Raw genomic sequence first — 115343 nt, 5'->3', positions numbered from 1 at the left:
CTGGTTGGCAGGGTTGTCGTACAACTCCAGCGGTGTTCCCACTTGCTCGATCTGGCCGTCGCGCAGGACCACCACGCGGTCGGCCAGTGTCATGGCTTCCACCTGATCGTGGGTGACGTAGATGGTGGTGGCGCCGAGTTCCCGGTGAAGCTTGGCGATTTCCACACGCGTCTGGCCGCGCAAGGCCGCGTCCAGGTTGGACAGCGGCTCGTCAAACAGAAACACCTTGGGCGATCGAACGATGGAGCGGCCGATGGCCACACGCTGGCGCTGACCACCGGAGAGCTCTTTCGGCGTGCGCTCCAGGTAGGGGGTGAGGTTCAGAATGTCTGCCGCGCGCTCGACTTTCTCTCGAATGACTGCTTTGTCCACCTTGGCCAGCTTGAGCGCGAAGCTCATGTTCTCGTACACGCTCATGTGCGGGTACAGCGCATAGCTTTGGAACACCATGGCCAGATCGCGCTTGCTGGAGGGCAGATGTGTGATGTCATTGCCATCCAGGATCAGCGAGCCGCCATCAATGTGCTCCAGCCCGGCGATCAGGCGCAGCAGGGTCGATTTGCCGCAACCGGATGGGCCGACGAACACAATGAACTCACCCTGCTCGATGGTCAGGTCCACGCCTTTGATCGCGCGGTGTTCGCCAAAATACTTCTCGATACCCTGAAGTTGAAGATAGGCCATGTAGAGGTTTCCTCAAATGCTGCTTGCCTTTAGTTGGCAAGTGAAAAATCGTTTGCGGTTGCAGACCCGGTGGAGCAAAGGAGGCCGCGTGCGAGGCGACCTCGGATCCGGCTTGGCCGGTCCGCCAGTCGCGCCCCCCAGTGGGGGGTGACGCTGAAAGCGGCGCGGGGGGCGTCCATCACTTCACGGCTCCGAACGTCAGGCCCTGGACCAGTTGCTTCTGGCTGAACCAGCCGAACACCACGATGGGGGCAATGGCCATCAATGAGGCGGCCGAAAGCTTGGCCCAGAACAGACCTTCCGGGCTGGAGTAGCTGGCGATCAGTGTGGCCAGCGTGCCGCCCTTGGCTGCGGTGAGGTTGAGCGACCAGAAGGCTTCGTTCCAGGCCAGCACCAGGCACAGCAGACCGGTAGAGGCCAGGCCGCCCATGCCCAGCGGCAGCAGCACCAGACGGAACTCCTGCCACAGCGTGGCGCCGTCCATGCGGGCAGCCTCCAGGATCTCGTGCGGAATCTCCTTGAAGTAGGAGTACAGCATCCAGACCATGATGGGCAGGTTCGACAGCGTGAACACGATGATCAGTGCCAGCTGCGTGTCCAGCAGATGTGCCTTCTGGGCCAGCACGTACACGGGCACCAGCGCGCCCACGGCGGGCATCATCTTGGTCGAGAGCATCCACATCAGGATGTCTTTCGTCCATCGGCCTTTGAAGAAGGCCATGGCATAGGCCGAAGGTGCGGCGATCATGAGCCCGAGCAGCGTTGAGACCACGCTGGTGATGAGCGAGTTCTTGGCGTAGAGCAGGTAGTCGCTGCGCTCCTGAACCTCGTGGAAGTTCTCCAGCGTGGGCTCAAAGAACAGCAACGGCGGTACGTTGATCGCCTGCAACTCGGTCTTGAATGCAGTGAGCAGCATCCAGCCCAGTGGAAAGAACAGCAGCAGTGCAACGGCCCAGGCGGCAGCCGTGCGCAGCAGCAGTGCAGGGGTATAGGTAGGGGCTCTCATTCGAATCGGCCTCCGTGCAGAGTCGTTCGGTGGGGATCTGTCATGTCGCTGGTCATGTCATTGGTCATGTCACTTGTCCAGGTTCTTGCCCACCAGGCGAATCATGAAAATCGCTGCGATGTTGGCCAGCACGACAGCGAACAGTGCGCCCGCTGAAGCCACACCTGCGTCGAAGTTGAGCAGGGCCTGCTGGAAGATCAGGAAGGCCACGTTGGTGCTGGCGTCGCCAGGGCCACCAGCGGTGGTGGTGTAGATCTCGGCAAACACCGACAGCAGGAAGATCAGCTCGATCATCACCACCACGGCCACCGAGCGGCCCAGGTGAGGCAGGTACAGGTAGCGGAACTGCTGGAAGAAATTGGCGCCGTCCATGCGGGCCGCTTCCAGTTGCTCACGGTCCATGCTTTGCAGCGAGGTCATGAAGATCAGCGTGGCGAAGGGCAGCCACTGCCAGGCCACGATGATGATGATGGAGAACAGAGGGAAATCGGTGAGCCAGTCCACCGGCGCAGCGCCGAAGAACTGCCACACCTGGGCGAGCACGCCGTAGATGGGGTTCATCATCATGTGTTTCCACAGCAGCGCATTCACTGTGGGCATGACGAAGAAGGGCGATATCAGCAGGATGCGAACGAGGCCGCGTCCTGGAAATGGCTCGTTGGTCAACAGCGCAATCAGGACCCCGAGAACAACCGTGATCAGAATGACACTGCCCAGCAGCCAGATGGTGTTGGTCACGGCCGGCCAGAACGACGGGTCGGTGACGAAGAACTCATAGTTCTCCAGGCCGGCGAACCCGCTTTCTTCAGGGTTGAGCAGGTTGAAGCGGATGACCGAGAAATAGATGGTCATCCCCAGCGGCACGAGCATCCACAGCAGCAGAGAAGCCACCGCGGGTGTCATCAGCAGACGGGGGAGCAGGCGTTTCATGATGGAAGAACGCTAGAGATCATTGGAAGCGGCGCGGAGGGTTCCCATAGCAGCCGATGCCATGATGGGTTCAGCAGGCAAGGCCGCGCTGGTCACCGTGGGGGCGCCAGCGCGGTTGCTTGGAGACAGACGCCTGAGGCCTCAGGCCCCAGGTCAGGCCGGCTTACTTGTAGTAGCGTGCCTTGCGCATGGCGCGGTCAGCGGCGGTCTGGCCGGCCTTGAGGGCGGCATCGACCGAGGTCTTGCCCGCCAGGGCGGCGCTCATCTGCTGGCCCACAGCGATACCAATGGCCTGGAACTCGGGGATCGCAGCGAACTGCACACCGACGTAGGGCGACTTGGGCAGCGTGGAGTCGTTCGGGTTGGCGGACTCGATGGCTTTGAGTTCAGATGCGGCGAAACGGGCAGCCTTCTGGAAGTTCGGGTTCGCATAGGTCGACTTGCGGGTGCCAGTCGGGACGTTGGCCCAGCCGTTTTCCTTGGCGACGAGCTGGATGTAGTCCTTGCTGGTGGCCCAGGTGATGAACTTCTGGGCAGCATCGACTTTCTTCGAGCCAGCCGGGATGGCCAGGTTCCAGGACCACAGCCAGTTGGCTCCCTTGGGGGTGTTCATGGTGGGTGCCTGGGCAAACTCCATCTGGTCGGCCACTTTGGACTGCTTGGGGTCGCTCACGAAAGAGGCTGCGATGGTGGCGTCAATCCACATGCCGCACTTGCCGGCGTTGGTCAGAGCCAGAATTTCGTTGAAGCTGTTGGCGGACGAGCCGGGAGGGCCGTACTTGTTGAGCAGGTCCACGTAGAAGGTGATGGCTTCTTTCCAGGGCTTGCTGTCAACCTGTGGCTTCCACTCCATGTCGAACCACTGGCCACCGTAGGTGTTCACCAGCGTGGTCAGGAAGGCCATGTTGTCGCCCCAGCCCGGCTTGCCGCGCAGGCAGATGCCGTACACGCCGGCGTCAGGGTTGTGAATCTTGGCGGCCAGGTCGGCGATCTGTGGCCAGGTCGGACGGTCGGGAACGGTCACGCCAACCTTGTCGGCCAGGTCCTTGCGGTACATGAGCATGGAGCTCTCACCGTAGAAAGGAGCGGCGTAGAGCTTGCTGTCGACGGTCAGGGCGCTGCGAATGGCAGGCAGCAGGTCGTCCACATCGTAGCCAGCGTCGGTCTTGAGCTCTTGCAACCAGCCCTTCTTGCCCCAGATCGGTGCTTCGTACATGCCGATGGTCATGATGTCGAACTGGCCGCCTTTGGTGGCGATGTCGGTGGTCACGCGCTGGCGCAGCACGCCTTCCTCCAGAGTCACCCACTTGAGTTTGATGTCGGGGTTGGATTGCTCGAAGTTCTTGCTGAGCTTCTGCATCTCGATCATGTGACCGTTGTTCACGGTGGCGATGACGAGTTCGGTTTCTGCGTGTGCGGCGCCAGTGGCGGTCAGTGCAGCGGCGAGCAATGCGGTGAGTCGGAATTTCACTTTTGTCTCCTGGTTTTGGAAAGGCGAGAGAGCGAGAAAAAACTGTCTGTCAAATGGAGGACCTTGGAGAGACCCTTCGTTTCAACCTTGGGAACAGGTGACCACGTTGGTGCACCTGACCGTGGGGACTGATTTTGAGCGTCTTCTCTCTCATGATCGGTACCCAAAGTGGCTCAATCGGTACTTTTTTGCACCAGCTTTTCAGGAATTACCCTAAATCCGGCAGAAAAGTTTGGGACAGACGCCGGATGATGGGGAAAACTGGGTGGTACCACAGCTCATCGGACCGGACTGTCTCCCCGTGACTGCGCCCGGCTTGGCTCTGGCGTCGGTGGGCTTCACAATGGCGCAGTGTCAAGATGACGCCCGCCGTGTTGTTGCCTTCGGGAGGGGGCAATGCGTCATGGCTGGCCAGATCACCATAACCTGAGAATCAATGAACGCGCTTGCAGACCTGCTTGGCCGATGGGTGGCCAACTTCTCCTCACTGGAACTGATCCTGATATCGGCCAACACCATCTTGCTGGTGTTTTCCCGCCCGCTGGTGGCGCGGCTGGACGACAAGCCCATCAGTGACGAGAACTTTGCCAACAAGTTGCACTATTTCCGCATTCTCAACGTGCTGGTCCTGCTGCTGGTGCTGTTCAACACGCTGGTGTTGCCGGTGGCATCCCATTCGTGGATGACCGGGCTGCTGGCCAGTGTGCTGGTGGCCTACCTGACCTACCTGGCGGCACACCTGGCGAACTTCCTGATCAAGCGCCGATTCGGGCGTGCAAGAGAGTTCAATGGCGAGAAGTTCTGGGCAGAGACTTACAACACCCGGGTCCTGAGCCTGCTCTCGAGTGTCTTGCTGTTCGTGATCGGCCTGATCGCCGTGGTGCAGATCATGGGCTTTGACAGCCTGCTCGAAGCGGGCGGGGTGATCGGTTTCTTTGGCGTGATCCTGGGTCTGACGCAAGGCGCCTGGGCGCCCGACATCATCAGCGGGCTGGTGATTCTCAACAGCCGGCTGGTGGAAGAGGGGGACGTGGTTGAACTCGGGGACACGCACCAGCTGGTGGCTTCGGTGTTCAAGACCAAGATCTTTCACACCGAATTGCTCGATCTGGCCAACAACCACCGGACCATGATCAGCAATGCGACGCTGAGGTCCACCACCATTCACAATCTGTCGAAGTTTGCTTCCGCCAAAGGCCTGCGCGAGTCGATCAAGCTCAAGGTGGGCTACGACACCAGCGAAGACACCATGCAGGACTTTGTGGACGCTGTCTTCGCGAAGCTCCATGCGGACCCGGAGGTGCCGGTGGAAGGCAAGGTCCCGCCCGAACTGAGGGCCACGGATGCAGGTGACTTTGCGGTGGAGTGGACCGTCTTCTACTACACCAAGGCGGTGCGCCAGGTGCTGGGCACCCGCCAGAAAGTGCTGGCCGCGCTCATCGCCGGTGCACGCGAGCATGGGGTGGACCTGGCCACGCCCGTGCTGTATTCGCGTACGCCTGAGCCTGAGAAGCCGTAGGGCCTCTTGAGAAAGAAAGCACAGCAGGCGAGAAAGTGAACAGGCTTGAAGGCGAAAAGCCCTGGCCCTTCTTCAAAGGTATTCGCGCAACAGCGGGTTGGGCTGCAGAATCGGCGCCACCAGTTTCTGCTTGTCGTCGATCACGGCCATGTCATGGGCATGCAGCAGGCCAGGGTGGACCTTGACACTTCCATCCTCGGGAAGCGCCCAAGACTGACCCGCCAGATTCGCCAATGCGTCGGCCAGCGCCTGCGAAATGAGCAAGGTGAGCTTCGTCCCACCTGATGCATTTGAGCCCTCCAGCTTGCTGTTGAGGTGCGGAAAGTCCGGGCTGACAAGCGAATAACCGCAGCCAAACGCCGGCACAAGAAAATGCTCGGTTGCCATGGCCGGTTGCCGGTAGTGCTTCCAAAGTGCCTTGTCGACAACCAGGTACACCTGATTGCTCCAATACGGCTGCTGCTCGGTATTGGACAACACTTCCACGTAGAAGCGCTGGTTGAGCAAGCTGACCGCCTTGAACGCTGGGTTCTGAGGCTGGTGGTGCAAAGGGCCCAAGGAGCGAGACGTCCAGTTCTGCGCAACAGCGTCGAGAAAAGCGTTGTTGTTGTAGACCGGGAAGCTCACATGGTCGACAACCAGCGGTTGGGTGTCTGAAGCGCTGGCGTTGCGTTGCAGCGCGGCTGCGGCTGCAGCCGCAGTTACCCCCGTCAGCCAGCGACGGCGATTGATGGCGAACGTATTCGCTTTCATTTGGTCCTCTCCTGGAGGTGTCGTCCCGGCTGATCGTACCAACAGGCCCAGGTTCAAGCCCCGGGGCGCTTGAAAGCCTTTCTCGCCTTGCGTACCTTCTCGCGCGTCACGCAGTCTTCCACATGGTCATTGACCAGGCCCATGGCCTGCATGAAGGCGAACACAGTCGTGGGGCCGACAAATTTCCAGCCCATTTTCTTCAGGTCTTTGGACAGGCGAGTCGAAGCCTCTGATGTAGAGACGGTCTGCGGTGCTTCCAGGGTGTCCGGGGCGGGCTCGTAGCGCCAGAAGAAGGCTGCCAGAGAGCCTTCGGACTTGACCAGTTCACAGGCTCGTTGGGCATTGTTGATCACCGCTTCGATCTTGCCGCGGTGGCGCACAATGCCTGCGTCAGCGAGAAGCCGCTCCACATCCGCTTCCGTGAAGCGAGCCACCTTGCGGAAGTCAAAGCCTTTGAACGCTTTGCGAAAGTTCTCGCGCTTGGCCAGGATGGTGCGCCAGCTCAAGCCCGACTGAAACCCTTCAAGGCAGATTTTTTCAAACAGGCGAATGTCGTCATCGACCGGAAAACCCCACTCATTGTCGTGATAGGGGAAGAACTCAGCCACGTCGCCGCACCAGCGGCAGCGCGGTTTGCCATCAGGGCCGGGAACAGTGCGGCTCATGCAGAGGCTCCTTGTGCTGTGTCGGCCAGGAGAAAGGTCAGTCGATCGTCGACCTGATGCGGTGCGATTTCCAGTACCTCGGCCGTCACCACGTTCTCGGCCACGAAGGGGTCTCGCTCGACAAGCGCTTCGATGGCGTTTCGTGATTCACCTTGCGCCAGGATGAAGCCGCCCAGTCCAGGGACCACGCTGCACACCATCAGAAACGTGCCGTCTGCACGCCCTTGGGTTATCCAGGCCTTGTGTCCTGCCATGTGCTCGCTGGCCTTGGCTTTGTTGGCGCCGAAGCGCAGGGTGATGGCGAATACCGTCATGCGATTCCTTCCTTTCTTGTGTTGCGCTCAGCCGTTTGGCTTGCGGTGATGCCTTTGGTGGCGTTGGGGCATTGAAGATCCAGCCAGTGCGTGAGTTCGCGCACCTCGCTGCGAATGAAGGCCGTGTCCTTGAGTGTGCTGGCCATGACGGCGATGCCCTGGCTGCGGCCCATGAGCTGCATGGCGAGGCGGCGGGCTTTGGCTGGCGTCAGGCCGTACTGCCGGAACTGGAGCGCGAGCCAGTCGACAAAGAGTTCAAACACACGGTTGGCCATGAGCGCGCCGGGATGCTCCAGTTTGCCGAGTTCGGTGCACAAGCTGCCGACGGGGCAGCCGTATCGGGCGATGTCGACCTGGTTGTTGCTCAGCATCTGGATGAACGACAGGATGCGATTTCGAGGCGATGCGGATTCACTCCAGTCATGGAGCATGGCCTTGGTGCCTGCCATGCGACGATCGATCACTGCTTCAAGAATGTCGTCCTTGGTCTTGAAGTGATGATAGAAATTGCCACGCGAAATGCCGACCGTTGCCGAAATGTCGGCGAAGGAAGTGTGCTCATAGCCGCGCTCGTAGAACAGACGGTCGGCTTGCTCGACAATGAAGTCGCGGGTGCTGGGTCGGGATGGTCGGACTGGTGCGGGCATGTGACGAAATTAGGACGCTTGTCCTAGTTTCGCCTTTTGACTGCGTTGTGCCAAGTGTTTGGCGCCATGGTCCGACGAAAGGTCAGGCCGCGAGCAAACTGAGTGCCACAACATCCACAACGGCGTGGGCCAGCACCACTGGCCAGAGGCGCTGGGTCCTGATGAACACCAGGCTGAGCAGCAGGCCGAACAGGCTGACTGTGAGCATGCCAGTGAAGCCCTGGTAGGTGTGATAGCTGGCCCGGATCAACAGAGGGACGCCGATGGCCACTTGCAGGCCATGTCCCCTGAGGCCGCGAAGCAGCGCGCCGAGCAGGAAAATTTCCTCATACATGGCGTTGACGACGGACAGCACAACGATTGCCACCAGACTCATGCCCTGCGCGCTGACGGGCGCTGAGTGACCGGGCAGCATGGCGTCGAGAATGGTGGCCAGGCCGGTCAACAGGGCAAAGCCGGCGCCACCAATCACCACGCCCAGCACCGAGCCAGACGTATCGGGCCTGGGCACCAGGCTTTGCATGTCAAAGCCTGATTTGTAGAGGTATGCCACAGTGCCCGCCCCCAGTGCGAGCTGAAACAGCACAGTCTGCACGGCGGCGGCGTCACTGAGCTTCAATTCCGGCAGGCCGGCGACCAGTGCGATCGAGGAGGTCAGGATGAACAGGCCGAAAGCGAGCCCTGTGGTCGCTCCCGCCTGGACAGGCGTCAAGGTGTCTCGTGGTGTTTGGCGCATGGAAGGCGGCGCAGATCAAACCTGACGCAGGTGCGCCAGCAGCCCTTCGCAGGCGTCCTCCACGATGTCGAGGACATGCTCGAAACCGTTGGCGCCGCCATAGTACGGATCTGGCACGTCGTGTGCGCGGAGCCGCTGGCAGTGCTCGGTGAGCAAGCGCACCTTGTGCCGGTGACCATCCGGGCAGACGATGAGGGTGTCTCGCAGGTTGGCTTCGTCCATGACAAGAATGTGGTCCGATGTCTCGCAATCACGGGCCGTCAGCCGCTGCGCGCGCAGAGCTGAGATGTCATAGCCGCGCTTGGCTGCATGCTCCTGACTGCGCTCGTCAGGCTCGGCGCCGATGTGGTAGCCATGGGTGCCGGCAGACTCCACTTGGATCTGGTCGGCCAGGCCAGCCGCCGCGACCTTGTCCCGAAAGATGCCATGTGCGGTAGGACTGCGGCAGATGTTGCCCATGCAAACAAACAGTACGGTAGTTTTCACGAAAACCTAGTAAAAACAAGGGTTTAAATGTTGGTAGGGTCCAGATAAACCCCAGATAATGCGGTGCAAACGATAACGGAAGCGATAACCAAAATGCAGATGACTGAAACCGCAATCCGGAAGATGGCACCGCCTGCAAAGTCGGCGCTGGTGTCAGACCCAGCAACCAAGGGACTTTACTTGAGATGCTACCCGTCTGGCCGCAAGACCTGGCTTTACCGCACACGGAAGCTCGGCGTTGCGCCGTTGCCCCTTGCCCGTGGTGCCGTGCGTAGTGACAAGCCCAAATCGGCATGGCGCACACAGAACCTTGGTGAGTGGCCGCGTGTGTCTTTGGCTGAGGCCCGCGATGTGGCCACCACACTGGCACGGCGCGGAGTGCCCGAAGCCATAACGTTTGGGGCGCTGCTGCGCGAGTGGTTCGACTCCCGCGAGTACAAGGTGAGCAAGAACATTCTTGTGTACGTGGGCAAAGGCGAAACTTGGTTGGGCCGTGTAAAGCTGACCCAGCTAACCACACGGGACATGGTGGACCGCCTGAAGCAGTACGCAGACGAACACCCCGTTGCCGCCAACAGATGTTTGGCCGTTTGGAAGATGGCACTGGACTACGCGGTGGAGCGGGGGCACTTGGAAGCAAACCCACTGGCCCGCACCAAAGCCCGCACGGTAGGCGGTACCGAAAAGCCACGGCAACGCGTACTGACGGACGACGAGATACGCTGGGTGCTGCGCCTGGAACACCACTACGGTCCGTTGCTACGTGCCTTGCTGGCTACTGGCTTGCGCATAAGCGAGGGGCAGGCCGCGATGCAGCAGCACGTGCAGGGGGACACGTGGCATATCCCAGAGAACAAGTCCGCCCGACCGCACTGGGTGCCAGTTGTGCCGTTTGTGCGTGAGCAGTTTGGCAACCACGACGGCCACCTGTTCTGCGTGTACAGCCCCACGGCAGTGCAGGCATGGTTGAAGCGCAACGGCCCGGGATTTACACCGCACGACTTGCGCCGTACCTTTGCCACGCGGGTTGCAGCGTTTGCTCCACCGTATGTTGTGGAGAAGTGCCTAAACCACCAGATGCAGGGCGTAATGGCCGTGTACAACCACCACGACTATGCAAGCGAACGGCGCGCAGCCGCTGTGGCATGGGAAGCGGAACTGAGGCGAATCAATGCGTAGGCCGATTGCACCGTTGCTTAACCCAGCTTGGGCCGACTTCGCGTTGGGCAACCCCAAGGCGGTTGCGAAGGCGATTGAGATCTTGTCGAAGCACGTTCGTGGGTTACGCCAAGACGACAACGCGCGATTCGCAGCAGAAGACCTGATCGAAGCGTTGGAGGATGACCCAACCAAAGCGCGGGGCGTTTGGGCCGAGTGGGTGGCTACGGAGTTGACCCGATCACGTAGACACCAAGCGGCAGCGCAGGCCGAGACGAAGACCAAGCGGCTGTTAGTTGAAGACATCCGCAAGACGCTGCACGGATTGGCGTACCGGCACGCAACCAAAGCGAAAGTGTCTGCGAATCTTGGAGTATCGGAGCGAACGCTTGACCGGGTTCTTCAAGCGGAGGGCGTCACGTGGATGCAGATAAAGACGTCACACCCCGGTAAGACGTAAACCCAGCGGGTAGGCCGTGCAGACTTGCCTGCATGGACCTCACACCCGCAACCCTAGCCAAACCCGCATGGAGCTTTGAAGAGCTATGCGTGGTGCTGGGCTTGCCTGAGTCCACCGTGGAGCAACTGGCACGGCAAGACCCACGACCCCCGTTCTTCCTTTTGGGTCGCAGGCGCTACATCCTGCAGGCCGACGCGCTGGACTGGCTGCAGGACATGCGCAACGCCCATCCGTGGTACCCACGGCGCAACAACCGGCAGTAAGAATCTTTCACCCTTTGCGGTCAAGAAAGATCTTGCGAACTCTCCTGAGTCTTGTCGAGCATTGGCCCATGTTCTACAGGAGTACGCCATGACCAAGTTCGAAGACCCCGCAAAAGCAATGGATGCCGCGCTGGCGTCCAACCACATCCGTGTGTGCATCGCCGTAACAGCAGAAGGCAAGTACGTCGTCTGCTCTCGGAAGACGGCTCGCAAGTACGGCTGGAAGCTGGAGTGCCGCGTGTACGGTGACCCACGCAAGTTTCCCAAGCCCTAACCCCTCAGCCCCCGCGTTTTGCGTCCGCATTCCGGGGGCATTTTTACGACCCCCCAACGGCCTGATTTCGCTAGCGGGGCATTGAGTTAGCTATTCTTTCCGCAGCAGAGAGTTAAGAGATACCGCTCGGTAGCGGCCAGATTGTTTCCGTTGGTGCCGGAAAAGCACTCGACCATTGACCTAGCGGCTGCCGTGGTGGCAGCCAGCAACAGAGGACCAAGAACATGGCTCAACGCAAGACAGCACTAAACCCTCGTACCCAGCCCGAACAGGTGATGCTCACTGCTGCCCAGGTGGGCGCGATGCTCGGAGGCAGCACCAACGCAACTGCCCGCGAACTCATGCGCCGAGAAGGCGTCACCGTGGTGTCGCTGGGCGGGCGCTTCCTATACCCCAAGGCAGAGGTCATGGCCCTTATCGAGCGCAACACTATTCGGAAGGGCAAAGCATGAGCACGTTTTCAGAAGCGCTGAAAGCGCACTTCCAGGCACGCACAGCAGGGCAGACACCACCCCCACGGTTGAAGAACCCTGTGATCTCCGGGCCGCACCGCTTGGGTGACAGTGGCTACAGCTTCACGGTGAAACAGGACCGCAACATGTTCGGCGCGGTTGCCGTCGTGTGGACACCCACAGTGCCACCCGCAACGGTTGTGGATGCCTACGCAGACGAGTACGCAACGGTCATGGCAACGGTGCTGCCAGCAATCGCGCACAACCTGCCACATGGAGGAGTCGAATCATGGGCCTGAAGATTTTTGTGGTGCAAGGTGGAGTGCGCAAGACCACCGGCAAGACCACGGAGTACGACACCTTCCGAGACTTTGTCGAAGAGTGGGGCGATCCAACCCCGTTGCGTGATGCCAGCAAAACCAGCAAAGAGCGGTTGCCGTACTTTGTGGGTGGTGACGTGCGGGGCAAACGGCATGACGACAACGTGCAGTCGCGCACGCTGCTGACGCTGGACATCGAGGCCAAGGCTACCAAGCAGCCCCCGCAACCGCAGAAGGTGTCTACCAGCCTACGTGCTGAGGGACTGGAAGGCTGGGTGTACACCACCGCCAGCCACACCAAGGACGCGCCACGGTACCGAGTGGTGCTGCCGTTGGAGAAGTCCATCGACCCGAACGAACTGCAAGCGGCAACCGTTGAGGCTGCAACCGCGTTGGGCCTGCGTGAGTGGTGCCAGCCTGAGTCGTGGGTGGCGTCCCAAGCCATGTTCCTGCCCGCCACCGTAGCCGGAACTAAACCGTACAGCAAGCACGTTGCAGGCAAGCCATTTGCGCCGTCCGCTAAGGCTCCTAGCAAGGCCACCAAGGACGCGCCAGCGGACATTCTGGATGTGCCCGAAGACCCCGTGTTGCGTGCCTTGCAAAGTGCGGGGCTGTACCTGCACGAGGACGCCAAGCAAGAAGGCAAGCACTACATCCGCTGCCCCTTTGCTGATGAACACGGCACGGTTAACGACACCCAGACGGTGTACTACGAAGCCCACTTTGACGGCCACGCCAAACCCGCTGCCAAGTGCCTGGACACCGTCCCGGATGAAGATGGCGTGCCGCACCTTACCTACAAGAAGCTGGTGAACTGGCTGCGCGAAGAAGGGCACTTGTCCGCCACGGACGAGAACGCCGACACGGAAGCCGAGTTGGAAGACCCGGACACGTTCTGGGACGGCACGGCCATCGGCGAGATGCTGGACAAAGAGCCCACGCCACTTGAGTTCGTGATTCGCGGGTTTGCCCCTGCTGGGCGCGTAACCGTGTTGGCCGGACCCGGTGGTGTTAGCAAGTCGTCTTTGGCGCTGCGCTTGTTGCTGGCTGCTGCCACGGGTAGTGAGTTCGGGCCGTTTGTCGCAGACGATGCGATGCGCTGCATGTACTTGTCGTACGAGGATGACTCGCAGACCTTTCACAACCGTATTAGCGCCATGTACAAGGCGATGGATGAAAGCGTGGAAGGCATGCTGTACGACATGGACTTGGTGCGCAAGAACCTGCACATTGCTGCCATTGCGGACCAAGCGGCACGCTGGACCCTGATGCGCAAGGACGGCCGGTTTGGTGCGCCCGAGGCCACCGAGCGATTGCGCTGGTTGCGCGACTTGCTTAAGGACAACAAAGTGCGCCTGCTGGTGATTGACCCCGTGGCGTATGCGCACCACTTGGAAGAGAGCAACCCCGGCGAGATTGCCGTGTTCATGCAGATGTTGGGCCAGCTTGCCGCCGAAACGCACTGCGCAATCCTGTTGCTGCACCACATGCACAAGACGGCGCTGTGGGCGTCGCTGGACGAGATTAACCAAGGCTCGCTGCGTGGTGCGTCATCGTTCGCAGACAACGCCCGCTCCGTTGGGGTGTTGGTGTCTATGCCGCAGAAGGATGCCACCGCATACGGTCTGCCTGCCACGCACGACACCGTTAGCCGTTATGCCGTGTTTAAGCACGTGAAGCACAACTACAGCGCATCACTTGGGGTGCATGTGTTTGAGCGCCGTGGTGTGTTGCTGGAGCCTTCCGATGTTGCCCAGCTTGACGCTGTGGAATTGGCCGAAGCCAAAGCACAGCAACGCACCGAGGACCGGGAGCGCAAACGTGACATAGCCGCGCAGAAGCTGCTTGAGTTCCTCCACAGCCGACCAGACCACACGGCAAATTCCACAGCCGTATCGAACAACGTGTTTGGCAAGCACGGCGATAGAGATGGCGTTACGGATTGGTGCCAGGAGCAGGGCTACATAACCGTGGAAGACCAAGGCAACGGAAGGGCCAAGCCGTATCGTTTGACGGAGAAAGGTGCCGAGTATGTGGCTGCCTAAACGCACACCCCCCGCACCCCCCGCAACCCCCCGCTTTAACCCACCGCGCGGCAGGTAAACCACCACCACCCCCCGCTCACCCCTTTTTGGGGTAGCGGGTGGGTGGTAGGTAGTACTGAACGGCGGCTACTAGGAGATTCACATGACCAAGAACACACAACGGATTGGCAAGGCCAGCGCGTGCCTCTACACGGTGTTGACCTACGTGCCGGGGTTGTCCACACGGCAGGTGCTTCGGTACATGCGCGTTCGCGGCTACTCGGAAGAAGAGACGCTGCGTGCTGCTGCCGACATTGGCATGCCGGTGCGGTGGCATCTGGCAGATACGGCGTGCATTCCTCCACCCGGGGGTGAGTCGAAAAGTGAACGACTCCGAACAGCCCCAACCGACCTCTTCCACTTGTGCGCATTTTTCCCGAAATCCATCTGACACTTCGAAAGGCTCGAACCCCATGTCTACCCCATCCCAATCCGCTGCTGCCGATCTTCTTGCTGCCGGTGGTGCCATGCTGGCCCGCTGGCTGGAAAGCTTGACCCCAGCGCAAGTACAACGGTTCGATGAACTGTTGGCCGCTGGTGGCGTGCCCGGTGCCGATGTGCTGCTGGCCCCGACTGGCCCGGTGGTTGCGCTCTACATGCAAGACCCCGCTGGCCAGCGCCACCCGCTGGTGAGTGCCACGGCACCTGCCATGCCACCCGCGCACTAGTCCATACATTTGTATTAGACCCTCCACCTGGGCACCCTGCGGGGTGCCTTTTTCCTGCCCAAAACAGGCCCGCTGGTAAAGCAAATCGGCCCCCAGGTCGGTTTTTGGGGTCCGGGCTAAGGGGTTGCCTACCCAAGCACCCAAAACGGCCCCTGCGTGGGGTGTTGACGGTGCGGTGCGTTGCGCTATTTCATCCACACAATTGACCACATGCCCCCCGGCGCTGCCAGTGCGATACCGCGTGGTTCTGATGGGGCAAGTCGCAGCTAGATGGAATCCCCTGCGTGATGCAGGCAACGGGTTGATGGCACACGGCGCATCTATGACCCAACCTATCGGAGGACTCTATGTCTGATCAATACATTTCGAAGCAGGTGCTGGAAGCCGGCCTGCGCAAACTGAACACCGACTTGGCGGAGTACACCCAACGCCTGGACAACAAGTCAGCGGAAATCGTGGACCGTCTGCTGGCGCTGGAACAGCGTGGTGCAAGCGGTGCCCCCGTGCCCGAGCGCAAGGGTGGCAATCTGGCCAATCACATCTTTGACCATGCCAACTTCAAGTCTCTGCTGCAAGGCAACGGCAAGTCCTGCCGCATTGACCTGCCCGCTGGCTTGGTGCATGCCAACAAAGCGGCAATCGTGACGGACGGCCAAGTGCTGTCGCCTGCCATGCGCGTGCCGGGTATCGTCGCTGGGCCAGCGCGTCGTCGCCGTGTGCGTGACCTGCTGCCCATTGGCCAAACCAGCCAGAACATGGTGGAGTTCACGCGCGAACTGGTGTTCACCAACAACGCTGGCCCACAGTACGGCAGCCCCGCCGTTGAGAACGTGACCAAGCCTGAATCCGGCGTGACCTTCCAACTGCTGGAAAGTCCTGTGCGCACGCTGGCACACTGGATTCCGCTGTCCAAGCAGGTGTTGGCGGACTCGGCCCAGTTGCAGGGCTACATCAACGGACGGCTGCTGGAAGGCTTGGCCGACGCTGAGGACGCTCAACTGCTGAACGGTGACGGCACGGGTGGTGGACTCGAAGGCATCCTGCACGCGGGCAACTTTGTTGCAGCCCCCGGTGCCGTGTCTGGTGAAAACTCGCTGGACCGCATCCGCCGCACGTTTGCCGCACTTGCTGCTGACGAACTCACCCCGGACGGTGTGCTGCTGCACCCCAACGACTGGGCCGACCTGGAGCTGAACAAAACCACCACTGGCGAGTACCTGCTGGGCACCCCGGGTGCTGCAACGGCACCCAGCCTGTGGGGCGTGCCTGTGGTTACCAGCACGGCCATTGCGGAGGGCACGTTCCTGTGCGGTGCGTTTGGCATGGGTGCCCAGATTTGGGACCGTGAGCAGGCCAGCGTGCAGGTGTCCTACGACGACCGGGACAACTTTGTGAAGAACATGGCAACGGTGCTGGTGGAAGAGCGTATTGCGCTGACCGTGTACCGGCCCAAGGCGTTCCGCATGGGCACGTTCTAAGAAACTCTGCTGGGGTGGTTAGTGATGTAGCCACGACATGCCCGGTGGCACCGTTCCGGGTTCCCAGCAGGGCAAACGGTGTAGCCAGCGTCCCTTTCAGGGTTGTGGACGCATCGCCCTAGGGTCTACGCCTAGGTGGCGCAACGGTAGGCAGAGAGGCCTCAGCGGGGTGATCCCGCTGGGGCCTTGATGCTTTCGTACTCGACGACGAAAATGAATGCATACAGAACTTGCGGAGGTGGCAATGCAAAGCGTACAAATCCCCGATGAAGATTGGTGTGAGGTCCCTGCTCCTTGGGTCTCGGAGAAGAGTGACATAACCAATTACATGGTTCGAATCCCGCCTTCTCGTCGATGGCGCCGCGTGTACCACTACGTGGCCCCGCACGGCCAGTCCTGCAACGGTATGACCAACTATTTCTATGTGAAACACAGCAGTGGGAAAGAAACCCAAGTGCTCTTCTCCCATGGGTACCCGAGAAAGGGGTAGCCAGAGATTCGGGTAGGCAACTCGTATCGCGGCCGGAGTTCGCCCTGTTAGGTTGCCCCCAACAGCTTTTGAATTTCTGGGGCAGCACTCGCAAGGACGGTACCAACGAAAAGTAGCACCACACCTACGGCGGAGATATGCACGCCGCTTGTTGCGGTAGATTCAATTTTTCTTTCCACCGTATCCACCTGAGCAGCGATACTTCGCCGATGGGTTTCTAAGTCGCGCTCTACCTTCCTTTCCAGTTGGAGCACCTGCGATTGCATACGCCCATTTGCGGACTCCAGATTCCGCACCAGCTTTTCGACGTGTAGCAAGCGACCTTCGACAGATTCATCTTGTGGTGGGCCACTTGTCGAGTGGACGTGGATTTGCGACTCCAGTGGCGGGAATGTAGTTGTCCCCGTTGCTACGACCTTGGGCAAGGGGTATGGCGGAAAACGTTTTATCCAGTCGCGAAACTGCGAGCCGATACCCGGTTGTCCAAACTCTGCACGTGTGCGGTTGAGTCCCCACACCACGGTGAGTATCCCCAGCAACTGCATGCTCATTCCCGTTAGCCTTGTGGCAGCCTCGATCCAGCCGAAACCCCACGCTACTCCAATTGCTAGGGCTACGATGACTGCTGCCCACCAGTAGTGCCGCGTGACCGGCATAGAGCGCATCCAGTACCAGAAGGCTTTTACCCAACGGCGCATATCTGACATCTTTTGGGCCTTACTTGCTCAAGGCTTCTACGACAACGTGCATTGCGCCGTTGAGTGCGGGCGCGTACTTGGCTAGCGTGGTGAACAGCTTGTCTGCTTGGCCGGTTACTTCCGCCGCTTCCTTTAGGATTTCGGCAGATTTGCGGAGTACGCCTTTGGTTGCAGGGGTTGCCGTCTGGCTCTCGGCGACGACCTGGTCATCTGGTGTAGTGAATGCGCCAGTTGCGGTATCTACTGCTTTGCGAAGCACACGCAGTCCGTGGATTGGGTACAGGCGCAATGCACTGCGGATATCGTTCACTTGACGTTGAACGAACTCGCGGATTGCTGGCGGGACATCTGGTTCGTTCAGTAGTTGCTCCAGTTCCGCAAGATGGTTCTTAATGCTTTGGAACTGCTGTGCTTCGATTTCTGCCTCGCCAAGAGTGCGCAGCGCCCAGTCGCACCAGCGCAAAACCAAGGTGTTCTCTATGCCGACCAGAGCAGACTTATGGTGAGCCCATTGCTGAGTCAAGAATGTGGGGCTGGCCGCGTGCTTGAGACGGGTGAAAACGTGGTTGGTTAAGTCGGACGGTACACCTATGTTGTCCAACTGCTGGCGAGCATGCTCCAACTCCATACGAAACGCCACAACTGCTTCGACGACCCAATCTTCTGTTTGGGGTGCGTCAGTAGGCAAACCGAATACTTCGGCCCAGACCTTCTGCATCAGAATCGAGTCCGATCTCCCCTGTGCAAGTTTGGCGTGAATGTCCTTGAGGCGTGTAGCCGCATTGCTGTCTGTCATGCATCCTCCCGTTGTTGTTACACGGGAAGATACCACTCAGTCGGCACCAGTGCGTCTGTATAGATTACCGTGGCGATAACCAAACGGCCTGCAGGCCTATTAAAACCTAGCTCTTTGTTTGCTGCCCATGCAAACAAAAAGTACTGTGGTCATGCGAGGCGGACCTGCGCCCGGCAGTGCGTGGGCAGGCGGCCAGTGATTCGGTTTCTGGAGTGGCAGACCCCGATTCTAGGGGGAGGTTGAATCAGGGCCGAGCGGGCCATGAGACGACTGGCGTGCCTGAGGTGCCCCAGGTGTCAGGAAGCCTCAGCCGTTTTTTTGTTCCATGGCCTTGGCCATGGTCTTGCCCAGCTCCACACCCCACTGGTCATACGCGTTGATTCGCCAGATGGCGGCCTGGACGAACACCTTGTGCTCGTAGAGGGCGATCAGGGCGCCAAGGCGGGCGGGTGTGAGGGCATCCAGCCAGAGGATGTTGCTCGGGATGTTGCCCTCGAACATCCGGTGGCGGGCCATGGCTTGCGCAGCGGGGCCTTCCATGCCGTCTTTCTTCATCATGGCCAGCGTGTCTTCGTAGCTGCGGCCAAACGCCATGGCTTCGGCCTGGGCTCGCAGGTTGAGGTTGACCACGTTGTGGTGTGTGCCGGCCATGGGCAACGGGGTGTCTTCCGTTTCCACACCGATGAAATCAACAGGTACCTGATGCTGTCCCTGGTGGATGAGCTGGAAATAGGCGTGCTGGCCATCGATGCCCAGGCCGCCCCAGACGATGGGGCCGGTGTCGACTTCGGCGAGATCGCCATTGATATGGGTGCGCTTGCCGTTGGACTCCATGTCCATCTGCTGCACAAATGGCGTGAAACGCACCAGGCGCGAAGCGTAGGGCACGATGAGGTGCGTGGGCATGTGCAGGAAGTTTCGGTTCCAGATGCCGTAGAGCGCCAGCAGCACCGGCATGTTGTCGGCCAGGGGCGCGCTGGTGAAATGCTCGTCCATGGCGCGGGCACCGGCGAGCAGATCGCGAAACGCGCTGCCGCCAATGGCGATGGCCAATGGCAAGCCCAGGGATGACCACAGCGAATAACGGCCGCCAACCCAATCCCAGAACAGGAAGGTCTGCTCAGGTGCGTAACCCAGTTCGGCCGGTTTGGCCGGTGTGGCCGTGATGGCCACCTGGTGATATCGGAGCGACGTTTCCGGGCAGCCACCATCGATCAACCACTGGCGGGCGCTGGCAGCGTTGGTCATGGTTTCCTGCGTGGTGAAGGTCTTGGAGGAGACGACCACCATGGTCTGCTCAGGCTTCAGGTCGCGCAGCACGGCATAGAGCGCCCAGGCGTCCGGATTGGAGACGTAGTGCACCTTGGGGCCGTCGGCCAAATGCGCCAGGGCGTCGCTGGCCATGCGGGGGCCAAGGTCGGAGCCACCAATGCCGATGTTGACCACGTCGGTAATGGGCAGGCCGCTGTGGCCTTTGAGGGTGCCGGCGCGCACGGCGTCGGCGAAGTGGCAGATGCGGGAGAGCTCGCGCTCCACATCGGCGGCAATGTCGGCGCCCCAGGGGCCGGCCTGAGCCGGGTCGCCGCGCAGGGCGGCGTGCAGCACCGGCCGGTCTTCGGTGAGGTTGATCGGGTCGCCACGGAACATGGCGTCGCGCTGGGCCTCTACCTGGGCCTGGTCGGCCAGGGACAGCAGAGCATCCTGTACAGCCGCACTCATGCGCTGGCGGGATGCGTCCAGGGTCAGCCCTGCGGCGTGTGTGCGAAACAGGTCGAAGCGCTCACTGCGGTCGCCATCGAGCATTTGTCGCAGATGGCCTTGCGGCTCTGCCGCGTGCTGCGTCAGCAATTGCCACGCAGGCAAGGTGGTGGGCGTACTGTGCATCGAACCGAATCCGTTTTTTGATGTCTGGCGTTGAAAGTGTCGCGAGCTGCGAATCGTTACCCCTGAGAATACCAAGCAGACATGCCGGTTTGGCTGACAGGGGACGATTGTTTACAAGCGCTCACGAGTTGGCGATGGAGACGGCTTCCCGGGCCAGCGCCGTGACCTGCTTCCAGTCCTCGGCAGCCAGGGTTTCGGCCGGTGTGAGCCAGGAGCCACCCACCATGGCGACATTGGGCTGTGACAGGAAGCTTTGGAGATTGTCGGGTTTGACGCCGCCGGTGGGGCAGAAACGCACGTCGGGCAGGGGCGACTGCATGGCTTTGAGCATGCCGATGCCGCCGGCCTGCGTGGCAGGGAAGAGTTTCATGAGGGAAAAACCCATGGTTTGGGCCTGCATGGCTTCGCCGGGCGTCATGACGCCAGGAATGAAGGGCAGGTTGGCGGCTTTGACGGCATCGATGAGCGCCGGCGTGTAGCCGGGTGACAGTGCGAAACTGGCGCCGGCATCGATGACTGATTGCACCTGGTCCGGGCGAACCACGGTGCCAGCGCCCGTGTGCATCTCGGGCAAGGCCTTGGCCACGGCTTCGATGGCGCCCAGTGCGGCCTCGGTTCTGAGGGTGATTTCTACCACGTCGATCCCGCCTTCGAGCAAGGCAGTGGCCATGGGGACGGCGTGTTGGACATCGTCGATGATGATGACGGGCACCACGCGGGACTGGAAGGCGGGGCGGGCATTGAACATGGGCTGAAAGTCCTTCGCTGTCTTCAGGAAAAGCTTGGTTGGGCGGCGATGGCAGCCTCAAGCAATGGCGAAGCGCCTGTCTCGGCGCTGCCTGCGTGCTGGCGGAACAGGCCGAACAGCTCACGGCCCGTGCCGTGCTGGTTGGCTTCAAGCGATGGCGTTGGTGTGGGGCGGGATTGCAAGGTCTCGGGTTCCACATGCAGATGCAGCTCTCCGGTTTCGCAATCCACCGTGACGATGTCGCCGTTTTGCACACGCCCAATCACGCCGCCGGCCAGGGCTTCCGGGTAGACGTGAATGGCGGCGGGCACCTTGCCAGACGCGCCTGACATGCGGCCATCGGTGACCAGCGCCACCTTGAAGCCTTTGTCTTGCAACACAGCCAGTGGCGGCGTGAGCTTGTGCAGTTCGGGCATGCCGTTGGCCTGTGGCCCTTGAAAGCGCACCACGGCCACGAAGTCCTTTTCCAGCTCGCCGGCCTTGAACAGGTCTTGCAGCGCTTGCTGGTCGTTCACCACCACAGCAGGTGCTGTGACGACGCGGTGTTCCGGTTTGACGGCCGATACCTTGACCACACCCCGGCCCAGGTTGCCCTTCATGAGGCGCAAGCCGCCATCGGTGCTGAACGGGTCACTGGCCGGCCGGAGCACGGCGGTGTCGCCCGATTCTGCGGGCACGTCCCTCCAGGCCAGTTCGCCGTTGTTCAGCCACGGCTCCTTGGCATAGGCAGCCAGTCCCTTGCCGGCGATGGTGGTCACATCGTCGTGCAGCAAGCCGTTGCTGACCAGCTCTCGCATCAAGAACCCCAGTCCGCCAGCGGCCTGGAAGTGGTTCACATCGGCACTGCCGTTGGGGTAGACGCGGGCCAGCAAAGGAATGATGGCCGAGAGCTCAGCGAAATCGTCCCAGTCGATGATGACGCCAGCGGCGCGCGCCATGGCCACGAGGTGCAAGGTGTGGTTGGTGGAGCCGCCGGTGGCCAGCAAGCCGATGATGCCGTTGATGATGGTGCGCTCGCTCAGTACATCAGCGAGCCGGATGCGAGGGCTGCCGGTGCGACCCGTATTGCGTACCGCCGCTTCAAAAGCGGCTTTGGTCAGTGCCTCGCGCAGCGGTGTACCGGGGTTGATGAAAGACGAGCCGGGCAAGTGCAGGCCCATGATCTCCATGAGCATCTGGTTGCTGTTGGCCGTGCCATAAAAGGTGCAGGTACCGGGCGCATGGTAGGCCTGCGCTTCGCTTTCCAGCAGCGCGTCACGTCCCACCAAACCTTGCGCGTATTGCTGTCGCACTTTGGCCTTGGCGTCGTTGGACAGGCCAGAGGGCATGGGGCCGGCGGGCACGAAGACGGTCGAGAGGTGACCGAACTGCGCTGCGCCCATGAACAGGCCGGGGACGATCTTGTCGCACACGCCGAGCATGAGCGCGGCGTCGAACACGTTGTGCGAGAGCGAAATCGCCGTGGCCAACGCAATGGTGTCGCGCGAGAACAGCGACAACTCCATGCCGTCGGCACCCTGGGTGATGCCATCGCACATGGCGGGGACGCCGCCGGCCATCTGCGCTGTGGCGCCCACGGTGCGGGCATGCTGGCGCAGCAGTTCGGGGTAGTGCTCAAAGGGCTGGTGGGCCGAGAGCATGTCGTTGTAGGCGCTGACGATGCCGACGTGGGGTGCGCGTTCGGCGTGGATCACCAGTTTGTCTTGCGCTGGCAGCGCCGCGGTGGTGTGCGCCATGTTGGCACAGCCCATGCCGGCGCGTTGCGTGCCTTGGCGTTCAGCGGCTTCCACCGTCTGCATGTACCGCGCTCTGGCGGCACGGCTGCGTTCCATGACGCGCTCGGTGACGGTGACCAGGGTGGGGTGTAGCTGTGGCATGGGTCGGGTTCGCTTTCAACGCTCAAAAACAATATCTCGAAGGGTGCGGGTCAGTCCATCCAGACACTGATGGGCGTCTGTGACTGGCACAAGACCAGGGAGACGGGCTTGGCCGGGTCCGCATGCACGCTGGCGGCTTCATAGACCTGACGCTTGCGCTCGCCGCTGATGGAAAGCACCAGTTCGCGCGCAGCGATGATGGACGCCAGGGTCAGGCTCAGCCTCGGATGCGGCGCTGAGGTTGGCTCGACACAGGCGACGGGCAGGGTGGATGTGAGCGCTTCTTCCAGCCCGGGCGCATCGGGGAACAAGGACGCCGTGTGTGCGTCTTCGCCCATGCCCAGCAAGGCCAGGTCGAGTGGCCAAGGCAGAGATGCCAGACGCTCATTGGTGGCTATGGTCAGGGCTGCCAGAGAGCGCGACGTGATCTCTGCCGGTGTGGTGTCGAAGTACGGTACAAAGCGTGCCTTGGCCGCCTCGCCCTTGAGCAGGTGCTGACGAACAAGTGCGGTGTTGCTGTCAGCATGGTCATGCGGCACCACTCTTTCGTCCACCAGGGTGATGGTGACCTTGGGCCAGTTCAGTGTCTGCTGACTGAGCGCCTCAAAGACAGGAATGGGCGACTTGCCGCCAGAGACCGCCAGGAAAGCGTGTCCTCGTCTGGCCAGGATTGTTCGCAGGCAGCCCGTCACATAGGCCGCCAGGTCAGCTGGCGTGGTCTGGCTGTGCTCGCTGAGCATGGGGAGAGATTCATTCATGGTGGTGTGCGTCATGCGCCTCAGGTTTCCTCCACCCAGGCCGAGCTCTCTCGGGCCATCAGTGCGGACGAAGCCGCGGGTCCCCATGTCCCTGCTGCATAGGGCTTTGGTGCGTCGCCCAGTTGCGACCAGCCTTCGATGATGGGTTCCACCCAGGTCCATGCGGCTTCGAGTTCGTCGCGCCGCATGAAGTGGGTGAGGCGGCCGCGGATAACGTCGATCAGCAAGCGCTCGTAGGCTTCGGCCCTTCGCTCGGTGAAGGCCGACTCCAGATCCAGATTCAGGCTCACGGGCCGCAGGCGCATGCCACTGCCAGGCTCCTTGGCCATCATTTGCAGCTGAATGTGTTCGTCTGGCTGCAGGCGAATCATCAGGCGGTTGACCACCTGCCGGGGCGAATCATTGAACAGCGAGAACGGCAGGTCGGCAAACTCCACAACGATCTCCGAGCGCCGCTCTGCCATGCGTTTGCCGGTGCGCAGAAAGATCGGCACATTGGCCCAGCGCCAGTTGGCGATGCGGGCGCGCAGGGCGACAAAGGTCTCGGTGGTGCTGCCCACCGGGACGTTTTCTTCCTGAAGATAGCCCGAAACTTTCTCCCCACCGACAGCGCCGGCGGTGTACTGACCGCGCACCGTGTCCCGAGCCACATCGGCGGGTGTGAGCGGGCGCAGCGATTTAAGGACTTTGAGCTTTTCATCACGCACTGCGTCCGGGTCGAGCGAGACGGGCGGCTCCATGGCCACGATGCACAGCAGCTGCAACAAGTGGTTCTGGATCATGTCGCGCATGGCGCCTGTGCCGTCGTAAAAGCCGGCTCGGCTGCCAACGCCCACACTCTCTGCCACGGTGATTTGCACGCTCTTGATGTGTGGGCTGCGCCACAGCGGTTCGAAGATGCTGTTGCCAAAGCGCAGGACCATCAGGTTCTGCACCGTCTCTTTGCCAAGGTAGTGGTCGATCCGGAAGATCTGCGATTCTTCAAAATGCTGTGCCACAGCCGTGTTGATGGCTTCGGCTGAAGCCAGGTCATGACCCAGTGGCTTCTCCAGCACCACGCGGGACTGGGGGTTGATGAGCCCTGCGGCGCCCAGGTTGTCGCAGATGGTGGTGAACAGCGAGGGCGCTGTGGCCAGGTAGTAGACGCGGTCGGCTTCTGATTGCAGCGCCTCTCCCAGTCGCCGGAAATCGTCGGCTTGTGTGGCGTCCACGCAGACGTAACCGAGGCGATCGAGAAAGCCTTGCCAGGCATCGGCCCGGTAGGCTTTGGCGCCGATGAAGTCTGGCACCTTGTCTTGCAGAAAGCTCAGAAACGCTTCACGTCCCCAGTCCTGACGGCCCAGCGCATGGATGCGGGTCTGGGGCGGGAGATTGCCATGTACATGGGCCATGTACAGGGCGGGCAGGAGTTTACGGACGGACAGGTCGCCCACACCACCGAAGATGATCAGATCAAGAGGGGCCTCTGGGGTGGCTGGGGGCACGCGTGGTTTGCTCTGGGTCATGTTTCTAACCAAATTACATCCGTTATGGGTATTTTATTGGAATAAAGTTACATAGGCGGTACCAAATGCCAAACACCAGAACCAGGACCAGGACCAGAGCCAGCGGCGTGCACATTGTGATGGTGGTGTGCACAGTTCCGGTGCCCCTGCAGGACCGGATCAAGCTTGGGTCAATGGATGCCGGTTTGCACCGCCCTGACGGCAGGTGCGTGTTTTTGCAGGCGTGCAGCGATATCCGCCGCAGACGGAGGTTCGCAGCCCACTTGCTGCACGCACAGGCTGGCACTGGCCACGGCGCGTTGCAACACCGCCGTGACCTCTTCGTTCGAGAGGGTGGCGTGGGGTAGATCGTCATGTGTCAGTTGAAGCAATGCAACGACCATGCCGGCCAGGAAGCAGTCGCCCGCGCCCACGGTGTCAACCACCGTCACAGGACCGGTTTCCGTCGCCATCCAGGCACGGCCAGTGCGATCCAGCAGCATGGCCCCTTGTGCGCCCAGGGTCAATGCGATCCATGGCGCGCGGGTTTGCTTCAGCAGCTGCCAGGCGGCGTCCACAGGCTTGCCGTCGAAACCGAGGATTTGCAGGTCGTCATCGCTGACCTTGATCAGGTGGGCTTCGCCCAGTGCAGCCATGACGCTGCTGCAATAGGCCGCCATGTCATCCACGATGGCTGGCCGAAGGTTGGCGTCTACCACCACCAGACGTCCCGCAGCCCGTTGTGCTTTCAGCCACGGCAGGTATTTGCCTTGATCCTCGGCCACCAGCGCCAGGCAGCCGGAGGCCACTGCCTTGATCGACGTCGCAGCAGTGCACTGCCTGTTCATCTCGTCGGCAGACACCTGGCGGTCGGCCACGCCGTCACGATAGAAGCTGTAGCTGGCCTTTCCCTGTGCGTCGAGTTCTGCAATGGCCAGCGAGGTAGGGGAGACCACGCCTTGCGGATTGGCTGTCAACGCACCCGCCTGCTCAAGCGCCCTGGCCATGGAGCGTCCAAAACGGTCCGCCGACAAAGGGTTGAGGTAGAGGGGGGATGCGCCTTGACGCCCCAGTGCCAGCGTCAGGTTGTACACGGCACCACCGTGACAGGGACGCAGGCGCCCATCGCTCTCGACGATCAGGTCGATCAGGGCTTCACCTGCGGTGGCGACAAACGGGGTGACAGTGGACTGGGTCATGGAGAAACGGCCGAGTGCATGGCCGTTTTGGCCAAGTGTAGGAATGGTACGGATTTCCCGTCGACGAACCTAACACCTGGGCTCAGGCTGCCTGTATTCATTTGCGGACGGGCATGAGGTTTTTCCCTGAACTGATACCAGGTTGTACAGCCCTGAACAGCTGTGTGTCGTCAGGCGTCGGTGTCCGGGTACAAGCCGTCGGCACGCAGCAGTAGTGTGCGGTCGGCAAGTGCCGCAGCCGGTCTTGAGTGGGTGACCAGCACCATGGCGGCCTGGTTTTCGGCCGCCTGTGCCTTGAGAAGGGACATGACCTGAGCCGCGGTGTCCGGATCGAGGTTGCCCGTGGGCTCGTCGGCGAGCAGCAGGCGCGGTCGGTGGACCAGTGCGCGCGCTATGGCCACACGCTGGAGCTGTCCACCTGAAAGCTGCGAAGGAAGGCGATCTCCCATGCCGTTCAGCCCCACGGCTGCCAGCATGTCCTGTACCCGTGATGGGTCGGGTTTGCCCAGCAACAGCAATGGCAGCCCGACGTTCTGGGTCACGTCCAGATGCGGCAATACGTGGAACGCCTGAAACACGAACCCGAGGTGGGCACGTCGCCAGTGGGCTCGCTGCGCCTCTCCCATCGCTCCGATGTCCTTGCCATCGTGCACCACTCTGCCGCTTTGCCACTCGTCGAGGCCGGCCATGCAGTTGAGCAGACTGGACTTTCCCACTCCGGACTCACCGATGATGGCAATGAATTCTCCCGCTGCGACGGTGAGGTCAACCTGGCTGAAGACAGGGGTGTTGTCGTAGTGCTTGCCCAGGGACTCGATGACCAGACTCATGTGGAGGACTCCACCAGCGGTGTGACGGCAGCCATCAGGCATTGCAGTGCATCTGGCGCGTCGCAGGCAATGATGTGACGGTGAGGCATGGAACGCAGCCATGTGAGCTGCCGCTTGGCCAGCTGCCGTGTGGCGAAGATGCCGCGGTCGCGCATGTCTTGCCACGCGGTGCCCGTCGGTTCCTGGCCGCCGTTGGCGTCCAGTGTTTCCCACACTTGCCGGTAACCCACGCAGCGCATGGATGGCAAGTCGGGTTGCAGATCGCCTCGTTGGCGCAGGGCTTGGACTTCCGCCACGAAGCCCTGGCTGAGCATGCCGTCGTAACGCTGGGCGATTCGCTCATGCAGCCAACCGCGATCGGCGGGCTCCAGGCTGAAGAAACCACCCGGGGTGACGGGGTTGAGGTGATCCTCTGGCGCGCCGCGCTGCCATTCTGACATTGGCTTGCCCGATAGTTCGAACACTTCCAGCGCGCGCTGGATGCGTTGCGCGTCGTTGGGAGCGAGCCTCGCTGCGGTGACAGCATCCACCTGGGCCAGTCGCTCATGCATGGCCGGCCAGCCGCATGTTGCGGCTTCCTGCTCCAGGCGCTGGCGAACGGTGGCGTCAGAGCGCGGCATGTCGTCCAGGCCTTCCATCGATGCCTTGAAATACAGCATCGTGCCACCCACCAGCAGGGGCATTCGCCCGCGCTGCCGAATCTCGCCGATGAGCCTCTGCGCGTCGGCCACAAACTCGGCAGCACTGTAGGCTTGCAGAGGATCGCGAATATCGATCAGGTGGTGGGGGGCGGTGGCCAGCTCCTGAGCCGACGGTTTGGCCGTGCCAATGTCCATGCCCCGGTATACGAGGGCCGAGTCAACGCTGATGATCTCCACGGGCCAGCGTTTTGCGATGGCCAGGGCAGCCGCTGTTTTGCCACTGGCGGTCGGACCGGCCAGGGCGATACAGGGCAAAGGGTCAGCGAGGTGCATCAGGTTCGGTTGGATGGAGCACCCGTTGGGGTGGCGTCTTGGCTTCACCAAATCGCTGGACCATGGTCCAGGCGGTCAGGGTGATGGCGACGCTCCAGAACCAGATCCCGTTGGTCAGGGGGTAGACCGTATTGTCGCCCAGTCGTGTGCCCAGCCATCCTCCAATGAAAAAGGCCAGGATCATCATGAGAAAACCGCTGAGGGCAGAGGCTGCGCCAGCCGCTTGTGGGAAGGGTGAGACCGCGCCGCTCTGGCCGCAAGGCTGATGAACGCCATGGCCGAGCATGAAGATGTAGAAGGGCACCATGATGGCGTAGACGTTTTGAATCCCCATCAGCGCCAGAATGCCAATGGCCGAACCACCGGTGATGGTCACCGCACCGGCAATGGCCACTGTGCGGCGCACGCCCAGCTTGGGCAGCATGCGGCGGCAGATGAAGGTGCCCACAATGTACGAGAGCGACATGCTCAGCATCGTCAGCCCGTACTCGGCGCGGGACAGGCCGATGACCTTGATGAGCACGAAGGAGCCGGCAGCCAGAAAGGTGAACAGGCCTGCATAGGAAAACGATGCCAGCAGGGTGAATGTCCAGAACGTCGGGTTGCGCAGGATCTCCCCCCAGGTGCCCAGCATGCGGGCAGGGTTGAGTGGCCTGCGGTTTTCAGGCTGAAGGGTTTCTTCGAAACGCAGGGCCAACACCACTAGGGTAAGCACACCAAACACGGTCACTGCGCTCAGTGCCACTCGCCAGCCGAAGTACTCCGTGAGCACACCTCCGAGGGGTGCACTCATGCAGGCAATGACGCCCAGCCCGCTCAATCCCTTGGACATGGCGCGGGCGCCTTCGAGCGGGCTGTAGAGATCCCTGACCACCGCACGGGCGCACATGACTCCTGCGCCCATGGCCACGCCTTGTACGGTCCGCCACAGAACCAGCTCCTCCATGGACGACGCAAAGGCGTTGGCCGTGGATGCCACCACATACAGCACCGCGCCCACCAGCAGGACGGGGCGACGGCCAAAGCGGTCGGAGACGGGACCCCAGACCAGCTGGGAGGCACCGAAGGCGAGCAGCAAGGCGGTCAGGGTGAGCTGGGCCTGAGACAGCGAGGCACCAAAGCCCTCGGTCATGGAGGGCAGGGCGGGGAGGTACAGGTCGGTGGTGACGGGCTGCAAACCAAGTAGCAACGAGAGCACCAGCACGACCATGCCCTGGGACATGGCAGGCGACTTTTCGGACATCGCGACGAGCGTATCAGAAGGTGTCTTTCCCTCAGTGGTCGGGGTGCATCTAGCTGCTAGCCTTGAGGCGCATAGCGGGAGGGCTTGTCATTATTGGTCGAGTGACCAATAATTGACGCATCATGGCTCGACCCTCTCGCCAGCTTGACCAGGCCCTGCTCGACGCAGGCCGCCTGCTGTATGCGGCCAAAGGCGCTGCGGGGCTGTCTGTCAGGGCTGTTGCCGAGGCCGCCGGCGTGACGCCCAGCCTGTTCCACTACCACTTCGGTTCGAAGCAGCAGTTCATCTCTGCCTTGTTGCAGCAGTTGTATGAAGACATGTACGCGCCGCTGTCACTGGCCGCCGGGCAACGAGGGGTTCCCGCTCTGAGCCGGCTGCGCGCCATGCTGATGGTGGCCGGTGGCTTTGTTCAATCCCAATCGGCGCTGGCCAGCCGCATCTGGGCAGATGCCGGCCAGGGCGATCCGGCAACGCTGGCGTTTCTGCGCCGAAATGTGCCCAGGCACCTGCGCTTGATCCTGGGTGCGCTGGCTGAGGCCGACGAAGAAGGCAGCCTGCCCCCGCAACCCTTGCAAGCCCGCATGAGCTTTTTGGCCGGCGCCGTGCTCGCGCCCATTTTTCTGGCCGAACGCGTTCCCGCGCTGGCGGCCGAGATGCCTGTGCTGAGCGCTGGCTGGGACAAGGCGGTGCAGTCGGATTCTGCACTGGCCTGGCGGATAGATTGCGCGCTGGCGGGGCTGCAATCGCGAGCTCACGATGCTCTCCGTAGCGAAGACCAACCCCGATGAGAAAGAAATTCGTCATGAAAAGACTGAGAGATAGACTCCAGGGCTGCTGGCAAAGCCTCAGCGTGGCGATTCTGGTTGCTGCAGGACTGGCAGCCTGTGAGCAGCAATCCACGGTTCCGCAATGGTCCGGCTATGCGGAGGGCGAGTTCCTCTATTTGTCTTCGGCACTGGGAGGCCCCGTCACCCGGTTGGCTGTTCAGGAGGGGCAGCAGGTGTTGACAGGCGATGCTCTGTTCTCTCTCGATGACCAGTCGGAGCGTGCGGCCCTGGCTCAGTCGCAGGCGCAGTTGGCGGCAGCCAAGGCGCAATGGCAAAACACAGAGAAAGGGCGGCGGCCAGCCGAGCTGGCCGTGACCCGTGCTCAGTTGGCGCAGGCGCGTGCGCAGACCGTTCAAGCGCAGAGTGCGCTTGAACGGCAGCAGGCTCTGGTGAAACAGGGCTTTGCATCGGCGGCCACGCTCGACGCGGCAAAGGCAGCCGCGCAGCAGGCTGCTGCCAGGGTGGTGGAACTGCAAGCTGCCGTCACGGTGGCAGGCTTGCCTGCACGTGTGGACGAGCAAAGCGCCGCCTCAGCCCAGCTGGACGCTGCTGCACAAGCCGTTGAACAGGCGCAATGGCGTCTGTCACAGAAATCGGTGAGTTCGCCCGTGAAGGGCCGAGTCGCCAGTGTCATCTACCGCGCAGGCGAATTTGCCGGCGCTGGTCAGCCCGTCGTCTCCGTGTTGCCCGAAGGGGCTGTCAAAGCCTTGTTCTTTGTGCCTGAAGCACAACTTGCCGATGTGCCGGTGGGTGCACGGGTGATCGTGTCCTGCGATGGCTGTGGTGAACCGGTGGTGGCCAGGGTCAGCCACGTAGCCGATGCGCCCGAGTTCACGCCGCCGGTCATTTATTCCAACGCGCAACGCAGCAAGCTCGTGTACCGGGTCGAAGCCAGGGGTGAGTCGAATGCAGAGAAGCTGCACTGGCGACCGGGCCAGCCCATTGACGTCACGCCAGCCGACTGGACGCCTGTGCAGGACAAGTCATGACTCCTCTGGCGATCGACGTCACTGGTCTGACCAAGCGTTACGACGACAAGACGGTGGTCAACCAGGTGGACCTGCAAGTGGGGCAAGGGCGTATTTGTGGCTTCCTGGGGCCCAATGGCAGTGGCAAGACCACAACCATCCGAATGTTGTGTGGGCTGCTGCGACCAGACGAAGGCCAGGGCCAATGCCTGGGGCTGGATTTGCGCAGTGACGCTGCAGCGATCAAACGGCAGGTGGGCTACATGACGCAGCGATTTGGCTTGTACGAAGATCTGTCGATCCGGCAGAACCTGGATTTTGTGGCGCGACTCTTTGAGCTGCCCCAACGCCAGCAACGCGTCGACCAGGCTTTGGCGCAACTGGGCCTGGAGGGGCGGCAATCACAACTGGCCGGCAATCTGTCGGGCGGCTGGAAGCAGCGTCTGGCCTTGGCCGCCTGCCTGATTCACGAACCTCGATTGCTGCTGCTGGACGAGCCCACTGCGGGTGTGGACCCCAAGGCTCGGCGAGACTTCTGGGACGAGATTCACCGTCTGGCCGACGATGGCATCACGGTGCTGGTGTCCACGCACTACATGGACGAGGCTGCCCGTTGTCACGATCTGGTCTATATCGCCTATGGCGAAATCCTGGCGCGCGGCACCGAGAGCGAGATCATTCAAGGCGCTGGCCTGACGGTGTATGCGGTAGATGGCGTGCAGGGCAGCGGCTGGACGGAGCGCTTGCGTGAACTGCCCGGCGTGGACAGTGTGGCCGCCTTTGGCAACACCTTGCATGTGGCGGGGCGGGATGAACAAGCCTTGTCTGAGGCAATGGCGAGCCTGCGTGCCGAACCTGGCCTCAGGCTTTCGTTGGCAGAAGCCAGCCTGGAGGATGTGTTCATCAGTCTGCTCGGTGGCGCCCGGGACAACTTCAGTGCTGCGACGGAGACAGGCGTATGAGCATGAGCCGCTTCTCCATTGGGCGAACCTGGGCCATCTTTCTCAAGGAAGTGCAGCAGATGCTGCGCGATCGGCTGACGTTTGCCATGGCAGTGGGTATTCCGATCCTGCAGCTGGTGCTGTTTGGCTATGCCATCAACACCGACCCCAAAGGTCTGCCGACGGCGGTGCTGTCTGCGGACAGTGGACCCCAAGCGCGCTCTTTCGTGGCTGCCTTGCAGAACACAGGCTATTTCAAGCTGGTGTGGCAGGGCACGGATGAAGCCGCTGCAGAAGAGGCGCTGGCCGAAGGGCAGGTGCAATTTCTGGTGCAGATTCCCCCCGATTTTTCCAGGGATCTGGTTCGCGGGAATCGTCCCACCTTGCTCGTGGCGGTGGACGCGACTGACCCTTCCGCATCCGGCAATGCCCTTGCCGCCCTATCAACGCTGGGGCAGCTAGCCTTGCGCCATGATCTTGTCGGACCGCTGGCACGAAACGGTGCGGCCGCTGCACCGTTCGATGTCAGGATTCACCGGCGCTACAACCCTGAGGGACTTTCGCGCTACAACATCGTGCCCGGCCTGATTGGAACCATTCTCACCATGACCATGGTCATGCTCACCTCGCTGGCCATGACCCGTGAGCGCGAGCGCGGGACCATGGAAAACCTGCTCGCCACACCGGTGCGTCCGCTCGAAGTCATGGTGGGCAAGATCCTGCCCTACGTGGCCATGGGCTATATCCAGCTGGGTGTGATCATGGCGGCGGCGCGCCTGTTGTTCCAGGTGCCCATGGAGGGCAACCCACTGCTGCTGCTGGGCATGATTGGCGTGTTTATCATCGCCAACCTGGCGGTGGGGTTCACGTTCTCCACGATTGCCCGCAATCAGCTGCAGGCCATGCAGATGACCTTCTTCTTCTTTCTGCCGTCCATGCTGCTCTCAGGCTTCATGTTTCCGTTCCGGGGCATGCCGCAGTGGGCACAGCATTTGGGTGAAGCGCTGCCGCTCACTCATTTCCTGCGCATTGTTCGCGGCATCATGCTCAAAGGGTTGGAGGCGCCTCAACTATGGGTCGAGCTCTGGCCCATGTTGCTGTTCATGACCGTGGCCGGCGTGGTCGCACTCAAGCGCTATCGGCAGACGCTGGACTGAGGAAGGGCGTCTCTTTGCGCTGCCGCTTATCGGCCGCGCAGGAACAACGCATCCAGATCCTTCATGCCCATTTGCCGCCAGGTAGGACGGCCGTGGTTGCACTGGTCGGAGCGCTCGGTCACTTCCATCTGTCGAAGGAGTGCGTTCATCTCTTCCAGCGTGAGGCGGCGATTGGCGCGCACGGCACCGTGGCAGGCCATCGTGGCCAACAACTCATTGCGTGCGCGCTGAACCACGGTGGACGCGTCATGTTGTGCCAGTTCTGCCAGGACGCTGCGCGCCAGTTCGGCAGGGTCTGCAGAAGACAGCGTGGTGGGCACGGCGCGAATGGCCAGCGTCTTGGGGGAAAGTGGCTCGACCGTCAGGCCTAAAGCGTGCAATGCTTCATGGCATTCTTCTGCCGTGGCCACTTCTTCGGGCGTGGCTGAGAAGGTGGCTGGAATCAGCAATGGCTGACTGGCCACGTTGGCATCGTCAAGCTGCTGCTTGAGGCGCTCGTAGACGATGCGCTCATGCGCAGCGTGCATGTCGACCACCACCAGACCATGTGCGTTCTCAGCCAGGATGTAGACGCCATGGAGCTGCGCAACGGCACGACCCAAGGGCCATTCACCCTCTGGCAAGGTCTGGTCAGAAGCGAACTCAGGTGGTGAGCTGAGTTGACCTGAGGGGACTGGTGCTTCATCGCGGTTGCCGCGCCAGAGCGCGCCGACATCCCGAACGGCATGTCCGCCCTGGGGTTCATCCGGACGCCGAGCTTGCCAGGGCAGCGGCTCCTGTCTGGGCTGTGGTTGCAGGCCCATTCCGGGTGAAACACGAGCGGCTGAAGCATGCGTGTCGTCCGCCGTACCAGAGAGCGAGGCGGGAGATGTGTAGGGCGTCAGCTCGGCTTGATGCAGATCTGCTCCACCGGCTTGCGCCGACCTCGGAGCAGCCAGCGCTGCTTCAACGCTGTGGCGCACGGCCTGATGTACCTCGCGACCGTCACGGAAGCGCACCTCAATCTTGGTCGGATGGACGTTCACGTCGACCCGCATGGGGTCCATCTCGACAAACAGGGCATACACCGGCTGGCGGTGTCCGTGCAGCACGTCTTCATATGCGCTGCGGGCGGCATGGGTGATGACCTTGTCCCGAACATAGCGCCCGTTCACGTAGGCGAACTGCCAGTCGGCACGGGAGCGCGCGGCGTCGGGCACACCGGCAAAGCCCCAGATCTTTACCCTTGCAGGCGCCAGGTCATCCGAGCCACTGATGTCGGAGAGCTCGAGGGCTGGCCATTGCACGGGAACGCTGTTGGCAATGAAGTCTTCGCCCAGCACATCGGAAAGGCGCTGGCGCAAGGCTTCGATTCCCGAGCCGGTGGCAGCGCGCCACTGGGCCATGAGCTTGCCTTCGTGCCATACCGCAAAGCCCACGTGGGGGCGGGCGAGGGCGTGGCGCCGGACCGCTTCCAGGCAGTGTGCGTATTCGGTGGCATCGGTCTTGAGGAACTTGCGGCGTGCGGGCGTGGCAAAAAACAGCTCGCGCACTTCGATGGTGGTGCCGGTCGAGCGGGCCGCTGGCTCCAGCTCACCCGTGCGCCCATCGAGCAACCAGGCATGGCTGACATCCGTGTCGTCGGCCGCGCGGGTCAGCACCGAGACTTCTGCAATCGAACAAATGGCCGCCAGTGCCTCCCCCCGAAAACCCATGGTGCCCACCGATTCAAGGTCATTGAGGCTGGCGATCTTGCTGGTGGCGTGACGCTTGAGCGCGGTGGGCAACTCAGCGCGCAGAATGCCGCAACCATTGTCTTCGACACTGATCAGGCGAACCCCTCCGGCCAGCAAACGCACGGTGATCTGGGTAGCACCAGCATCAAGTGCATTGTCCAGCAGTTCCCTCACCACAGAAGCCGGCCGCTCCACCACCTCGCCGGCCGCGATCTGGCTGATCAGCTCATCCGGAAGTTCCTGGATGGGGCGGCGGTGTTGAGGGGCGATTGGGTTTGTTGTTGCGCTTTGCGCGGGGAGGGAGGTGGGGGGGGATTGTGTGGTCACAGGAGCATTCTAGGCGTGCTGGCGCCTGGTTAGCCTCCCTATGGACAATCCGGCTTTCCTGCGGCGCTACATCTCTGTTCTCGTTCTTCTTTTTCTCCCCCCCCCTATCCCCCCCGCCCCTTTCCACCCCCGCCGGGGCGGAAAGGGGAGCCTTTAAACATTCGGCTTCTGGTTTCTGGACGGGTGACTACTGGCGGGAGGTTGCCACTGCTTCAGGCTCACCACGATTTCTCCACCGCTGTCGTAGAGAACTAGCCTGCCCTTGGTGCGCCCACGGCAGTCAACTGGCATTGCCGCTGCGCGGCTCGCCTGCTGCCTGCGAGCGAGACATTTCGGGCCAACGCGACCTGCCACGCATGAGGTATGCGCCCACCTGACAAGCCGCAAAGCGGCAACGTCAGATGGGCGCCGTGGGCGTGAAAGCCAACGTCGAGGTTCCTACGACAGCCTCAGCGAAATGCATGTACCCCAAACCACGGTGGCGACGCATCGAGCCGTAGAAGCCGAGTCGGAGACCAAAAGCCAAATGAGAGCTCCCCCTTTCCGCCCGGCGGGGTGGAAAGGGGGCTGGGGGGGATAGGGGGGAAGGGCGAGGTCGTCGCAAGACAGCGCCGCAGGCAAAACCGAAGAATGGAAGCTCTTATGCAAAGGAGGCAAAACTACGAATTCGTTGCCCCCGCTGCAAAAAGCGTTCAGCTACGCCACCCGTTTCCTCGCCAACGGCGGATTCGCCGAAAAATACCGAACAATCCCCTTGTGAATCGCATCAGCCAGCTGATTCTGATACGCCTCACTGCGCAGTCTCGCCTCTTCGTCAGGGTTGCTGATGAACGCCGTTTCCACCAGCACGCTGGGAATGTCCGGCGCTTTGAGCACGGCAAACCCTGCTTGCTCCACGCGTGGCTTGTGCAGCTTTCCGACCTGGCCCACTTCGCCCAAAACGGCGCTGCCGAGTTTGAGGCTGTCCTTGATCTGGGCTGTCGTACTCATGTCCAGCAAAGCGCGCTGAACGGTTGCGTCGTTGGATCGAACGTTCAGTCCACCCACTTTGTCGGCTGCGTTCTCCTTTTCCGCCATCCAGCGTGCCGTTGCGCTGCTGGCGCCCTTGGTGCTCAACGCGAACACGCTGGCGCCTTGAGGGTCGGGCTTGAAGAAAGCGTCTGCGTGCAGGCTGATGAACAGGTCTGCCTTGACGCGCTGTGCTTTCTTCACGCGCGCGTAGAGCGGGACGAAGAAGTCGGCATCGCGCGTGAGAAAGGCGCGTACCGGGTTGCCCTTGATCCTGGTGTCGTTCAGGCGCGCTTCCAGGCGTTTGGCAATCTGCAACACCACGTCTTTCTCCTGCGTGCCGCCGGGCCCAATGGCGCCCGGATCTTCGCCACCGTGGCCAGGGTCGAGGGCCACAATGATCAGGCGGTCGACGGCGACCTGGTCAGGGCGTGTCTTGGACGCCGATCCCGAGCGGCGGCGCTCACCGTTGCCCGGTTCTTCTCCTTGGGCAACTCTTGATGGCGGCTTCCCGCCTGGGCCAGAAGTGGATTCCTCGCGCTCTGCCAGCAAGGCCGCGATCGGGTCGTCTTGAACTGCGTCGGCGCGCCCGGCATGCCGAACCTGCCCACGCCCGCGCACGGCATCCACGTCCAGACCGAGGAGACGGGCCGCCCGCTCGCTGGAGGCGTCAATCTCTTCGAGCCGCTGTGCGATGAGCTCTTCGAGCGGGTCTGGCACTTTGGCCGGATACAGGTCCATGACCAGGCGGTGCTGGTAGGCCGCCACTGGCTTGAGGTGGAAGACTTGCGGGTTGGCTGCCTGCTTGAGCTGGATGTTGAGCCGGGCCACGCCCTTGCCTCGCGCCGAGACGTTGATGCTGCGGATGTTGGGGTCATCGCTGCGCAACTTGCCACTCATGTCACCCAGGCCGTCGACCAGGTCCAGACCCTGGATGTCCACGGCGAGATGGCGCGCGTCGTTGACCATGGTCTGCAGGACTTCGAGCTTGCCATCGGATTCGATGGTCACCCGGGTGTACTCGTCAGCAGGCCAGATTCGAACCGCAACCACGCTGGCACCCCATGCGATTTCGCGGGCGCCCAGCAAGAGGACCAGGGTGCCGGCCTTGAGGGCCTGTCGCCGGTTCGGGGCGGGATGTTGTGTATTGGCGGTCATGCGTTCTGAAGGGCCATCACCAGTCGTCGGCCAGCGAGTGTCCTGGCTTTGGCGGTGACATGCCTGGACGATTCTCCCTCCGGGTCGACGTCGGCATCCAGGCGCGTGTCGTCCGGTTCTATATAGACATCGAGATCAATCCCATTGATCAGCGAGCTTGCCTTTTCGGGCCATTCCACAAGCTTGAGTCCGGCGCTGGAGAAAAGTTCGCGAAAGCCTGCGTCTTCCCACTCGCGTGGGTCATCAAAACGGTAGAAGTCGAAATGCCAGATAGCCAGCACTTCTCCTGCTGGCATCAGGGGGCAATCCATGGCTTCGTGGGGTTCGACGATGGCGTAGGTGGGACTCTTGATGCGCCCGCGTACTCCGAGTGCGCGCAGGAGGTGACGCGTGAAGGTGGTCTTTCCGGCGCCAAGGTCGCCATGCAGCGCGATGGTGGCATGGGCGACGGCCGGGCAGGCGGCCAGGCGCGCAGCAAAGCTACTGGTGCCGGATTCGTCGTCCCAGTGCTCCGTCCATTCGGCCAGGCTGGCCTCGCTGCCTCCGTGCTCTGGTTCAAAGCCGGATTCGCTTCCTACAATGGTGGGCTCATGAAAGCCGGATTTGATGCTGCTCAACTGGTCTCTCAGATTCAGGTCTGGGGGCGTCAACTGTCATTTTCCCAAATCGGAGTGGCAGATGTCGACCTTTCTTCGGCTGAACCCGGCCTTCAGGCATGGTTGTCCGCCGGATTTCACGGCAGCATGACCTATATGGAACGCCATGGCATGAAGCGGGCAAGGCCGGCCGAGCTGGTGCCGGGGACGGTGAGCGTGATCACTGCTCGCATGGATTACCTCCCGCCATCCACTCCGGACGGCTGGGCGGGTCAGGAACTGGCGCGGCTTGAGCAGCCTGGCGAAGCCGTGGTGTCGGTCTACGCTCGAGGTCGGGACTATCACAAAGTTCTCAGGCAGCGTCTTCAGAAGCTCGCAGACCAGGTGGCGGAGGCGGTAGGGCCCCTGGGCGCTCGCGTGTTCACGGACTCCGCACCCGTGCTGGAGGCCGAACTCGCCAGTCGCAGTGGCCTGGGTTGGCGCGGCAAGCACACGCTCTTGCTCAACCGTGAAGGGGGCTCCTTCTTTTTCCTGGGTGAGATTTACGTCGATCTGGCGCTACCGGCGACGTCACCCGCATCTGACCATTGCGGGCAATGCCAGGCATGCCTGACGGCATGCCCCACGGGTGCGATCGTGGCGCCGTATCGACTGGATGCACGTCGTTGCATTTCTTACCTGACGATTGAGCATGAGGGAAGCATACCGCTGGAGATGCGTCCGCTGCTCGGCAATCGCATTTACGGATGTGATGACTGCCAGCTGGTCTGTCCATGGAACAAGTTTGCCGCCCGTTCGGATCTGCCGGATTTCGAACCGCGCGAGGGCCTGGCAGCCAGCCGGCTATTGCAACTGTTTGGCTGGACGGAAGCCCAGTTCCTGCAGCGCACCGAGGGCAGTCCGATCAGGCGGATTGGTCATGCGAGGTGGCAGAGGAACCTGGCTGTGGCCATGGGCAATGCACTGGCAAGCTCCGGCGAGATGCAAGAGAGCGAGGCGACGGCCATGCGACTTGCGCTGGAAGAGGCGGTCAGCGCGGCCCAGGCGCGCGGCGACGAGACCTTGCTCGAGCACATCACCTGGGCGCTCGGCCGTACAAAGTAGCGGCGTGCCTGCGCAAAGCCCGGTTCGCTGGGTATCATGCCGTTATGAGCCCCCTGCGACCCATTGCCGACCTGCACGCCGCCATCGCCCGGTGGGGGCATCAGGCCGTTGATGCCTGGGTGGCGTGGTGGACTGTCATCCTGACCGGCGCCAAGATCATTGTGCTGGCACTCACGCCGTCGAGCTACTCGAAGGGCGCCCACCGGTACGCGGTGCTGCGGAGCATCTACGAATCCACGGCGCCGCTGATGGTGTGGCTTCTGGTGCTCTCCAGCCTGCTCAGCCAGGTGCTGATCCGTATCGTGGTGACCACGGCGCAAAGCTATGGCCTGTCCGAATTCGCGCTGGCAGTGCTCGTCCGCACCCTGGTGCTGGAGCTGATTCCACTGTATGCCGCCCTTTTTGTGGCCGTCCGCTATGCCATGCCGGCAGCACAGAATGTGCGCCGCATCCTGCGCCATGAGCACCAGAGCGGCGTCCGCCGACATCCACAGGATCACTTGCGGGCAGAGATGCTGCCGCGGGCGATCGGCGCCATGTTCTCGGTGCTTCTTACGGCGGCGCTCAGTTGCCTGCTGGCTCTGGTGCTGACCTACCTGAACGTCTACGGCTTCATTCCGTGGGGGCTGCCGGGCTATACGGAGAGGGTCGGTGCCATTTTTACGCCAGCCGTCTCCCTGATCTTCATCCTCAAGACGGCGTTTTTTGCCATGGCGGTAGCATTTGTTCCCATGGCGGCGAGTGCGCAGCGAGACGCCAATGGCGGCTTTGCAAGGCGTAACGAAATATCGGAGTTTGCCCGCCTGCTGTCTGTGATACTGATGATTGAAGTGGTGTCCCTGATCGGCAACTACTATTGACCAATGCTGCGCCGACAGCCCCATCGAAACGGCTCGATTGAATGACTTCCCCACACCAAGACGATCAGCGCACGGCAGCTCCCTCCGAGCCGCCGGTGGAAAACCTCGAGTTCAAGGCAGCCTTGCTGGTCATGCTGCTGGTAGGGCTCGTCATCGCCTCGGCTGCCTACGTGATGTACGCCCGAGGGGTTTTTGAGCAGACGCAGCGTCTGGTGTTGGTGGCCGATGATTCCGAAGGCGTCTCGGTAGGCATGAACATGACCTTCGCCGGGTTCAGCATCGGGCGGGTGGCCAAGATCGACCTGGCGGAAGACGGAAAGGTGCACATTCAGATCGACGTGCCCAGGAAGGAAGCACACTGGCTGCGGACGTCCAGCATCTTCACGATGGAAAAAGGCCTGGTCGGTGGCACCAGAATCAAGGCTTTCAGTGGTGTCCTGGATGACCCGCCTTTGCCGGATGGAGCGGTGCGAGAGGTGCTCGCTGGCGACATCAGTGCCGAAATCCCCAAGATCGTCGGCTCTGCCCGCGATCTGCTGGCCAACCTCGAGTCCCTCACCGGCTCGAACTCCGCTTTGGCACAGGCCATGACGAACATCGAAACCGTGACCCAGCGCCTGGCGGGCGAGAACGGTGCGGTGGGCATGCTCATGGGCAACGAGGATGATGCCAACAAGGTGGTGGAAGCCATCGAGCGGGCCAATGCAGTGCTCACCAGCGCCAATAAACTCTCGGTGCGACTTGACAGCATCGTGGCCAATGCCGATCGTCAGGTATTCGGGCAGGGTGCGGCGCCGGGTGAGGGCGCTCTTGTCCCCGACCTGCGCGAGACGGTCAAGCAAATCAACACCATTCTGGGTCAGGCGCGTGAAAGCCTGGAAAAAGTCGATGCGGTGCTGGCCGATGCAGAGGTCATTGCGGGCAACACCAAAGACGCGTCTGCAGACCTGACCGCGTTGCGGGCCGATGTGGAAAACAGCTTGCGCAAGGTCAATTCACTGGTCAACGACATCAATGAAAAATGGCCGTTCTCCAAAGAGGCGGAGGTGAAGCTGCCGTGAGCACCAGATACGTTCCCATGAGGCTCCCCAGCCGTTTCCTGACCAGGATCGCGGCAGTGGCGGCGATGACCGTGCTTGGCGCCTGCGCCAGTGAGCCGGTGCCCGACTGGAAACAGTCCGCCAGCAGCAGCACCGAGCTGGGCGCCCGCGCCTGGATGGAAGGCAAAGACGCGATCGATCTGGCGGAGTTCAACCGTGCACGACGTGAGGTACGGGCCACCGGCCGTCCGGAGGAGCTGGCCAAGGTGGAGCTGTTCCGGTGTGCCACGCGAACAGCGACACTTGATGACAGTCTTTGTGAGGCGTTCGAGCCTCTCGCACCAGATGTCAGCGAAGCCTTGCGTGCGTATGACCGATACATCGCTGGTCAGGCCGGTCCCGGTGATGCCGAGCTGTTGCCTGGACCGCATCGGCCTGTGGCCCAAGCGGGGGCCGGGTCAGACTTTGTCGCCTTGCTCAACAAGATAGAAGATCCGCTGTCCCGGCTGGTCGCCGCCGGCGTGCTCTACCGCAGGCAACTTGCTGGCCCGGGCGTTGCCGCAGTGGGCGTGGAGACTGCTTCCGCCCAAGGATGGCGAAGGCCGCTGCTGGCATGGCTGATGGTCACCAGGACCCTGGCGGAGGCGGCTGGACAAACCGACGCAGCCCAGGCGGCCCAGCGCCGCATGGATCTGGTGGCGCCGCCCGTGCCACCTGAGCCTCAGCCAGGGTCGTCAGACTGAAGGCCGTGGCCGGGAGGAGCGTTCAGCACATGTTGTTGCGGCTGGCCAGCTCCACAAAGAGGGCCGAGTGGTCGAGATCACCCAGACCATGGGCTTCTGCCTGCGCATACAGCGATTCAAACAGCTCGGTGATCGGCGCATCGAAGCCGATTTCGCTGGCGGTTCCCAGGGCGTTGCGCATGTCCTTGAGTTGAACCGCAATGGCAGCGCGCTTGGTGAAATCCCGTTCAACCATGCGCTCGCCATGAACCTGCAGCACCCGGCTGTCGGCAAAGCCGCCGGCGATGGCCTCGCGTACCTTGCCCATGTCGGCGCCGCCTTTTTCGCACAGCAGCAGAGCCTCCGATACCGCACCAATGGTGATACCCACAATCATCTGATTGGCCAGTTTGGCCAGTTGCCCCGCGCCATGTGGCCCGACATGAGTGGCCCGGCCAAACACGACAAACATATCTTTCGCCGCTTCAAAGTCGAGTGGTTTGCCGCCAGCCATGATGGCCAGCGTCCCTTGCTCAGCGCCGACGGTGCCTCCGGAGACGGGCGCATCCAGATGCCGAAGCCCCAGCGCCGCAAGCCGGGCAGAGTGGTTTCGTGCTTCACGCGGAGCAATGGAAGACATGTCCACGACGAGCGCGCCGGGTTTCATGGCCTTGGCGGCGCCCTGGTCAAACAGGACGTCCTCTACGGCCTGGCCATCCTGCAAGAGGGTGACCACGATGTCCGCACCGGTGACCGCTTCGGCGGCAGTGCCGGCAACTTGAGCGCCAAATGGGGCCAAGCGTTCCGCCTTGGTCCTGCTCCGGTTCCATGCGGTGACCTGGAAACCGGCTTCGCACAGACGCTGGCCCATGGGGTAGCCCATCATGCCGATGCCCAGGATGGCGACGGAAGGGCGGTGCGTCTGCTCGGCAGTGTTGGCGGCGTTCATGATCGTCTCTCTGGAATGTCGAGCAGGTGGTGCTCAGGGTGTGAATTCATTCTAGGAGTCCTGTTCAGACTGCGGCTGGCAAAAGGCTTGCAACCTTGGGTTCTCAGGGGTATCCACACAGCGACGCGGAGATGCTTGTTGCCGCCACCGGCCATGCCAAAATAGGCGGCATGAAGCACACAAGAGACAAGGCCTCCCAGGCGGCATGGCTGACCGCGCAGTACAACAACAGGGCCTTGGTCCCAGAGCATGGAAAGCACCTGGCTCGCTGGGCAAGCCAGTCGTCGAAAGCCAGAGCGGGTTCCGGGGTGCTGGCGGATCTGGCCTATGGCCATGCCCAGGGTGAAAGTCTTGACGTTTTCAAACCAGCGCCCGGCTCCGTTCAGGGGCTGGCACCTGTCATGGTGTTCATCCATGGCGGCTATTGGCGCAGTCTTGACAAATCGGACCACTCTTTTGTCGCGCCAGCCTTCACCCGCCAAGGAGTGTGTGTGGTGGTGGTGAATTACGCCCTGTGTCCGGATGTCAGGGTCTCGGATATCTGCATGCAGATGACTCAGGCGTTGGCATGGGTCAACCGCCATATTGCCGTTCACGGTGGCGACCCATCCCGAGTGACGGTGGTGGGCCATTCTGCAGGTGCACACCTGGCCGCCATGATGCTCGCTTGCGACTGGTCGTCGGTCGCTTCCGGCTTGCCAGAGGTGGTGGTGCGCAATGCACTGGGCATTTCGGGGGTCTACGATCTTGAACCGCTGCGGCACGCTCCTTTCATCCAGAACGATTTGCAGCTCACTGCTGCAGAGGCCAGGCGCGTCAGTCCTGCCGGCATGGGCTCTCCTGCTCACTTGCCTCAGGACGCTGTGCTGATGACCGTGGCCGGCGCAGACGAGAGCGAAGAGTTTCGCCGGCAAAACGGCTTGATGCAGGCGGCATGGGGCGAAGAGCGCGTGCCGGTCAACGAGCTGATCAAGGGTCGCAACCATTTCAGCGTGCTCGAAGAACTGGTGCGGGGCAAGAGCCGATTGCACCGGCTGGCATGTGATCTGCTGGGTGTCTGACCGGCTCCCGGATCCTGCACTGGCCATTGTTCTGACTGACTGCCTCTCACGACCCTGCACCGCACGCACATGTTTTCTGAAGATGCTTCCCCTTTGCTTTCCGGCCTGAACCCGGAACAGGCCGCAGCGGTGACACTGCCGGCCGAGCACGCTCTTATTCTGGCGGGCGCAGGGTCGGGCAAAACGCGGGTACTGACCACACGCATCGCCTGGCTGATGCAGAGTGGGCAGGTCTCGCCGGGAGGTGTCATGGCGGTCACCTTCACCAACAAGGCGGCCAAGGAAATGATGGCCCGCCTCGGCGCCATGCTGCCTGTGAACGTAAGAGGCATGTGGATCGGTACGTTTCACGGACTGTGCAACCGTTTCCTGCGTGCACATCACAAATCTGCGAATCTGCCGCAATCGTTCCAGATTCTGGATACGCAAGACCAGCTCTCAGCCATCAAACGCCTGTGCAAACAGCATGGAGTGGATGACGAACGCTTCCCTGCGAAACAGTTGCAGTGGTTCATTTCCGGCGCCAAGGAAGAAGGTCTGCGCCCGCGCGACATCTCGGTGCGCGACGAGGAAACGCGCCGCAAGGTGGAGATCTATGACCTCTACCAGCAGCAGTGCGAGCGTGAAGGGGTGGTGGACTTCGGGGAGTTGATGTTGCGCAGCTATGAGGTCATGCGCGACAACGACCCGATTCGCGAACACTATCGACGCCGTTTCAGGCATATCCTCATCGACGAGTTTCAGGACACCAACCGTCTGCAGTACGCGTGGCTCAAGATGTTTTCTTCCCCTGCGCTCGAGGGCATGCCTGCCAGTGGCAACGCGGTGTTCGCCGTGGGTGATGATGACCAGAGCATCTACGCCTTCCGTGGCGCACGCGTGGGCAACATGGCGGACTTTGTCCGCGAGTTTCAGGTCCAGCACCAGATCAAGCTGGAGCAGAACTACCGCAGCTGCAGCAACATTCTGGATTCGGCCAATCAGCTGATCAGTCACAACAGTGGCCGCCTGGGCAAGAACCTGCGGACGGAAGCTGGTGCCGGCGAGCCTGTGCGCGTCTTTGAATCGGTCAGCGATCTGGCTGAAGCGCAATGGGTGGTTGACGAAATGCGCCAGCTGCAGGCTGATGGCCTCAAGCTCAGCGAAATGGCGGTGCTCTATCGCAGCAACGCGCAGAGCCGGGTGATGGAGACAGCGCTGTTCAACGCGGCAATGCCCTACCGGGTGTATGGCGGCTTGCGCTTCTTTGAGCGCGCCGAAATCAAGCACGCACTGGCCTATCTGCGCTTGCTCGAGAACGCGCACGACGACACCAGTTTTCTTCGGGTCTGCAACTTTCCCGCCCGGGGCATTGGCGCGCGCAGCGTGGAACAGCTGCAAGATGCGGCGCGCAGCATCGGGTGCTCCCTGCACGATGCGGTGAGTTCAGTCAGTGGTCGAGCAGGGGTGGCGCTCGGTGGCTTCGTGACCAGGCTGGATGTCATGCGGGAGCGCACCGATGGCATGACCTTGCGCGAAATCATCGAGTTGGTGCTGGACCACAGCGGACTGCTGGAGCACTATCGTGCCGAGCGCGACGGCCAGGATCGCGTTGAAAACCTGGAAGAACTGGTCAACGCGGCCGAGAGCTTTGTGTCGCTGGAGGGCTTCGGCAAGGACGCGGTGGCTCTCCCTGTGGATGAGTTGGGCAATGCACTGACGCAAAGCCCGGTGAGTCAGGGCCTCGACCCGACGCTGGCCCAGGTCGACGAAGCACTGGAGCCACTGGATGAGGAGGCTACTGGCGAGACCCTCAGCCCATTGGTGGCATTTCTGACGCACGCTGCACTGGAGGCGGGTGACAACCAGGCTCAGGCGGGGCAGGAGGCCGTGCAGCTCATGACTGTGCATGCGGCCAAAGGCCTGGAGTTTGATGCTGTTTTCATCACCGGACTGGAAGAGGGATTGTTTCCGCACGAGAACTCCATGAGCGACCGTGACGGTCTGGAGGAGGAGCGGCGCCTGATGTATGTGGCCATCACGCGCGCACGTCAGCGTCTGTATCTCAGTCACTCGCAAACCCGCATGCTGCACGGGCAAACACGCTACAACGTGCGCAGCCGGTTCTTTGACGAGCTGCCGCCCGAGTGCCTGAAATGGTTGTCTCCGCAGCAACAGGCGGCCGGGTTTGGGGGCGGAATGGGCTTGGGCGGTGGTGCTGGCTCACGCCTCAAGCCGGCATGGTCGGATGGCTGGCTGGACAAGCCCGTGTCTGCTCCCGTCGAACCAGCCGACCGGGGTGTGGCTTTGCGCGCCGGGCAGGCCGTGTTTCACAACAAATTTGGCGAAGGACAGGTCAAGGCCATTGAAGGCACGGGCGATGACGCACGAGCCCAGATCCACTTTCCGCGGCATGGAACCAAGTGGCTGGCCTTGTCGGTGGCCAAGCTCACACCGATCGACTGAATTGCTCTTGGGCATGCGAGTCATCCCGATGCCACGCAAGGTTCATCGACCTGAGCTATCGGGTATCAATGAGCACTGCTGCCGGCTTCCGGCTTATGCCTGGGGGGATAAACAGGGTCAGCCAGGGGCAACTGTCGGCCCTCCAGGCTCTCATCGTTGAGGTCGTCGTCTTCGATGGCCCAGACCGGACCTGGCAGGTCGATGCGGTCTGCCACTTCGTCCAGAGGCACCATGACGGCACCCGGGCCTCGGCGGAACTCCACCACGATCACGTACTGGCGGCGTCCGGGCAATGCCTTGACCGGGCGCCTCATGACCCAGATGGTGCGCACCTGGGGCATCAGACGAGCCGAGTCGCATACATCCTGCTCTTCGTCTGGCGACAGATCGTGTGGTGCCAGGTGGTCGAGCAGGGCTTCGCCACTGACCTCCGAATCGGCGTCATCTTCCAGTGCTTCCATGCGGTGCAAGGTTTCTTTCCACTCGCGTCGCATGTCACCCAGATTGCCTTCGTAGGGCTGGCGCTCAATCAGCTCCAGTGCAGCGCGGGCGGCTGCATAGCCCATGTGGGGCTGTTGGCGCGCCACGATGGCCAGGTCTCCCAAGGCAGCCAGATCGTTGCGTTCGGCCGCGTCGATGGCCAGTTTCCAGCGTGCCTCGGCATTGTCGGGGTCGCGCTCGATGGCGGCCTGATACAGCGCAATGGCTTTGCTGGGTGTTTTGGTGCGAGCGACGAGTCGCGCCAGCCGGACAAGGTCCGCCGCGCCCAGGTTGGGTATCTCGGGCTTGAGTTCTGCAATTTTCGCGAGGTCACGCTGGCCGGTGCGGTATGCCTCCTTCCACACGCCATGGTGGGCCTGCCACCACTGGGTATCAAAGACCTCGGCAATGCGATCCAGCGCCGGTCCCAGAAGCTTGGTGCACCCAGTCTTGGACAGGCCGGGAAACCGGTGCTCTCCGCCCAGGGCCTTGACGCGCTCGCGGGTCGTCGGATGGGTGTCGTCGTGCCGGGCGACTTCGACACGAACGCTGTCCATGGCCTTCTCGATGTCCGACTTCAATGGAGGAGGCAAGTCACCACCGAGCGCCCATGCCCAAGGCTTTTTCGGGGGCAGCTCATGCTTGGGGGCCATCGCCCAGAAACGTTCCCAGAAGCGGCGATTCATCTGGGCACTGCGCAGCCGCATCTCCATCAGCGCACCTATCTGGGTGTCCATGCCAACCAGTTCGCCTGCCAGTCGGTCGGCGGTGTACTCCTCCTGGCGGGCAAGCGCAAAGCTTCGTGCCAGAAAGCGTGGGGCATACCAGTTGAGAAACCCCCGCGTGGCAGCGCTGTACAGGTCTCGGTCTTTGCCGTCGTCGTCCACAAAGTGTTCGGCCAGCTTGCTCCAGGTCCGGCGGGTGCGATAGAGGAAAGTGGCCAGCGAACCGTCGCCGCCTCGCAGGTGGGCGTACTCGTGGGACAGCACAGCTGTCAGGCGGTTGCGGTCAAGAGCCATCATCAATGGGAGGCCCACGCACAACGTGTTCCGGGTCGGGCCCACCAGTCCCCAGCGGGGCGCCTGACTGATGCTGGCGTTGTACTGATCATCCACCAGCACACGATGAATGCTCGGGCCTTTGAGCCTGCGGCGAATCTTCTCGAGCAGCTTGAAGAGCTCCGGTGCTTCGTCAGCCGTGACTTCAATGCCATGGTGTTCAGGCAAAGCCTGCAAAACGGAGGAGATGGCCACCCAGGCAATGAAGACACCACCAATCAGTGCATTGGTCGCGGCGAAATAGCTTCTGCCTTCGCTGAACAGCCACAGGGCCAGGGCGACCAGGGCCAGACCGAACACGATGCTCAGAATGGCATAGCCATAGCCCAGCCATGCGAACCAGAGCGTTTTTCGCCGGTAGCTCGCAGGATGGCTTTGTGCCTCGATTTCGCTGAGCCGCAACTGGCTCATGTACTCCTGATGATCCATCCCCATAGTGTCGCAGAGGATGAGCACTTTAGATTTACGTGGGGTCGTTTCCTGCGTCAGGCAGGGGTTGAGCTGTTGTATCCGCGATGAAGCTGTCGCGATAGCAGAAGTACGACGAGATGGAGAACACGGCAGCGAGCATGAGCATGCTGACAGCCACAAAAGAGCTGGCGCCAGCCTTGCCGCCCAGAAGCAGGCCGAATTGAAGCGACATGCCGACAGCGAGCAAACCGATGCCAGCCCAGGCCAGCAGGAAGACCATCACGGCGCCTGCATTGGCCCAGAGCGCTGTCACGGAAAAGAACAGGCTCTTGACTGGCGGAACGCCGTGCCAGTGGGTCAGGGCCGGCGCATGGAAGAACGCCAGGTAGATGAGAAGAGAGAGCACAGTGAAGAGAAGCACGGCCACAGGGTTGATGGCCTGTAGAACGGCCTCGGCCATGACTTCCGGCGGCACCGTGCTTTCTGCGTCAGCGGCGACGTTGATCTCGCCCATGGGGACGATCAGCTGCAAAAACAGTACTAGCAGGATCATGATGGTGGCAAACATGGCGCCCAGCACCAGCATGTGACGCCGGCCGGGGCCCGCGGCAAGGCCTTCGAACGCCGTGGAGGGCATGGGGAACTCACCCTGAACGGCTCTTCTTGCAGCGCTGAACATGCCCAGCTGTAGCGCTGGAGCCAGTACCAGCGAGCTGACGGTACCCACAATCGGCAGGAGCTGAAGCACTTGGCTCAGTCCAAAGCACAAAAAGAAAATGCCACCCAGCGCAAAAGGCTGGCGCCGGAAGGTCTGGAAACCCAGTCCTATCCAGGTCAGCCCAGTGCGTGCCGGTACCTTGTTGAGTTTCATGCGGCGGCTTCGCTGACCACTGGCAAAGCACCCAGGCGTGAGAGGCACTGCCGGATCACGTATTCGAAGTGGCGGGGGTCGTGAGGTTCGAGCATGCTCGCATCGCGCGGCAAGTGCCAATCCCACAGACGGGAGATCCAGAAGCGCAGTGCGGCCGCGCGCTCCATGGCGGGTAGCAGAGCACGCTCGGCGGCCTCCAGTGGCCTGACTGATTCGTAGGCGCTCAGAAAGGCCTCGTAGAGCGGCAGTTGCCGCTCGCCATCTGCACCGGCATGGTTGTCGGGTTCATGTCGGATGCACCAGTCGTTGAGGCACACCGCGATGTCGAACAGAAAGGTGTCGACGCCGGCGAAATAGAAGTCGAAGAAGCCGCAGAGCTTGTCGCCTTCGAACATGACGTTGTCGCGGAACAGGTCGGCATGCACGGGTCCACGGGGCAATGCGGCATACGCTGTGCTGGACGCGACATGGTTCTGGTACGCCAGCTCACCCTCGATCAGGCAAGCCTGGCTGTCGCTGAGGTGAGGCAACACCACAGGGACGGTTTCGTTCCACCATTGCAAGCCCCGCAGGTTGGGCTGGCCCATGGAAAAGTCGCGACCGGCCAGATGCATGCGTGCCAGCATTTCACCGACGGCGGCGCAATGTGCGGCCTCGGGGGCCAACTGGTTGCGGCCAGCGAGTTTGTTGACGATGGCCGCCGGCTTGTCGTGCAGCCGATGAACCACTTCACCCGCTTCGTCAATGACAGGCTCCGGCACCGGAATGCCTTTGCCCGCCAGGTGCTTCATCAGACGCAGGTAGAAGGGCAACTGCTCAAAGCTCAACCGCTCGAAGATGGTCAGCACATGCTCGTGGCTGGCGTTCTCATGCTCGCAGGTGATGAAGTAGTTGGTGTTTTCGATGCCACCTTTGATGCCTTTGAGGTCGGTCAGAACCCCAAGGCCGAGGCGCTCAACAAGCGCAGCGGCGTCGCCAAATGCGACTTCCGTATAGACAGCCATGCCGGAGAAAGAAAGGAAAGCGGAGAGCGGAGGAAATCAGCCGCAACAGCGGAAGATGAAACGGAGGTCAGAAATTCAGGATACGCCAGCGGCTGCGGCCAGAATTTCCCTGGCTGTTCTGGTCGCTGACAGCCCCGGAGCGACCGGGGGCGGCAGGGGAAATCTCGTAGCCGGGTGCGCCGCTTTTGGGCTGGACACGGATGCTGCGGGTCTCACCTCCGATGCGGACCTCGTCAATGCTGGTCTGCTCGTCTTCGTGGTGGATGTACTCAGCCTTGGTCTCGATGCCGGTATCGGCCTCTGCTGGCGAAGCAGCCGGCGCTTCCTGTGCAGCGGAGGTGTCGGCTGTCTGGGCAGCCACAGGCAACGTCAGCGTCGCGGCGACAAGGCTGGCGATACAGGCGCTATGGCGGAAAAGGGCTTTGCTGGCAGTCATGATCGCATTGTAGGGCTTTGTGCGGAGGGTCAAGGGCGGACTTTGCGGCACGGCTGCCGCTTTCTAGGACAATGCGTGCATGTCTGATGCAAATTCGAAACAAGCTGTGTTGCTGCTGGTCGATGGATCCAGCTATCTGTACCGTGCCTATCACGCGATGCCGGATCTCAGGGCCGTGCCGGGGGATCCGGACAGTCCTGCCACGGGCGCGATCAGGGGCATGATCAACATGCTCAACAGCTTGCGCAAGGAGGTGCCGGCGGACTACGCTGCCTGCGTCTTCGACGCCAAAGGGCCGACCTTCCGCGATGAGCTGTATCCAGCGTACAAAGAGCAGCGCAGCCCGATGCCTGACGACCTTCGGGCGCAGATCGAGCCTATCCACGAGGTGGTCAGGCTCATGGGGTGGAAGGTGCTGGATGTGCCCGGCGTGGAGGCCGACGACGTGATTGGCACGCTGGCGCGCACAGCCGCGGACCAGGGTGTGGAAGTGATTGTTTCAAGTGGTGACAAGGACCTTGCACAGTTGGTCAATCGCCACATCACCATCATTGACACCATGAGCGGCAAAAGGCGCGACGAAGCAGGAGTCGAGGCAGAGTTTGGCGTGCCGCCAGCCCAGATGATCGATTTTCAGGCGCTGGTGGGTGACCAGGTGGACAACGTGCCTGGGGTGGATAAGGTCGGACCCAAGACGGCGGCCAAATGGCTCAAGGAATATGGTTCGCTCGACGAGCTCATGGCCCGTGCTGACGAGGTCAAGGGCAAGGTGGGGGAAAACCTTCGCAAGGCGCTGGACTGGCTGCCCACGGGCAAAACGCTGGTAACCATCAAGACCGATTGCGATTTGCTGGCCCATTTGCCCACGCTGCCTGCCCTGGACGACATGACCAACGGGCATCCGCAGACCGATGCCCTCAAGGGCTTCTACGAGCGCTACGGCTTCAAGGGCCTGGCGCGCAGCCTAGGTGGCAGTGAAGACGAAGGCAATGGTGCAGCGAAGGCGACTGCAGCGTCCGGCGGGTCTTCATCGGGCTCAACGGGAGACTTGTTTGCTGAGCCCGAACCGAAAAGCCAGGCCAGCGAACTGTCGTACACGACCATTCTGGACTGGGCAACGTTCGACCAGTGGCTTGAGCAGATCCGTAACGCTGATCTGGTGGCGCTCGACACGGAAACCACTTCGCTCAACGAGATGGTCGCCGAGATTGTGGGTGTGAGTTTCAGTGTGAAGGCGGGCGAGGCCGCCTACATTCCGCTGGCCCATGACGGACCGGGCGCGCCGGAGCAACTGCCGCGTGACGAGGTGCTGGGCAGGCTCAAACCCTGGCTGGAGGACGCCTCGCGCCACAAGCTGGGCCAGCACGTCAAATACGATCGCCACGTCTTTGCCAATCATGGCATCGAGGTGCAGGGATACGTGCACGACACCATGCTGCAAAGCTATGTGCTGGAAGTGCACAAGCCGCACGGACTGGCCAGCCTGGCAGAGCGGCACCTGGGGCGAAGCGGCATCAGCTATGAAAGCTTGTGCGGCAAGGGGGCCAGTCAGATTCCGTTCTCCCAGGTCGATGTCGACAAGGCCAGTGAATACGCTTGTGAAGACAGTGATCAGACGCTGGACGTCCATCTGGCGCTCTGGCCCCAACTCGAATCCAACGAGAAATTGCGCGCCATCTACGAGCTGGAAGTGGCGTCGAGCGAGCGTCTCTATCGCATTGAACGCAACGGCGTGCTCATTGATGCCGAAACGCTGGCCAGGCAAAGCCATGACCTGGGGCAGCGCATTGTGGCGCTGGAGCAGGAGGCCTACGAAATCGCAGGGCAACCTTTCAACCTGTCATCGCCCAAGCAGCTCGGCGAAGTGCTGTTCGACAAACTCGGTTTGCCTACGATCAAGAAGACGGCATCCGGGGCACGCAGCACCAATGAAGAAGTGCTGGAAAAGCTGGCAGAAGACTATCCGTTGCCGGCCAAGATTCTCGAATACCGAAGCCTGAGCAAACTCAAGGGCACCTACACCGACAAACTGGCTGGCATGGCGAATCCGCGGACAGGCCGTGTGCACACACATTACGCGCAGGCGGTGGCGGTGACCGGACGCTTGTCGAGCAATGACCCGAACCTCCAGAACATCCCGATTCGCACACCGGAGGGACGAAAAATCCGAGAGGCGTTTGTCGCACCTCAAGGGCGCGTCATTGCCAGTGCCGACTACTCGCAGATCGAGCTGCGCATCATGGCCCACATCAGCGGCGACGAGGCCTTGCTCAAGGCCTTCACGGCAGGGGAAGACGTTCACCGCGCCACGGCCGCAGAGGTGTTCGGGCTGGCGCCCGATCAGGTCAGCAGCGAACAGCGTCGCTATGCCAAGGTGATCAATTTTGGCCTGATCTACGGGATGAGCAGCTACGGCCTGGCCAAGTCACTGGGGATCGACAACACAGCAGCCAAGAACTACATCGATCGTTACTTCCAGCGGTTTGCCGGCGTGAAGCAGTACATGGAAGACACCCGGGCCCTGGCGCGCGAACGCGGTTATGTTGAAACCGTATTCGGTCGCCGTCTGTATTTGCCGGAAATCCGCTCACCCAACGGACCGCGCCGGGCAGCAGCCGAGCGTGCTGCCATCAATGCGCCCATGCAGGGAACCGCGGCCGATCTCATCAAGAAGAGCATGGTGGCGGTCCAGAACGCCATCGACGAGCAAGCGCGAAAAACCCTGGTGATCATGCAGGTGCATGACGAACTGGTGTTTGAGGTCCCCGATGACGAGGTCGACTGGCTGCGTGAGGCGATCCCTGCGCTCATGGCGGGAGTCGCCGAGCTGAAGGTGCCTTTGCTGGCGGAGGTGGGTGTCGGGCCGACCTGGGAGCAGGCACACTGAGTGTGCTGGCTCAGCCGCTGCTGGCTAGGGACCCTCTGCATAACCTGCGCCGTGCGCGCCGTTGGCTTTGCGGGTTGAGGCGCGAATGCCAAGGAAAGCCTGGATGGCTTGCCTGCATTCGCAACAAAGCGCATCGCCCGCAAAGCCACGGCCCGCTTCGGGTTCGGGCCAAAGCGGGCGTCTGCCGCACCTGTTGTCTTCCGTGTGCCGCCGGGCACACGGTGCGACAAGCAGGCACGCCATCCATCCCGTTTTGACCTCGAACACGCATGGCGGAGGTTATGCAGAGGGTCCCTAGGGCAGGTTGACCGGGTGAATCACCTTGGTAAAAGGGTGTGATTCACCTTCCGTCCACCAGTTGACCCAGTAGCGGTCGGCGCTGCCGGGCCTGTCTGCCTGCAATGTCATGAAATTGCGGCAACCGATCATGCGATGGCTGGTGGTCGGGAACTCGTACATGGCGCCAGAGATGCCGCGGTCGATGGTTTCGACGTTCTTGCAGGCCTGCTCAAGAAAGAACAGTGCAACCCCCGGAGGGGGAGGGTGAACGATGCCGCTTGAGGTGAGCTGATTGATCACTCTGGCATTGACAGGCACGTCCGACCGGCTGGATTCGATAACACCTACGGCGGCCACGTGGACATCGCCCGAGAGCAGGGTGATGCGAACGCCTTTGGCACTGGCCTCAAGCAGGCGGTGAACCAGGCGCAGGCGCTCGGCCTTGTGAGGTGGGCTTGTCCAGTGATCACGCAGGTCATCTTCAAGCTCCTGCTGCCCGGGAAACACACCGAGCAGTTTTTCCAGCAGCTCGAAGCTGGGGTGAACCACCGGGATACTGCTCATCACGAAGAGGTGGCGCATGTCCTGTTTGGCCAGTTCGGCGTCCAGCCACTGGTACACGGCCGACCAGCTCTGACTGCTCAGAACCTGCTCTGCGACGAGTGTGCCTGCCTCATGTGTGAGGTTGGCGCCAAGACGTGGGCTTCGTTCTGTGCGCATGTCCAGCACCAGCAATCCCATGGGGCCAGCTCGATAGCCGCTGTTGTGGGCCGGCTGTCCCGCCAGCGTGGCCGGGGGCGGTGCGCCCATGCTGTGACGTTGGAACAGGGCAAATGCCTGCGAGGCGGCTTTGAACAGACCCTGAAACACGGGGCTCTGGTGGAGCTCGGCCGGGTGCGAGCCCCAGCCATCGATGATGTCGTGGTCATCCCACATCATCACGGCAGGGATGCTGGCCAGCACCGCTGCAACTTCTGGCTGCGACCAGCGCTCGATGTATAGCCGCGCGAAATGGGATTGCACAGCCGTTTCAAGCTGGGGCGTCCAGGGGGCGGTCAAACGCTGGCGCCATGGCATCTCGCTCCAGGCGCGCAGTTCGGGAATCACATTCCAGATGTCATCGCTGTAGATCTGGTCGCCACCCATGAGCAGAAGCTGCAGCGGACCAAAGTGGGTGTTGTCGACGAGGTCGACTTCCCGGTGGAGCCGGGCCATGCGGGTCCACAGGGCGTTTGGCTCGGCCATGCTCTTTCGGTCCCGGCCATCGGAGAAACCATTGCAGGAAGCATAGGCGCAGTCGGGCATGGCGCCGAGCGCTGGTACATGAAAGGTGTGTCGCTTGCCGTTGAGCCTGTAGTTGATGCGTTGGGTCTGGATCCCCATCGACACGGCCAAGTCAAAGCGCCAGGCGGTGTCCTGCGTGCCTGGCACAGGTCCGGCCAGCGGCGGCTGGACATGCACTGCCGATGACGCGCAATGCAGCGAAGGAGGGGGATCCGACGGGCCGGTGATCACCAGAACGCTGATACCCCATTCGTTGTTCTGGCATCCGAGAAACTGAAGCAATGGGCCGAGTCTGGTGGTCATGGTGGCTGTGCCTGTCTGGCACTTTGGCTGGATGTTTGGGTGCCGAGAGTGCCTTTCCCCCGATTCTGCGGACGCGAATGGCCGCTGACCAGCGCTAAGCTGCAAGGACGTCCCCCGTATGGGGGCAAAAAAATACCTGTCCACCCCCGGCGACTGGCTTGACAGGCTTGGTACCATTTTGCTGTGGGCGTTTTGTTGCGCCTTTTTTTGCGGCTCGCCTCATCAGGCCAGGTCGCTCAGGTGGTTTGAAATGATGCTTTTCGCGATTCTCTTCGGGACGGTGGGTGCAGGTGTTGGCAGCGTCTGGCTGGCGGCCTTGCTCAGCGCCGCCATGCTCGCCAGGTACACCCAGCATATGCTCAGCCTGGCCGCGGGCGCCCTGATGGCAACGGCCTTTCTGCACCTGTTGCCGGAGGCCATGGAGGGAGGTGCAGACGCGCACGACCTGTTTGCCGTCCTGTTGGTGGGCTTGCTGTTCTTTTTTCTGCTGGACAAAGCCGAGCTTTGGCACCACGGCCACGAGCACTGCCATCACCACGACCATGACGAACATGAGCACGCAGACGAGCACTCAGAGAAGGCCAGGCAGCACGCCCATGCCCATGCCCACGGTGGGGGTGGCTGGGCCATTCTGGCGGGCGACAGCGTCCATGCCTTCGGCGATGGCGTACTGATTGCCTCGGCATTCATGGCTGACATGCACCTGGGTGTGATGGCGGCTCTGGCCGTGCTGGCGCACGAGGTGCCCCATCACATCGGTGATCTGGTGGTGGTGCAGCATGCCTCAGGCAACCGTCGCAACGCCTTGATCAAGGTGACGCTGGCGGGAACTGTCACCGGTATCGGCGGCCTTGTGGGTTACGGCATGGTTTCCCGATTCGATGAGGTGCTGCCATATCTGCTGGTACTGGCTTCCAGCAGCTTTATCTATGTGGCTCTGGCTGACCTGATCCCGCAGCTGCAGAAGCGGCTCAACCTCAAGGCAACGGTTGTCCAGGTGTTGTGGCTTCTGGCGGGTATCGCCATGGTGATGCTGGTTCGAGGCGCCTGGCACGCCCATTGACCCCTATTCGCTCTCAGGCTGTCCGAACGAAAACCAGAAGCTTGCGCCTTCGCCCGGACTGGACTCTGCCCTGATCTGGCCGCCGTGGCGCTCAATGATACGGCGCACCGTGGCCAGGCCGATACCCGAGCCTTCGAACTCGGATGCCGAGTGCAAGCGGGTGAAAGGCTTGAACAGGCGGTCGGCACGGGCCATGTCGAACCCGGCGCCGTTGTCGCGGACAAAGAACTCGGGTGCACCACCAGCCGAGACCACCTGTCCGACCTCAATGCAGGCATGGTCTTGCTTGCGTGAGTATTTCCATGCATTGCCGATCAGGTTCTCCAGAACGATGTGGGCCATGCGTGCATCGCAATTGGCCGTCATGCCCGGCTCCACGGAAATGGCTACTTCACGGGCGGGGTCACGGTGCTGCTCCTGGCGGATGACAGCCTGTGCCAGGTCAGTGAGGTCGACGTCCATTCGCTGCAGCTGTCCCTGACTGACCCGGGCCAGTGCCAGCAGGTCGGTGATCAGACTGTTCATGCGACCTACCGAGCCATCGATCCGGTCGAGCACGGCGGCATCGTCGGCATCGATGCGGCTGTGCATCTGCTCGCGAAGCACCTGCATGAACCCGTCCATGGCACGCAAGGGCGACTTCAGGTCATGAGAGACGGTGTAGGCGAACGCATCAAGCTCCCGGTTGAGATACTCGAGCTGCTCCGTGCGTTGCTGCACTCGTTGCTCCAGGGTGTCATGCAGTTTGCTGATCTCGCGGTCGCGCAGCAGCCTGACCAGCTCGGCGCTGCACCTGCTGGCAAAGATCCGCATCATCGCCATGACGTCTTTGCTCGCCGCATCGCGCCGCTGCCACACTGCGCCGAGAACCCCGATGGGTGTGCCATCGGCATCGGTCAGCGCGATCCCGACCGAGCTCTGTATCTCGTCCGGGTCAAACGGCGGGATGGGCAGCAGCACCTGCCGGTTGCTCGCGTCGATGACCTGGATGTCCTTGCTCGCCAGTATGCGCGCATACTGGGTGTGCTCCACGGACAGTTCGATGTTGGGCTGAAGCTGGCCGTTCTTGAGCCATGCAAGAGTCTGGATGCGATGCTCTCCACTCAGCTCGGCCACGACAACGCCTTGCGCTCCGATCGCCGAAGCGAGGTGCTCGGCAAGAGAGAGAAAGAACGCCTCGCCCGTCTGGGCCGCCACACCTTCGGCCACATTCTTGAGCGTGGTTTCCCGGCGCTTCTCTTCTTCGACGTTGAGAGTGAAGGACAGCGCACAACGTTCTCCGTCCAGCTCAATGATCTCGGCCCAGACCTTCACATCCACCGCTTTGCCGGCCCGACTTCGCATCCGGGTCTCGTAGCCGCTGAGTCGGCCATCTCTCTTCAGCGCCTGAATGTAGTCGCCCCGTTCTTCTTCGGTCAGCCAGACGCCTGCATCGACAGAGGTCTTGCCTTCAAAGTCTTCCTGCGTGTATCCCAGAACCCGTTCGTTGGCAGGGTTTACCTCCATGAATCGGCCGTCGGACAGGCGGGTGATGGTCATGCCCAGGGGGCTGAAGTTGAAGGCTTTGGCAAAGCGCTCCTGCGAGGATTCCAGCTCGCGGCGAGCCTGTGCTTCGGCAGTGACATCCAGAACCATGGCAATCAGCAGGTGGTCAGGTCCGTGCGGCACCACTTCGGCATAAATCACCGAGTCGAAGACGCTGCCATCCCGACGCACGGCCTTGGTTCGCATGCCTGACACCCGCCGGGTGGCCTCGAGCATGGCCTGGAACTTCAACTCGTCGTGCCGGTTTTCCCAGAAATTGGGCCGGTCCTCGACGGTGAGCTCATCGCGGCTATAGCCAAACATCGCCTGAAAGGCATCGTTCGCATCCAGCACACGTTGATGGCGGACCGACTGCACGACACAGGCCACAGGGTTGTTCTGAAACAAGGCGCGAAACTGGACCTCGCTGGCGCGCAAATTGGCCTCCACGTCCCTCGCGCGCTCCAGTGCGATCTCCTGGCTGTGGAAGGCATGCGAGAGGTGATACCGCCCGTATGACACGCTGACCAGCATGCTCACCAGCACCACGGCTTGCGTCAGGAAAACTGTCCACCCGGGCTGAAGACTTGCCTCAGGGAGCATGCCCGCATAGTCCAGCCAGTTCAGTGCACCCACCAGCCCCACACACAGGACGCCGGCGGCGATCAACGCCCGACGCGAGAGGAATGCGCCCGCTCCCACCACCGCGCCAAGCATCATGAACATGGCGCCGCTTCGCACCGAGCCGTGCGCAACAACGCCGCCAGCGGAGGTGATGATCAGTCCGAAAATCAGCATTTGTGCTGTCAGGCGGTGGTGACCCAGCCTGAACGAAAGCAGCAGGAATGCCATGGACAGGGAAATGAAAACGCCCACCCAGGTCAGGGCGCTCATTCCTTGCTTGAAATACAAGCCGAGGGTGACCATCGGCGCGGAGAACGAGATGGTCACCAGCAGCGCAAAAAGCGCTCTTTGCTGATGGCGCCGCAGGGCAATGGGTTGTCGCGGCGACATGGGGTCGTCGCTGGCCAGGGCGTGCAATGACTCCTTGGTCATGGGTGCCCTCCCTCATGCGAAACGGTCGCCTCAGGCTCGGCGGCCTCTCCGAACGAAAACTCGAAGCGAGCGCCACGCTCAGGCTCGGCGCGACCCGTGATGAAGCCTGCATGCCGCTCGACAATGCGCCGCACAGTGGCCAAGCCGATGCCGGTTCCCTCGAAACCGCTGCTGGGCATGTGCAGGCGTTGAAACGGCTTGAAGAGCTTCTCGGCGTAGCGCATGTCGAAGCCCGCGCCGTTGTCTTCAATGAAGAACACGGGCGCGCCAGAGGCGCCTTGCACCGTGTTGTCCTCGTTGGCCGCGGGATGCACTGTGCCGATGACCACGTTGGCCGAATCGCAATCCCGGGTGTACTTGGCCGCATTTTCCAGCAGGTTGGACAGAGCAATGCGAGCCAGGCGTGAGTCGCAGTTGCATCGCATACCCGGCTCGATACGCCAGTTGATCTGCCGTGCATCATGTTTGCGGCTTTCTGCCTCCGTGATCTCGTGCGCCAGGGCGGAAATGTTCACTTCTTCCCTGATCATTTCGCCCTGGCTCACCCGGGCCAGCGCCAGCAGGTCCGAGATGAGATTGCTCATGCGGTGGGTGGCGCCCAGCACTCGGGTGAAAAGCGCAGCTTCCTCCTCGCTCAGGCGTCCATCCAGCTGTTCACTGAGCAACTGGGTAAAGCCCTCGATGGAGCGCAAGGGAGACTTCAGGTCGTGGGAGACCGAGTAGGCAAACGAGTCAAGCTCGGCATTGAGCTTGACCAGTTCTGCTGTTCGATCGGTCACCCGACGTTCCAGGGATTCGTTGAGATGGCGAATCTCCCGCTCCCGCCGCAAGCGCAGCATCTCGGCCGTTGACCGGCTCGCGAAGATGGCAATCAGCGCCTTGCTCTCCGGTGTCGGATCGATGGCCTCGCGCCACATGGCGTTGACCAGGCCAATGATGTTGCCATCCGGGTCGCGAAGGGCCTGACCGGCAAACGCCTGCATGCCGGTTTCCTGAATGACGGGTTGCGTCGGAAACAGTTGGCCAAGGTTGCGAGGGAATATGCAGACCCCATCGCTTTGCATGACCGAATCGCATGGTGTGCCGGCAGTGTCATAGGCGCAGCAGTCAATGGGCTTGTCACTGCTCCAGACCGCCAGTTGGCGCAGTTGCCCGTTGTCCTCTCGCTCGGTGACGGTGACGATGTCAGCCTCGAGGGCGGCGGCCATGTGTTTGCTCAGTGCCGAGAAGAACGCTTCGCCGGTTGACCCCGAAAGCCCTTTGGCCAACTCGATCAGCAGTGCTTCCCGGCGCTTTTCTTCTGTGACATTGACCGTGCACGACAAAATGCACTGTTCGCCATCGATATCGACAAGCTCCGCCCAGACGCGAGTCTGTACCAATGGCCCGTCTTTGTGTCGCATGACGGTGTCATAGGCGGAAATCTTGCCTTCCGCCAGCAGCCTGTCAATGAACACCTGCCGGTCTTCTGTCGTGAGCCATACGCCCACGTCCGTGGATGTCTTGCCTGCAAGCTCTTCGGTGCGCATTCCGATGATGGAGTTTTCGGATTCGTTGACCTCGATATAGGCACCATCGGACAAGCGCGTGATGGCCATGTTCAGCGGGCTGAAGTTGAATGCCTTTGCAAACCGTTCCTCGGACCGGCGAAGCTTGTCCACCGCTTTGTCGTTTTCGGTCATGTCGGTGATCGTGGTGATCACCAGCTGGTCGTCCGGGTCGTCACCCAGCTCGCTGGAAATCTGGGCATTGAACTCAGAGCCGTCTGCTCGCAGACCTCTGACACTGCGAGGCTCGGCACGGCGGGTGGAGTAGAGCTCTCTGAGGTAGTCTTTTCGCTCCGAGTTGTCTGCCCACAGGAACGAGTCGGTTCGCCCAAGGGCTTGAACCCTTGCGTAGCCGTAGCAACGCTCAAAGGCCTGGTTCACGTCGAGAATGGACCCGGTGATGGCCGACTGGGCGATCATGGGCGTGGGACTGGCCCTGAAAATGCGGGCAAAGCGCTCCAGATTCCGGTCGCGCTCCTGCTCCGTCATCCGGCGCAGGGAAAGCTCTTCCCGCAAGCGCTGATTGATGCGCTCGGAGCGGTTGCGTCCGTGGAACACCAGCAAGGCCACCACGACAAGGCAGGCAGTCTGGGTGGCCCAGGTCTTGAGCCCCACCTGGAAATTGGCCTGCGGCATCATCCCTGCGTATTCGGCCCAGTTGAGCAGGCCCAGCGCCGCAATTTCGAGCAGAACCACGACCCGAATGCCGAATTTGGAGAGGAAGAGGCTGGCACCCACCACGATGCCGACAAAAAGGAAGTTCGAGCCCGTTCTCACGGACCCATATGCAACAACCGACGCAATGGTCACGACGAACGCGCCGATGACAAGGACGTAGCGAACGGTGTCAATGCGTCCTTTGCGTGCCAGAAAGTAGGCCAGCCATCCCATGGCAGCAAAGGCGATGGTGGAAATGGTTTCGCGGTGGTTGTCGGTGCTGAGAAATACCGGAAGGACGAGTGCGGAGGCCGTCATCGCCAGCCACAGACAGACGCGCTTGAGCCAGGCGAGTTCATCGTCCAGCTCATGGCGAAGTGTCGGCAATGGCGGCGGCGTGGGCTTCATCCGTCTTGGTGTTTGTGGCATGGGGCCCGGTACGCGATCCACCGGGCTACGTGTCTCATGGTTGGTACGGCGGCATTCGCCGCCCTTGCTTGCCACAGCGCAGTTAAGCCTTTTATCGGCCAAAGTCTTGCAAGCCTTGAGTGATTTGGCATCAGATGACTCGCAAAGGCGTGTGAACCATCACGTCGCCCGGATTCCCCGGGCTTTTGCGGTCTCGGGCTGCCGGCTCCATTCACTCCAGCTGCCGGCAAAAAGGGACTGCCTGCCCAGGCCAGCGACCTCCATGGCCAGCAGATTGACAGCCGCCGTGACCCCGCTGCCGCAGTAGTGCACCACGCCTTGCGGGCAAGCGATTTCATGGGTGGGGGCATGGCGGACCTGGTATCCCAGGGCCGCAAGAAACTCTTCTCGCAGCTGCGCGGCGGGCTTGAAGTGCCCGTCGGGCTGGAGGTTGTCGCCAAACGGTCGATTTCGGGCGCCCGGGATGTGGCCTGCCACAGGATCGAGCGGCTCGGTCAGGCCAGAGAAGCGCGCTTCAGCTCTGGCGTCGAGCAGCTTCTGGCCGGCTGTGCCCAGTCCAGATTTGACCTTCTCGAGGGTATGGAGTGCAGCCAACGGGGCAGACAGCGTGAAATCACCTCTCGGTGCCTCTTCTGTGGGCCCGGATGCCAGAGCTCCTCCTTGTGCCAACCACCCCGCAAGCCCGCCGTCCAGGACGGCACAGGCCTCATGGCCACACCACTTGGACATCCACCACAGGCGAGGGCCGAAAGCACTGTTCTGGCGGTCATAGACCACCACCTGCTCGCCAGCCCGCACGCCTTTCTGCGCGAGCCACATCGCGAACGCTGCTCGGTCTGGAAGCGGGTGCCTTCCGCCGCTGGCGGCCGCCGCGCCCGTGGACGCGCTCAGGTCATCATGCAGATCGGCGTACTGCGCGCCGGGGATGTGTGAGTCGAGGTACTGCTCACGACCAGCGCCGGGAGCGGCGAGGTCGTAGCTGCAGTCGAACAGGTGGACAGTGCGCGACTGGTCGAGAAGCGAGGCCAGTTGCTGAGGGGCGATGAGCGTGCTGAACATGGATCCATTTTGATCCAGTGCCGAGGGCCTGCACAATCTCGAAATGGTGAATTTGGCCCGAAAAACACCGTTTCTTTGGCTTTTACAGGGGCAGGTCAGGTGCCCGGGTGGTCCTCTGCATGATCCTCTTCACGCTGAATGGGCACCGCCCTGGCCCGCAGAGCAGTGGCGGTGATGCCGCTGGCGATGATCAGGGCCATGCCAGCCCATCCGATGGGGGGCAGGTGGTCGTCGAACAGCAGCAGGCTGTAGATGCCGGCAAACACAATGCCGGCGTATTGCAGATTGGCGACGACCAGGGTGGCGCCACTGCTGTAGGCGCGGGTCATGCACAGCTGACCGAACATGGCCAGCAGGCCGATGGGAAGCAGCCACACGCTGTTGGTCAATGTCAATGGCGTGAAGCCCGCAAAAGCTGACCCTATGGCGCCCGTGAGTGTGGCGCCAATCGAAAAATAGAACACCGTCCGGCTCTCTGGCTCGCCTGCACGGGCCAATGCCGAGACCTGCATGTAGGCGAAGGCGGCAAACAGGCCGGAGAGCAAGCCCAGAAGAGCGCCAAACATCTGATCGCCTGCGACGGTCGGCCTTAGCATCATGGCGACGCCGCCAAACCCGGCCAGCACGGTGAGAAACAGGGGGGCCTGTTGGCGTATCGGTGCGTGCTGCTGCTGATTGATCAGTGCGCCACCGAGCAGGAACGCAGCTACCCAGACGCTGCTCATGTAGTTGAGCGTGACGGCAGCGCCAAGGGGCAGGGCAGCTATCGCAAAGAACCAGCTGGTCAGGGCGGTGACGCCTACTGCGCTTCGCCACACGTGCATCATGGGAACCCGGGTGCGCAGGCTGACACCTCGCACCGGGTTGGCGATGGCCAGAAAGACGACCCCGACGAGTCCGCGGTAAAAAACGATCTCGAAGCTGTTGAAGTACGCGGACGCAAACTTGATGCATACCCCCATGGATGCAAACAGGAATGCGCCCAGCAGCATCCAGAGCGCCTGCATGCTATGGGCTCCCCGTGTCCGCGGAATGTGAGACGGGAGGCATCAAGCCTTGAGGTCAGCCGTCATGCGCTGGCGATACCACTCGTGGAAATGCTGCATGCCGTCTTCCATGGGGCTTTGATAGGGGCCGAACTCGTTGTCGCCGCGTTCCATCAACGCTTTTCTGCCTGCATCCATTCGCTCGGCGATTTCATCGTCTTCGATGGCTGTCTCCATGTAGGCAGCCCGCTGTGCTTCGATGAACTCGGGCTCGAAAGCCACGATTTCTTCCGGGTAGTAGAACTCGACCAGGTTCAGCGTTTTGTCGACGCTGATCGGATGGAGGGTGGAGACGGTGAGCACGTGCGGATACCACTCCACCATGATGTGCGGGTAGTAAGTGAGCCAGATCGCGCCTTTGTCGGGCGTCTTGCCTTCCCGGTACTTCATGAGCTGCTCGTGCCAGCGCTTGTACACAGGGCTGCCGGCCTTGGCTGCCAGGTTGTGCACGCCCACTGTTTGCACGGAAAACTCCTTGCTGAACTCCCACTCCAGGTCCGAGCACGTGACGAAGTTGCCCAGCCCGGGGTGGAACGGCTCGACATGGTAGTCCTCCAGATACACCTCGATGAAGGTCTTCCAGTTGTAGTTGCACTCGTGCGCTTCAACATGATGCAGCACCATGTCGTCAAAGCACAAGTCCTTGGCTGGCCCCATGCCGGCAAGGTCGGCTGCAATGTCACGGCCGTTGTCTTCGAACAGCAGTCCGTTCCAGTTTTGCAGCGGGTAGCGCTTCAGGTTCAGGCACGGGTCCTGTGCAAAGTGTGGAGCGCCGACCAGGTCGCCCAGCGGGCCATGGCTGCCTCCGCTGTATGTCCACCGGTGCAGCGGGCAGACAATCTGGCCGCCGGCATGGCCGCTGGCGTTGCCCTGCAAGTTGCCGCGGTCCTTGAGCATCACCGCCTGGCGGTGCCGGCATATGTTGGAGACCAGCTCGACACCATTGGCAGTCCTGACGAGCGCTCGCCCATGGCTCTCCTGGGGCAAGGTGTAGTAGTCCCCCTTGTTTGGCACGGCATTGGCGTGCCCGACATAGCGTGGGCCCTGACCAAAGAGCACCTCCAGCTCGCGCTGGAACAGGTCCTGGTCGAAGTAGGAAGAGACGGGCAGTTGACTTTCGGCCTGCTGGAGCTGAAGACTTAAATCAGACATGGAGATCCTGACCTAGAGACTCCCCCTATGAAGGGGCAGGAAAAGCGCTTGGCGAACAAAGGTTGGACGCATCAGGCGCGGACGATGGCGATGGCAGTTCGGGTACGGGTTTTGTCACCACCGGTTTCAGGGAGGCCGACCGCACTGCGTAGCCCGGCAATGTCCATGGCGTCAATGCAGCCATTGTTCGCTTTTACCCTGATTGGGCGGTGATGCCGTCCCGACCCCTCACCACTTGCCAAGCCTTCTGCAGGTCACCAGGAGGCGCAAACAGCCATGGCCGCATCGTGCAGGAGTCCTGCGCTAGCGCCGCAAAGCGTTTTCAACCGTTCATCGAGACCGAAGCCGCAGCCGGGCAAGGAAAAGGAAACCTTCAATTATACCTTTTTCAGGTCAATTTGTTACCAACATCGGTTCTGTGTGATGAGCGCTGCCTGCCCCGGCCGGCAAGCCGGGAGTGAAAGACCGGGGCGGTAGAATACGAGGTCGTTCTCACCGGACCTGGACGGGCCGGTCACAACTGTTTTGCTGGATCGGATGCCGGTCTGGCCATCCTTGCCACCGCTGAGACCATACTTCCATGCCCGCAAGTTCCGGATCCAAGTCGACGACCAAGGCTTCCGCAAAAGCTGCACAGGACGCGCCCGAAAACTATGACGCTGCTCTCAGGGAGCTTGAGGAGCTTGTTTCCCAGCTGGATGCTGGCCAGCTCCCGCTCGAAGAACTGCTGGGGCGTTACCGACGTGGTGCCGAGCTTCTGAACTTCTGCCGCGGCCGTCTGGAGGCGGTTGAGCAACAGATCAAGGTGTTGGAGGGCGACAGCCTGCAGCCCTGGGAAGACGATTGATGACCGAACTCGCGCCGGTGGCCCATACAACAGTCGATGCGCCTGACTTCGCTAGCTGGCGACAGACGCGCCAACAGGAGATAGAGGCAGCTCTGTCTGGATGGGTCAGTGCAAACGCTCCAGCGGATCTCGGCGAAGCCATGCGCTACGCCGTTCTCGATGGCGGAAAGCGCTTGCGTCCCTTGCTGGTGCTGGCGGCCAGCGAGGCGGTTGGCGGCAACGCTGGCGCTGCCATGCGGGCCGGCTGTGCGGTGGAGCTGATCCACGCCTATTCTCTGGTCCATGACGACATGCCCTGTATGGACAACGATGTGCTGCGCCGGGGAAAGCCAACGGTCCACGTCAAGTTCGGAGAAGCCTCTGCCTTGCTGGCCGGAGACGCTCTACAGGCCCTGGCTTTTGAGTTGCTGCTACCAGACGATGGTTCCATGCCCGCAGAGACCGGTTTCGGCCTGTGCCGACAGCTCGCGTTGGCTGCTGGTGCGTACGGCATGGCAGGAGGGCAGGCCATCGACCTGGCCAGTGTGGGCATCAGTCTCGACCAGCAAGCGCTGGAATCGATGCATCGCCTGAAAACAGGCGCCTTGCTGCAAGCCAGTGTCACCATGGGTGCCGCAACTGGCCAATGCTCCGCCGAAGCCGCGGCGCAGTTGAAGGCCTACGGCGCGGCCTTGGGGCTGGCGTTTCAGGTCGTCGACGACATTCTTGATGTCACTGCCGACTCAGCCACGCTGGGGAAGACCGCTGGCAAGGATGCCGCGGACGACAAACCCACCTTCGTGTCACTGCTGGGGCTTCAGGCCTCACAGGCGTATGCGTCCACGGTGCTTGAAAGGGCGCACGATGCGCTGCGCCAAAGCGGGCTGACCCATACCGATCATTTGCACGCGCTGGCCGACTGGGTGGCCCGCCGCAACCACTGAAGCGAGAGTGAAGCACCATGAGTGAGAGCAAAGGACTGCTCACCCGAATCGACTCCCCTGGGGATTTGCGCAAGCTGGGACGGCATGAGTTGCCCACCCTGGCCAATGAGTTGCGGGAATATCTGCTAGAGAGCGTTTCCCGCACGGGAGGACACCTCAGCTCCAACCTCGGTACAGTCGAGTTGACAGTTGCCTTGCACTACGTGTTCAACACCCCTGACGACCGGTTGGTGTGGGACGTGGGGCACCAGACCTATGCGCACAAGATTCTCACGGGCCGGCGTGACCGCATGGGAACGCTGCGCCAGCTCGGTGGCATCAGTGGCTTCCCGCGGCGTGACGAAAGCGAATACGACACGTTTGGCACAGCGCATTCCTCGACCAGCATTTCTGCGGCACTGGGTATGGCTGTCGCCTCCAGGCTGACGGGCGACGGGCGACGGTCGGTGGCCATCATCGGCGATGGCGCCATGACGGCCGGTATGGCCTTTGAAGCGCTGAACAATGCCGGTGTGGAAGAGGGCAAGCTGCTGGTCATTCTCAACGACAACGATATGTCGATCTCCCCGCCGGTGGGAGCACTCAACCGGTACCTGGCCCAGCTCATGAGCGGGCGTTTTTATGCCACGGCCAAGAGTGTTGGCAAGCAGGTGCTCAAAGGGGCCCCGCCATTGTTCGAACTGGCCAAGCGGTTTGAAGAGCATGCCAAGGGCATGGTGGTGCCTGCGACGCTGTTCGAGAAGTTCGGATTCAACTACATCGGGCCTATTGACGGCCACGATCTTGACTCGCTTGTCCCCACGCTTGAGAACATCTGCGATCTCATGGATGCAGGTAGCGGGCCGCAGTTCTTGCATGTGGTGACCAAAAAGGGGCAGGGATACAAGCTGGCCGAAGCGGATCCTGTCGCGTATCACGGTCCAGGCAAGTTTGATCCCGCCGTCGGGCTGGTCAAGTCTTCCAAGCCAGGCAAGCTCACATTCACGCAGGTATTCGGTTCGTGGCTGTGCGACATGGCCGAGCAGGACGAGAAGCTCGTGGCGATCACGCCTGCGATGCGCGAAGGCTCAGGCATGGTGGAGTTTCACAAGCGCTTTCCTGATCGCTATTTTGACGTCGGAATCGCCGAGCAGCATGCCGTCACGTTTGCCGCCGGCCTGGCCTGCGAAGGGCTCAAACCCGTTGTGGCGATCTATTCCACATTCCTGCAGCGCGCGTACGATCAGCTCATTCACGACGTCGCGCTGCAGAAGCTGCCCATGGTCTTTGCGCTGGACCGTGCAGGTCTGGTGGGTGCGGACGGGGCTACCCATGCAGGCGCCTATGACATTGCGTTCCTGCGGTGCATTCCCAACATGTCGGTGGCCTGCCCTGCGGACGAGGCCGAAACTCGCCGCCTGCTGAGCACGGCGCACGGGCAGGATCATCCCGTGGCGGTCCGGTATCCACGTGGAGCCGGGGTCGGCGCCAAAGTGCCCGCCGATCTGGAAGGACTGCCATTCGGCAAGGGCGAGATTCGCCGCCAGGGCCGCAGTGTCGCCATTCTGGCTTTCGGCAGTCTCCTGTATCCAGCGCTGGAAGCGGGCGAGCGCATGGGCGTCACAGTGGCCAACATGCGTTGGGTCAAGCCGCTCGACGAAGAGATGCTGCTCTCGATCGCTCGCAGCCACAGTGCGCTGGTCACGGTGGAAGAGGGCTGTGTCATGGGCGGGGCCGGCAGTGCCGTGCTCGAGGCACTTGAGTCGCATGGCATCGACGTACCGGTCTTGCAGCTGGGTTTGCCGGACGAATTCATCGAACATGGTGATCCGGTGCGACTGCTGGCCAATGAAGGCCTCGACGCTGCGGGTATCGAACGATCGGTACGGCGGCGTTTTTCCGACCTGTTCGGAGGCGGTGCAGGCCTCCAGGTCGTGGCCTGACCAAGAAATTTCACATCTCTGTTGAAAGCCTGAGTGCTTAAGCTTGCAAAAGCCTGAAGCACTGCGGGTGCAAGGGCTGTTGCGAGGGAAAACCCCCAACATTGGCTCCGAGTGGATTCATACAATGATTTCACTTCGCCCTCGCTTGTATCTGTGAAGGTGCAAGCTTCTTCATCACTATTCGGAGTCAAACAACATGGATCGTCGTTCAGTCATCAAGCACGCTGGTATCGCAGGTGTGCTGGCAGCCGGTGCAGCACCCGCGGTATACGCACAAAACAACATTCGCTGGCGCCTGGCATCGAGCTTTCCCAAGGCACTGGACACCATCTACGGTGCAGCCGAGACCTTCGCAGGCTATGTCAATGACATGACCGGCGGCAAATTCACGATCTCCGTGCATGCTGGCGGCGAGATCATGCCTGCCTTCGGTATCGTGGATGGCGTCCAGCAGGGCACCGTCGAGTGCGGCCACACCGCCCCTTACTACTTCCACGGCAAGGACGAGACCTTTGCTCTGGATACGGCCATCCCGTTTGGCCTGAACAGCCGCCAGCTGACGGCCTGGATGTACGACGGCAACGGCATGAAGCTGTTCCGCGAGTTCTACGCCGACTACAACATGGTCAACTTCCCGATGGGTAACACGGGTGCCCAGATGGGTGGCTGGTACCGCAAGCCCATCAAGGGCGCCGAAGACATCAAGGGCATGAAGATGCGCATTGGTGGCTTTGCCGGCAAGGTTTTCACCGCCATGGGTGGTGTGCCACAGAGCATTCCTGGTGGCGAGATCTACCAGGCGCTGGAAAAAGGCACCATTGACGCCACCGAGTGGGTCGGTCCATACGACGACGAGAAGCTGGGCTTCTACAAGGTTGCCAAGCACTACTACTACCCAGGCTGGTGGGAGGGTGGCGCTCAGCTGTCGCTGTACGTCAACGACAAGGCGTTTGCAGGTCTGCCGAAGGAGTATCAGGCCATCGTGACGGCTGCTGCTGCCTACGCTCACACCGAAATGCAGGCCAAGTACGACGCCCGCAACCCGGCCGCTCTCAAGCGCCTGGTCGCCGGTGGTGCCAAAGTGTCTCCATTCCCCAAGTCGGTGATGGACGAGGCTTACAAGCACTCCATGGCGCTGTACAGCGATCTGAGCGCCAAGAACCCCAAGTGGAAGAAGATCTACGAGGACTACTCGGCATTCCGCAAGGACGCCAACCTGTGGTTCCGCTTCACGGAAGCCCAGTTCGACCGCTACATGCAGTCTGCCAAGCTGTAATTCAGTCATGGCAAATTGATGCAGAAAGCCCCGCTTTGGCGGGGTTTTTTGCTGAAACATCTCTGGATGGATGCAACACGCCTTGTTCGTCAGCCTGCGCTCAGGCAGTACGAATGCTGGCCTCTACACTGCTACCCGAACGAATTGACCTCGGAATGCCATGAGTTACCTTTTAACGCTATCGCGCTGGATAGACACGATCTCAACCTGGGTTGGCAGGTTGGTCATGTGGCTGATTCTGGCCGCCACACTGATCAGTGCGGGCAACGCCATCATTCGAAAACTGTTCAACACCAGCTCCAACGCATGGCTGGAGATTCAGTGGTACCTGTTTGCCGGGGTGTTCATGCTCGGTGCCGGCTACGCGTTTCTCAAGAACGCCCATGTGCGCATCGATTTTCTGTCGACCAAGTTTTCTGCCAGAACGCGCAACTGGATCGACATCATCGGAATTATTGTTTTTCTGTTTCCGCTGTGCTGGTTGATGTCTTACTACGCTTGGCCATTGCTGGCGGAGAAGTACGCCTCGGGTGAAACCTCCGTCAACGCAGGCGGCCTCATCAGGTGGCCGGTATTCGCATTGATTCCCGCCGGATTTGGTCTGCTCGCATTGCAAGGTGTGAGCGAGCTGATCAAACGCGTGGCCTTCTTGACCGGCGCTGGATCCGATGCGCTGGCCCACGAAGAAGAAGAGGCCACCGAAGTCCCTAACGAGTCGTCGCACGTTGCGACTGACGCGGAGCGTCAACATGGTTGAATTTCTGACACAAAACTTCGTGCCGATCCTCTTTGTCGGGTTGCTGGCATTCTTGTTGATGGGCTTCCCGGTTGCGTTCTCGCTGGCAGCCACGGGTCTGGCCTTCGGCTTTCTGGGAATGGAGATCGGACTGATCCCTTCCAATCTTTTTCAGGCTTTGCCGCTGAGGGTGTTTGGCATCATGCAGAACGACACCCTGCTGGCCATTCCGTTTTTCACGCTCATGGGGATCATTCTCGAGCGAAGTGGCATGGCGGAAGACTTGCTTGAAACGGTTGCTCAGGTCTTCGGTCCGGTCAGGGGTGGCTTGGCGGTTGCCGTGATTCTGGTCGGCGCACTGCTGGCCGCAACGACGGGCGTTGTGGCTGCGGCGGTCATCTCCATGGGCTTGATCTCCTTGCCGATCATGCTTCGCTACGGGTACAACCGCACCATTGCCACAGGAACCATCACGGCCTCCGGCACGCTGGCACAAGCCATTCCACCATCGCTGGTCTTGATTGTGTTGGCCGACCAGCTCGGTCGCTCCGTGGGTGACATGTATGCCGGCGCCATGCTGCCAGGCGTCATGCTGGTGGGGCTTTACCTCCTGTTTGTGGTGGGCGTCGTGCTGGTGCGTCCCTCATGGGTTCCTGCATTGCCCAAGGAGGCTCGTATTTATGTCGAGCCCAATGGCAGCAGTGGTCACATGTCCCTGGCCATTTTGCTGGCCATTTGCGCCGTGGCGGGTGTGCTTTGGTCGCAAGTGCATGACCAAGCCTGGCGCTTCCTGACTGGCAGGGAAACAGAGGCGCCAGTCGATGAAATGGTGATCATGTCCATCACGGCGGGCTCGTTCCTCGCGCTGGGTTTGGCGGTGGTCAACCACATCCTCAAGCTGGGCTTGCTCTCTCGCTTGGCTGAGAGGGTCACGTTTGTGCTGATCCCCCCGCTGGTGCTGATTTTCCTGGTCTTGGGAACCATATTTCTGGGCTTTGCAACGCCCACTGAGGGTGGTGCCATGGGCGCACTCGGCGCGTTGGTCATGGCTGGCGCACGCAAGCGCCTGACGGGCACTGTTTTGTTGCAGGCGCTCGAGAACACGACCAAGCTGGCCATTTTCGTGCTGTTCATCCTCATCGGATCCACCGTTTTCAGTTTCACCTTCAATGCGGCCGATGGACATATCTGGGTGGAACACCTGTTTGCTAAATTGCCCGGTGGACAGATCGGCTTCCTGATTGTGGTGAACCTGCTGGTGTTCGTGCTTGGCATGTTCATCGACTTCTTTGAGATCGCGTTCATCGTGATCCCGATGCTGGCTCCCGTTGCGGAGAAGATGGGCATTGATCTGGTCTGGTTCGGTGTGCTGGTTGCCATGAACATGCAGACCTCGTTCCTGACGCCACCGTTTGGTTTCGCCTTGTTCTATCTGCGCAGTGTGGCTGCACGCAGTGACTACACCGACGAAGTCACCGGCAAACGCATTCCCGCAGTGACGACGGGGCAAATCTACAAAGGCGCAGTGGCCTTCATCGTCCTGCAACTCATCATGGTGACCGTCATCCTGTTCGATCCCTCGATCGTGACCGGCGGTATTGAAAACAAGGTCAAACTCGATGATGCCGCTGTGCTGGATCAGCTGGAAGCCTTGCCCGATGTAGACTACGGGGATGCTGACGATCCGTTTGCTGCACCAGACGAGCCTGGCGCCGATCTGGAAGCTCCATCGGTTGAGTCCGAGGACGATCCGATGAAAGCACTGCAAGATGCAATCCAGGAGGAGAAGCAGCAGTGAAGCGCTGAGAGCTCAGTGTTTCTGACCTGACCAAAGAGGGCGCTCCAAGGAGCGCCCTCACTACATCCAATCGACGTTTGAGACGAAGCAATGCAGATTGAAGTCAAAGTCCTGGATCCGCGCATGGCGGATCAGCTCCCCGCATACGCCACGCCTGGAAGCGCCGGACTCGATCTGAGGGCCTGCCTGGATGCGCCCCTGACACTGGCGCCCAATGCCTGGCAGCTCGTCCCCACAGGGCTGGCCGTTCACCTGGCTGACCCGGGTTATGCGGCGATGCTGTTGCCGCGTTCAGGCCTGGGACACAAGCACGGGATTGTGCTGGGCAATCTGGTGGGCCTGATCGACAGCGATTACCAGGGCCAACTGATGGTCAGCGCCTGGAACCGCAGCGATGTGGCATTCACGATCGAGCCCATGGAGCGAATTGCCCAAATGGTGATCGTGCCTGTGGTGCAGGCTCAATTCAAGCTGGTCGACGCCTTCGCCAGTGAAAGTGAACGGGGCGAAGGCGGCTACGGCTCTACCGGTCGCGGCTGAGCCCGGTTTGGGCCTGGGTCAGTGCAGGGTCCGGCCTGGAGAGAGGTCTCCCTCTGGTCCGCTGCCCTTTTCTTCCGGGTTGACGCGTACCTGAAAGAAGCCGGTGCCCAGCGTGCCGTTGCCCACTTCGTCCACGCGTGCTTCGCGCACAGCGTGCACCTTCATTGACACCCGCAGCGCAATGCCCGCCAGCGGGTGGTTGCCGTCGAGCACCACGTGGTCGGGGTAGATGTCGCTGACGAAGTAGAGCCGGTCGGCCGGCGCGGAAGGGTTGCATCCCTCGGGCAGACCCTCAAAAGCCATCCCGACTTCCAGCTCGCCCGGAAACAGTTGTCGAGGTTCCAGGAACAGCAGACGGTCGTCATAGTCGCCGAACGCGTGTTCTGGTTCCAGGTGAAGGCTGAGCGTGTCTCCTGCCTTTTTGCCCTGCAGTTCGTCTTCGATGCGCTGCAACAGGTCACTGCCGCCCACCAGGAACTCCATGGGTTCTTCCAGCTGGTCGAGCGTCTCACCCAGCGTATCCTTGAGTGTCCACGTCAGGGACACCACACATTGTCGATCGATTTTCATCGCACAATTGTCCCATGAGCCAAGCCAGACGCAAGTCCCCTTCCATGTCGAGATCTTCCCCATCTGCCCAAACCACTCCGCTGGCACTGCTTGGCGGCCTCAGCCCCGCCCAGTTCATGCGCCGCTACTGGCAAAAGAAGCCACTGCTCATTCGCCAGGCTGTTCCCGGTTTCCAACCTTTGCTGGATCGTCAGGCCCTGTTCGCGCTGGCCGGTCAGGAGGGCGTGGAGTCGCGCCTGATCGTGCACGGCGAGAAAGGGTGGACATTGCGCCATGGGCCATTTCAACGGAGAGCGTTTCCGCCGCTGTCCAAAGCCGGTTGGACCATGCTGGTCCAAGGCGTGGACCTGCATCACGATGGCGTGCATGCGCTGATGCAACAGTTCCGCTTCGTGCCGGACGCACGTCTTGATGACATCATGATCTCTTGGGCAAGCGCTGGCGGCGGGGTCGGGCCACACTTTGACAGTTACGACGTCTTTTTGCTGCAAGCGAGTGGACGGCGGCGCTGGCGAATAGGGCGAAACAAGGACAAGAGCCTGCAAGAGGGTGTTCCGCTTCGCATTCTGTCCAACTTCGAGCCCGAAGAAGAACACCTATTGGAACCGGGGGACATGCTGTATCTCCCGCCGGGTTGGGCACACGACGGAGTGGCAGAGCCTGAAGGTGACTGCATGACATATTCCGTCGGATTCAGGGTGCCTCAGCGCGGAGGTCTGGCCGGAGAGCTGATGCACCGCATGGCAGACGAACTCGAAGACGAAGCGTTGTATCGGGATCCGCAGCAAGCCGCGACGGAGCATCCATCTGAAATGCCAGTCAGCTTGCAACGCTTTGCGCGCGAGAGCCTGACGCGCATGGTGGCCGACGACAAGCTGCTCGAGCGTGCTCTTGGGGAGGTGATGACCGAGCCCAAACCGGGCGTGTGGTTTGATGCCGACGAGTCCGCAGAAGAGGCAGATGAACAGTCGCTTGTGAGTCGTGGCATCAGGTTGGACCGGCGTACTCGCATGATGTACGACAAGCACCATGTTTTCATCAACGGGGAGAGCTATCGGGCAGCAGGAGCAGATGCTCGCCTGATGAGAGCACTTGCAGACCGGCGAGAACTCGACGGATCGGCGCTGAAGAAGGCGTCTGAAGACGCGCGCAGCCTTCTCGCGGAATGGTGTGAGGCGGGCTGGCTGCATCTGCAGGAGGAGACCCCTTGACCCCGGTAAGGTGTGGTGCACAGGTGACGGCAGCAGCTTGATCCGATAGAGTGTCAGTGATGAGCTTTCCTTCCGATCGTCTGCCCTCTGGTTCCGCGCGAGAAGCATCTTCGCCAGCTGCCTTGCCGCCATTGCCGGAAGGCAGGTTTGAGGGCCGTGCAACGTTTCAGGATTTCGTCCGACTGGCGTTGGCACATGCTGCTGAACACGGGTGGAAGCGCCTGATTCTCTGCGATGAGGATTTTGCCGATTGGCCACTCGGAGAGCGTGCGGCCATCGATGCGCTCCAATCCTGGGCATCGAGTGGCAGAACCATTCGCTTTGTGGCCAGAGACTACCGCCTGATTCACAGCCTGCACCCCCGTCTGGTTCAGTGGCGTCAGCACTGGAGCCATATCGTCGAGGCCCGCACCTGTTCGGGGCGTGGAAGTGATCAGCTGCCTAGTGCATTCTGGTCCGACGGCTGGACATTGGAGCGGCTGGACGACCAGCGCGACGCGATGGTGGCCACCCAGGATGCGGGCAGAAGAGTTGCACTCCATGAACGCATAGACGGGTTCTGGCGCTATGGCCAGCCCGGGTTTGCTTCATCCGTTCTGGGCCTTTGACCGCTCCTTGCACACGTGTCGGTCTGTGGGTGTTCGCATCAGTTTGTGAGCAATGGAAAAAGTCTTGCCCGTGCGCCGGTGCGCTGACTGATCAGCGGTATGATCGCGCTCCATGAGGGGGTATGACGCCTTCGCATGACGCGACCGGGCCATGCCACCGTTGAAGATCACTCACTGAATCCAAGAACAGACCCAAGGCACAGACCATGAAAAAATTCATCCTCGTCTCCAGCGTTCTCGCCGCCGTTGCACTGACGGCTTGTGGCCAAAAAGAAGAAGACATGCCGGTGGCGCCGTCCATGGACGCCGCCAAGGAGAGCGCCAATGCGGCCATGGATGCTGCCAAGGAGAGTGCGGGCGCCGCCATGGACGCTGCCAAGGAAGGTGCTGCCGCCGCGACCGAAGCGGCGCAGGATGCTGCCAACGCTACGGCAGACGCTGCAACCGAGGCTGCTTCCGATGCGGCCAATGCCACGGTCGACGCAGCCAAGGCTGCAGCGGAAGCGGCTGATGATGCTCAGGCTGCAGCTGAGAAGACGGCAGAGGAAGCCAAGGATGCGGCGCTGACGGCTGCTGAAGATGCGGCAGAGGCTGCCAAGAAGAAGGCCGATGCAGCTGCCAAGGCGGCTGCGGATGCTGCCAAGCAATAACGCAGCGGTCATCCCCTCCCGTATGAAAAAAGCCACCTGTTCAGGTGGCTTTTTTGTGGGCGTTGTTTCGGGTTAGCGAAGATCCTCGGAGAGCAGTGTGAGGATGCGCTTGGCGTTCTCTGCGCTCTCTGCCTTCCCTGACTGGCTCAGCACAGTCACCAGACTTTGTTGCGCGTCGCTGCGGACAACCACTTGGTACTGCTCAGGTTTGGCTTCCTTGGCCTCTGCACCGAACATGCGGCGAAGCAGGCTTGGCTTGGCCCGTTCCTCTGCCGACAGCGCGGGCACAAAGCGCACGAAATAGACCCCTTTGGTGCGGTCACGGTCTTCGACGGTGAAGCCTGTGCGGTCCAGTGACAGCCCGACGCGGCGCCAGGCGCGGTCGAAGCCTTCTTCGATCCTGATCGCTTGCTGACCGTCAACGGTCACCAGCGTGGATTGCTTGGGCGCACTGCTGTCGGCAGCCACAGCGCTGGCTTTCTCCTCTGATACGCCCAGCCTGATCATGAGGCGGCGCAGAAACTCGGTTTCCAGTTCAGGGTCTGATGCGCGTGGTTGCCAGATCGTGTTGTCCTGGCGCGAGCTGGTATACACCTCTTCCATGCCCCTGTGACTGATGTAAATCTCGGTCTGGCCTTCACTCGAGCGTTCAATTCGCGTGCGGAAGCGATCGCGTTCACCCGTGTCATACAGGCTGTCAAAAACCTTGCCGATGGTTCGACGGATCACATCTTGTGGAATTTTGGCGCGATTTTCTGCCCAGTCGGTTTCCATGATGCCCAGACGCTGGTCTTCGCGTGTGAAAGTGAAACCATTGTCCAGCCAGAACTGTCGGACAGGCGTCCACAGTTCGTCAGCTGGACGGCTGATCACCAGCCAGCGCTGGTTGCCAGCTCGCTCGATCCGGACGTCGCCGATCTGTGTGGCCGCCGTGACGCCTGTGTCCTGAACTGTTGCGCCAGTCTGAGGCATGCTGCTCGCGGTGACGTTGTCGCCAGGCATGGCATAGCGGGAGTCACGCTGGAGCTGTGTCAGATCAGGGGGAACCTCGAGGCTTCGGCCGGTGGATGTGGATTTGTAATCAATGCGATCCTCTTCCAGAATGGTGCAGCCTGCCAGGCCACCGGCGACAGCCGTGACAACAGCCAGAGAGACGAGGTTGCGGGAGCGACCAGCAAAGACAGGGCGTTTACTCATGTTCGGGAATCGGTAGGGATTAACGGTATTCAGCGAATGGACGGGGCGTTTCAGCCAACCAGCCCGCACTCTTTGAGCGCAGATTCAACCACGGGTTCCATGGATGGGCTCAGCGCAGTCATGGGTAGCCGCATAGTTCCTCCGCACAGTCCCATTTTCGCCATGGCCCACTTGACCGGGATCGGGTTGGCCTCGACGAACAGGTTCTTGTGCAAAGGCAACAGGCGCAACTGAATGTCCATTGCTTTGGCGACGTCTTTGTCCAGCGCCGCCACGCACAACTCATGCATGAGTTTTGGCGCCACGTTGGCCGTCACGCTGATGTTCCCGTGACCACCACACAGGATCAGGGCGACCGCTGTCGGGTCGTCGCCGGAATAGATGGCGAAGTCCTTGGGGGCTTCGCGAATCAGCCACTGCGCGCGCGCAATGTCGCCAGTCGCTTCCTTCACGCCCACAATGCCGTCCAGACTGGCCAGGCGCAGTGTGGTGTCCAGCGACATGTCGGCCACACTTCGGCCCGGTACGTTGTACAGCACGATGGGCAGGTCACCTGTGGCTTCTGCAATGGCTTTGAAATGCTGGTACAGGCCTTCCTGGGTAGGCTTGTTGTAGTAGGGGACCACCTGGAGCTGGCAGTCGGCACCGACGTTTCGCGCATATTGCGCCAGCTCGATGGCTTCGGCAGTGGAATTGGCTCCACACCCGGCCATGATCGGCACTCGCTTGGCCGCCTGCTCCACGGAGACGCGAATGATCTCGCAGTGTTCCTCTACCGTGACGGTTGGCGACTCGCCGGTGGTACCTACCACGCCAATGCAGTCTGTGCCTTCCGCGATGTGCCAGTCGATAAGCTTGCGCAGCGTTCCGTAGTCGACGCTTCCGTCTTCCTGAAACGGGGTGGCCAGGGCCACGATGCTGCCGGTAATCGTATTCATGTGTCTGTCAGTACTTGGTGTGGCATCTGGTGCTCTCCAATGCGCCCTCGTATCGGACGGGGCGGACGAAGGCGATCACGATGCCGTGGTCTTCAATGCGCATTCTACCCAGTGTGGGCCGGGTAGAGGCAGGGCGTCACGGGGTCAGTGGCCAGCGTTTTGGAGGCTCTTCGCTCTCGTCACTGTCTTCCCACCGTACGGCAGCTACGCGCTGGACGAAGCGCTCGGGGCTCTGGAGAAACCCGTCTTCGTAGGCGATGACCCGCAGGCCAGCCATCTGGCACCATTGAAGCAGCTCTCCATGCTGGAGCAGAAACTCGGGTCGACGGGGGCGTCCAACCGAGGCGTTTCCTTCGGCGAAAGTCTCGTAGAGCAAGGTGCCGCCAGGGGCGATGGCCGCGGCCAGCGTGGGCCACAACGGCCGCCAGAGATAGTTCGTGACCACCACAGCCCCATAGGTACGGCCTTGCAGGGGCCATCCGCCCCCCTCGATGTCGGCCATGACGGTGGTGATGGGCAGGTCGGCTGTGTCAATGGCGGACAGGGCGTCGCCGTCTTTGTCCAGTGCCGTGACAGGATGACCGCGTTCGGCAAACCAGTGGCTGTGCCTGCCGCGACCACAGGCGACGTCCAGTACCGCAGCGCCGGGCGAAACGAGCTGCCCCCATCGCATGACCCACTCGGAAGCCGGCCCGCAGCCGTGTCCCGTGCTGGTGCCAGGGCTGGCCAGCGAGTCGCTCATCAGAAGCAGCTCCACAACTGGTCAGCAAGTGTGACCAGAAAATCCGGGCGCATGTACATGGCCAGCGTGCCGGCCAGGGCCAAGGTCACCAGAGCCCACCAGACCAGGCGCTGCCCGCGTGTCATACGGCTGCCCCCATGACACGCTGTGGCCCTCGCTCGATGGGCGCTTCGCGAACGGGCAGGTTGATCAGCGCGGCAAACACACCCAGCGCAATGGAGATGTACCAGACCAGGTCATAGTTGCCGGTGGCGTCATACAGGGCGCCGCCTATCCAGACCCCCATGAAGCTGCCGACCTGGTGGCTGAAGAACACAAAGCCACCCAGCATGGACAGGTGCGCCACGCCGAAAATCTGGGCGACGGTGGCGTTGGTGGGGGGCACAGTGGACAGCCACAGCGTGCCCATGACGGCGGAGAAGATGTAGACACTCATCGGTGTCAGGGGCGCCAGCAGGAACACCGTGATGGCAATGGAACGGCCGAAATAGATGAACGCCAGGATATGGCGCTTGGCCATGCGTTGCCCCAGACTGCCCGCCACATACGTGCCGACCACGTTGAACAGACCGATCAATGCCAGTGCGAAGCTGGCCACCTCAGGCGCAAGGCCATGGTCCTTGAGGTAGCTGGGCATGTGCACGCCAATGAAGACGACCTGGAAGCCGCAAACAAAGTAGCCTGCCATCAGCATCAGGAAGCTGGGGTACTTGAAGGCCTCCTTGAGTGCCTGGCCAATGGTCTGGTCACGCGGGAGAGGCTTGCCGTCGGCCGTACCGGGCTCGCGTAGCCAAAGGGCGAGGGGCGCAATGAGCAGCGCGGCCATCGACAAGGTGATCAGTGCTTCCTGCCAGCCGAAGCTGGCGATGAGCCAGCCTTCCACTGGGACCATCAGGAACTGACCGAACGAGCCAGCTGCGGCAGCAACTCCCATGGCCCATGATCGCTTCTCGGCAGGCACCTGCCGGCCGATGACGCCGTAGATGACGGCGTAAGTCGTGCCGGCCTGCGCTGCACCTATGAGCACGCCCGCCGTGAGGGCGAAGACGGTGGGCGTGGTGGATGTGGCCATGCCGTACAGGCCCAGCGCATAGAGCACAGCCCCCATGGCCAGGACCTTGAATGCACCGAAGCGATCGGCCGCCATGCCGGCAAAGACGCCAAATACACCCCAGGAAAGGTTCTGGATGGCCATGGCCAGTGCAAAATTCTCCCGCGTCCAGTCCTGAGCCTGGGTGATGGGTTGCAGCCATAGGCCAAAGCCATGGCGAATGCCCATCGACAGGGTGACAATGGCCGCACCGGCGACCAGAACTTGCACCATGGACAGGGGTTGACGAGAAGACGTTTCGTTCATCAGGAAGAATGTAACCAATCCCGGCGCTGCCTGTGTGTCGCAAGGGCGTTTCAAGCCTGTGATTTTTCTGTCGGTGATTGATGCGCTGCACGCATGAGTGTCGGTGTTGGTGTATATATATACAGTAGTCAATCGAATTTCTGCTTACAATCCGCCCCCATGGCAACCCAAAATTCCTCTGCTTACTCGGAAGGCTCCATTCGTGTCCTCAAGGGACTGGAGCCAGTCAAACAGCGCCCGGGCATGTACACCCGGACAGACAACCCGCTGCACATCATCCAGGAGGTTCTGGACAACGCGGCCGATGAAGCTCTGGCCGGCTTTGGCAAGAAGATCAAGGTCACCTTGCACAGCGACAGTTCGGTCAGTGTTGAAGACGATGGCCGTGGCATTCCGTTCGGGATGCATCCGGAAGAGAAGGCGCCGGTCGTGGAGCTCGTCTTCACCCGATTGCATGCTGGAGGCAAGTTCGACAAGGGCAAAGGTGGCGCCTACAGCTTCTCGGGAGGCTTGCATGGCGTCGGCGTGAGTGTGACCAACGCTTTGTCCAAGCGCCTTGAGGTGACCAGTCATCGAGACGGAGAGGTGGCTCACCTGGTCTTCTCGAACGGAGACGTGACTGAGCCGCTGACCAAACGCAAGCAGGAGCAGGGTGACCGCAAGCAGGGCACAAGCGTCCGTGCCTGGCCTGACGCCAAGTATTTCGATTCGTCTGCACTGCCCATGGGCGAGCTGGTGCACCTGCTGCGCAGCAAGGCAGTGCTCATGCCGGGCGTGGCTGTGACTCTGGTCAACGAGAAGACCAAGGACACCCAGACCTGGCAGTACAAGGGCGGCCTGCACGACTACCTTACCCAGACATTGCCGGTTGACCCGGTGATTCCGCTGTTCGAGGGAGACGGCTACGCTGACGCCAAGGACGACAATTTCGCTGAAGGCGAGGGCGCTGCATGGTGTGTGGCTTTCACCGAAGAAGGCAGTCCGGTTCGCGAAAGCTATGTGAACCTGATCCCCACCAGCGCCGGCGGTACGCACGACAGCGGCCTGCGCGACGGCCTGTTTCAGGCGGTCAAGAGCTTCATCGAACTGCACGCCTTGCTGCCCAAGGGCGTCAAGCTGCTGCCGGAAGATGTGTTTGCTCGCGCGAGCTATGTGCTGTCGGCCAAAGTGCTGGACCCGCAGTTCCAGGGGCAGGTGAAAGAACGCCTCAACTCCCGTGATGCCGTTCGCCTCGTTTCCAACTACGTGAAGCCTGCGCTCGAGCTGTGGCTCAACCAGCACGTGGACTACGGCAAGAAGCTCGCAGAACTGGCCATCAAGGCGGCGCAGACCCGCCAGCGCGCTGGCCAGAAAGTCGAAAAGCGCAAGGGCTCAGGCGTGGCGGTGCTACCGGGCAAGCTGACCGACTGCGAAAGCCGAGACATCTCGCACAACGAGCTTTTTCTGGTCGAGGGTGATTCGGCGGGCGGCAGTGCCAAGATGGGACGTGACAAGGAATGCCAGGCCATCTTGCCGCTGCGTGGCAAGGTGCTCAACACCTGGGAGGTCGACCGTGACCGACTGTTTGCCAACACCGAAATCCACGACATTTCAGTGGCCATCGGCGTGGACCCCCACGGCCCCAATGACAGCCCGGACCTCTCCGGCCTGCGCTATGGCAAGGTCTGCATCCTGTCCGACGCTGACGTGGACGGCTCACACATTCAGGTGTTGCTGCTCACGCTGTTCTTCCGCCACTTCCCCAAATTGATCGAGTCGGGGAATGTGTATGTGGCGCGGCCTCCGCTGTTCCGCGTGGATGTACCGGCCCGCGGCAAGAAGCCGGCGAGCAAACAATACGCGCTGGACGATGGCGAGCTGCATGCGATTCTCGACAAGGCCGAGAAAGACGGTGTGAACCGTGATCGCTGCCAGATCAGCCGCTTCAAGGGTTTGGGCGAGATGAATGCCGAACAGCTGTGGGACACCACGCTCAACCCGGATACCCGCCGCTTGTTGCAAGTCGATTTGGGTTCGCTGGGTTTTGCGGCCACAGAAGACCTGATGACCAAGCTGATGGGCAAGGGCGAAGCCGCTTCGCGCCGGGAGCTGATGGAGCTGCACGGCGACGACGTCGAGATCGACGTTTGACCCGCGGCGCCTGCCAACTGACGAAACTGTGGGTGGCCTGGGCCCCTGCGATTTGAAGAACCCCATTGAATTGAACGACTGATCACATGGATCAACTCGACCTGGAGCCTCGCTCCGAACAACCGAACGAAGACCATCTTGCTGCCTATGCCCAGCGTGCCTACCTGGAGTACGCGCTGTCTGTTGTCAAAGGCCGTGCTTTGCCCGATGTGTGCGACGGCCAGAAGCCGGTGCAGCGCCGCATTCTGTACGCGATGGACCAGATGGGCCTGGGTTACTCCGGCCCCAACCGCACCAGCGCGGCCAAGCCGGTCAAGAGTGCCCGTGTGGTGGGTGACGTGCTGGGCCGCTTCCACCCCCACGGAGACCAGGCAGCGTATGACGCACTCGTGCGTATGGCGCAGGATTTTTCACAGCGCTATCCGTTGATTGATGGTCAGGGTAACTTTGGCAGCCGCGACGGTGACGGTGCGGCGGCCATGCGTTATACCGAGGCACGTCTCTCGCGCATCACCACCTTGCTGCTCGACGAGATCGACATGGGGACGGTGGATTTCGTCGCCAACTATGACGGTTCCACGCAGGAGCCGAGCCAGCTTCCCGCTCGCCTGCCGTTTTCGCTGCTCAACGGCGCCTCTGGTATTGCGGTGGGCTTGGCCACAGAAATTCCGAGCCACAACCTGCGCGAAGTCGCCGACGCCTGCGTGGCGCTCATCAAGAAGCCCAAGCTCGCCGACGATGAGCTTTACGTCATGCTGCCAGGGCCGGACTACCCCGGAGGCGGTCAGATCATCAGCCCGGCACGCGACATTGCCGAAGCCTACCGCACCGGGCGCGGCAGCCTGAAGGTTCGAGCCCGCTGGAACATCGAAGATCTGGCGCGCGGCCAATGGCAGATGGTGGTGACAGAGTTGCCACCGGGCGTGAGCTCGCAAAAGGTACTGGAAGAAATTGAAGACCTGACCAACCCCAAGGTCAAGGCCGGCAAGAAGGCGCTGACGCAGGAGCAGAACCAGCTCAAGGCCACCGTGCTGGCCGTGCTCGATGGGATTCGTGACGAATCCAGCAAAGATGCGCCTGTGCGTCTGGTGATTGAACCCAAGAGCAGCCGCATCCAGCAGGAAGAACTGATCACCACGCTGCTGGCCCACACCAGCCTGGAGACCTCGTCTTCCATCAACCTCACCTTGGTGGGCATCGATGGTCGGCCGACACAGAAGTCGCTTCGGCAGATGCTGGAAGAGTGGATCGAGTTCCGCCAGAACACCATCACGCGGCGTACAGAGCACCGTCTGGGCAAGGTACTGGACCGCATTCACATCCTCGAGGGACGGCAGCTGGTGCTGCTCAACATCGACGAAGTGATTGCCATCATCCGCAACAGCGATGAACCCAAGCAAGCGCTGATCGATCGTTTCAAGCTGACGGACCGTCAGGCGGAAGATATTCTCGAAATCCGCTTGCGTCAGTTGGCGCGCCTGGAAGCGATCAAGATCGAGCAGGAGCTGGCAGGACTGCGAGAGGAGGAAAAGGATTTGCGCGACGTGCTGGACAACCCCAGCAGCCTGCGCAAGCTCATGGTCAAGGAAGTCCAGGCAGACGCCAAAACCTTTGGTGACGACCGCCGCACCCTGATCCAGGAAGAGAAGCGTGCTGTGGCCGAGATCAAAGTGGTCGATGAGCCGGTGACGGTCGTGATCTCCAGCAAGGGCTGGGTGCGCGCGCGAACAGGTCACGGCCACGATGCAGCAGCTTTCGCCTTCAAGGCGGGCGACGGTTTGTATGGCACATTCGAGTGCCGCACCATCGATGTCCTGATCGTGTTCGGCAGCAATGGGCGGGTGTACTCCGTGGCTGTCGCTTCTTTGCCGGGAGCGCGTGGTGATGGTCAGCCCATCACCACCATGATCGACCTTGAGTCGGGCACCCAGCCGGTGCATTTCTTTGCTGGCCCTGTCGGCGCCACTTTGCTGCTCAGCGGAACCGGAGGCTATGGATTCCTGGCTTCAGTCGAAAGCATGATCTCGCGCCAGAAGGCCGGCAAGACCTTTATCAATCTCGGCGACGGCGAGACCATTTGTGCTCCGTCGCACGTGAGCGGCACCTCGGGCAGCCAGCCCGTGCCAGACGCCACCCATGTGTGTTGTGCATCGAACGGCAAGCGCGTGCTGACCTTCGACATCAGTGAACTCAAGCGCATGGAGAAGGGTGGGCGAGGCCTGATGCTGATCGATCTGGAAGCCAAGGACACCCTCGCAGGCGCAGCGGCATACACACGCAGTGTGCGCATTGCCGGAACGGGGCGTGGCGGAAAGTCACGCGAAGAAACTCTGGAAATCCGCAGCCTCAACAATGCCAAAGCGGCTCGGGCGCGCAAGGGCAAAGCGGCAGACCTGGGCTTCAAGCCAGAGAGCGTGACCCGCGTGGAATAGGCTGGCAGGCACCCGTGGTGCCGTTGACTGAAGAAAGGGCCTGAGATGCCAAACCACCCTGCAAGCTTTGGCCCCTTTCTGAAAGGTTATCCGTATGCTGCGCCCACATTGCACAGGGCGGCGCTGGCAGGTCAAGGCTGGAATGTGCTCCGGGGCGACCTGCCGCTGCCCCTGGCGGTGCTGCGTGAAGCCCCCTTGCGCCACAACCTGGACTGGATGCAGCAGTTCTGCACAGACCAAGGCATCGAGCTGGCGCCACATGGCAAGACGACCATGTCGCCCGAGCTGTGGGCCATGCAGCTCGACGCGGGCGCGTGGGGCATGACATTTGCCACAGTCTTTCAGGCTTCCGTGGGCGTGCGTCATGGTGTAAGGCGCATCATCATTGCCAACCAGGTCGTGCAGTCGGCCGAGCTTGCTGCATTGCAGGCCATGCGCGAATCACACGCCGATCTGCAAATCTGTTTTTTGCTCGATTCGCTTGAACAGCTTCGCCTGATCGAAGCCTGGATGGACCGACTTGTTGCGCCAGCATCTGTCGCGCCGTTCGACGTGCTGCTGGAAGTCGGCATTGAGGGCCAGCGAACCGGATGTCGCACGGCTGACCAATGCCGCACACTGGCAGACCATGCGCATGCTAGTGGTGCTGTCTCCATTGCCGGGGTGGAGTGCTACGAAGGCGTGGCCGCTGTCGGTGAGCATGTGCACGACAAGCAAGTGGTCGGCGAGCTGATGGACCGCGTTGACCGGCTCGCCCACCACCTTGTGAATGCAGGCTATATGGCCCATCGCCAGGAATTCCTGGTGACAGCAGGGGGGTCTGCGGTTTTCGATCTGGTGGCCCGGCGGCTTCGACCAGGTCTGCCCATGCCGGTGCGCGGCATCTTGCGCTCGGGTTGCTACCTCACGCACGATCACCAGCAGTACGCCCGTTTCCTGTGTTGCATGGCAGAGCGGGAAGGCTGGTCTGTCCAGAGAGGAGAGGGGCTTGTGCCGGCCCTGGAAGTGTTGGCCGCAGTGCAGTCATGCCCGGAGCCAGGGCTTGCTCTGGTGGGCATGGGCAAGCGTGATGTGTCGTACGACTTGTCGTTGCCCGTGCCGTTATGGAGAGCTGGACCAGCAGCAGGTGCCAGTTCGGGTGCGAGTGAAACGTCACCTGCTTCGCTACCGTCGCACTGGCGCGTGACGGGCCTGAACGACCAGCATGGCTACTTGCGATACGATCCTCATTCACCACAGGGAGAATGGCCTCGCGTGGGTGAAGTGGTTGGATTTGGGATATCCCATCCTTGTACGAGCTTCGACAAATGGCGCTGGATGCCGGTTGTCGACAGCCAGTGGGATGTAGTCGACGGCATCACGACCCATTTCTGATCCTGGCTTCACTGCGGCGGCCAATTTGAGTATCAACGAATCAAAGATCGAGAACTGACATGCTGGACATCATTGCCACTTGCCTTGTCATCACCGCCGTGATGGCCTATGTGAATCACCGTTTCATCAAACTGCCAACCGCCATTGGTGTGATGGTGGTCGCGCTGGTGTTTTCGCTCGCGCTCGTCCTGCTCGAGGGCTGGGGGGTGGCCAAGGAGCTGCATGACGCGGAGGTTTCGCTTCTGCAGTCCATTGATTTTTCCAGCGTTCTCATGCAGGGCATGTTGTCTTTCCTGCTGTTTGCTGGCGCGCTTCACATCGACCTGAGCGAACTCAAGGCATTCAGATGGCAGATTGGCACGCTGGCCATGGTCAGCACCGTGCTCTCAACCTTGTTCGTGGGTTTTGCTCTGCATTACGTGCTGCCGCTGGTGGGCATTGATCTGCCGATCATGTATTGCCTGCTGTTTGGCGCCCTGATCTCTCCTACCGATCCGATTGCGGTCATGGGCATTCTCAAGTCAGCCAAGGCACCGCGTGAACTTGAGGTGGTGATTGCCGGCGAGTCCCTGTTCAATGACGGTATCGGTGTGGTGGTGTTCTCCTTGCTGCTGGGTATGCTGGTCAGCGGCCAGGCCCCTTCGGCAGCACATGCGGGTGAACTCCTGGCCCACGAGGCAGGTGGCGGCATCATTCTGGGCCTGGTGCTCGGCGGGCTGGCGTTCATGCTGTTTCGCAGCGTCGACAACTACCAGGTCGAAGTGCTTCTGACGCTGGCGGTGGTCATGGGGGGCTATGCATTGGCCACGCATCTGCACATTTCGGGTCCGCTGGCCATGGTGGTGGCCGGCCTGATCATTGGCAATCACGGTCGTGAGCTTGGCATGTCCGACACCACACGCCGGTATGTGGACATGTTCTGGGAATTGATCGACGAGATCCTCAACGCCGTACTGTTTGTTCTGATTGGCATGGAGGTTCTCCTGGTCAGCTTCAACGCTTCGGTGCTGACTGCGGCAGCCATCGCTGTGGTGGTGACACTGATATCGCGTCTGCTGATGGTGGGCGTGCCGGCCCGTTTCACGCCTGGCTCCTTCAATTTGCCGCAAGGCTCGTGGAAGGTCCTGACCTGGGGCGGACTGCGCGGCGGTATTTCTGTTGCACTGGCGCTGTCCCTGCCACCCGGCCCGGAGCGCGACACCGTGCTGACACTGACCTATTGCGTGGTCACGTTCTCGATCCTGGTGCAGGGCCTGACCATCGGGCAAGTGACCAAGCGTGCCCTGGGCTCTCGCTGAACCGGCAGCAGGCGGGGTCCTCCGCCTTGAGTTTTTTCGCCAGGCAAGTTAGAATGGCAGGCGCTCCCGAAATCGGGAGTCATCGCCATTTCATTTTCTGTGGCATTGACATCATCAGGTCATGCCCATTTCCTATGCTCCCGGTGTTGGGCGGTTTTTCGCGCCAATGATCTGAGTCGGGAGTGATTTGCAGGCACTTTCAGCCTGTGTGTGGCGGCCATTCGGCGTGCCGCGAGGAAACCACAATCTGAGCCAGTGTTGCCGCCTCTGCCTGAGGCGCTTGCACTTCGTTCGTCTGCGGCCGGTCCGGCTCAGGCGCGTCTATGTCAAATCGATTTCGCCATGAAGGCGTGTCGGGGTTAGGTCTTGGGTTTGAGTGAAGAGATTGACAACATACAGCTGACTTCTCCATCGTTGGTCGACGGCATGGCCGTGCATCAACTGGTGGCCAATTGCCCTCCGCTGGACCCCAACTCCAGCTACTGCAACTTTTTGCAGTGCGGACACTTCTCCCAGACTTCGGTTGCAGCCCGGCGCGGCGACCAGTTGCTGGGATTCATCTCCGGTTACCTTGTGCCGGAACGCCAAGACACCCTGTTTATCTGGCAGGTTGCTGTCTCACCCGAAGCAAGAGGCCTTGGTCTGGCCTCCCGAATGCTCGACAGCATTCTTGCACGGCCCGCCTGCCGCGCCGTTCGCTTCCTTGAAACCACGATCACAGACGACAACCAGGCTTCCTGGTCGTTGTTCCGGGCGCTGGGCAAGCGCCTGTCGTCGCCGCTGTCTTCGAGCGTCTGGCTCGATGCCTCGGCACACTTCAACGGCCAGCACGATTCCGAACACCTTGTCCGGATCGGTCCGTTCAACCCACCAGGAGAATCACAATGAAGATCTTTGAAGAAATCGAATCCGAGGTTCGCAGTTACGCGCGCTCGTTTCCTCGCACGTTCACCAAGGCACGTGGCGAGTTCATGTGGGATGGAGAGGGCAACCGCTATCTGGACTTCCTGGCAGGCGCTGGCACGCTCAATTACGGGCACAACAACCCCATCTTCAAGAAGGCACTGCTCAAGTACATTGAAGAAGATGGCATCACGCATGGTCTGGACATGCAGACCCGCGCCAAGGGAGAATTTCTGGAGGCATTGAACGACACCATTCTCAAGCCGCGCGGGCTGGAGTATGTGGTGCAGTTTCCTGGCCCGACGGGAACCAATGCTGTGGAGGCGGCGATGAAGATCGCTCGCAACGTCAGCGGACGCCACAACATCGTGACCTTCACCAACGGGTTCCATGGCGTGAGTCTGGGGGCGCTTGCGGCTACCGGCAACTCCCATCATCGTGATGCTGCTGGCGTCAGCCTGCACGGTACGCACCGCATGCCCTACGACGGCTACCTGGGAACAGGCATTGATACCACTGAGTACCTCGACAAGGTGTTTTCCGACTCGAGCAGCGGTATCAACTCGCCTGCAGCCGTGATCGTGGAGACAGTGCAAGGGGAAGGCGGCATCAACGTCGCCTCGCTTGAATGGCTGCGCAACCTGCAGACCGTTTGCCGCAAGCACAAGGTTCTTCTGATCGTCGATGACATCCAGGCAGGTTGCGGTCGCGCCGGCAGCTTCTTCAGCTTCGAAGCGGCAGGCATTGAGCCGGACATCATCACGCTGTCCAAGTCGCTCAGTGGCTATGGACTGCCGTTCTCACTGGTGCTGATGCGGCCAGAGCTGGACCAATGGAAGCCGGGTGAGCACAACGGCACGTTCCGCGGCAACAACCTGGCCTTTGTCACGGCCAAGGCTGCGATTGACCACTTCTGGAGTGATGACAAGTTCCAGCTTGAGATCCAGCGAAAGGGCGATTATGTCGCTCAACGTCTTGACGGAATCGTCGCCAAATATGGCGAAGGCAACTTCTCGACACGCGGTCGCGGCATGTTCCAGGGCATCAACTGTGTCAATGGCGACATTGCCGGCAAGATCGCCAAGGCCTGCTTCGCCAAGGGGTTGATCATTGAGACCAGTGGTGCGGACGATCACGTATTGAAGTTCCTGTGCCCGCTCACAACCTCGGACGACAGCCTCAAGATGGGCCTTGACATTGTCGAGACATCCGTCTCGGAGGTGTGCGCCAAGATAGACAAGCTGCCAGAAGAGATCGTCTACTTCGAATCCGCCTGATATTTCACGGCACAGCAGCCTTTCATCCCGATACAGGAGAACCAAGTCATGATCGTCAGAACACTGGCAGAAGCCAATCAGTCGAATCGCCGCATTGTCTCGCCCGACGGCAACTGGGAAAGCACCCGCTTGTTGCTCAAGGAGGACCAGATGGGGTTTTCGTTCCACATCACCACCATCTACAAGGGGGCCGATTTCCAGATGCATTACCAGAATCATCTGGAGTCTGTGTATTGCATGTCCGGAAAAGGCGAAGTGGAAACGCTGGCCGATGGAAAGAAATACCCCATCGAGCCCGGTACGGTCTATATCCTTGACAAGCATGACAAGCACGTATTACGCGCCTTTGAAGAAATGAAGATGGCCTGTGTTTTCAATCCGCCGCTCAACGGCAAGGAAGTGCACAACGCCGAAGGCGCTTACGAGCTCGACGCTGAGACCATTTGAGGAGGGCGCTGTTGTGACGCAGGCAAGCACAATGCAGAGCGACGTCTACCCTTCACGAAACGGTCAACCCGCTCACCTGACCGACCGGATCGACCCTGTGGTGTACGCAAAAGACAGGGCCGGCGCGCCAGTGAAGAGGGAGCAGATTGACGCTTACGAGCGTGATGGCTTTCTGGTTCTGCATGACGTCTTCTCGCCAGAAGAAGTGGCCCGGCTGCAAGCCGAACAGGACCGGATGCGCCATGATGATGCCATCCGGAACTCTCCTGAGACGATCACCGAGTTCAGTAGCCTGGATGTGCGTTCCATCTTTCGCGTTCACAAGGTCAGCCCTGTCTTTGAACGTCTGGCCTCGGATCCGCGCCTGGCCGATCTGGCCCGGTACATCCTGGATGACGAGGTCTACATTCACCAGTCGCGGCTGAACTACAAGCCGGGTTTTCGTGGCAAGGAGTTCTACTGGCATTCCGACTTCGAGACCTGGCACGTGGAAGACGGCATGCCCCGCATGCGTGCCCTGAGCATGTCGATCACGCTGACCGAGAACTTTCATCACAACGGGCCGCTGATGCTTGTGCCGGGCTCCCAGCGCCGATATGCCGTCTGTGCGGGACACACGCCCGAGAACCACCATCTGGTGTCACTGAAGAAACAGGAGTATGGCGTTCCGAGTGACGATTGCCTGGATCAGATGGTGCGTGAAGGCGGTATTGTGACCGCACTCGGCAAGCCGGGCAGCGTGATCGTGTTCGACTGCAACACCATGCACGGCTCGAATGGCAACATCACGCCCGACCCACGCTCCAACGCGTTCTTTGTGTACAACGCAGTGAGCAACAGGGTGCAGTCACCTTATTCAGGGCAGGCGCCCCGGCCAGAGCACATTTGCACACGCGAGTCGTTTGAGGTGCTGGCACGAGAAGAGCTGGCAAACGCTTGAGCGCGCCGGACAGTACGGAAGGGTTGAAAAAAAAGACCGCCAATGAGGCGGTCTTTTTTATGTGTGCGTGGAATGCAGTGGCAGCCGCCATTCACAGCATCACACCAGCTCCGCGATGAGCTCGATTTCGACGCAGGCGCCCAATGGGATTTGCGCCACGCCGAAGGCGCTGCGCGCATGGGCACCGGCCGGACCGAACACCTCGCCAAGCAACTCGCTGCAACCGTTGGTCACCAGGTGCTGCTCGGTAAAAGTCGGGGTGGAGTTGACCAGGCTCATGACCTTGACGATGCGTTTCACACCATTGAGGTCGGTGCCGGCCTCCAGACAGGCTGCGGCCAGCGTGCCGATCAGGTCAACGGCGATGCCGCGTGCCGCTTTCTGGCCTTCTTCAGTGCTCATGGTGAGGCCCAGCTGGCCAACCCATGGCTTTCCTTCGGCCGTCTTGGCGATATGACCGCTCAGGAAGACCATCTTGCCGGTCTGTACAAAAGGTACATAGGCGGCAGCCGGCACGGAAACGGGAGGGAGCTCGATACCCAGCTCATTGAGGCGGTCATGGACGTTCATCAGGACTCCTGGTCAATGTGTCAAAACAAAGCGTCTCATTCTACGGGTGCAGGCCCCGCATCATTGATAATTTGCTGTCATGAACGAAGAATTCCCGATCTGGATATACGTCTTGCTCGTGCTGCAAGTGCTTGGCCTGTTGGTGACGCTTTGGCTGGCGGTGCGCCAGCGCAGACCAGGAGAGACAGCCCAGCTGCTGGCCGACCAGCTCGGCCGTACGGAGGCTGAACTGCGCCGCGAGATCGCCGACAGCTCGAGGGACGGTCGGCAGGAGCTCCAAAAGTCCCTGATGGGCTTTCAGGAGCAGATTTCGCGCCAGGGAGCTGAGTCCACCCGGACCCAGAACGCCCAGCTGGATGCGTTTTCCCAGCAACTGATGCAGTTGAGAGGCACGCTGGGCGACACCCTGACGCAGCAGCTGCAAGGCATCAGCCAGAACATGACGCAGCAGGCGGCTGAGGCCACGCGCACCCAGAATGCGCAGATCGACGCGTTTGCCCAGCAACTGGTGCAATTGCGTGGCACGCTGGGAGACACCTTGACCCAGCAGATGCGCGACCTCAGCGAGGCCAACGCACGACGCCTGAGCGAGTTGCGCCAGACCATGGAAACCCAGCTTGGCCAGCTTCAGCAGTCCAATACAGCCAAGCTGGAAGAAATGCGGGTCACAGTGGACGAGAAGCTGCAGACCACACTGCAGGCCCGTCTGGGCGAGAGCTTCAAGCAAGTCGCCGAGCGCCTGGAGCAAGTCCACAAGGGCCTGGGAGAAATGCAGTCACTGGCCCAGGGCGTGGGCGACCTCAAGCATTTGCTGACCAACGTCAAGACGCGCGGCATGTTTGGCGAGGCGCAACTCGCTTCATTGCTCGAACAGGTGTTTGCGCCAGACCAGTACGCCAGCCAGGTGGCCACGCGGCCGAACAGCCGCAACGTGGTGGACTTTGCCATTCGACTGCCCGGCCGAGGAGACGACGGCGCTCCGTGCTGGTTGCCGATTGACGCCAAGTTTCCCAATGAGGATTACGAGCGCTTGCTGGAGGCGCAGCAGGGCGCTGATGTGGAGGGTGCCGAGGCGGCCAGCAAAGCCCTGGAGCAGCGCATCCGGCTTGAGGCCAAGTCCATGGCCGAGAAGTATCTGGAGCCGCCGCACACCACGGATTTCGCGATTCTGTTCCTGCCCACCGAAGGCCTGTACGCCGAAGTCTTGCGCCGGCCGGGACTGATGGAGTCCTTGCAGCGCCAATGGCGGGTGACCCTGGCAGGGCCGACCACACTCATGGCCATGCTCAACTCCTTGCAAATGGGCTTTCGCACGCTGGCGCTGGAAAAGCGTTCGAGTGAGGTGTGGCAGGTGTTGGGTGCGGTCAAGACGGAGTTCGACAAGTTCGGTGGCGTGCTGGCCAAGGTCAAGACGCAGACCCAGACCGTACTCAACACGCTCGACGCCGCCGAAGTGCGTAGCCGTGCCATGGGGCGTGCGCTGAAGACGGTGGAGGCTCTGCCGCAGGACCAGGCGCAGCAGCTGCTTCCCCCTGACGCGGTCGACGGATCGGGCGAGGCAGACGCTTGACGCCCACCATTCGCCAGGCTGTCTTTCGACTGGTGCTGTCACAGATCAGCATCAATACGGTCATGACAGGCATGCGCATGGCTGGCCCGCTGATGGTCTTGCGCCAGGGTCAGGGGGCGCTCACCGCTGGACTGTTGATGTCCCTGTTTGCCGTGTCGCAAGTCTTGCTGGCATTGCCGGCGGGCCGGTTGACCAACCGCTATGGATTGCGCAAGCCGGTCTGGCTGGCCGCCGCGCTGGTGGTGACGGGGGCTGCGTTGGGGGCCATCTGGCCCCGCCTGGAGGTTCTTTGTGTTTCTGCGCTGCTTTGCGGTGCGGCCAACAATCTCACCCTGATATCGGTGCAGCGCCATGCAGGTTTGCTGACAGAAACGCCTGCCCAGTTGCGCCAGGTGTTCAGCTGGATGGCCATCGGACCATCGGCATCCAACTTTCTGGGGCCCATGATGGCCGGTGTCGTCATTGATGCTGCTGGTTATCGAGTGGCTTTTCTTGCGTTGGCCTTTGTGCCCATGGTGGCCTTGGCTCTGATCGGGCGCGTGACAGAGATCGACAGGGTGGCGCCACCAGAGGGCGAGCCAAAGGGGTCAGCCTGGGATCTGCTGCGCAATGCGGCTTTCGCCCGCCTGATGGCGGTGAACTGGGCCATGGCGTCGTGCTGGAATGTGCACAGTTTCATCGTGCCACTGATCGGCGTGGAGCGAGGTGTGTCGGCTACCGTCATCGGATCGATCCTGGGCAGCTTCGCCATCGCAGCGACAGTGATTCGCGTGCTGATTCCATGCCTGGCCAGGCATCTGCATGAAGCCACTGTCATCGGCGGTGCCATGCTGGTCTCGGGCCTGGTGCTGGGCGCTTACCCGTTCGCGCCCAACCCCTGGTGGATGGGCATGGCCTCCGCGTTGCTGGGCCTTGTGCTGGGGTCGGTACAGCCGATGGTCATGAGCGCCCTGCACCAGATCACCCCGCGACATCGCCATGCCGAAGCGCTGGCACTGCGGACCATGGCCATCAATGGCTCGAGTGCCATCATGCCGACGGTATTCGGCTTGGCCGGCGCCTATGTGGGCGCTGCAGGCGTTTCCTGGGCGGTAGGGCTGCTCGTTGGCGGGCTGGCTTGGCTGCCTCGCTCCTTGCGCGGCCTGCTCGACCAGCCACCGGGCCCTCAGCGGGTCATGGGGCGCTAGTGCCGGGGAAAGGGCGACAGGTCAGGCGTCGGGCAAGGCGTAGAAGCGCTTGATGACGGCCCAGGCATCGTCCGGTTTGTCCACATACTCGAAGAGATCCAGATCCTCTGCCGAAATGGTGCCTTCCTCGACCAGTGCTTCAAAGTTAAGGAGCCGTTTCCAGTAATGGCTGCCATACAGGACGATGGGGATGGGTTTGGCCTTGCGGCACTGCACGAGGGTCAGTACCTCGAAGAGCTCATCCAGCGTACCAAAGCCTCCTGGGAATGCCACCATGGCTTTTGCGCGCATCATGAAGTGCATCTTGCGCATGGCGAAGTAGTGAAACTTGAAGCTAAGTTCGCGCGAGATGAAACGGTTGCCTGATTGTTCATGGGGCAAGGCGATGTTGAGGCCGACATTGAGCGCTCCTTCGTCGTGTGCGCCACGGTTGGCCGCTTCCATGATGCCGGGGCCACCTCCTGTACAGATGTAGAGCTGGTCTTCCTTGGGGCATTTGGCGCTGTAGCTGGCCACCAGACGGGCGAAGGCCCTTGCTTCGTCATAGTATTTGGCATTGCGCACCAGTGCTTCTGCGCGCTTGATGAGCCTGGCGTCGCCTTTGGCCTGCGCATCGGCAAGCTGTCGTTTTGCCTCGTCAGGCTCGCGAACCCGGGCACTGCCAAACACCACAATGGTGTTGTCGATCTCCAGCTCCATCTGGGCCACATCAGGCTTGAGCATTTCGAGTTGAAGGCGCATGCCACGCGTTTCGCGACGAAGCATGAACTCAGGGTCGGCAAATGCGAGGCGATAGGCATCGGCTTTGAGTGCATAACCGTCGTTGGCCTGCGCATGCAATTCGGCCCACGCGTCAGCCAGGCGTTGCTCGGTGATGTCTTGGATAGGAGGCTTGTTCAAACCGTTTCCTTTTGTCTGTTTCAGCAGCGTCAGCTGGAAAATGAAAGGCAGCCGTCGCCAGCCGTGGCCGGTGACGTCAGAGCCCGATGGCCAGTCCCAGGGGGACGAAGACCACGGCCAGCGCATTGCCCAGCATGATCATGGCGGCCACCTTTTCCGGTTCCTGATGGTAGCGGTCTGCCAGCATGAACTGCATGACGGCCGGAGGCAATGCCCCAAAAAGCAACAGCTGGCCTTTGGCCGCCCCCTCCAGGCCCAGCGCCCATGCCAATGGCAATGCAATGATCAGGCCAAGCACAGGGCGGCTTAGCGCGCCCAGAAGGCCAATGCTCAGGCCGGATTTGTTGAGGGCCGTCAGGCGGACACCAAGCGCAAACAGCATCATCGGCAAGGTGGCGTCCCCCAATAGCTTGAAGCCTTCCAGCACAGGAGCAGGAGGGCGGATGTCGGTGAGCGCGCTGACAAACCCCAGTGCCGTGCCTATCATCAGCGGGCTCAGAAACAGTTCACGTGACCGTGCGTGCGAGCTGGTGATGCGGGCGCCCAGTGAAAAGTGCAGGAGGTTGCTCACGGCAAACAGTGCTACCGCTGCACCGAAATGCTCAGGGCCAAAAGCCAATAACGCCAAAGGCAGCCCCATGTTGCCGCAATTGTTGAACATGACCACCGGAACCAAGGTTCGGGGTTGTGCACCGAACAGGTGCGCCACTGCCCAGGCCAGAAGGCCGCTGCCCAGAATCAGCACCGCTCCGCCAACAAGCAAGGGGACGTGGTCGGTCAGGTGGAAGTCCTTTGAGGCGAGTGCCGAATACACCAACAGCGGTGCCAGCACATCCAGTGCGATTCGGTTGAATGTGCTCAGGTCGGTCGGGGTGCGCCGCGCGTAGCCATAGCCAATGGCCACGATGAGAAACACCGGAACGATCACGTCCGTGATTTTCGAAATCAGTTCCACCGGATGGTGTTCCTTTGCGTTCTTTGTGGTTTGGGTTGTCTGGGTGGCGTACCCTGTCAGAACAGGGAAGCAAAAAGGCTCCCGAAGGAGCCTTGATCGTCTTGCAAGTTGTCAGAGGACATGGGCAGTGCTCTGCATGCCCCCATGACCTTGCGGGGCACTCAGACGCGCTTGCGGTACTCGCCCGTGCGTGTGTCGATCTCGATGCGGTCACCCTGGCTCACGAACAGTGGCACCGAAATTTCGAAGCCGGTTGCGATTTTGGCTGGCTTCATGACTTTGCCGGAAGAGGTATCGCCCTTGACGGCCGGCTCGGTCCAGGTGATTTCGCGCTCGACGCTGGTTGGCATCTCCACAGAGATGGCTTTGCCTTCGTAGAACACCACCTCGACGGCCATTCCGTCTTCGATGTAGTTCAGGGCGTCGGTCATGTTTTCCGCTTCCACTTCGTACTGGTTGTAGTCCGTGTCCATGAAGACATACATGGGGTCTGCGAAGTAGGAGTAGGTGCACTCCTTGTGCTCAAGGATGACGTTGTCGATCTTGTCATCGGCCTTGAACACCACTTCCGTGCCGGTGGCGATCAGCAGTCCCTTGAGCTTCATCCGCACGGTCGAGGCGCCTCGGCCACCTCTGGCGTATTCGGTTCTCAGAACAATCATGGGGTCCTTGCCGTGCATGATGACGTTGCCAGCACGAATTTCTTGAGCGGTTTTCATAGGGTTTCCAAGCTTGGGCCAAATGGAAATACGAGGATAAAGTGACGCATTTCACGGGCTTTGGCCACTGAGGGTCAGATTCAGGTTTCCGCGCTTTCAGCCGATATGACTTTCATGACAGGCCTGGGTCAGCAGCGGTAAACAGTCTATTTTAGCTTGCTGCGTCCACGAAGTCCTAGTCACCTGTTTCGCGCCATTTCGGCGCAGGTGGTACGAGCCAGGCGAATGTTCTTATCCGCCTGGGGTGTACAAGGCCAGAGTCTGCCCTTGGGCGCATGGGATGGATGCCTGTGGACCTTTTTGGGCGGCCTGCAATGGAAAATTGTCAGAACCGGGAGCACCAATGCAATCCAACAAACCAACAGCGCGTCGTGGCAATATTTGCCTCGTCAGGCCCAGTCGAATGATGGTGATCGGCTTGCTGGTCGGCCTATTGGCTGGTTGTGGTGGTGACGACAGCGCCGATCGAGGTGAGGGCGGCGTCCAGAGACTTCCGGATATTGTTGTATCGGACGAAGCCAGGGACTCAGAGGAGTATGGTACAGCCGACAAAGTCATCACTCCTGGAACCATTTTGGATCCAGCTGCGGACACTTCTACTGCCGAGACGTTCGATGAGGGAGCGAAATCGTTTCGCCATGCTTCGGCAAGCCTGGTAGTGAAGCGCAAGGTGGTCGTCGCACGAGATTTGACAGGTGCGCCCACGCCTTCCATCGTGGAGCTCGGAAATGCCACCAAGGCGGAGCAGGCTATCCTGCAGCAGTCATTGGCGACTAGTGACGAGGACGGTGGCAGCAAGCTCAAGCGAACAGGGTTTGGCCGTCGTGTGGCATCCAAGAGCACGACGACTGCCTCCGCATTAGGTCAAGGTGGTTCGGCTGTGGCATCTACATCGTCCGCAGCGTGGACCTGGATGGATGGCGACGGTGGCTGGAAGCGTGCTGCCGTTGGCGTCCGGTCCCCAGACGCCAAGGGTCTCAGGGTCGCTCTTGCCGTCGGTAGCCTGCCGGACAGCGCACTTCTGAGGTTTTACGCGCCCGACGCCAGCACCATGGTGCAACTGCATTCCAGCGAGGTACTTAGCGTCCTCGCTGCCAAGGCCGCAGATCCGGACGCACAGGGGAAGTCCTTGTTCTGGACCAGCGTCATCCCGGGGGATACCACTGTCGTGGAGGTGGCGGTGCCACCTGGAGCGTCTGTGTCCGATGTGGACCTTCGGATCGACCAAGTGGTTCATATGGTGGTGAGCCAGCAGGAAGCGGGGTCGAAAGCTGTTTTCAACTACGATGGCATTGACTATTCGGGTGCGTGCCAGCAAGACGCAGTTTGCACTGTGGGGAGCACACCTTCCGCTGCCGATGCGACGTTGCAATTGAGTTTGCTTGAATACGACCGCTTCGGGCTTGCTGGCAGTTACATGTGCACGGGGACGCTGATTGGTGACAACGCGGGCTCAGGCATCCCCTACGTCTTGACGGCTGACCACTGCGTGGCCAATCAGGCACAGGCCTCCGACATGCTGGCCACGGCATTCTTCCGGTCATCTGCATGCAATGCCAGTACGCTTGATGGCAGGGCTGTGGATTTCTGGGGGCGGTGGGAGCACCTCTATTCCGAGAGAAAGTCATCGTGGGGGACCGATATGTCGCTCTTGCGAATGAACCTGTGGGAGGCCCTGCCTGAAGACGTGACTCTGGCTGGCTGGGATGCGAGCTATGTGTACAGCGGTGAGGCCATCAAGAGTTTTCACCACCCTTCGGGCAGTCTCCTGAAATTCAGCGAGGGAGCCGCTTACTGGCACAACCGCAGTTACCTGAAGGTCTATTGGACGGGGCAGGGAACAACTGAAGGTGGCAGCAGTGGATCGGCTTTGTTGAATCCGGACGACCAGGTGGTCGGCACGCTCTGGGGTGGCTACTCGGCATGTGCCAATGCGGCTGGCAGTACGGTGTCTCTGAACTATGGCAATGGAAGGCAAGACTATTATGGTCGCCTGTCGGCTGCGTACGCGAGAGGCATGCGCCGGTGGCTGAACATCGATGCGCAGAATGTTTGGGCCTCGGCAGACATGGATGGAGATGGTCAACGCGAACTTCTGTTTGCTGCGACCCGAAACGGAGGCCTGGGGCTCAATGCCTACCTCTCCGCCGAGATTGAAGGCAGCACGGGTCAAGTGTCCAGTTGGACGGTTCTCGATGCAGGACTGGCCGTTTCAGACGAGAACCCGGATGCTTTGGCAGTCCTGGACATGAACGGCGACGGCCGTGATGACATACTCTTTCGGGCCAAAGAGAGCGACGGGACCTATTCACTTCGAATGCTGACACTGCGCGAGCAAACCGTCGATGGTGTGACGACTCTTGTTCCGCATGCCCCTACGCTGATGGAGCGCCTGAACAGGCAGATTCTTGTCGTTGGCGTAGGTCGGCTGGACAGCGATGAGTATGCGGACTTGGTTCTTTGGGACAGTGGGACTAGGGCCAAGTCACTCGTCACAGTGCTCATTACGCCCGATCCGGATCAAGAAGGCGAGTACTTCGCGAATCGGATGCCCACGACACTGGACTACTCGTACTTCCATGTGCTGGGGATCGGGAACTTCACAGGGGACGACCGAGTAGAGATCATGCTCTACCACTACAAGTACAAGAGCGAAGTGCTCGTGCTGGGATGGGACGAGGCCAACCAGGAATACGATATTTCGGGCGTCACACCTGGGCGAATTGACTATGCGCCAGGGAAGATCGTAGCGCTGGCTGACATCAACGGCGATGGCTACACTGATGTCGTCAGGGACTACTACCGCTACATCACCTATATGACCAGCGGGGACGAAGACGGCTTGTATCGACTGCATCGTTCCACTGCGCTCGTTCCGCGTCGTCCAAGCTGGGGAGCGCTGGTGACTGCCTCGGATGTGGATGGCGATGGGATCGATGATCTCATCTGGCGGCACAGAAAGGACGGCCGTATCTGGATCATGCGAAGCTCAACTTCGGGCTCTGGGATCGGAGAACTTGAAGAGTTGAACGTCAAGGCCAACGCGTCCTGATCGATTGACCGCTCAAAGAGGGCTCTCGGAGCACTAGAGCTGGGCTGACCGCAGGTCAGCCCTTTCTTTGCTTTGCTTTGTCTTGGGTCTTGACGGACCCAAGGGTTCAACGGTTCAACGGTTCAAAGGTTCAAAGGTTCAAAGGTTCAAGCCTGCCGCAGTCTGGAGACGAACCCCATCAACTGGGTGGCCAGATCGTCTTGTCTCAACAACTTGTCCCGCGCCGCCAGCACAACACTCTGCCATCGCTGCACCTCGTCCCACCCGGGCCATCGCAGTGGGTCGTCCCCGATGCCATTCCACTGCCGGTGAAACGCTCGCCAGCTGTCGGGCGCATCGAGCCAGTCAAGGAATGCCTCGAGTTTGGCGTGGTGAGCACCGTCATCCTGCGGATAGATTTGCCAGACAAAGGGTTTGCCTGCCCACAACGCGCGGACCAGGCTGTCTTCTCCGCGAACGAAATTGAAATCGGTCGACCATAGCAGCTGGTCAAATTCAGGCTGTGTGACATAGGGCAAGGCTTTGAGCGTGAGCTGGCCGTCCGCCGAGGCGGTGATCTCCCCAAGAGCCTCGTCCACTGCATCGCTGGCCCAGCCTGGCGTGACCAGGCATTCGACCGGTTCAGCGCCTGAGTTCCATTGCGACAGCAGCGATTGCATGGCCTCCGGTGCATAACAGAACATCAACGCCCGGTGAACCTCTGATGGCTGCAGGCCCAGTCGCGTGTTCATCCAGTGCGTTGCCTGGAAGTGCGCCTGACGCTCCATCAAGTCGGCTTCCCGCAGCAGGCCGCCTGTGCGAGAGGTGAAGCCCGGGTAGAAGAAGTGCTTGGTGACGCCCACGAGTGGCCCGGTCATGATGGGGGAAGGCAGTCGGTGGCAGCGCTCGACGTAGCTCTCGGCACTCATGTATTCCAGGTTCAACCAGACAGGAGCCTGCCGCCCTTTGGCGATAAGCTCGGCCAGCGCAGCCAGGCAGACGTCGGGTGGGTTGCAGCCAAAGGCCTCGATCCAGACGTCCGCTTCTGTCATCTGCCCGGCAGCGATGCGTTGTCCGGCGTCAAGCGGTTCAGCCCAGTGGTGGACCGTGATGCCGGTTACCGCCCCTTCCAGTGCCCCTGGTGCCATCCACGACAGGTCGTCCGGTACGTCTATCCAGAGCTCGACCCGAATCCCATGCTGGGCGAGGTTGCTGCACAGGCGCCAGCAAACGCCGATGTCGCCCAGGTTGTCGATGACGCGGCAGAAAACCACCCAGGTTGGCTGGTCGCGACTGCCCAAAGATGACGGCGTGGCATTTGGGGAGGGGGAGTTGGCTTGGCTCATTCAGCCCCGATCTTGCCTGAAATCGATGGGTCTTCCCGTGCTGATGGACAATAGCGCCATGAACAGTGGTAGCCATTCGGATGAGTTGTTGAAGCAGGTGGCGGCTTTGCCTGGCCTCCCGGGGGTGTATCGCTACTTTGATGCTGAAGGTCAGGTTCTGTACGTTGGCAAGGCGAGCAACCTCAAAAAGCGCGTCAGCAGCTATTTCCAGAAGAACCACGACGGCACCCGAATCGGCCACATGGTCAGCCGCATTGCCCGCATGGAAACCACGGTGGTGCGTTCGGAAGCCGAAGCCCTGCTGCTGGAAAACAACCTCATCAAGACCCTGAACCCCAAGTTCAATATTCTCTTCAGGGACGACAAGAGCTACCCCTACCTCAAGATCACGGGCCTCAGGGATGGTGGGGGCAAGGCCGGCGGCAAGGCGTCCACGCAACCGTTTCAACGCTTCCCGCGGATGGCCTACTACCGCGGTGCGGTCGAACGCAAGCACAGCTACTATGGGCCTTATCCCAGCGCATGGGCCGTGAAAGAGTCCATTTCGCTCTTGCAAAAAGTCTTTCGGTTGCGCACCTGCGAAGACACGATTTTTGCCAATCGGACACGGCCGTGCTTGCTCTACCAGATCAAACGTTGCACGGGTCCTTGTGTTGAGCTGATTTCGCCGGAGGAGTACGGTCGGGATGTGGCAGATGCCGAGGCGTTTCTCAGGGGCGAGACGCAGAATGTGCTCAAGGAACTGGAAGCGCGAATGGCCGGCCATGCGGAGTCTCTGGCCTATGAAGAGGCCGCGGCGGTGCGTGATCAGATCCAGTCGCTCTCCAAGGTGCTGCACCAGCAGGCGGTGGAGACGGTCAGCGACCGGGATGTCGACATTCTGGCCGCGAAAGTCCAGGGCGGGCGCGCCTGTGTGAACCTTGCCATGGTCAGAGGTGGGCGTCATCTGGGCGACAGGGCCTATTTCCCGACACATGTCGAGGATGCGACTCAGATTGAAGCTGCCATGGCCGCTGAAGGAGAGGGCGCCGCCTCCATGATTGACCCTGCGCAGCGCGTGCTGGAGGCCTTTGTGGCACAGCATTACCTGGGTGCGCCAGCGCCGCACTCACTGATCACCAGCCATCCGGTCAGCAAGGATTTGCTGACAGCGCTCACAGAGCAGCTGCAACTGAAGATGACGGTCACGCACCAGCCACGAGAGCACCGCCGAATCTGGCTGGAGATGGCGCAAAAGAATGCAGAGCTGGCCCTGGCACGATTGCTGGCAGAAGAAGGCTCGCAGCAAGCCAGAACCCGGGCCCTGGCAGACGCACTCGGCCTGCCCGACGAATCGCTGGAGACGCTACGCATTGAGTGTTTCGATATTTCGCATACGGCCGGGGAATCCACCCAGGCATCGTGCGTGGTGTTTGAAGAGCACAAGATGCAAAACGCCCAGTACAGGCGTTTCAAGATCGCAGGCATCACACCCGGCGACGACTATGCCGCCATGAGGCAGGTTCTGACCAGACGCTACGAGCCACTCGCCTTGGCGATGCAGGAGGCTGATCCCGAGGGTGGCGTCGACATCGCGGAGCCTGAAGGGGACGGCAGTCACCCTGCGCCCGTGCCACCACAGGACCAGGCAGATGGGCTTGGCGCGAACGCGCCGGCGCGCAAGAAGGCCGATCGCCGGTTGCCTGATCTGGTGCTCATCGATGGGGGCAAAGGTCAGGTCGGCGTTGCACGCGAAGTCTTCGAAGCGTTGGGTCTGGACACCTCATTGCTGGTTGGCGTCGAGAAGGGGGAAGGGCGCAAAGTTGGCCTGGAGGAGCTGGTCTTTGCAGACGGCCGGCCAAAGGTCTATTTGGGCCATGACTCGGCCGCCCTCATGCTCATCGCGCAAATCCGCGATGAGGCGCACCGCTTTGCGATCACCGGGATGCGAGCACAGCGGGCCAAGGTCAGAACCGGGGGAAGCCGCCTGGAGGACATCCCGGGTGTCGGGCCAAAGAAGAGGGCAAGGCTACTGCAACGCTTTGGTGGTGTCAGGGGCGTGACAGCCGCCACCGCGGAGGATCTGTGCACGGTGGAGGGGATCTCCACCGAACTGGCAGACGCGATCTACCGGGCCTTGCACTGAGTCCTCGGCCATAATGGCGGCATCATGTTCTTCAACCTTCCCACCTTGTTGACCTGGGCCCGCATCGTCGCGATCCCATTGATCATCGGTGTCTTCTACCTGGGCTCACTGAGCACGGCCGAGCAGAATCTGGCCGCCACAGTCATGTTCGTGCTGTTTGCACTGACCGACTGGGCAGACGGCTATCTTGCCCGCAAGCTCAATCAGACCTCGTCCTTTGGCGCGTTTCTGGATCCCGTGGCTGACAAGTTTCTGGTTTGCGCCAGCTTGCTGGTTCTCGTGCATCTCGACCGTGCGAATGTGTTTGTGGCGCTGATCATCATCGGCAGGGAGATCGCGATCTCGGCGCTGCGTGAGTGGATGGCCACCATCGGCGCAGGCAAAAGCGTCGCTGTTCACATGGTGGGAAAGGTCAAGACATCCGTGCAAATGGTTGCCATCCCGTTCTTGCTCTACGACGGCGTTCTGGCCGATCTGATTGACACGAACGTTTGGGGGACCTGGCTGATCTGGGCATCGGCCGTTCTGACCATCTGGTCCATGGTTTACTACCTTCAGAAAGCGCTGCCGGAAATCCGGGCGCGTGCACGTTGAGCACCTCCTCTCCCGCCGGCGCCGCAGAAGAGTCTCCATGGATCACGGCCATCCCCGCCGTGTTCGTCCTCATCTGGAGCACCGGGTTCATCGTGGCCCGCTTTGGCATGCCACATGCGCCCCCGATGTCGTTTCTGGCATGGCGGTTCGCGCTGTCCATTCTCTGCTTTGGCGTCTGGATCGTGCTGGCGCGTGTGGCCTGGCCTTCATCGCGTCAGCAAGTCTTTCACCTCGCCGTCACAGGCGTTCTCATGCATGCGGGGTATCTCGGAGGCGTATGGGCTGCGGTGAAAGCAGGCATGGGGGCCGGGCTTTCGGCCCTCATCGTGGGCCTTCAGCCTGTCCTGACGGCGATCTGGGTGACGCTGATGGATCGGAGTCAACCGCGGATCAGCCGCCGCCAATGGGCAGGCCTTTCTCTTGGATTGCTCGGCCTGCTCCTGGTCGTCTGGCGCAAGATCACGCACGGCAGCCCGGGCGATCAGGCCAATGCGGTCAATCTGCTGTTCGCGTTCGGGGCGCTGATCTCAATCACAGCCGGAACCCTCTACCAGAAGCGGTTTGTCAAACCATGTGACGTTCGCTCGGCCAATGCTGTTCAGCTCACTGCTGCGCTGGTTGTCGCTTTGCCATTGGCCTTCATGGAGACAGAGAGCGTGCGCTGGACGGCACAGCTCAGCGGTGCAATGGCATGGTCTGTGCTGGGTCTCACGCTGGGGGGCAGTTCGCTGCTGTACCTGCTCATTCAGCGCGGGGCAGCGGCGACGGTGGCAAGCCTGATGTATCTGGTGCCGCCATGCACGGCCGTGATTGCCTTGATTCTGTTTGACGAGCCCATCTCGATGGTGACGCTTTGCGGCATTGTCATCACGGCGGTGGGGGTGAGCCTGGTGGTCCGCTCACCCAAATCAGTCACGGGACACGCCAGGTAGGTCGACGCAGAAACTGGAGAATTCACCATGAAGGACACACATCGCATTGCGGTGATCGCCGGAGACGGCATTGGCACTGAAGTCATGCCAGAGGCACTGAAGGTACTCGCAGTGGCACAGGAGAGGTTTGGGTTCAAGCTGACCCTCGACCATTTCGACTTTGCCAGCTGTGCCTACTACCAGCGCCATGGAAAGATGCTGCCCGACGACTGGAAGCAGCAGATTGGCTCGCACGAAGCCATCCTGTTTGGTGCTGTAGGCTGGCCCGAGGCCGTGCCTGATCACATATCGCTGTGGGGATCCTTGCTGCAGTTCCGGCGCGAGTTCGACCAATACGTCAACATCCGGCCAGCCAAGCTCATGCCCGGGGTGATGGCGCCAGTCGTGCGCAAGGATGGCCAGCCTTATGCACCAGGGGAGATCGACTTCGTGATTGTTCGCGAGAACACGGAGGGGGAATACTCCAGCGTGGGCGGGCGCATGTTTGCAGGGACCGAGCGCGAGATGGTCATGCAGGAAACAGTGATGACGCGCGTTGGCATCGATCGTGTCCTGAGATATGCGTTTGAGCTTGCGCAATCGCGACCGGCCCGACGGCTGACGAGTGCGACCAAGAGCAACGGGATTTCAATCACGATGCCTTACTGGGACGAGCGCGTTGCAGAGATGGCCAGGCAGTATCCCGATGTTGCAGTCGAGCAGTTCCACATCGATATCCTCACAGCACATTTCGTGCAGAGGCCTGCCACGTTTGACGTGGTGGTCGGCAGCAATCTGTTCGGCGACATACTCTCCGACCTTGGGCCTGCCTGCACGGGCACGATCGGGCTGGCACCCAGCGCCAATCTGAACCCGTCAGGGCAGTGGCCGTCGCTGTTTGAACCAGTGCACGGCTCGGCACCGGACATCGCCGGCAAGGCCATCGCCAACCCCGTGGGTCAAATCTGGAGTGCGGCCCTGATGCTTGATCACTTGGGCCACAAGGCCGCTCACGATGCGATTGTGGAGGCCATCGAGTCGGCACTCGCACGCGCAGATGTCTCTTGCAAGACGCCTGATCTGGGCGGCACGGGAAGCACGAGCAGCATGGGTGACGCTGTTGCGAAGGCGCTGCAAAACACATGAAATCGGCCTACAAAGCCCGTGAAACCGTGATTTTTTGCTACGAGGCCGCCAGTCGCCAGCCCAAGCGTCTAGAATCCCTTCCTTCGCACCGGTCTTGCTGGCTGTTTGCTTCTGAACGTATTGACAGCAGGCAAATCACTTGGGTCTAATCTTCCAGTGGTTGTTTGAAGTCCGGAAGACGGGGCATGCGAACAAAGCTGATCGATTTTCCGCTGGTCACATGAGATACCATTGGTTTTGAGTCAGTCGATCCACAACGGATTTTTTCAACACTTCATGAGGGGCTATTCGTGAATAAAACCGAACTCGTCGAACACATCGCCAAGAATGCCGACATTTCCAAGGCTGCAGCAACCCGCGCTCTGGATTCGACTATCGCTGCCATCCGCACCACGCTGAAAAAAGGCGGCACCGTTTCTCTGGTTGGTTTCGGTTCGTTTGCCGTGACCAAGCGTCCTGCACGCAAAGGTCGCAACCCACGCACCGGCGCTGAGATTAAAATCAAGTCTGCCAAGGTGCCAAAGTTCCGTCCGGGCAAGGCCCTGAAGGACGCTCTGAACTGAGCATCCCTGGTTGGTTTTCGGTGGGGTGCTTAGCTCAGTTGGTAGAGCGGCGCCCTTACAAGGCGTAGGTCGGCGGTTCGACCCCGTCAGCACCCACCACCCAATAAAAGGCGAACCCGGGTTCGCCTTTTTTGTTGATGCGCACTGTCGACGCGGAATGTATCGTCGCAGGCGCCGTGATGTTTCAGGATTGATACTGCATGTTTGAGTCCATTCGCACACACAAGAAGTACCTGATGGCCTTCTTGCTGGTTTTGATTGTTCCGTCCTTTGTGCTTTGGGGCGTTGACGGTTATACAAGTCTGACCCAGCGCAGTGAGGCAGTGGCCAGCATCGCAGGTGAGGAGATCACGCGCGACGAGTGGGAGCAGGCTCACCAGAACCAGGTTCGACGAATGCAGGAACAAATGCCGGATCTGGATGCCAAGCTCCTGGATTCGCCAAGCGCACGATATGGCACGCTGACCGCTCTTGTGCGTGACCGGGTTCTGTCGACGGCCGCGAACAAGTTCCACATTGTGATTTCCAAAGAGCGCCTGAGCAAGGCGCTCTTGCAAGACCCGACACTGGCCCAGCTCAAGAACGAAGACGGGTCGCTCGACCTTCAGGCGTATCAGGATCTGTTGGCGGGCAATGGCCTGACGCCCGAGAGTTACGAAGCCAACTACCGTGCCAACATGGCGCGCCAGCAGATCATTGGCGGCATTACCACGACCACCATGCCGACCGAAGCGGTGGCTGACGTGGCGCTCGATGCGTTCTTCCAGAAGCGTGAGATCAGCTTCAAGACGTTCCTGGCCAAGGACTTCAAGGACAAGGTCACGCCGAGTGAGGAGGAGATCAAGTCGTTCTACGACGCCAACCAGGAACTCTTCCAGGCCGCCGAGTCGGTGGACATCGAATACGTGGTGCTCGACAGTGCCAGCCTGAGCAAGACAATGGAGCTCAATGAAGATGAGGTGAAAGCCTACTTCGAGCAGAACAAGGGTCTCATGACCAAGCGTCGTGCCAGCCACATTCTGCTGACCCTTCCGGCAGACGCCACGGAAGAAGGCAGGGCCAAGGTGCTTGCCAATGCCCAGGCTGTGCTCGCCGAGGTGCGGAAGGCCCCGGAGAAATTTGCCGAAATCGCCAGGAGAGAGTCGCAGGACCCTGGTTCATCCGGCAATGGTGGTGACCTGGGCTTCATCGCGCCAAACGCCATGGTCAAGCCTTTCGAGGATGCCGTGTTTGCACTCAAGAGCAAAGGTGAGATCTCGGATCTTGTGGAAACAGAGTTCGGTTACCACATCATCGAGTTGACCGATATTCAGCCGCCCGTCTTCGAGGAGGTGCGCCAGGACATCGAGAAAGACATTCGGGACCAGCAATCGCAAAAGCTGTTCGCAGAGAACGCCGAGGCGTTTGCCAACCTCACCTACAACCAGCCTGACAGCCTCAAGCCGGTGGCCGACAAGTTTGGCCTCAGGGTCGAGACGGCCACGGGCATCACGCGCAATGGCAACCCGGAAGCACCGGATGCTGTGAACGCGCCCAAGCTGCTTGAGGCCTTGTTTGCGGCAGATTCACTGGAAGACAAGAACAACACGCCAGCTGTGGAAGCCGGAGCTGGCAAGCTGGTGGCAGCTCGTGTGACACGTCATGACCCTCGTCATGTGCAGGCCCTGACTGAGGTCAAGGATGCGGTCAAGACCCAACTGGTCTTTGAGCGTTCCGCTGCCATGGCCAAAGAAGAAGGCCAAAAGGCGCTTGAGCAGTTGAACGCGGGCGCGAACGGGACAGAAATGCCTGCACCTGTGACCGTCTCTCGCAATGGCAACCAGGGTGTTCCACCGCAAGTACTGGATGCCGCGCTCAGCGCTGCGCCGGAGAAGCTGCCAGTGTTCAAAGGTGTTGATCTGGGCGGCTCTGGCTATGCCGTGGTCAAGGTGTTGAGTGTCGTGCCTCGAGACAAGCCAGAGGCAACCCAGCGCATTTCCGAGGTTGGCCAGTATGGGCAGTGGTGGGGTTCAGCCGAAGGCGAGGCTTACTACAAGCTGCTGGAGAAGATGCTTGAAGTCAAGATCCTGGTTCCAGAGCCCAAGCTGACAGACACTTCCGATTCCTGAGGTCGAGGTGGAATCAGGGTTGATTTTCAGGCTATAATGCCTGTCTTGCGGTGGCTGTAGCTCAGTTGGTAGAGTCCAGGATTGTGATTCCTGTTGTCGTGGGTTCGAGCCCCATCAGCCACCCCAACTGATACCAAAGCAAGCCCGGTTCTGCCGGGCTTGCTTTTTTGTTGTCTGCATGTTGCTGCCGACGGCCGGGTGCGCAGTGATCAGCCAAAGTTCAGTCAGCAAGACCTACAATCATCTTCGATGAGAATCCTGATCTCCAACGACGACGGCTACCAGGCCCTGGGCCTCAAGGCCTTGTACGACGCACTCAAGCCGCTGGCGGATGTGGAGGTCGTGGCCCCCGAGCAAAACAACAGTGCAAAAAGCAATGCGCTGTCATTGCATTCGCCACTGTATGTTCACGAGGCGGCCAACGGTTTTCGCTACGTGAACGGAACACCGGCAGATTGTGTTCACATCGCATTGACAGGCCTGCTGGGATATCGCCCGGACCTGGTGGTCTCCGGTATCAATAACGGCGCCAACATGGGTGATGACACCATTTACTCCGGCACGGTGGGAGCGGCCATGGAAGGCTACCTGTTTGGCATCCCGGCCATCGCCTTTTCTCAAACCGAGAAGGGCTGGCAGCATCTGGACACTGCGGGTGAGATGGCGGCAGAAATCGTCTCATCGCTCATGCCTTCGCTCAGGCAGCGCCAATCCGATGACGCGCCCTGGCTGCTCAACGTCAACGTCCCGAGCATTCCCCGAGACGCCGTCAAAGGTGTCAAAGTCACCAGGCTGGGACGGCGTCACAGTGCCGAGCAAGTGATCACGCAGGTCAACCCTCGAGGTGAAACCATGTACTGGATCGGTGGTGCCGGCCCGGCCAAGGACGATGCCGAGGGAACCGACTTTCACGCAGCACATGAGGGTTTTGTCTCCATGACGCCGCTGCAGGTAGACCTGACAGACCATGAGCGTCTCCCTTACTGGGCACCGCTGGCGCGGACCATCCGGGTTCCGGGGCAAGCCGGGGGCGGTGAATGACCGACAAGCGCTTCCCGGCGTCGCCCGTGCCGCCGCGCCCTGATGGCCGGCCGCGACCGAGTTTTCCCGCACGACTGGACCTGGGTGGCACATCTGCCCGCCCAGCGGCGCCAGCGTCGGCAACGGCCAGGGCCGCCGCTGCAGTTGCGAGTGCCCGCAGTGCGGGGATGGAGCCAGGTGCCAAGCCTGTGGCGGCCAAAGTCGTTGGAGCGACCGCCGGTGCCGGCGCATCCGATACACGCTCGGCGCGAGCAGCGATGGTGTCCAAACTGCGCAAGCAGGGTGTAGAGGACGAACGTGTACTCGCAGCCATGCAGGCGGTCGAGCGCCACCGCTTCGTCGACTCGGCCCTGTCCTATCAGGCGTATGAGGACACGAGCCTGCCGATTGGCTTGGGCCAGACCATCTCAAAGCCGAATGTCGTGGCCCGAATGATCGAGCTGCTCATTCAGGGGCGCAGCGAGCGGCCTCATCGCATACTGGATATCGGTACGGGTTGTGGCTATCAGGCTGCAGTGCTGAGCCATTTGTCGCAAGAGGTCTATTCCATTGAACGCCTGCGCGGCCTTCATGAGAAAGCCCGGGAGAACCTTCGGCACTTCAGACTGTCCAATGTTCACCTGATTCTCGGTGACGGCATGCAGGGGTTTCCGAAAGGTGCCCCCTATGCTGGCATCATTGCTGCAGCGGGTGGGGAGGCCATTCCCGACGCCTGGATCGAGCAATTGGCCGTTGGAGGCCGCATCGTGGCACCGGCGCAAACCGGTCCCGGGCGGCAAAACCTGGTGGTGATCGACAAGACTCCCCACGGGGTGAAGCAGACCGTCCTGGAGGCCGTCCTCTTCGTGCCTCTAAAATCGGGTGTAGTTTGAACGCAGGCAGGTGATCCGCCTGCTTGTTTCACGCCGGGAGGCGCACTGGTGTGCCCGTCCCCTGTACCAAATTTGCTGGGAGATTCATAGCATGACCGAAACACTTGTTGCTACCCATGTGCCGACGGCTGGGCCCGGAAGCCAGGTGGTCAAGCGTACGACCGTGCTGCTCGTCGCTGCCGCCGTCATGGTGCTGGCTGGTTGTCAAACGCAACGAGTCACCTCGCCCGCCCCCGTGGAAGACCGGATGGGCGCAGCGGTCGGTACGCCAGCGCAAGTCTTGCCAGGTGCCGAAAACGCGGGCAAGTCAGGCTTCTACACCGTCAAACAGGGCGATACGCTCTATCGGATTGCCCTCGAAAGCGGGCAGGCCTGGCGCGACGTGCAAGCATGGAACAACTTGCCCAACCCCAACGTTCTGGAGGTCGGTCAAGTTCTGCGGGTGGCTCCGCCAACCCCGCCGAGCACTCCTGCCGCAGTCTCCGGTGGCGTCCAGATGAGCCCACCGGCCACCAACAGTGGTGGCACACCAGTCGCCACTGCGCCAGCGGCAGCTGCTTCCTCTTCAAGTGTGGAGTCGCGTTCCCTGACTCCGATCGCCGAAGGTGCGGCACCAGCGCCGGCGGCCGAGCCTGCCGCGCCGCAGCCGAAACCTGCCACCAAGGCTTCGGACATCGGACCGGACGAAATCGACTTCCTCTGGCCAGCCAAGGGCGATGTCATCGCCACGTTTGACGAAGCCCGCAACAAGGGCGTTTCGATTGCCGGCCGCCTGGGCGATCCTGTGGTGGCAGCTGCTGATGGTCGAGTGGTCTACGCAGGCGCAGGTCTGCGCGGATATGGCAACCTGATCATCCTCAAGCACAACAACACCTACCTCACCGCCTATGCCCACAATCAGGCTCTGCTGGTGCGTGAAGACCAGACGGTGCGACGCGGGCAGAAGATTGCCGAGATGGGTAGCAGCGATACCGACAGGGTCAAGCTGCATTTCGAGGTTCGCCGCCAGGGCAAGCCTGTTGATCCCCTGACCCACCTGCCCAAGCGCTGATGGCCTGGCCGGTTCTTGTTTTCGATATCGAGTCGATTCCTGATGCGGAAGGGCTTCGCTCACTCCGCGGCGAGCCCGCGGACATGCCGGAAGACCAGGTGTATGAGCGATGGAAGGCCGAACGTGAAGCCGATGGCAAGAGCGATTTCGCCCCTCTGCACCTGCAGCGCATCCTGGTGATCAGCTGCGTGTTCCGCAACAGCGAGGGTCTCAAGATCCATTCGTTTGTCGACCGCGATGGTCAAAGCGAAGGCAAGGTGGTGCAGACTTTCTTCAACGTGCTGGAGAAGCACCAGCCACAGCTCGTCAGCTGGAATGGCAGCGGGTTTGACCTGCCGGTTCTGCACTACCGGGGGCTTCAGCACGGGGTGGAAGCGAGCAAGTACTGGGACATGGGTGAGGACGATCGCGACTACAAGTGGAACAACTACATCAGTCGCTACCACATGCGTCACCTTGACCTGATGGACTTGCTGGCCATGTATTCCCCCAAGAACAATGCCCCGCTGGACGCATTGGCAAAGCTGTGCGGCTTCCCCGGCAAGCTGGGCATGGATGGCTCACAGGTCTACGCCCAGTACAAGGCAGGCGGACTCGAGGAGATTCGCCGCTACTGCGAAACGGACGTCATGAACACCTACCTCATGTACTGCCGGTTCCAGAAAATGCGGGGCGGGCTCACACCTGCGGAATACGACCAGGAAATCGAGATGATCAAATCCGACCTGGATCAGCTCGCAGGTGACGAACCACACTGGCGCGAGTACCTCGACGCCTGGCAATAAGGCCTATTCCTTCACTCTGCCCGGCACCGCTCCTGGCGCCAGGTGGCAGGGTATCGAACACCTGATTCAAGCATGACAGACCAAACTGCTGCCGCAGCTTCCGATATCGCCATTCCGTTGGTGAACGCGCCTGAGCGGCCTCTCTCCGTCCCTGAAGACAGCCTGTATATCGAGTCACTTGATATCGATGCCAAAGGCATTGCGCATCGGCCCGATGGCAAAGTGGTGTTTGTTGAAGGTGGATTGCCAGGAGAGTGGGTCAGTACCGAGGTGACGCGCCGGAAGAAGCAGTGGGAAGGCGCATCGACGACCGCAGTACACAACCAGTCGTCCCAGCGGGTGGAGCCAGGGTGTCCCAACTTTGGTCTTCATGCGGGCGCGTGTGGCGGATGCAAGATGCAGCATCTGCACGAGGCAGCTCAGGTGGCGGTCAAACAAAGGGCGCTCGAGACCAATCTGTGGCACCTGGGCAAAGTCATGCCCGAGACGATTCAGCGCCCGATTCAAGGGCCTACCTGGGGGTACCGCTATCGAGGGCGACTATCGGTTCGCTTTGTACACAAGAAGGGCGAAGTGCTGGTGGGTTTCCATGAGCGCAAGAGCCGCTATGTGGCCGACATGCGCGTTTGCCGGGTGCTGCCGCCCCATGTCAGTGCCATGCTGGAGCCGCTGCGCGAGCTGGTGTTTGGCATGGACGCGCGCGAAACCTGTCCTCAGCTCGAACTGGCCTGCGGCGACAAGGTCACCGCGCTGGTGCTGCGACATCTCGAGCCCTTGTCTGCCGACGACCTGACGCGCCTGCGCCATTTCGGCCAGCAGCACGGTGTGCAATGGTGGTTGCAGCCCAAGGGGCCGGACACTGTTCACCTTCTGGACGAAGGGGGTGACCAACTGGCCTATGCTTTGCCCGAGTTCGGTATCCACATGCCGTTCAAGCCCACCGATTTCACGCAGGTGAATCCGTACATCAACCGTGTCATGGTGGGGCGGGCCTTGCGCCTGCTCGATGCCCGGCAGAACGAACGCGTGATTGACTGGTTCTGCGGCCTGGGCAATTTCACCTTGCCCATTGCGACCCAGGCAGGTGAAGTGCTGGGTATAGAGGGCAGCGAGGCACTGGTGGCGCGATCGCGCGAGAACTATGCACTCAACAACGCCGGTCGTGCACAGCCTCTGGCCCAGACGGGCTTCGTTGCCCGCAACCTGTTCGAGATGACGCCTCAGATGCTGGTGGCAGATGGTGTGGCGGACAAATGGCTGGTGGATCCGCCTCGCGAAGGGGCTTTTGCATTGTCAAAAGCGTTGGCAGACCTGCACCAGGACCCGTCATTGCGCACAGATGGATGGCAGCCGCCCCGGCGAATTGTCTATGTCAGCTGCAATCCGGCGACCTTGGCGCGCGACGCTGGTTTGCTGGTGCACCAGGCAGGTTATGTTTGCCGGTCAGCGGGTGTCATCAACATGTTCCCGCACACTGCCCATGTGGAGAGCATGGCAGTTTTCGAACTGCCCTGAGCCGGCTGGCCTCGCCGGCGCCGCAGGTGGCGTCAGGAGTGTTTTTTGCCATCCTCGTGTCCACCGGTCGGCGTCTCTTCGTGCTCACCGCTCGGTGGGGACGCCTCCTCGCCAGGAGGCGTGGGCATACCCACCACCTCGTTTTCACGCATGTAGCTGTCCATCTCCTTCCAGCCTGCAAATACGGCAGCCTTGGGTGCTTTGGGGTTGGAGCGGAAGCAGGACTCGATACTTCGGACGGCGTGGCGGCAGGCGCTGCCAATGGCTTTGCCCTCTGCCTCCTTGCGTGCGTTGTATTGCGGTACCGTCTCGATGCCGACCGCATCGCAGCCGCCGAGCAGTGCGGTCACACTGATCAGGCAAATGGTGATGTGGCGACGGGAGGGAGTCATGATGCGAATCGGTGTGCGGCTATCGATGAACCTTGTATCGGCATCCATGCGGTGTACTTGAATCACATCGGGTTCCCTGTGATCAAAAAAAAAGGCCTCGAAAGAGGCCTTTTTTCTGCGGTTCAAGACAACGTGTGCGTCAGTCGTCGCCACCGAAAATGCCAAAGATGGCCAGCAGGTTCTGGAACACGGCAAAGATATCGATGTACAGGTGTGTGGCTGCCACGATGTAGTTGGTCTCGCCACCATCGATGATGTTCTTCAGGTCGTACAACATGTAGAAGCTGAACAGAATGGTGGAGAGGGCGGTCAGAGCCAGCATCATCAGGCTGCTGCCGAAGAACAGGTTGATGGCAGCCGCAATCACGATGGCAATCATGCCGGCAAACAACCACTTGCCCATGCCGCTGAGATCACGCTTGATGACGGTGGCGAGCGTGGCCATCACAGCAAAGACGCCGGCGGTGCTGGCAAATGCGTTCATCACCAGCGTGGTGCCGTTGCTCATGCCCATCACGTAGCCCAGCAGCCGAGAGAGCATCAGGCCCATGAAGAAGGTGAAGGCCATGAGGATGAACACGCCCGTGGACGAGTTCCGGAACTTGAAGATGGCGGCCTGGAAAGCGAGCAAGCCCACGATGAACACGGCAAAACCCACGAACCCACGCAAGCCGGCCGTGATGCCTGTTGCCATCCCGACCCATGCGCCTGCGATGGTGGGCAGGAGCGACAGGGCCAGCAGCCACATGGTGTTGCGCAGCACCTTGTTGCGTTGGCCGGCAGCCGTCAGGCTGTAGTTTTGCGAGGTTTGGTCAAGCTGATCCATCTGAACTTCTCCCGTTCAATGATTGGCGGCTATTGCTTGGCAGCAGGTCACCGCGAAATGAAAGTGATTGTCATTTTAGAGGAGAAGAGCGCACCGGAGGTTCTTTCGCTTTTTGGATTATGAAAGCACTCCGCCGTGGATGAACAACGGGTCTGCTCAATTCAGCGGCTTGGGCAGCCGCAAATTGGTCAGCTTCCAGCGCTCATACGTTGAAGACTTGTAGCTGGTACAGGCGTAGGCCTTGATG

102 protein-coding genes and 2 tRNA genes (1 of these 104 running past the window's edge) are annotated in these 115343 nt (G+C 61.0%); 56 read left to right on the top strand and 48 right to left on the bottom strand.

Annotated elements, in window-relative coordinates; translation table 11 throughout:
* The 4 genes from ABWV89_RS17815 to ABWV89_RS17800 all read right to left on the bottom strand — a co-directional run.
* A protein-coding gene (locus ABWV89_RS17815; protein WP_353400027.1) for an ABC transporter ATP-binding protein crosses the window boundary here: on the bottom strand, positions 1 to 684 show its 5' portion. The gene continues 363 nt to the left of window position 1, outside the view; only the first 684 of its 1047 coding nucleotides appear in the window; the start codon lies at positions 682 to 684; its stop codon lies off the left edge, out of view.
* 178 nt (positions 685 to 862) lie between these two features.
* Positions 863 to 1690 (bottom strand): carbohydrate ABC transporter permease, encoded by an 828-nt coding sequence (locus ABWV89_RS17810; protein ID WP_353400024.1) that lies wholly within the window; start codon positions 1688 to 1690, stop codon positions 863 to 865.
* Between the two features lie 69 nt (positions 1691 to 1759).
* Complete coding sequence (locus ABWV89_RS17805) at positions 1760 to 2620, bottom strand: carbohydrate ABC transporter permease (RefSeq protein WP_353400021.1); 861 nt, start codon at positions 2618 to 2620, stop codon at positions 1760 to 1762.
* 163 nt (positions 2621 to 2783) lie between these two features.
* Positions 2784 to 4091 carry an ABC transporter substrate-binding protein gene (locus ABWV89_RS17800; protein WP_502903255.1) on the bottom strand — a complete coding sequence of 436 codons (1308 nt, stop codon included), beginning with the start codon at positions 4089 to 4091 and terminating at the stop codon, positions 2784 to 2786.
* 436 nt (positions 4092 to 4527) lie between these two features.
* On the opposite strand from ABWV89_RS17800, the gene ABWV89_RS17795 reads away from it, so the two are divergent.
* Positions 4528 to 5610, top strand: coding sequence for a mechanosensitive ion channel domain-containing protein (locus tag ABWV89_RS17795; RefSeq protein ID WP_353400018.1), 1083 nt, complete (start codon positions 4528 to 4530; stop codon positions 5608 to 5610).
* Positions 5611 to 5682: 72 nt separating this feature from the next.
* Here the strand turns inward: ABWV89_RS17795 and ABWV89_RS17790 are convergent, their stop codons facing one another.
* From ABWV89_RS17790 to ABWV89_RS17765, 6 genes are all read right to left on the bottom strand, one after another.
* Complete coding sequence (locus ABWV89_RS17790; protein WP_353400015.1) at positions 5683 to 6363, bottom strand: hypothetical protein; 681 nt, start codon at positions 6361 to 6363, stop codon at positions 5683 to 5685.
* 53 nt (positions 6364 to 6416) lie between these two features.
* Positions 6417 to 7028: a DNA-3-methyladenine glycosylase I gene (locus ABWV89_RS17785; RefSeq protein WP_353400012.1), complete on the bottom strand. Its 612-nt coding sequence runs from the start codon at positions 7026 to 7028 to the stop codon at positions 6417 to 6419.
* Positions 7025 to 7342 carry a YciI family protein gene (locus ABWV89_RS17780; protein WP_353400009.1) on the bottom strand — a complete coding sequence of 106 codons (318 nt, stop codon included), beginning with the start codon at positions 7340 to 7342 and terminating at the stop codon, positions 7025 to 7027. Before ABWV89_RS17780 ends, ABWV89_RS17785 begins: the two co-directional genes overlap by 4 nt.
* Positions 7339 to 7989 carry a TetR/AcrR family transcriptional regulator gene (locus ABWV89_RS17775; protein WP_353400006.1) on the bottom strand — a complete coding sequence of 217 codons (651 nt, stop codon included), beginning with the start codon at positions 7987 to 7989 and terminating at the stop codon, positions 7339 to 7341. Before ABWV89_RS17775 ends, ABWV89_RS17780 begins: the two co-directional genes overlap by 4 nt.
* An 82-nt stretch (positions 7990 to 8071) precedes the next feature.
* Positions 8072 to 8725, bottom strand: a complete 654-nt coding sequence (locus ABWV89_RS17770; protein ID WP_353400003.1) for a CPBP family intramembrane glutamic endopeptidase — start codon at positions 8723 to 8725, stop codon at positions 8072 to 8074.
* A 15-nt stretch (positions 8726 to 8740) separates the two neighbouring features.
* Complete coding sequence (locus ABWV89_RS17765; RefSeq protein WP_353400000.1) at positions 8741 to 9211, bottom strand: low molecular weight protein-tyrosine-phosphatase; 471 nt, start codon at positions 9209 to 9211, stop codon at positions 8741 to 8743.
* A 93-nt stretch (positions 9212 to 9304) separates the two neighbouring features.
* On the opposite strand from ABWV89_RS17765, the gene ABWV89_RS17760 reads away from it, so the two are divergent.
* From ABWV89_RS17760 to ABWV89_RS17720, 9 genes are all read left to right on the top strand, one after another.
* Complete coding sequence (locus tag ABWV89_RS17760) at positions 9305 to 10390, top strand: tyrosine-type recombinase/integrase (protein ID WP_353399997.1); 1086 nt, start codon at positions 9305 to 9307, stop codon at positions 10388 to 10390.
* A gap of 471 nt (positions 10391 to 10861) precedes the next feature.
* Positions 10862 to 11092, top strand: a complete 231-nt coding sequence (locus ABWV89_RS17755; RefSeq protein WP_353399995.1) for a helix-turn-helix domain-containing protein — start codon at positions 10862 to 10864, stop codon at positions 11090 to 11092.
* Between the two features lie 88 nt (positions 11093 to 11180).
* Positions 11181 to 11366, top strand: a complete 186-nt coding sequence (locus ABWV89_RS17750) for a hypothetical protein (protein ID WP_353399992.1) — start codon at positions 11181 to 11183, stop codon at positions 11364 to 11366.
* A 224-nt stretch (positions 11367 to 11590) separates the two neighbouring features.
* On the top strand, positions 11591 to 11818 hold the full coding sequence (locus ABWV89_RS17745; protein ID WP_353399989.1) for a hypothetical protein: 228 nt from the start codon (positions 11591 to 11593) through the stop codon (positions 11816 to 11818).
* Positions 11815 to 12117 carry a hypothetical protein gene (locus tag ABWV89_RS17740; RefSeq protein ID WP_353399987.1) on the top strand — a complete coding sequence of 101 codons (303 nt, stop codon included), beginning with the start codon at positions 11815 to 11817 and terminating at the stop codon, positions 12115 to 12117. Before ABWV89_RS17745 ends, ABWV89_RS17740 begins: the two co-directional genes overlap by 4 nt.
* Positions 12108 to 14183 carry an AAA family ATPase gene (locus ABWV89_RS17735; RefSeq protein ID WP_353399984.1) on the top strand — a complete coding sequence of 692 codons (2076 nt, stop codon included), beginning with the start codon at positions 12108 to 12110 and terminating at the stop codon, positions 14181 to 14183. The genes ABWV89_RS17740 and ABWV89_RS17735 overlap by 10 nt, the downstream gene beginning before the upstream one ends.
* A gap of 142 nt (positions 14184 to 14325) precedes the next feature.
* On the top strand, positions 14326 to 14613 hold the full coding sequence (locus tag ABWV89_RS17730; protein WP_353399982.1) for a hypothetical protein: 288 nt from the start codon (positions 14326 to 14328) through the stop codon (positions 14611 to 14613).
* Between the two features lie 22 nt (positions 14614 to 14635).
* Positions 14636 to 14890 (top strand): hypothetical protein, encoded by a 255-nt coding sequence (locus tag ABWV89_RS17725; RefSeq protein WP_353399980.1) that lies wholly within the window; start codon positions 14636 to 14638, stop codon positions 14888 to 14890.
* Between the two features lie 347 nt (positions 14891 to 15237).
* On the top strand, positions 15238 to 16368 hold the full coding sequence (locus ABWV89_RS17720) for a phage major capsid protein (protein ID WP_353399977.1): 1131 nt from the start codon (positions 15238 to 15240) through the stop codon (positions 16366 to 16368).
* A 537-nt stretch (positions 16369 to 16905) separates the two neighbouring features.
* Here ABWV89_RS17720 and ABWV89_RS17715 read toward each other — a convergent pair.
* The 11 genes from ABWV89_RS17715 to ABWV89_RS17665 all read right to left on the bottom strand — a co-directional run bounded on the left by ABWV89_RS17715 (position 16906) and on the right by ABWV89_RS17665 (position 29349).
* Positions 16906 to 17409 (bottom strand): hypothetical protein, encoded by a 504-nt coding sequence (locus ABWV89_RS17715; protein ID WP_353399974.1) that lies wholly within the window; start codon positions 17407 to 17409, stop codon positions 16906 to 16908.
* A gap of 166 nt (positions 17410 to 17575) precedes the next feature.
* Positions 17576 to 18352, bottom strand: coding sequence for a hypothetical protein (locus tag ABWV89_RS17710; protein WP_353399971.1), 777 nt, complete (start codon positions 18350 to 18352; stop codon positions 17576 to 17578).
* A gap of 306 nt (positions 18353 to 18658) precedes the next feature.
* On the bottom strand, positions 18659 to 20236 hold the full coding sequence (gene pgi / locus ABWV89_RS17705) for a glucose-6-phosphate isomerase (protein WP_353399968.1): 1578 nt from the start codon (positions 20234 to 20236) through the stop codon (positions 18659 to 18661).
* A gap of 121 nt (positions 20237 to 20357) precedes the next feature.
* Entirely contained in the window at positions 20358 to 20984 is a 627-nt protein-coding gene (gene eda / locus ABWV89_RS17700; protein WP_353399966.1) for a bifunctional 4-hydroxy-2-oxoglutarate aldolase/2-dehydro-3-deoxy-phosphogluconate aldolase, read from the bottom strand.
* A gap of 23 nt (positions 20985 to 21007) precedes the next feature.
* Positions 21008 to 22861: a phosphogluconate dehydratase gene (gene edd / locus ABWV89_RS17695; RefSeq protein WP_353399963.1), complete on the bottom strand. Its 1854-nt coding sequence runs from the start codon at positions 22859 to 22861 to the stop codon at positions 21008 to 21010.
* Between the two features lie 50 nt (positions 22862 to 22911).
* Positions 22912 to 23634, bottom strand: coding sequence for a 6-phosphogluconolactonase (gene pgl / locus ABWV89_RS17690; RefSeq protein ID WP_353399960.1), 723 nt, complete (start codon positions 23632 to 23634; stop codon positions 22912 to 22914).
* A 5-nt stretch (positions 23635 to 23639) separates the two neighbouring features.
* Positions 23640 to 25124, bottom strand: coding sequence for a glucose-6-phosphate dehydrogenase (gene zwf, locus ABWV89_RS17685; RefSeq protein ID WP_353399957.1), 1485 nt, complete (start codon positions 25122 to 25124; stop codon positions 23640 to 23642).
* A 170-nt stretch (positions 25125 to 25294) separates the two neighbouring features.
* Positions 25295 to 26302, bottom strand: a complete 1008-nt coding sequence (locus ABWV89_RS17680) for a PfkB family carbohydrate kinase (RefSeq protein ID WP_353399954.1) — start codon at positions 26300 to 26302, stop codon at positions 25295 to 25297.
* A 170-nt stretch (positions 26303 to 26472) separates the two neighbouring features.
* Positions 26473 to 27132: an ABC transporter ATP-binding protein gene (locus ABWV89_RS17675; RefSeq protein WP_353399951.1), complete on the bottom strand. Its 660-nt coding sequence runs from the start codon at positions 27130 to 27132 to the stop codon at positions 26473 to 26475.
* Positions 27129 to 28106, bottom strand: coding sequence for a tRNA (adenosine(37)-N6)-dimethylallyltransferase MiaA (miaA, locus tag ABWV89_RS17670; protein ID WP_353399948.1), 978 nt, complete (start codon positions 28104 to 28106; stop codon positions 27129 to 27131). The genes ABWV89_RS17675 and miaA overlap by 4 nt, the downstream gene beginning before the upstream one ends.
* Positions 28093 to 29349: a multidrug effflux MFS transporter gene (locus tag ABWV89_RS17665; protein ID WP_353399946.1), complete on the bottom strand. Its 1257-nt coding sequence runs from the start codon at positions 29347 to 29349 to the stop codon at positions 28093 to 28095. Before ABWV89_RS17665 ends, miaA begins: the two co-directional genes overlap by 14 nt.
* A gap of 122 nt (positions 29350 to 29471) precedes the next feature.
* Here ABWV89_RS17665 and ABWV89_RS17660 point away from each other — a divergent pair, with 122 nt between their 5' ends.
* Genes ABWV89_RS17660 through ABWV89_RS17645 form a run of 4 tightly spaced genes read left to right on the top strand, consistent with a single transcriptional unit; the run spans position 29472 to position 33242 of the window.
* Positions 29472 to 30137 carry a TetR/AcrR family transcriptional regulator gene (locus ABWV89_RS17660; RefSeq protein ID WP_353399943.1) on the top strand — a complete coding sequence of 222 codons (666 nt, stop codon included), beginning with the start codon at positions 29472 to 29474 and terminating at the stop codon, positions 30135 to 30137.
* 14 nt (positions 30138 to 30151) lie between these two features.
* Positions 30152 to 31165 carry an HlyD family secretion protein gene (locus tag ABWV89_RS17655; RefSeq protein ID WP_353399940.1) on the top strand — a complete coding sequence of 338 codons (1014 nt, stop codon included), beginning with the start codon at positions 30152 to 30154 and terminating at the stop codon, positions 31163 to 31165.
* Positions 31162 to 32106 (top strand): ABC transporter ATP-binding protein, encoded by a 945-nt coding sequence (locus ABWV89_RS17650; protein WP_353399938.1) that lies wholly within the window; start codon positions 31162 to 31164, stop codon positions 32104 to 32106. The genes ABWV89_RS17655 and ABWV89_RS17650 overlap by 4 nt, the downstream gene beginning before the upstream one ends.
* The gene (locus ABWV89_RS17645; RefSeq protein WP_353399935.1) at positions 32103 to 33242 is read left to right on the top strand and encodes an ABC transporter permease; all 1140 of its coding nucleotides are present in this window, start codon (positions 32103 to 32105) and stop codon (positions 33240 to 33242) included. Before ABWV89_RS17650 ends, ABWV89_RS17645 begins: the two co-directional genes overlap by 4 nt.
* A gap of 26 nt (positions 33243 to 33268) precedes the next feature.
* Here ABWV89_RS17645 and mutL read toward each other — a convergent pair whose 3' ends face one another.
* The 3 genes from mutL to tsaE all read right to left on the bottom strand — a co-directional run bounded on the left by mutL (position 33269) and on the right by tsaE (position 38058).
* Entirely contained in the window at positions 33269 to 35227 is a 1959-nt protein-coding gene (mutL, locus tag ABWV89_RS17640; RefSeq protein ID WP_353400126.1) for a DNA mismatch repair endonuclease MutL, read from the bottom strand.
* Positions 35228 to 35980: 753 nt separating this feature from the next.
* On the bottom strand, positions 35981 to 37450 hold the full coding sequence (locus ABWV89_RS17635; protein ID WP_353399932.1) for an N-acetylmuramoyl-L-alanine amidase: 1470 nt from the start codon (positions 37448 to 37450) through the stop codon (positions 35981 to 35983).
* The gene (tsaE, locus tag ABWV89_RS17630; protein ID WP_502903257.1) at positions 37447 to 38058 is read right to left on the bottom strand and encodes a tRNA (adenosine(37)-N6)-threonylcarbamoyltransferase complex ATPase subunit type 1 TsaE; all 612 of its coding nucleotides are present in this window, start codon (positions 38056 to 38058) and stop codon (positions 37447 to 37449) included. The genes ABWV89_RS17635 and tsaE overlap by 4 nt, the downstream gene beginning before the upstream one ends.
* Between tsaE and queG the strand changes: the two genes are divergently transcribed.
* From queG to ABWV89_RS17610, 4 genes are read left to right on the top strand one after another with little or no spacing between them, the layout of a single operon-like run.
* Positions 38041 to 39150, top strand: coding sequence for a tRNA epoxyqueuosine(34) reductase QueG (gene queG / locus ABWV89_RS17625; protein WP_353399929.1), 1110 nt, complete (start codon positions 38041 to 38043; stop codon positions 39148 to 39150). The genes tsaE and queG overlap by 18 nt on opposite strands.
* A 44-nt stretch (positions 39151 to 39194) precedes the next feature.
* On the top strand, positions 39195 to 40010 hold the full coding sequence (locus ABWV89_RS17620; protein ID WP_353399927.1) for an ABC transporter permease: 816 nt from the start codon (positions 39195 to 39197) through the stop codon (positions 40008 to 40010).
* Between the two features lie 41 nt (positions 40011 to 40051).
* A complete protein-coding gene (locus tag ABWV89_RS17615) occupies positions 40052 to 41071 on the top strand; it encodes an MlaD family protein (RefSeq protein ID WP_353399924.1) in 1020 nt (339 codons plus the stop codon).
* Positions 41068 to 41793: a hypothetical protein gene (locus ABWV89_RS17610; protein ID WP_353399921.1), complete on the top strand. Its 726-nt coding sequence runs from the start codon at positions 41068 to 41070 to the stop codon at positions 41791 to 41793. Before ABWV89_RS17615 ends, ABWV89_RS17610 begins: the two co-directional genes overlap by 4 nt.
* Positions 41794 to 41815: 22 nt before the next feature.
* Here the strand turns inward: ABWV89_RS17610 and ABWV89_RS17605 are convergent, their stop codons facing one another.
* On the bottom strand, positions 41816 to 42721 hold the full coding sequence (locus ABWV89_RS17605) for an NAD(P)-dependent oxidoreductase (RefSeq protein WP_353399919.1): 906 nt from the start codon (positions 42719 to 42721) through the stop codon (positions 41816 to 41818).
* Between the two features lie 170 nt (positions 42722 to 42891).
* Here ABWV89_RS17605 and ABWV89_RS17600 point away from each other — a divergent pair, with 170 nt between their 5' ends.
* Positions 42892 to 43782, top strand: a complete 891-nt coding sequence (locus tag ABWV89_RS17600) for an alpha/beta hydrolase (protein WP_353399917.1) — start codon at positions 42892 to 42894, stop codon at positions 43780 to 43782.
* 69 nt (positions 43783 to 43851) lie between these two features.
* Complete coding sequence (locus tag ABWV89_RS17595) at positions 43852 to 46227, top strand: UvrD-helicase domain-containing protein (protein ID WP_353399915.1); 2376 nt, start codon at positions 43852 to 43854, stop codon at positions 46225 to 46227.
* A gap of 65 nt (positions 46228 to 46292) precedes the next feature.
* On the opposite strand, the gene ABWV89_RS17590 is transcribed toward ABWV89_RS17595, so the two are convergent.
* From ABWV89_RS17590 to ABWV89_RS17575, 4 genes are all read right to left on the bottom strand, one after another.
* Positions 46293 to 48176, bottom strand: a complete 1884-nt coding sequence (locus ABWV89_RS17590) for a M48 family metalloprotease (RefSeq protein WP_353399912.1) — start codon at positions 48174 to 48176, stop codon at positions 46293 to 46295.
* 52 nt (positions 48177 to 48228) lie between these two features.
* Complete coding sequence (locus ABWV89_RS17585) at positions 48229 to 49047, bottom strand: BPSS1780 family membrane protein (protein WP_353399909.1); 819 nt, start codon at positions 49045 to 49047, stop codon at positions 48229 to 48231.
* Positions 49044 to 50051: a homoserine kinase gene (locus tag ABWV89_RS17580; RefSeq protein WP_353399907.1), complete on the bottom strand. Its 1008-nt coding sequence runs from the start codon at positions 50049 to 50051 to the stop codon at positions 49044 to 49046. The genes ABWV89_RS17585 and ABWV89_RS17580 overlap by 4 nt, the downstream gene beginning before the upstream one ends.
* Before the next feature lie 67 nt (positions 50052 to 50118).
* Positions 50119 to 50487 (bottom strand): hypothetical protein, encoded by a 369-nt coding sequence (locus ABWV89_RS17575; RefSeq protein ID WP_353399904.1) that lies wholly within the window; start codon positions 50485 to 50487, stop codon positions 50119 to 50121.
* Positions 50488 to 50566: 79 nt separating this feature from the next.
* On the opposite strand from ABWV89_RS17575, the gene polA reads away from it, so the two are divergent.
* Positions 50567 to 53374 (top strand): DNA polymerase I, encoded by a 2808-nt coding sequence (polA, locus tag ABWV89_RS17570; RefSeq protein WP_353399901.1) that lies wholly within the window; start codon positions 50567 to 50569, stop codon positions 53372 to 53374.
* A 294-nt stretch (positions 53375 to 53668) separates the two neighbouring features.
* Here polA and ABWV89_RS17565 read toward each other — a convergent pair whose 3' ends face one another.
* Positions 53669 to 55240, bottom strand: a complete 1572-nt coding sequence (locus tag ABWV89_RS17565; RefSeq protein WP_353399898.1) for an alkaline phosphatase D family protein — start codon at positions 55238 to 55240, stop codon at positions 53669 to 53671.
* Positions 55241 to 55490: 250 nt separating this feature from the next.
* Between ABWV89_RS17565 and ABWV89_RS17560 the strand changes: the two genes are divergently transcribed.
* Positions 55491 to 56303, top strand: a complete 813-nt coding sequence (locus tag ABWV89_RS17560; protein ID WP_353399895.1) for a ZIP family metal transporter — start codon at positions 55491 to 55493, stop codon at positions 56301 to 56303.
* A 3-nt stretch (positions 56304 to 56306) separates the two neighbouring features.
* On the opposite strand, the gene ABWV89_RS17555 is transcribed toward ABWV89_RS17560, so the two are convergent.
* The 5 genes from ABWV89_RS17555 to ABWV89_RS17535 all read right to left on the bottom strand — a co-directional run bounded on the left by ABWV89_RS17555 (position 56307) and on the right by ABWV89_RS17535 (position 64773).
* Positions 56307 to 58883 (bottom strand): PAS domain-containing sensor histidine kinase, encoded by a 2577-nt coding sequence (locus ABWV89_RS17555; RefSeq protein ID WP_353399892.1) that lies wholly within the window; start codon positions 58881 to 58883, stop codon positions 56307 to 56309.
* Positions 58880 to 61516 (bottom strand): PAS domain S-box protein, encoded by a 2637-nt coding sequence (locus ABWV89_RS17550; RefSeq protein ID WP_353399890.1) that lies wholly within the window; start codon positions 61514 to 61516, stop codon positions 58880 to 58882. The genes ABWV89_RS17555 and ABWV89_RS17550 overlap by 4 nt, the downstream gene beginning before the upstream one ends.
* 159 nt (positions 61517 to 61675) lie before the next feature.
* A complete protein-coding gene (locus tag ABWV89_RS17545; protein ID WP_353399887.1) occupies positions 61676 to 62575 on the bottom strand; it encodes a sulfurtransferase in 900 nt (299 codons plus the stop codon).
* 95 nt (positions 62576 to 62670) lie between these two features.
* The gene (locus tag ABWV89_RS17540) at positions 62671 to 63582 is read right to left on the bottom strand and encodes a DMT family transporter (protein ID WP_353399884.1); all 912 of its coding nucleotides are present in this window, start codon (positions 63580 to 63582) and stop codon (positions 62671 to 62673) included.
* Positions 63583 to 63624: 42 nt separating this feature from the next.
* Positions 63625 to 64773, bottom strand: coding sequence for an aromatic ring-hydroxylating oxygenase subunit alpha (locus ABWV89_RS17535; protein WP_353399881.1), 1149 nt, complete (start codon positions 64771 to 64773; stop codon positions 63625 to 63627).
* 580 nt (positions 64774 to 65353) lie between these two features.
* Here ABWV89_RS17535 and ABWV89_RS17530 point away from each other — a divergent pair.
* The 7 genes from ABWV89_RS17530 (at position 65354) to dut (ending at position 72815) form a co-directional block, all read left to right on the top strand.
* Positions 65354 to 65620 carry an exodeoxyribonuclease VII small subunit gene (locus tag ABWV89_RS17530; RefSeq protein WP_353399878.1) on the top strand — a complete coding sequence of 89 codons (267 nt, stop codon included), beginning with the start codon at positions 65354 to 65356 and terminating at the stop codon, positions 65618 to 65620.
* Entirely contained in the window at positions 65620 to 66543 is a 924-nt protein-coding gene (locus tag ABWV89_RS17525) for a polyprenyl synthetase family protein (protein ID WP_353399875.1), read from the top strand. Before ABWV89_RS17530 ends, ABWV89_RS17525 begins: the two co-directional genes overlap by 1 nt.
* Before the next feature lie 17 nt (positions 66544 to 66560).
* Complete coding sequence (gene dxs, locus ABWV89_RS17520) at positions 66561 to 68465, top strand: 1-deoxy-D-xylulose-5-phosphate synthase (RefSeq protein ID WP_353399872.1); 1905 nt, start codon at positions 66561 to 66563, stop codon at positions 68463 to 68465.
* 196 nt (positions 68466 to 68661) lie between these two features.
* A complete protein-coding gene (locus ABWV89_RS17515; protein WP_353399869.1) occupies positions 68662 to 69741 on the top strand; it encodes a TRAP transporter substrate-binding protein in 1080 nt (359 codons plus the stop codon).
* A gap of 226 nt (positions 69742 to 69967) precedes the next feature.
* Entirely contained in the window at positions 69968 to 70498 is a 531-nt protein-coding gene (locus ABWV89_RS17510; protein WP_353399866.1) for a TRAP transporter small permease subunit, read from the top strand.
* Complete coding sequence (locus ABWV89_RS17505) at positions 70491 to 72275, top strand: TRAP transporter large permease (protein WP_353399863.1); 1785 nt, start codon at positions 70491 to 70493, stop codon at positions 72273 to 72275. Before ABWV89_RS17510 ends, ABWV89_RS17505 begins: the two co-directional genes overlap by 8 nt.
* A gap of 90 nt (positions 72276 to 72365) precedes the next feature.
* Positions 72366 to 72815, top strand: coding sequence for a dUTP diphosphatase (gene dut, locus ABWV89_RS17500; RefSeq protein WP_353399860.1), 450 nt, complete (start codon positions 72366 to 72368; stop codon positions 72813 to 72815).
* A gap of 18 nt (positions 72816 to 72833) precedes the next feature.
* On the opposite strand, the gene ABWV89_RS17495 is transcribed toward dut, so the two are convergent.
* On the bottom strand, positions 72834 to 73385 hold the full coding sequence (locus ABWV89_RS17495; protein WP_353399857.1) for an FKBP-type peptidyl-prolyl cis-trans isomerase: 552 nt from the start codon (positions 73383 to 73385) through the stop codon (positions 72834 to 72836).
* Between the two features lie 44 nt (positions 73386 to 73429).
* Here ABWV89_RS17495 and ABWV89_RS17490 point away from each other — a divergent pair, with 44 nt between their 5' ends.
* The 3 genes from ABWV89_RS17490 to ABWV89_RS17480 all read left to right on the top strand — a co-directional run bounded on the left by ABWV89_RS17490 (position 73430) and on the right by ABWV89_RS17480 (position 75854).
* Positions 73430 to 74596: a ribosomal protein uL16 3-hydroxylase gene (locus ABWV89_RS17490; RefSeq protein WP_353400120.1), complete on the top strand. Its 1167-nt coding sequence runs from the start codon at positions 73430 to 73432 to the stop codon at positions 74594 to 74596.
* A gap of 59 nt (positions 74597 to 74655) precedes the next feature.
* Positions 74656 to 75204, top strand: a complete 549-nt coding sequence (locus ABWV89_RS17485; protein ID WP_353399855.1) for a hypothetical protein — start codon at positions 74656 to 74658, stop codon at positions 75202 to 75204.
* A 206-nt stretch (positions 75205 to 75410) separates the two neighbouring features.
* The gene (locus ABWV89_RS17480) at positions 75411 to 75854 is read left to right on the top strand and encodes a hypothetical protein (protein WP_353399852.1); all 444 of its coding nucleotides are present in this window, start codon (positions 75411 to 75413) and stop codon (positions 75852 to 75854) included.
* A gap of 72 nt (positions 75855 to 75926) precedes the next feature.
* Here ABWV89_RS17480 and bamC read toward each other — a convergent pair whose 3' ends face one another.
* The 5 genes from bamC to ABWV89_RS17455 form a co-directional block, all read right to left on the bottom strand.
* Positions 75927 to 77051 (bottom strand): NlpB/DapX family lipoprotein, encoded by a 1125-nt coding sequence (gene bamC, locus ABWV89_RS17475; RefSeq protein ID WP_353399849.1) that lies wholly within the window; start codon positions 77049 to 77051, stop codon positions 75927 to 75929.
* Between the two features lie 50 nt (positions 77052 to 77101).
* On the bottom strand, positions 77102 to 77989 hold the full coding sequence (gene dapA / locus ABWV89_RS17470) for a 4-hydroxy-tetrahydrodipicolinate synthase (protein ID WP_353399846.1): 888 nt from the start codon (positions 77987 to 77989) through the stop codon (positions 77102 to 77104).
* 136 nt (positions 77990 to 78125) lie between these two features.
* On the bottom strand, positions 78126 to 78731 hold the full coding sequence (locus ABWV89_RS17465) for a class I SAM-dependent methyltransferase (RefSeq protein WP_353399843.1): 606 nt from the start codon (positions 78729 to 78731) through the stop codon (positions 78126 to 78128).
* Positions 78731 to 78856 carry a hypothetical protein gene (locus ABWV89_RS17460; RefSeq protein WP_353399841.1) on the bottom strand — a complete coding sequence of 42 codons (126 nt, stop codon included), beginning with the start codon at positions 78854 to 78856 and terminating at the stop codon, positions 78731 to 78733. The genes ABWV89_RS17465 and ABWV89_RS17460 overlap by 1 nt, the downstream gene beginning before the upstream one ends.
* Entirely contained in the window at positions 78853 to 80088 is a 1236-nt protein-coding gene (locus ABWV89_RS17455) for an MFS transporter (protein WP_353399838.1), read from the bottom strand. Before ABWV89_RS17455 ends, ABWV89_RS17460 begins: the two co-directional genes overlap by 4 nt.
* A gap of 159 nt (positions 80089 to 80247) precedes the next feature.
* On the opposite strand from ABWV89_RS17455, the gene ABWV89_RS17450 reads away from it, so the two are divergent.
* The 8 genes from ABWV89_RS17450 (at position 80248) to thpD (ending at position 90889) form a co-directional block, all read left to right on the top strand.
* Entirely contained in the window at positions 80248 to 82218 is a 1971-nt protein-coding gene (locus ABWV89_RS17450) for a DNA topoisomerase IV subunit B (RefSeq protein ID WP_353399835.1), read from the top strand.
* Between the two features lie 86 nt (positions 82219 to 82304).
* Entirely contained in the window at positions 82305 to 84650 is a 2346-nt protein-coding gene (gene parC / locus ABWV89_RS17445; RefSeq protein WP_353399833.1) for a DNA topoisomerase IV subunit A, read from the top strand.
* A gap of 45 nt (positions 84651 to 84695) precedes the next feature.
* A complete protein-coding gene (locus ABWV89_RS17440) occupies positions 84696 to 86024 on the top strand; it encodes a type III PLP-dependent enzyme domain-containing protein (RefSeq protein WP_353399830.1) in 1329 nt (442 codons plus the stop codon).
* 59 nt (positions 86025 to 86083) lie between these two features.
* Positions 86084 to 87322 (top strand): cation:proton antiporter, encoded by a 1239-nt coding sequence (locus ABWV89_RS17435; RefSeq protein ID WP_353399827.1) that lies wholly within the window; start codon positions 86084 to 86086, stop codon positions 87320 to 87322.
* A 372-nt stretch (positions 87323 to 87694) separates the two neighbouring features.
* On the top strand, positions 87695 to 88210 hold the full coding sequence (gene ectA / locus ABWV89_RS17430) for a diaminobutyrate acetyltransferase (RefSeq protein WP_353399825.1): 516 nt from the start codon (positions 87695 to 87697) through the stop codon (positions 88208 to 88210).
* Positions 88201 to 89502 (top strand): diaminobutyrate--2-oxoglutarate transaminase, encoded by a 1302-nt coding sequence (gene ectB, locus ABWV89_RS17425; protein WP_353400117.1) that lies wholly within the window; start codon positions 88201 to 88203, stop codon positions 89500 to 89502. Before ectA ends, ectB begins: the two co-directional genes overlap by 10 nt.
* A gap of 48 nt (positions 89503 to 89550) precedes the next feature.
* Entirely contained in the window at positions 89551 to 89949 is a 399-nt protein-coding gene (locus ABWV89_RS17420) for an ectoine synthase (protein WP_353399822.1), read from the top strand.
* Positions 89950 to 89980: 31 nt separating this feature from the next.
* Entirely contained in the window at positions 89981 to 90889 is a 909-nt protein-coding gene (gene thpD / locus ABWV89_RS17415; protein ID WP_353399819.1) for an ectoine hydroxylase, read from the top strand.
* A gap of 99 nt (positions 90890 to 90988) precedes the next feature.
* Here thpD and ABWV89_RS17410 read toward each other — a convergent pair whose 3' ends face one another.
* Positions 90989 to 91459: a RidA family protein gene (locus ABWV89_RS17410; RefSeq protein WP_353399816.1), complete on the bottom strand. Its 471-nt coding sequence runs from the start codon at positions 91457 to 91459 to the stop codon at positions 90989 to 90991.
* A gap of 79 nt (positions 91460 to 91538) precedes the next feature.
* Here ABWV89_RS17410 and ABWV89_RS17405 point away from each other — a divergent pair, with 79 nt between their 5' ends.
* Positions 91539 to 93029 (top strand): DNA recombination protein RmuC, encoded by a 1491-nt coding sequence (locus ABWV89_RS17405; RefSeq protein WP_353399814.1) that lies wholly within the window; start codon positions 91539 to 91541, stop codon positions 93027 to 93029.
* Complete coding sequence (locus ABWV89_RS17400) at positions 93026 to 94216, top strand: MFS transporter (RefSeq protein WP_353399812.1); 1191 nt, start codon at positions 93026 to 93028, stop codon at positions 94214 to 94216. The genes ABWV89_RS17405 and ABWV89_RS17400 overlap by 4 nt, the downstream gene beginning before the upstream one ends.
* Positions 94217 to 94237: 21 nt before the next feature.
* Here the strand turns inward: ABWV89_RS17400 and ABWV89_RS17395 are convergent, their stop codons facing one another.
* The 3 genes from ABWV89_RS17395 to efp form a co-directional block, all read right to left on the bottom strand.
* Positions 94238 to 95116 carry an LOG family protein gene (locus ABWV89_RS17395; protein WP_353399809.1) on the bottom strand — a complete coding sequence of 293 codons (879 nt, stop codon included), beginning with the start codon at positions 95114 to 95116 and terminating at the stop codon, positions 94238 to 94240.
* Positions 95117 to 95192: 76 nt separating this feature from the next.
* The gene (locus ABWV89_RS17390; RefSeq protein ID WP_353399806.1) at positions 95193 to 96071 is read right to left on the bottom strand and encodes an AEC family transporter; all 879 of its coding nucleotides are present in this window, start codon (positions 96069 to 96071) and stop codon (positions 95193 to 95195) included.
* Between the two features lie 161 nt (positions 96072 to 96232).
* Entirely contained in the window at positions 96233 to 96790 is a 558-nt protein-coding gene (gene efp, locus ABWV89_RS17385) for an elongation factor P (protein WP_353399803.1), read from the bottom strand.
* Positions 96791 to 97133: 343 nt separating this feature from the next.
* On the opposite strand from efp, the gene ABWV89_RS17380 reads away from it, so the two are divergent.
* The gene (locus tag ABWV89_RS17380; RefSeq protein WP_353399801.1) at positions 97134 to 99842 is read left to right on the top strand and encodes a trypsin-like peptidase domain-containing protein; all 2709 of its coding nucleotides are present in this window, start codon (positions 97134 to 97136) and stop codon (positions 99840 to 99842) included.
* A gap of 146 nt (positions 99843 to 99988) precedes the next feature.
* Here ABWV89_RS17380 and earP read toward each other — a convergent pair whose 3' ends face one another.
* Positions 99989 to 101167 (bottom strand): elongation factor P maturation arginine rhamnosyltransferase EarP, encoded by a 1179-nt coding sequence (earP, locus tag ABWV89_RS17375; RefSeq protein WP_353399798.1) that lies wholly within the window; start codon positions 101165 to 101167, stop codon positions 99989 to 99991.
* A gap of 58 nt (positions 101168 to 101225) precedes the next feature.
* On the opposite strand from earP, the gene uvrC reads away from it, so the two are divergent.
* The 13 genes from uvrC (at position 101226) to rlmD (ending at position 113878) form a co-directional block, all read left to right on the top strand.
* On the top strand, positions 101226 to 103292 hold the full coding sequence (gene uvrC, locus ABWV89_RS17370; RefSeq protein ID WP_353399795.1) for an excinuclease ABC subunit UvrC: 2067 nt from the start codon (positions 101226 to 101228) through the stop codon (positions 103290 to 103292).
* 24 nt (positions 103293 to 103316) lie between these two features.
* Positions 103317 to 103886 carry a CDP-diacylglycerol--glycerol-3-phosphate 3-phosphatidyltransferase gene (pgsA, locus tag ABWV89_RS17365; protein WP_353399792.1) on the top strand — a complete coding sequence of 190 codons (570 nt, stop codon included), beginning with the start codon at positions 103317 to 103319 and terminating at the stop codon, positions 103884 to 103886.
* Positions 103883 to 104818 (top strand): DMT family transporter, encoded by a 936-nt coding sequence (locus ABWV89_RS17360; protein ID WP_353399789.1) that lies wholly within the window; start codon positions 103883 to 103885, stop codon positions 104816 to 104818. The genes pgsA and ABWV89_RS17360 overlap by 4 nt, the downstream gene beginning before the upstream one ends.
* Positions 104819 to 104845: 27 nt before the next feature.
* Positions 104846 to 105943 (top strand): tartrate dehydrogenase, encoded by a 1098-nt coding sequence (locus ABWV89_RS17355; protein WP_353399786.1) that lies wholly within the window; start codon positions 104846 to 104848, stop codon positions 105941 to 105943.
* 260 nt (positions 105944 to 106203) lie between these two features.
* Complete coding sequence (locus tag ABWV89_RS17350) at positions 106204 to 106506, top strand: HU family DNA-binding protein (RefSeq protein ID WP_353400114.1); 303 nt, start codon at positions 106204 to 106206, stop codon at positions 106504 to 106506.
* Positions 106507 to 106529: 23 nt separating this feature from the next.
* Positions 106530 to 106605: transfer RNA gene (locus tag ABWV89_RS17345), tRNA-Val, on the top strand.
* A gap of 101 nt (positions 106606 to 106706) precedes the next feature.
* Positions 106707 to 108614: a SurA N-terminal domain-containing protein gene (locus ABWV89_RS17340; RefSeq protein WP_353399783.1), complete on the top strand. Its 1908-nt coding sequence runs from the start codon at positions 106707 to 106709 to the stop codon at positions 108612 to 108614.
* 50 nt (positions 108615 to 108664) lie between these two features.
* A tRNA-His gene (locus ABWV89_RS17335) sits at positions 108665 to 108740 on the top strand.
* A 123-nt stretch (positions 108741 to 108863) separates the two neighbouring features.
* Positions 108864 to 109655 (top strand): 5'/3'-nucleotidase SurE, encoded by a 792-nt coding sequence (gene surE / locus ABWV89_RS17330; protein ID WP_353399780.1) that lies wholly within the window; start codon positions 108864 to 108866, stop codon positions 109653 to 109655.
* Complete coding sequence (locus tag ABWV89_RS17325; RefSeq protein WP_502903251.1) at positions 109652 to 110527, top strand: protein-L-isoaspartate(D-aspartate) O-methyltransferase; 876 nt, start codon at positions 109652 to 109654, stop codon at positions 110525 to 110527. The genes surE and ABWV89_RS17325 overlap by 4 nt, the downstream gene beginning before the upstream one ends.
* Before the next feature lie 187 nt (positions 110528 to 110714).
* On the top strand, positions 110715 to 111578 hold the full coding sequence (locus ABWV89_RS17320) for a peptidoglycan DD-metalloendopeptidase family protein (RefSeq protein ID WP_353400109.1): 864 nt from the start codon (positions 110715 to 110717) through the stop codon (positions 111576 to 111578).
* Complete coding sequence (locus ABWV89_RS17315; RefSeq protein WP_353399777.1) at positions 111578 to 112363, top strand: 3'-5' exonuclease; 786 nt, start codon at positions 111578 to 111580, stop codon at positions 112361 to 112363. The genes ABWV89_RS17320 and ABWV89_RS17315 overlap by 1 nt, the downstream gene beginning before the upstream one ends.
* A gap of 72 nt (positions 112364 to 112435) precedes the next feature.
* Entirely contained in the window at positions 112436 to 113878 is a 1443-nt protein-coding gene (rlmD, locus tag ABWV89_RS17310; protein WP_353399774.1) for a 23S rRNA (uracil(1939)-C(5))-methyltransferase RlmD, read from the top strand.
* A 32-nt stretch (positions 113879 to 113910) separates the two neighbouring features.
* Here rlmD and ABWV89_RS17305 read toward each other — a convergent pair whose 3' ends face one another.
* Together ABWV89_RS17305 and ABWV89_RS17300 are read right to left on the bottom strand one after the other, a co-directional pair.
* A complete protein-coding gene (locus ABWV89_RS17305) occupies positions 113911 to 114336 on the bottom strand; it encodes a hypothetical protein (RefSeq protein ID WP_353399771.1) in 426 nt (141 codons plus the stop codon).
* Between the two features lie 73 nt (positions 114337 to 114409).
* The gene (locus tag ABWV89_RS17300) at positions 114410 to 115096 is read right to left on the bottom strand and encodes a Bax inhibitor-1 family protein (RefSeq protein ID WP_353399768.1); all 687 of its coding nucleotides are present in this window, start codon (positions 115094 to 115096) and stop codon (positions 114410 to 114412) included.
* Positions 115097 to 115343: the final 247 nt, after the last annotated feature.

This window comes from Hydrogenophaga sp. 5NK40-0174 (assembly GCF_040372165.1).
GTDB lineage: Bacteria > Pseudomonadota > Gammaproteobacteria > Burkholderiales > Burkholderiaceae_C > Hydrogenophaga.
This window is presented reverse-complemented; position numbering and strand designations above follow the sequence as displayed.

Coding starts and splice junctions, on each gene's coding strand:
- ABWV89_RS17590 (WP_353399912.1), bottom strand. CDS start 48,176: ATGAGCCAGTTGCGGCTCAGCGAAATCGAGGCACAAAGCCATCCTGCG.
- ABWV89_RS17300 (WP_353399768.1), bottom strand. CDS start 115,096: ATGGATCAGCTTGACCAAACCTCGCAAAACTACAGCCTGACGGCTGCC.
- ABWV89_RS17805 (WP_353400021.1), bottom strand. CDS start 2,620: ATGAAACGCCTGCTCCCCCGTCTGCTGATGACACCCGCGGTGGCTTCT.
- ABWV89_RS17750 (WP_353399992.1), top strand. CDS start 11,181: ATGACCAAGTTCGAAGACCCCGCAAAAGCAATGGATGCCGCGCTGGCG.
- ABWV89_RS17455 (WP_353399838.1), bottom strand. CDS start 80,088: ATGAACGAAACGTCTTCTCGTCAACCCCTGTCCATGGTGCAAGTTCTG.
- ABWV89_RS17560 (WP_353399895.1), top strand. CDS start 55,491: ATGATGCTTTTCGCGATTCTCTTCGGGACGGTGGGTGCAGGTGTTGGC.
- pgsA (WP_353399792.1), top strand. CDS start 103,317: ATGTTCTTCAACCTTCCCACCTTGTTGACCTGGGCCCGCATCGTCGCG.
- ABWV89_RS17585 (WP_353399909.1), bottom strand. CDS start 49,047: ATGAAACTCAACAAGGTACCGGCACGCACTGGGCTGACCTGGATAGGA.
- ABWV89_RS17730 (WP_353399982.1), top strand. CDS start 14,326: ATGACCAAGAACACACAACGGATTGGCAAGGCCAGCGCGTGCCTCTAC.
- pgi (WP_353399968.1), bottom strand. CDS start 20,236: ATGCACAGTACGCCCACCACCTTGCCTGCGTGGCAATTGCTGACGCAG.
- surE (WP_353399780.1), top strand. CDS start 108,864: ATGAGAATCCTGATCTCCAACGACGACGGCTACCAGGCCCTGGGCCTC.
- ABWV89_RS17440 (WP_353399830.1), top strand. CDS start 84,696: ATGCCAAACCACCCTGCAAGCTTTGGCCCCTTTCTGAAAGGTTATCCG.
- ABWV89_RS17790 (WP_353400015.1), bottom strand. CDS start 6,363: ATGAAAGCGAATACGTTCGCCATCAATCGCCGTCGCTGGCTGACGGGG.
- ABWV89_RS17410 (WP_353399816.1), bottom strand. CDS start 91,459: ATGAACGTCCATGACCGCCTCAATGAGCTGGGTATCGAGCTCCCTCCC.
- eda (WP_353399966.1), bottom strand. CDS start 20,984: ATGTTCAATGCCCGCCCCGCCTTCCAGTCCCGCGTGGTGCCCGTCATC.
- ABWV89_RS17535 (WP_353399881.1), bottom strand. CDS start 64,773: ATGTCTGATTTAAGTCTTCAGCTCCAGCAGGCCGAAAGTCAACTGCCC.
- ABWV89_RS17405 (WP_353399814.1), top strand. CDS start 91,539: ATGAACGAAGAATTCCCGATCTGGATATACGTCTTGCTCGTGCTGCAA.
- ABWV89_RS17755 (WP_353399995.1), top strand. CDS start 10,862: ATGGACCTCACACCCGCAACCCTAGCCAAACCCGCATGGAGCTTTGAA.
- ABWV89_RS17665 (WP_353399946.1), bottom strand. CDS start 29,349: ATGTCCGAAAAGTCGCCTGCCATGTCCCAGGGCATGGTCGTGCTGGTG.
- ABWV89_RS17655 (WP_353399940.1), top strand. CDS start 30,152: ATGAAAAGACTGAGAGATAGACTCCAGGGCTGCTGGCAAAGCCTCAGC.
- ABWV89_RS17715 (WP_353399974.1), bottom strand. CDS start 17,409: ATGAGCATGCAGTTGCTGGGGATACTCACCGTGGTGTGGGGACTCAAC.
- ABWV89_RS17515 (WP_353399869.1), top strand. CDS start 68,662: ATGGATCGTCGTTCAGTCATCAAGCACGCTGGTATCGCAGGTGTGCTG.
- ABWV89_RS17450 (WP_353399835.1), top strand. CDS start 80,248: ATGGCAACCCAAAATTCCTCTGCTTACTCGGAAGGCTCCATTCGTGTC.
- ABWV89_RS17710 (WP_353399971.1), bottom strand. CDS start 18,352: ATGACAGACAGCAATGCGGCTACACGCCTCAAGGACATTCACGCCAAA.
- bamC (WP_353399849.1), bottom strand. CDS start 77,051: ATGAGTAAACGCCCTGTCTTTGCTGGTCGCTCCCGCAACCTCGTCTCT.
- ABWV89_RS17580 (WP_353399907.1), bottom strand. CDS start 50,051: ATGGCTGTCTATACGGAAGTCGCATTTGGCGACGCCGCTGCGCTTGTT.
- pgl (WP_353399960.1), bottom strand. CDS start 23,634: ATGACGCACACCACCATGAATGAATCTCTCCCCATGCTCAGCGAGCAC.
- ABWV89_RS17505 (WP_353399863.1), top strand. CDS start 70,491: ATGGTTGAATTTCTGACACAAAACTTCGTGCCGATCCTCTTTGTCGGG.
- ABWV89_RS17720 (WP_353399977.1), top strand. CDS start 15,238: ATGTCTGATCAATACATTTCGAAGCAGGTGCTGGAAGCCGGCCTGCGC.
- ABWV89_RS17605 (WP_353399919.1), bottom strand. CDS start 42,721: ATGAACGCCGCCAACACTGCCGAGCAGACGCACCGCCCTTCCGTCGCC.
- ABWV89_RS17485 (WP_353399855.1), top strand. CDS start 74,656: ATGAGCTTTCCTTCCGATCGTCTGCCCTCTGGTTCCGCGCGAGAAGCA.
- ABWV89_RS17530 (WP_353399878.1), top strand. CDS start 65,354: ATGCCCGCAAGTTCCGGATCCAAGTCGACGACCAAGGCTTCCGCAAAA.
- ABWV89_RS17740 (WP_353399987.1), top strand. CDS start 11,815: ATGAGCACGTTTTCAGAAGCGCTGAAAGCGCACTTCCAGGCACGCACA.
- ABWV89_RS17480 (WP_353399852.1), top strand. CDS start 75,411: ATGAAAAAATTCATCCTCGTCTCCAGCGTTCTCGCCGCCGTTGCACTG.
- ABWV89_RS17770 (WP_353400003.1), bottom strand. CDS start 8,725: ATGCGCCAAACACCACGAGACACCTTGACGCCTGTCCAGGCGGGAGCG.
- ABWV89_RS17680 (WP_353399954.1), bottom strand. CDS start 26,302: ATGACCCAGTCCACTGTCACCCCGTTTGTCGCCACCGCAGGTGAAGCC.
- zwf (WP_353399957.1), bottom strand. CDS start 25,124: ATGACCCAGAGCAAACCACGCGTGCCCCCAGCCACCCCAGAGGCCCCT.
- ABWV89_RS17565 (WP_353399898.1), bottom strand. CDS start 55,240: ATGACCACCAGACTCGGCCCATTGCTTCAGTTTCTCGGATGCCAGAAC.
- ABWV89_RS17635 (WP_353399932.1), bottom strand. CDS start 37,450: ATGACCGCCAATACACAACATCCCGCCCCGAACCGGCGACAGGCCCTC.
- ABWV89_RS17510 (WP_353399866.1), top strand. CDS start 69,968: ATGTGGCTGATTCTGGCCGCCACACTGATCAGTGCGGGCAACGCCATC.
- ABWV89_RS17735 (WP_353399984.1), top strand. CDS start 12,108: ATGGGCCTGAAGATTTTTGTGGTGCAAGGTGGAGTGCGCAAGACCACC.
- ABWV89_RS17760 (WP_353399997.1), top strand. CDS start 9,305: ATGCAGATGACTGAAACCGCAATCCGGAAGATGGCACCGCCTGCAAAG.
- ABWV89_RS17320 (WP_353400109.1), top strand. CDS start 110,715: ATGGTGCTGGCTGGTTGTCAAACGCAACGAGTCACCTCGCCCGCCCCC.
- efp (WP_353399803.1), bottom strand. CDS start 96,790: ATGAAAACCGCTCAAGAAATTCGTGCTGGCAACGTCATCATGCACGGC.
- ABWV89_RS17615 (WP_353399924.1), top strand. CDS start 40,052: ATGACTTCCCCACACCAAGACGATCAGCGCACGGCAGCTCCCTCCGAG.
- ABWV89_RS17810 (WP_353400024.1), bottom strand. CDS start 1,690: ATGAGAGCCCCTACCTATACCCCTGCACTGCTGCTGCGCACGGCTGCC.
- ABWV89_RS17435 (WP_353399827.1), top strand. CDS start 86,084: ATGCTGGACATCATTGCCACTTGCCTTGTCATCACCGCCGTGATGGCC.
- ABWV89_RS17315 (WP_353399777.1), top strand. CDS start 111,578: ATGGCCTGGCCGGTTCTTGTTTTCGATATCGAGTCGATTCCTGATGCG.
- thpD (WP_353399819.1), top strand. CDS start 89,981: ATGCAGAGCGACGTCTACCCTTCACGAAACGGTCAACCCGCTCACCTG.
- ABWV89_RS17745 (WP_353399989.1), top strand. CDS start 11,591: ATGGCTCAACGCAAGACAGCACTAAACCCTCGTACCCAGCCCGAACAG.
- dut (WP_353399860.1), top strand. CDS start 72,366: ATGCAGATTGAAGTCAAAGTCCTGGATCCGCGCATGGCGGATCAGCTC.
- ABWV89_RS17725 (WP_353399980.1), top strand. CDS start 14,636: ATGTCTACCCCATCCCAATCCGCTGCTGCCGATCTTCTTGCTGCCGGT.
- ABWV89_RS17575 (WP_353399904.1), bottom strand. CDS start 50,487: ATGACTGCCAGCAAAGCCCTTTTCCGCCATAGCGCCTGTATCGCCAGC.
- ABWV89_RS17675 (WP_353399951.1), bottom strand. CDS start 27,132: ATGAGTCTGGTCATCGAGTCCCTGGGCAAGCACTACGACAACACCCCT.
- polA (WP_353399901.1), top strand. CDS start 50,567: ATGTCTGATGCAAATTCGAAACAAGCTGTGTTGCTGCTGGTCGATGGA.
- ABWV89_RS17660 (WP_353399943.1), top strand. CDS start 29,472: ATGGCTCGACCCTCTCGCCAGCTTGACCAGGCCCTGCTCGACGCAGGC.
- ABWV89_RS17650 (WP_353399938.1), top strand. CDS start 31,162: ATGACTCCTCTGGCGATCGACGTCACTGGTCTGACCAAGCGTTACGAC.
- ABWV89_RS17555 (WP_353399892.1), bottom strand. CDS start 58,883: ATGACCAAGGAGTCATTGCACGCCCTGGCCAGCGACGACCCCATGTCG.
- ABWV89_RS17545 (WP_353399887.1), bottom strand. CDS start 62,575: ATGTTCAGCACGCTCATCGCCCCTCAGCAACTGGCCTCGCTTCTCGAC.
- ABWV89_RS17785 (WP_353400012.1), bottom strand. CDS start 7,028: ATGAGCCGCACTGTTCCCGGCCCTGATGGCAAACCGCGCTGCCGCTGG.
- ABWV89_RS17595 (WP_353399915.1), top strand. CDS start 43,852: ATGTTTTCTGAAGATGCTTCCCCTTTGCTTTCCGGCCTGAACCCGGAA.
- dxs (WP_353399872.1), top strand. CDS start 66,561: ATGAGTGAGAGCAAAGGACTGCTCACCCGAATCGACTCCCCTGGGGAT.
- ABWV89_RS17420 (WP_353399822.1), top strand. CDS start 89,551: ATGATCGTCAGAACACTGGCAGAAGCCAATCAGTCGAATCGCCGCATT.
- edd (WP_353399963.1), bottom strand. CDS start 22,861: ATGCCACAGCTACACCCCACCCTGGTCACCGTCACCGAGCGCGTCATG.
- rlmD (WP_353399774.1), top strand. CDS start 112,436: ATGACAGACCAAACTGCTGCCGCAGCTTCCGATATCGCCATTCCGTTG.
- miaA (WP_353399948.1), bottom strand. CDS start 28,106: ATGCACCTCGCTGACCCTTTGCCCTGTATCGCCCTGGCCGGTCCGACC.
- ABWV89_RS17340 (WP_353399783.1), top strand. CDS start 106,707: ATGTTTGAGTCCATTCGCACACACAAGAAGTACCTGATGGCCTTCTTG.
- ABWV89_RS17355 (WP_353399786.1), top strand. CDS start 104,846: ATGAAGGACACACATCGCATTGCGGTGATCGCCGGAGACGGCATTGGC.
- uvrC (WP_353399795.1), top strand. CDS start 101,226: ATGAACAGTGGTAGCCATTCGGATGAGTTGTTGAAGCAGGTGGCGGCT.
- ABWV89_RS17795 (WP_353400018.1), top strand. CDS start 4,528: ATGAACGCGCTTGCAGACCTGCTTGGCCGATGGGTGGCCAACTTCTCC.
- ABWV89_RS17525 (WP_353399875.1), top strand. CDS start 65,620: ATGACCGAACTCGCGCCGGTGGCCCATACAACAGTCGATGCGCCTGAC.
- ABWV89_RS17540 (WP_353399884.1), bottom strand. CDS start 63,582: ATGCAGGCGCTCTGGATGCTGCTGGGCGCATTCCTGTTTGCATCCATG.
- ABWV89_RS17550 (WP_353399890.1), bottom strand. CDS start 61,516: ATGCCACAAACACCAAGACGGATGAAGCCCACGCCGCCGCCATTGCCG.
- ABWV89_RS17495 (WP_353399857.1), bottom strand. CDS start 73,385: ATGAAAATCGATCGACAATGTGTGGTGTCCCTGACGTGGACACTCAAG.
- ABWV89_RS17645 (WP_353399935.1), top strand. CDS start 32,103: ATGAGCATGAGCCGCTTCTCCATTGGGCGAACCTGGGCCATCTTTCTC.
- ABWV89_RS17620 (WP_353399927.1), top strand. CDS start 39,195: ATGAGCCCCCTGCGACCCATTGCCGACCTGCACGCCGCCATCGCCCGG.
- ABWV89_RS17600 (WP_353399917.1), top strand. CDS start 42,892: ATGAAGCACACAAGAGACAAGGCCTCCCAGGCGGCATGGCTGACCGCG.
- ABWV89_RS17465 (WP_353399843.1), bottom strand. CDS start 78,731: ATGAGCGACTCGCTGGCCAGCCCTGGCACCAGCACGGGACACGGCTGC.
- ABWV89_RS17775 (WP_353400006.1), bottom strand. CDS start 7,989: ATGCCCGCACCAGTCCGACCATCCCGACCCAGCACCCGCGACTTCATT.
- parC (WP_353399833.1), top strand. CDS start 82,305: ATGGATCAACTCGACCTGGAGCCTCGCTCCGAACAACCGAACGAAGAC.
- queG (WP_353399929.1), top strand. CDS start 38,041: ATGAAAGCCGGATTTGATGCTGCTCAACTGGTCTCTCAGATTCAGGTC.
- ABWV89_RS17325 (WP_502903251.1), top strand. CDS start 109,652: ATGACCGACAAGCGCTTCCCGGCGTCGCCCGTGCCGCCGCGCCCTGAT.
- ABWV89_RS17490 (WP_353400120.1), top strand. CDS start 73,430: ATGTCGAGATCTTCCCCATCTGCCCAAACCACTCCGCTGGCACTGCTT.
- dapA (WP_353399846.1), bottom strand. CDS start 77,989: ATGAATACGATTACCGGCAGCATCGTGGCCCTGGCCACCCCGTTTCAG.
- ABWV89_RS17380 (WP_353399801.1), top strand. CDS start 97,134: ATGCAATCCAACAAACCAACAGCGCGTCGTGGCAATATTTGCCTCGTC.
- earP (WP_353399798.1), bottom strand. CDS start 101,167: ATGAGCCAAGCCAACTCCCCCTCCCCAAATGCCACGCCGTCATCTTTG.
- ABWV89_RS17780 (WP_353400009.1), bottom strand. CDS start 7,342: ATGACGGTATTCGCCATCACCCTGCGCTTCGGCGCCAACAAAGCCAAG.
- ABWV89_RS17460 (WP_353399841.1), bottom strand. CDS start 78,856: ATGACACGCGGGCAGCGCCTGGTCTGGTGGGCTCTGGTGACCTTGGCC.